The following is a 113,961-nucleotide window of genomic DNA, read 5'->3' on the forward strand; positions in this document are numbered from 1 at the left end:
ACTCCCCGGGGGGCGCCCTCCTGACCCCGACTCTCCGTACGGCGCCTGTCCCCGACCGCCCCTGGGCGCGGGCCACTGGAGTGCCGAGTACGACCCCCGGCCGTCCGCCGTCGGTGAGGCGCGCGCGCAGGTTCGCCGACGGCTGGCGGGCTGGGGGCTGGCCGAGCCCCAAGACCTGGTGGACACCGCCGTGCTGCTCGTCAGCGAACTCGCCACCAACGCCCTGCTGCACTCCGCCAGCCACTACCGGCTCACCCTGTCGGCCGCGCACGGCGTCCTGCGCTGCGAGGTGACCGACACCGGGCGCCGTACCCCGCAGGTACTCCACGCGGGCTGCGCGGAGAGTGGCCGGGGGATGTTCCTGGTGCAGGCGCTCGCCCGGCGCTGGGGCTGTCACCAGGACGGACCGGGCAAGACCGTGTGGTTCGAACTCGGCACGTGCGCATGTGAGTGAGATTCCGCCGGGAGGGGTCCCGCGACACCAGGGGGCATTGCACTCGTGTACGCCCCCTTGCCGGTCCCGTGTCCTTCCGCTTTCTTGATTGTCATGGCGGACACCACGGGAAACCCCACCGACACCGAGGCATCATCCGGCAGCGACAGTCCTACCCCCCGCACATCCAGTTGGCGCCACATCGGTCCCGGCATCGTCGTCGCGGCGACCGGCGTCGGGGCCGGTGACCTGGTCGCCACCCTCATCGCAGGCAGCAACTTCGGCTACACCCTGCTCTGGGCGGCGGTTCTCGGCTGCCTGGTCAAGATCTCCCTCGCGGAGGCGGCGGGCCGCTGGCACCTGTCCACCGGCCGCACCCTCTTCGACGGCTGGGCGAGCCTCGGCCGCTGGACGACGTACTTCTTCCTCGTCTACGTGGTCGTCTGGGGCTTCGTCTACGGCGCGGCGGCGATGTCGTCCAGCGCGCTGCCCCTACAGGCCCTGTTCCCCGACGTGATGGACCTGGAGTGGTGGGCCATCGCCTGCGGCCTGGTGGGCCTGGTGTTCGTCTGGTTCAACAAGTACGCGGTGTTCGAGAAGGTCATGACGGTCCTGGTGGGCGTCATGTTCGTGGTGACCGTGTACCTCGCGATCCGCGTGACGCCGAACATCCCGCACGCCCTGGCCGGTCTGCTGCCCGTCCTGCCCGACGAGGAGGACTCCGTCCTCAACACCCTCGGTCTGATCGGCGGCGTCGGCGGCACCGTCACCCTCGCGGCCTACGGGTACTGGGTCAATGCCAAGGGCTGGACCGACGCCGGCTGGATGAAGGTGATGCGGCTCGACAACCGCGTCGCCTACCTCACCACCGGCGTCTTCGTGGTCGCGATGCTGTTCGTGGGCGCCGAGCTGCTGCACTCGGCGAACGTGGCCATCGCCAGCGGCGACAAGGGCCTCGTGCAGCTCGGCGACATCCTGGAGGCCGAGTACGGCACGGCCACCGCCAAGTTCTTCCTCATCGGGTTCTTCGCCACTTCCTTCACGTCCCTGATCGGCGTCTGGCACGGCGTGAGCCTGATGTTCGCCGACTTCGTCGCCCGCTACCGGGGCAGCGCGCGGGCCACGGGCGCCGAGGTCGCCTCCGGTGAGCGGGAGCGGTCCCGGCCGTTCCGCCTGTACCTGCTGTGGCTGACCTTCCCGCCGATGGTCCTGCTCTTCCAGGGCCAGCCCTTCCGCCTGGTCATCCTGTACGGCGTACTGGGCGCGGCCTTCCTGCCCTTCCTCGCCCTGACCCTGATCTGGCTGCTCAACTCCGCCCGCACCCCGCGCGAGTGGCGCAACGGTCGGCTCAGCAACGGCATGCTCGCGACCGCCGGGCTGCTGTTCCTGGCGCTGTGCGTGAAGCAGATCTGGGACCAGCCGTGGTCGGAGTTCTTCTGAGACGGGGGGCGGAGTTCCTTCCGAGCCATGCACGGCCGGAGCCCGGCGGAAGGTGCTCCGCGGCCGCTCGCGGATGCGCGGGGACGGCGATGGAGCGATGTGCGCGAGGACCTCTTCTATCCTCGGCGGCAATCCACAGACAGCGCGCGAGACCTCGCCGGTGCCGATCCGTCGTACGGCGGGTAGGTTCCCGGTGTGACAGACCAGCCGCCGCCCCCCGTCCCCTCCGGCTTCGGCCCGCCCCCGCCGCAGTACGCCCCCTCGGCACCGGACGCCCCGGAATTCCTGGCGATGGACAAGCGCAACTCGGTCGTCGTCGACGCGTCGGGGGTGGCCTTCGACATGTACGACATCGTCGTCGACTTCCCCTGGCCCGAGATCCGCAGCGTCCACTACAAGGCGAGCCCCGACGCCAAGGCCCTCATGGTCGCCGTGGTCCACATGGACGGCCAGGTCTACGAGTGCGTGGTGAACGCGAAGCCACGGGAGCTGCTGCGGGGCTGGTTCGCCCAATTGGCCTGGGTGCTGGGGTACTACCGCCCGGCGGGCTGACGCAGAGCGGGTGGTCGGCCCTGCCCGCCCTGATGTCGAGAATCATCGTCCGGAGCCCGTCACGGGAACCGGTGAGACAGGCGGTGAGGGAAGGCCTGCCCCGATCCGGGAAACGTACCGGCCGCGAACGGAATCACCAGCAGGTGGACGGCCGGCTGCTCGGACATGGTCACTCGGCGACCGGGACGAGGACGACGGTACGGCGGAACTCGCCCAGGAGCGCTCCGAACCCACGGCGTCGTCGGGCGGCGTCGTCCGGGTCCGGCAAGGTGGGCCGGGGCGCGGGTGCTGACGGCACAGGGGGCTGGGGTGCTCCGTCCTCCGGCGAGGGCGGCTCGTTCGCAGTGTTCGGCGGGGTGTGCTCGTCCGCCGTGTCGGGCCCGGTCACCGCCCCGTAGTCGTCCAGTACGGACCTGCGTATGTGGCCCTTCGGGCCGTCCCCCTGTTCAGCCATGCCCGGCATCAGAACATCAGCGCGTTGCCGACCGCAACGTCGAACGGCCTGACGGAGGTCCGGTGTCGCGGTCGGCGTCTTCGCGTGGGCTGCGGGGGCGGCCGGTGCCCTTCAGGGGCAGCTTGTCTCCGGGATTCGTGCCCGCGTTCACCCCTCGCGGTTACGGCAGCGCGTGCACGTGCGGTCCCACCGCGTTCGACCACGCGTTGCCCGCCGTCGCGTCCCAGTTCGTCGACCAGGTCATCGCGCCCCGGAGGTCGGGATAGGTACGGGACGGTTTGAAGGTGCCGCAGCCGGTTCCCTTCGTCAGGCAGTCCAGGGCGTTGTTGACGACCGCCGGGGAGACGTAGCCGCTGCCCGCGCCGCGGGTGGAGGCGGGAAGGCCGAGACCCACCTGGGACGGGGCGAGGCCGCCTTCCAGCTGGATGCAGGCCAGGGCGGTGAGGAAGTCCACGGTCCCCTGGCTGTAGACCTTGCCGTCGCAACCGAGCATCGAACCACTGTTGTAGTACTGCATGTTGACGACCGTGAGGATGTCCTTCACGTTCAGGGCCGTCTGGAAGTAGGAGTTGGACGTCGACTGCATGTCGATGGTCTGCGGGGCCATGGTCAGGACGAGGGACGGCCCGGCCTTCGCCGACAGTGAGCGCAACGCCTGTGTCATGTACGTCGCGTTGAGGCCGTTCTCCAGGTCGATGTCGACACCGTCGAAGCCGTACGTCTGCATGAGGGTGTGGAGGGAGTTCGCGAAGTTGGCCGCGGAGGTGGCGTCGTTGACGCTCACCGTGCCGCGTTCGCCGCCGACCGAGATGACGACCTTCTTGCCGGCGGCCTGCTTGGCCTTGATGTCGGCCTTGAACTGGTCGACGGTGTAGCCGTTCAGTCCGGCCGAGTCGAGGGTGAAGGTGACCGCGCCCGGAGTCGTGGTCGCGTCGGCGAAGGCGACCGCGATGATGTCGTACTGGGCGGGCACGTCGGAGATCCGCTGGACGGTCGCGCCGTTGTTGAAGTTCTGCCAGTAGCCGGTCACGGCGTGCTTGGGCAGCGAGCCGCCGCCTCCGCCGGTCGCGGCCGTCCGCCCCGCGACCGCCGCCGACTTCACCGACTCACCGGCCGCGTTCGTCGCGGTGACCTGGAAGGAGTACGACGTGGCCGCCGCGAGCCCGGTCACGGTGGCCGAGGTTCCGGTGACCGCCGTGACCTTCGTACCGTCGCGGTAGACGCTGTAGCCGGTGGCGCCGGAGACCGCGTTCCAGGCCAGGGACACCGTCGAGGACGTCGTACCGGAGACCGTGAGGCCGGCCGGGGCGGACGGGACCGTGGGGGCCGGGTCGGTGCCCCCGCCGCCGTCGGGGCCGTACACCGAGACGTCGTCGGCGAGGTAGGCCGCCTGGCCGTACCAACCGTGCAGGTAGACCGTGACGGAGGTGGTCGACGCGCCGGTGGAGAACGTCGTCGACAACTGCTTCCAGGTGGCGGAGTCCGGGGTCCAGGTCGAGACGTCGGTGGTGCCGGTGCCGGTCGCGCCGAGGTAGGCGTACCCGCCCTGGACCCAGGCCCTCAACGTATAGGTGGAGTTGGGCTTCACGGCGACCGTCTGGGTGCAGCGGGCGTTGTCCTGGCCCGTCGGGGTCGCCTTCAGCGCGGCGGTGCCGCCGTGCACGGGGGAGGTGACGGTGGTACCGCTGCCCGCCGAACAGGTCCAGTTGGCGAGGCCGGACTCGAAGCCGGCGTTCCGGGCGTTGTCGACGTCCGCGGCGGACGCCTGGCCCGTGCCCGCGAGGGTGAGGGCGAGTGCGGCGGTGACGGCTCCGGACCAGAGCCGCGCCGATCTTTTAAGTGGGGACATGACAACAAGTTGGTCCAGACCAATTCTCTTGTCAAGGGGTCCGCGCATGGCGGGCTGGATGTGGGCAACCTGTCCCCTTTTGGGGCGACTTGCGCGAAGATCCGTCCGTAGGCGGCCACGGAAAGCTGTTCTCCGGCCACAGAGGCGTGGATACAGTGCTGAGGTAGTCACGCAATGAAGTCACCTCGGTGCACCGGCGTAACTCCCGGTGGGCCGGACCGCGGGAATCGGGGAGCTGCGCGTGCCCACTGCCATCGCCGTGACCGGTGCGGACCTGGCCCTGCCATCGCAGGACGAACGCACCGTGCCCGCCGCCGTGCTCGACGGCCTTGACCGCCGGCCCCTCGACCGGGCCGTCGCCGACGTCCAGGCCCTCCTCGACCAGCACGGACACCTCGTCGTCGTGTACTCACGGGCCGCCCCCGCCGCCGTCGAACACCGGCTGCACACCATCCGCTCCCTCCTGGAGAGCGACCGCATCGCCCTGTACCGGCCCGACCTGCCCCCGCTCGGGGTCGCCGTCCTGGCACGCCAGTTACGCCAGCTCGCCTCCTGCGACCTCGGCCCCGGCGTCCTCGCCTCGGCCGGCCGGCTGCTCACGCACTACATCCACGCCGGCGCGCTCCTCGCCTCCGTGGCCCGGCTCGACCGGGTCCCCGTCGGCCTGACCTCGCACGCCCGGTCCTGGATGCCCGGCAGCCAGTTCGCCGTACTGGCGCATCCGCAGCCTCAGTTGGTGAAGGTCGGACCGGAGACGCGCCTGGACGGGCCCGAGTTCGGCACGTGGATGCTGGTCGCCCGCGGCCGGCTCCAGTCCGACTGGGTCACCGGCACCCTCGCTCCCGCCTGGCGGGCCCAGGGCCTGCGCGAGACGGACGCGCCCGGCGAGTCCGCCGCGTGGTGGGGCACCGACAAGCTGATCGAGTTCTGCGCCTACCTGCCCGACCTGTCGGTCCTCTACCAACTGGTCACCTCGGTCCGTCAGACCGTGTGCCACTGGTGCGGCATCGACGTCATCGGCGACCTCTGCGTCTTCTGTTCCGCCACCCCGCCGCCCGCCCACGAGCCCCCGGCCACCCGCGCGCTCACCGCGGGTGGCCGGCACGCACACCGCGCGCTCACCGCGGGCGGCTGAACCAGGTCCATCGACCGCCAACTGCCAACCGCTCCCGTCCGCGCCCTCCACTTCCCGTCCGCCCGGCCCGCACGACCTGCTCCTCCGGCCCCGGTCCGCCCGGCCCGCGCGACCTGCTCCTCCAGCTCCGACCCGATAGGCCCGCCCGACCCGCTCGGCTCGCACGACCCGCTCCAGTCCGCTCGGCCCGCGCAATCCGCTCCTGAAGCCCCGATCTGCTCGGCCCGCACACCGCTCGGCCCGCCCGACCCGCTCCTGTCCGTTCGACCCGATTCCCAACGAGGTTGCACCGGTTCATGAACTCCCGTCAGCGCCGCGGCGTGATCCTCCTGCTCCTGTCGGTTCTGTGCGCCCTCGGCGCCTTCGCCGGCGTCCTCTCCGTCATCGACGACGTGCGGTCCAAGGTCGGCCCCGAGGTCACCGCGTACCGGGTCAGGTCGAACGTGCCGCCCTACACCCCGCTCAGCACCGGCCAGTTCGAGAAGATCGAGATGCCGGAACGCTGGCTCTCCGGGAACGCGGTGACCGACCTCGCGGACATTCGCGGCAAGATCGCCGTGACGACCCTGAAGAAGGGCTCACTCCTCCAGAACGACATGATCGTCGAGCAGCCCGCCCTCCAGGCCGGTCAGCAGGAGGTCGCCATCATGATCGACGCGGCGACCGGCGTCGCCGGGAAGATCACGCCGGGTTCCTCCGTCAACGTCTACGCCACCTTCGAGGGCGCCCGCGACAGCGACCCCGACCAGTCGAAGATCATCGTCACCAACGCCCGCGTCCTCGACGTCGGTGAGATCACCGCCCTGGACCCCGACAAGGACGACCGCGGACAGCGCACCACCGACGCCGTCCCCATCACCTTCGCGCTGTCCACCCTCGACGCCCAGCGCATCACGTACGCCGAGTCGTTCGCCAAGCGCGTCCGGCTCGCCCTGGTGGCGCCCGGCACTCCCACCACGGTCCCCGAGCAGGACCGCACGTACGAACTCACCACGGACAAGTGAGAGGCCGCCGCCATGCCCACGAGGATCCTCCCGGCCGTCGGCGACGCGGACGCGGTCCGCTCCCTCACCAGCCTGCTCAGCCAGCTCCCGGACGCCGAACCCGTCACCCCGGTCACCGACTCCACCCAGCTGGTCGACACCCTTGCCCGCCTCGCCGCCGAGTCGGTCGACGAACTGCCCGAGGTCGTCATCGTCCATGAACGCATCGGCCCGGTGCCCGCCCTGGAACTGGTCCGCGAGGTCGCCCTGCGCTTCCCGGCGGTCGGCGTCATCCTCGTCACGACCGACGCGGGCCCCAGCCTCTTCTCCGCCGCCATGGACGCCGGCGCCCGCGGCCTGGTCACCCTGCCCCTCGGCTATGAGGAACTCGCCCACCGCGTCCAGGCCGTCGCCCAGTGGTCGACGGGCGTGCGACGTCATCTCGGTCACGGCGGCGACGTCTTCACCGGCGTCGGCGGCACCGTCATCACGGTCAGCGGCGCCAAGGGAGGCGTCGGCGCGACCCTCCTCGCCGTCCAACTGGCGCTCGCCGCCCAGGCCTCGGGCCGCCCCACCGCCCTCGTCGACATGGACCTCCAGGCCGGCGACATCGCGTCCTTCCTGGACGTCCAGTTCCGCCGCTCGGTCGTCGACCTCGCCGCCATCACCGACCTCTCGCCCCGCATCCTCGCCGAGGCCGTCTTCCGCCACGACACCGGCGTGGCCCTGCTGCTCGCCCCCGGTGAGGGCGAACGCGGCGAGGAGGTCACCGACCGCGCCGCCCGCCAGATCGTCGGCGCCCTGCGCTCCCGCTACGAGGTCGTGGTCGTCGACTGCGGCGCCCAGCTCGGCGGGGCCGGTGCCACCGCCGTAGAGATGGCCGACCGCGCCCTGCTCGTCACCACGCCCGACGTGGTGGCGGTCCGCGGCGCCAAACGCACCGTCCGCATGTGGGACCGCCTCCAGATCCGCAAGGCCGAGGAGACCACGGTCGTCGTCAACCGCCACAGCCGCGGTACGGAGATCCAGCCCGCGCTCGTCCAGAAGATCACCGGCACGGCCGTCGCGGCGACCGTGATCCCCGCCAACTTCAAGGAACTCCAGTCCGCCGTGGACGCCGGCCGCGTCCACGCCCTCGACGGCAAGAGCACCGTCCGCCAGGCCATGTGGGCCCTCGCGGGCGAACTCGGGCTGGTCACCACCCCGGAGGGCTCGCCGCACCGCAAGTCCGGCCGGGCGGGGCGCGGGGACCGGGGGTCGGCGGGATTCCGGCGGAGGAGGGAGTGACATGAGACCACGGCGACCCGGAGACGACCGGGGGCAGGTCACCATCGAATTCCTCGGGATGACCCCGCTGATCATCGTGACCTTGGTGGTGGTGTGGCAGTTCGTGCTGCTGGGATACACGTTCACGCTCGCGGGGAATGCTGCCGACGAGGCGGTGCGGGCGGGGACGGCGGCGCATCGGGGGGAGCGGCAGGCCGTGTGCGAGCAGGCGGGACTGGACAAGCTGTCGGAGGCGTGGCGCTCCGGGGCCACGGTCAGCTGCCCGACGGCGGGCGGATACGTGACGGCGACCGTGACCCTCCGGGTCCCGGTCCTCTTCCCGGGCGCGATCGACTTCCCGTTCGAGGTGAAGGGCCACGCCGGTGCCGTAGAGGAAGAGGACGACTGACATGCCGTACGGACGCGGGGAGCGGGGGAGGGCGTACGGTCGCGGCGGGCTGCGGCCCGCGTACGGTCGTGGTGGGCGGGGGAGGGCGTACGGTCGCGGTGCGCGGGGGACGGCGTACGGTCGCGGCCCCAGGGACCGCGGGCAGGTCGCCCTGGAGTACCTCGGCTTCCTCCCGATCCTGCTGCTCGTCGCGCTGGCCGCCGTCCAACTCGGCCTGATCGCCTACGCGGCGCAGCAGGCGGGTACGGCGGCCAGGGCCGGGGCCCGCAGCGCCTCGCTCGGCGAGGGCGCGGGGGGAGCCTGCCAGAGCGCGGTCAGTTCCTGGCTCGCGGACGGCACGAGCTGCGCCCCCGAGGACCTGGGCGAGGAGGTCCGGGTCACCTCCACCGTCACCATCCCGTCCGTCATCCCCGGCATCGGGGACTTCGGCGAGGCACACCGGACGGCCACGATGCCGGTCGACCACTGAGCCGTCCACCACCCGGAGCCCACGACCTGACCGGACCACCCATCCACCAGCCAAGTCAACCCCCGAGTCGACGTACCGAACGCAGCGAGGAGGAACCGGAGATGAGCCTGCGGGCCCGTATCACCTCTCCCGAGGAGCACGGCGGCCGGGGCGAGGACGGCCACATGGTCGCCTCCTACCGGGCCAAACTCCTGGAGGAGATCGACCTCGCCGAGATGAGCGCGCTGGCGGCGGCCGAGCGCCGGGCCCGTCTGGAGCGGGTGCTGGGGCACATCATCAGCCGCGAGGGACCGGTCCTGTCCACGACGGAGCGCGCGCAGCTGATCCGCAGGGTGGTCGACGAGGCGTTGGGCCTCGGCATCCTCGAACCACTCCTGGAGGACGCCTCGATCACCGAGATCATGGTGAACGGCCCGGACGCGATCTTCGTCGAACGAGCGGGGCGCGTCGAGCAGCTGCCCATCCGCTTCGCCTCCGACGACCAGCTCATGCAGACCATCGAACGCATCGTCTCCACGGTCAACCGCCGCGTCGACGAGACCAACCCGATGGTCGACGCCCGCCTCCCGTCCGGCGAACGCGTCAACGTGATCATCCCTCCGCTGTCCCTGACCGGACCCACCCTCACCATCCGCCGCTTCCCGCGCTCCTTCACCCTGCACGAACTGATCGGTTTCGGGTCGCTGGACGAGCCGATGCTGTACCTGCTGGCGGGCCTGGTGCAGGCGAAGTTCAACGTGATCGTCTCCGGCGCGACGGGCACCGGGAAGACCACCCTCCTGAACGCCCTGTCGGGACTGATCCCGGAGAGCGAACGCATCATCACCATCGAGGACTCGGCCGAACTCCAGCTCCAGCAGTCGCACGTCATCCGCCTGGAATCCCGACCCCCCAACGTCGAGGGCAAAGGTCGCATCACCATCCGCGACCTGGTCCGCAACTCGCTGCGCATGCGCCCCGACCGGATCGTGGTCGGCGAGGTCCGCGGCGGCGAGTCCCTGGACATGCTCCAGGCCATGTCGACCGGCCACGACGGATCCCTGGCCACCGTCCACGCCAACAGCGCGGAGGACGCGCTGATGCGGCTCCAGACCCTGGCGTCCATGTCGGACGTCGAGATCCCGTTCGTCGCCCTGCACGACCAGATCAACAGCGCGGTGGACGTCATCATCCAGCTCACCCGCTTCGCGGACGGGGCCCGGCGGGTGACGGAGATCGCGCTGCTCGACAGTCACGGAGGGGAGCCGTACCGGCTGGCCACCATCGCCCGCTTCAACGCCCGCCCGATGGCCGCGGACGGCCGTATCCACGGTGCCTTCGAGTACCACCCGCTGCCGCGCCGCACCGCCGACCGCCTCTACATGGCGAGCCAGCCGATACCCCAGGCCTTCGGAGTCGCTCGCACCACCGACGAGCTGACCACCAGGGAAGCCCGGTAGCGGAAGCCCGACAACGGATACCCGAAGCAGAAGTCCGACAGCGGAACGCGACAGCGGAAGCCCGACAGCAGACACCGGACACCAAACAGCAGAAGTACAACAGCGGAAGCCCGACAGCAGACCTTCGCGAAAGCGCGGCCAGGACGGAACAGGACAGGCAGGACACCCCATGACCCTCCAGAACCTGATCACCCTCACCACCGGCGTGAGCCTGCTGACCTGCTGTCTGGCCGTCGCGGGCGTGTACGCGTACGCGCGGGGCCGCGCCCAGCGGGCCGCCCTCGTCGACCGCCTCACCGCCACCGGCCAGGTCCCCCTCACTGGCCGTCGGCGCCGCTTCCGCACCCTCGACCGCCGCCTGCGCCGCACCGACCTCGGCCGCAGACTCGAACTACGGCTGACGGCCACCGGGCTGGACGTGACGCCGGGCGAGTTCTTCGCGTACATGCTGGCCGCGGTCGCCGCCCTGTGGCTGATCGGTCAGGCCACCCTGGCCCCCTTCTTCGGCCCGCTGGCCGGCCTGCTCGGCATCTGGGCCGCCTGGCAGTTCCTCAACTGGCAACGCCAGAAACGCATCGAACGCTTCATCAACCAGCTGCCCGAACTGGCCCGCATCCTGGCCAACGCCACCGACGCGGGCCTCGCCCTGCGCACCGCCATCGGCATGGCCGCCGATGAGCTGGAGGCGCCCGCCGGCGAGGAACTGGCAAAGGTCGCTAACCAGTTGGCCGTGGGCCACTCCCTGGACGACGCCCTCGGTGAACTCGCCGACCGTCTCCCCTCCCGAGAACTCGTCGTCCTGGTCACCACCCTGGTCCTCTCCAACCGAGCGGGCGGCCAGGTGGTGGGCGCCCTGCGCAACCTCACGGAGACCCTGGAGGAACGCAAGGAGACCCGACGGGAGGTCCGGACCCAGTTGTCGCAGGTGAGCATGACCTCCTACGCGGTGCCGGTGTTGGGGGTGGGCGCTCTGTTCCTCATGGACAGCGTCGCGGACGGCACCCTCGACCGCATGACGGGATCGCCCGCCGGCCAAGCCAGCGTGATCATCGCCTTCGCCCTCTACGCCGTCGGCTTCGTCCTCATCCGCCGCATGTCCCGCATCGACGTCTGAGGGCTGAGGGGAGGAGACGACCGCCATGGAACTACTGCTCGCCCTGGTCATGGGCCTCAGCGTCTGGGGCGCCTTCGCCGGCCTGCGCATGTACCGCGCGGAGGTGAAGCTGCCCACCGACCTGGCCCTGGCCCTGGAGGTCGGCGCCACCCGCACCGGAGCCGTCGGCTCCGTCATCGACCGCCTCGGCATGCGGTACGCCCCCGCCGTCCTACGGCTCATGGGCCCCCGGCAGGTCGCCAGATACCGGCGCAGGATCGATCTCGCGGGCAACCCCGGTGGCCTGACGATCGACCGCTACGCGGCCCGCCGGGCCGTCTACGGGGCGACCGGCGGCCTCGGCGGCCTGGCAGCGCTGCTCCAGGGCAGCTTCTTCCTCGCCCTCCTCATGATCGCCTTCGGCGTGTTCTGGTCCGAGGTCGGCATCTGGTCCGCGATCCGGGTTCGCAAGGACGCGATCGAACGCACCCTCCCGGACTTCCTGGACGTACTCGCCGTCGTCGTGAGCGCCGGCCTCGGCTTCCGCCAGGCCCTCGACCGCGTGGCGTCCCGGTACGAGGGCCCTTGGGCGGACGAGATCCGGATCACGCTCCGGCAGATGGACCTCGGCATGAGCCGCCGCGACGCCTTCGCCGAACTCCGCCGCCGCAACGACTCCGAGCAGGTCGCCATGTTCGTCACCGCACTCCAGCAGGGCGAGGAACTGGGCGCGCCGATCGTCGACACGCTGGTCGCGATCGCCAAGGACATGCGCCGTACGGACGCGCAGAACGCCCGCCGCAAGGCCGCCCGCGCGGTCCCCAAGGCCACGCTGATGATCACGACGTTCATGGTCCCGGCCACGATGCTCCTCCTCGGGGCGGGCATGCTGCTGGGATCCGGCACGGACTTCAGCTCGATCACGGGCGAGTAGGTGAGCGGGATGACGGTCATGACAGCCCTTTCGAGGGGACGCGGCGGCCTGCGGCGCCGCCGCCGTTCGCAGGCCCAGGAAGCCCTCGCGGCGGACGGCGTCCTCGCCGCCGTCCTGGACGACAGAAGCGGCACACCCGCTGCCGGGTCGACCGAGCGACGGGAGGTCGAGCCCTCCATCCCGCTCCAGGTCAACGCCCTCCAGGCGATGTGCCGCCAGGTCTTCGGCTTCCGGCTCGCCATGATCGCCCTGGCCGCCCCCGCCGCCCTCCTCAACGCCTCACCGGGCCTGGGCGCCCGCCTGGTCGGCGCGGCCGTCGTCATCACCTTCATGGGGTCGTACGTCCTCTTCCGGGACTGGGAACGCTTCGGTCCCCTCCTGCTGCGCCACCCCACCCTGCTCGCCGTGGACACCCTCTTCGGCACCCTGCTGCTGATCTCCGCAGGCCCCGACACCACCCTCGCGTACGTCAGCGTCTGCACCCCCCTCCTCGCCGGCATCGTCTACGGCTGGCGAGGCGCCGCCTGTTTCGCCTCACTCCAGTCGCTGATCCTGCTGCTGGTCCACGCCACCCTGGAACGGGAGTCCGGAGCGGGCCTCGCGGAGAGACTGCTGCTTCCCGGTCTCTGCGTCATCACCGGAGCCGTCGGCTCCACCCTGCGCAACCTCATGCTCCGCTTCGGCACCGCGACCGTGGCCCTGACGACCGTCAAGGCCCGGCTCGCCGTCACCCAGGCGGTCGCCGCCGAACGGGCCCGCCTGGCCCGCGAGATGCACGACTCCGTCGCCAAGACCCTGCACGGCGTGGCCCTCGCGGCGGACGGCCTGGCCTGCTCGGCCGGATCGGTGGCCACGGACCCGGACCGCGTCCGGCAACAGGCCGAACTGGTCGCCCGCGCCGCACGCCGGGCCGCCGCCGAGTCCCGCGAACTCCTCACCGACCTGCGCCGCGCAACGGATCCGGAGCAGGGCGTCGACCTGCTGCGCGAACTAGCCGTCCACACACGTGAGTTCGCCGACCGCACCGGGCTACCGGCCACCTACCACCTCACAGGCGACCGCACCGTGCCCCCCGTCCCGCCCGCGGTGGCCCGCCACCTCCTTACCATCGCCTCGGAAGCCCTGGAGAACGCCCACCGGCACGCGCACCCGACCCGCGTCGAGGTACGGGCAAACGTGCGCGACGGACTCCTCGACGTGAGCGTCCTCGACGACGGGCCCGGCCTGCCGTCGGGAACCACCCTGGAACAGCTCCGCAGCACAGCGCACTTCGGGATGGTCGGCATGGCCGAGCGGGCCGCATCTGTCGGCGCCCGCCTTCACTTCGGCGGCGGTCTCCACTCCCGCGGCACCGGAGTGTTCCTCGAACTCCCGCTCGCGGCGCTGACGACTAGGACACCATGACCGGCACGCCGTACGAGTCGACCCCCCACCCCACGAGAGGAGGCCGTCCGATGCCGGACCGACCGCTCCAGCCCGGCGCTGCGCAGCCACCTGCCACCCTCTTACGGGAGGCCTTCGCGCCACCACCCCGCTCCACGCCGGTGCGCGTGGTGGTGGCCGACGACAACCCTGTTGTCCGCGCCGGCCTGACCGCTCTCCTCTCCGGCCGCGAGGACGTCACGGTCGTCGCGGAGGCCGCCGACGGCCGCCAGGCCTACGACGCCGCCCTCCGTCATCGCCCCGACCTCGTCCTGCTGGACGTCCGCATGCCCGACGTGGACGGCCTCTCGGCCCTTCCCCACCTGGTGCGGATCGCCCCCGTCGTGATGCTCACCTACAGCAGCGAGTCGGAGATCGTCCAGGAGGCTCTGCGGCGGGGGGCCGGCGGCTACCTGGTGCACGGCGAGTTCACCGTGGCGGATTTGATCTCCGCGATCCGGGACATCGTGGCCGGACGAGCCCACTTCACACCCACGGCGGCGACGGCGGTACTTGCCCAGCTCCGTTCCGGTGCGACTGCACATGATGAAGAAGTCTCAGATCCCTCACTCTCTACCACTTGTCGCGAACGACTTTCGCGAATGCAATCGCCTGTGGGACAGTCAGGTCAAGGGTTCCGACTGAGCGCGAGGGAGGCGGAGATCATGGACCTGATCGCGGCGGGCCTCAACAACCAACAGATCGCCGCCACCTGCTTCATCAGCGAGAAGACGGTCAAGAACCACATCAACCGCATCTTCGCCAAGCTGCACAGCACCAGCCGCTCGGAGGCCGCGGCCAAGTGGCTGGGAACGGCGGTGACCCCATGAAACGCCGCGCCGCCGGTTGGGCCTGGGCCCGGGATTGGGCCCTGGGACCCTCGGCCGGGAGACCCGTTCCGCTCTACGTTCCTCATGCCGGTAACGCCTCAAACGGAGGGGAACGCCATGAGCGACCTGATGCTGAAGACCGCCGTCGCGGCCAAGGTCAGGGTGAGCGGCTGGAAGAACACGACCGCACAGGCCGTCCGTCGCCGCGGCGACCGGGGCCAGACCGCGGTCGAGTACCTGGGCATCATCGCGGTGGTGGTGGCGATCGTGGTGTTGATCGCGAACACGAACCTGGGGCAGACGATCGTGGACAAGCTCAGGACACAGATCGAAAAGGTGGCTCCCTGATTCGATCTCGCGCGTACGGCGACGAGGGGCAGGTCTTTCCCATCTACCTCACGGTGGTGGCGGGCCTGCTCTTTCTCGCGTTCGCGTACTTCGCGGTCGGCCAGGCCGCGGTGAACCGAAACGGCGCCCAGACGGCCGCCGATGCGGCGGCATTGGCAGCGGCGCAAGAGGCCAGACACCAGCTTGCGGACCTCTGGTTCGTGGATGTCCGGAACCCGGCGAAATGGCAGAGCATATTCGACGGCGATGGGGCCGACGACACTTGCTGGCGAGCTTTTGAGCTTGCGGACATGAACGATGCGAGCAATGTCGAATGTGGTCAGGATGGCCCCCTTGGCTACAGCGTTACTGTCCAGGCGGACAAACCCATCGGGAACTCCGTCATCCCAGGCACGGCGGACAGAAGGGCACACGCCTCCGCGACTGCCGTGATCGAACCGCTTTGCACGTTCGAGCTTCCGGACGACGATGCCGAGGTCGATGTACTTCCGAAACTGACCTGTGAGGAGGGGGAGTGGGAACTGGACCCGGATAACCTCACCGATCTGCCCGCGGCGGAAGACCTCTTCGACGTCCACCTGGCCGACTGACGAGCGAACGACGAGTGGAGAAAGAAGCAGAATGATGAGGATGCGGTTCACGGCGAAAGCCGGTAGGGGGATGGTCGTACTGGTCGCCGTGGCTGGGCTGGCCGTTGGCGCGACCGCTTGCAGCGGTGGCGGTGACGACGACGGGAAACCCCAGAATCCGGCTTCCGCCTCGAAGAACAACGGGTCACAGCCCAGCGCGCAGGAAGGTCAGTCCGAGGAACCACTTGCAGAGGTGAAGGGCCCGAGCGGTCTCCTTCTCCAGCTCAACGCCGCGGAGCGCGACGCTGGAGGCTTCATCACCGTGACTGGCTTTCTGAAGAACGACAGTGGGACGAAGGTCGTGATCCCATCGGCGTTGAGTGGTAACGAGACAGAGATCATCAACAACGGACTGTCCTTGGGCGGCGCGACCCTCGTCGACTCCAAAAGTAAGAAGCGCTACTACGTTCTCCGCGACACTGAAGGCCGTCCCCTGACGACCACAGGCTTCTCGTCACTCAAGGCCGGTGAGTCGATCGCCGTGTTCCTCCAGTTCCCCTCACCGCCCGCCGGCACGACCGACGTCTCCTTCCAACTGCCGCTGTTCCCCAGCGCCGTGATCAAGGTCTCCGGGTGATCCCGCGATGACGTCGACCACCCACACCCGCCCCGCACCCCGCCACCTCCCCCTGGCCCTGCTCACCACCACCCTGCTGATCATCACCGCACCCCCGGCCCACGCCGACGACCCCAGCGTCCCCCCGGGCACCGAACCCACCGCCACCGCCCCCGTCGAGGTGGACCCCAACGACCCCGACCTCAAGCTGCCCGAGGGTGCCACCCTCGCGGAGCCCAAGGTGCTCGACATCAAGCAGGTCGTCGAGGACGAGAGTGGGGACGAGCGACGGGAGGACACCAACGCGGACGTGAAGTTCGCCCTTCAGGCGGAAGTCCTCTTCGGCAAGGACAGTGCCAAGCTGAGCGCCGACGCGAAGGCCCGCATCGCCGGGATCGCCGAGGAGATCAAGAAGCAGAACGCCACCCGGATCCGCGTCTTCGGCTTCACGGACAACCTCGGCTCCTCCGCCCACGGCGACGTCCTGTCGAAGCAGCGCGCGAACGCGGTCCAGGCCGCCCTCGCCGGCGACCTCAACAACTCCGCCGTCACCTTCGAGGTGCGGGGCTATGGCGAGCAGTACCCCATCGCCGACAACGCCTCCGAGGCAGGCCGCAAGAAGAACCGCCGAGTGGAGGTCACGTTCCCCAGGACGGCGAGCTGAGGGACCGATCCGGGGCCCCGCCTGTCAGCCGACCGGCCCCTCGCCCTTGGCGGGGACACCATCGGTCGGTGGACTCGTCACTCCCTGGCGTGTCGCCGGGTACGGCGATGACGAACACGCGCTCCCCCTGGACTCCTTGGACGATCCCCGCGGTTCGCAGTGCCTCGGTCGCGGACGTGATGGCGAGTTGCCTGGAGTCGAGGCGAGAAGCGCCCCGTCACGCAGAGGGGCCGGCATCGGCCTCCGGCTCGACCGCGACCACCACGCCCGCCCGAACCCCCCACCCGGCCATGACCCCCGCCCCCGCCTCCAGCACGTGCCGCGACCTCAGCCGGGGTCGGCCCAGCCGTCCCGGTCGCATGGTCCGGACGGACAGTACGGTCAGGCGGCGGTCCAGGTAGGCGACGTCGATGGGCATCCGCATGCCGAAGGTGTGCACGCCGCCGGCGGGGGAGAGGAGCAGCGCGCCCTCGATCGAGTCCCGCCCCAGCAGCCCCTTCGTCCGGGCGCGGTACGAGGCCGCGATCTCCAGCGGAACCGTCACCGCCGCCCCACCCTCACCCGGTACGACCAGCCGCCCCCGCCCGTCCCGAAACCGCCGTCCCATGCCCAGCTCCGATCCGTCCATCGACCCCCCGACGAGCCCTGCCGGCCCAGCAGGCCCCATGCACCCGGCAACCCGGCACCGCTGAACCCCGCGCCACACCACGACCGTATCCCCGCCCTACCTCCACCACACCCTTTTCCATGGCACCGTGAGGCAGCGGAACCGAGGACCAGCGAGGAGCGTCCACCATGCGCGATGTCGTTCTGACGACTTCCGTCTCGCTCGACGGGTACATCGAGGCCCCGGGCCGCGACATCTCCTGGCACCGCGTCGACGAGGAACTGCACCAGCACTTCAACGACTTCCTCCGCGAGGCCGGTGCCTTCCTGAGTGGTCGGGTCACCCACGAGCTGATGACCGGCTTCTGGCCCACGGCCGACCAGGAGCCCGACGCGAGCGCCGCGGTCGCCGAGTTCGCCGGTATCTGGCGGGAGATGCCGAAGATCGTGTACTCGCGGACGATGAGCCACGCCGACTGGAACACCACCATCGTGCGGGACGTCGTCCCGGCGGAGGTGCGCGCGCTCAAGGAGCAGGCCGGCGGCGATCTGATTCTCAGCGGCGCGCACCTGGCCGCCGCCTTCCTGCGGCAGGGCCTCGTCGACACGTTCCGGATCTACGTCCATCCGGTGATCGTCGGTGGCGGTACCCCGCTGTTCACGGAGGGCTCCGCCCCGGTCGGGCTCCGCCTGGCCGGGACCCACACCTTCGGCAACGGCGTCGTCCTCCTGCGCCACGAGCGCGAATGACCCACGAGCGCCACGGGCGCCACGAATCCCGCACGCCCGTCGACGCGGCGTCGCCGTAAAGGGGTTGTCCGGGCCGGAGCGCCCGGATAGGAAGGGATCATGACCGAACTCGGCGCCGTCTTCCGCCCGCAGGTGCCCCCGGAGCGGCTCCGTGCGATCGCCCGGCTCGCGGATGCCACCGGACTGGACGAGCTGTGGGTCTTCGAGGACTGCTTCCGCGAGGCCGGGATCTCGGCGGCCGCCGCCGCGCTCGCCTGGACCGAGCGGGTGCGGATCGGCGTGGGCCTGCTGCCGGTGCCGCTGCGCAATGTCGCCGTCACCGCGATGGAGGCCGCCACCCTGCACCGGATGTTCCCGGGCCGCGTCCGCCTCGGCATCGGACATGGCGTCCAGGACTGGATGGGCCAGGTCGGCGCCCGCCCCGCCTCCCCGCTGACCCTGCTGCGCGAGTACACCCTCGCCCTGCGCGGCCTGCTGAACGGAGAGCGGATCACCACGCGGGGGCGGTACGTCACGCTGGACGACGTCGCCCTCGACTGGCCGCCGGAGGGCGGGGCCGAGGTGCTGGTCGGCGGGATCGGCCCGCGCACCCTGAGGCTGTCCGGCGAGGTCGCGGACGGCACGGTGCTCAACGAGGCCTTCTCACCGGAGGGCGTACGCGAGGCGAGCAGGCTGGTGCGGGAAGGCAGGACCGCGGCCGGCCGGGATGCCGCCCCGCACAAGCTCGTCGTCTATTTGTTCACCGCCACCGGGAAGGACGCCGCCGCGCGGTTGCGGCGCGAGCTGGTCACGACCGGTCTCGCCGACGTGCCCGGCCTCGGCGTCGCCGGTGGTGCGGCCGAGGTCGCCGAGCGGGTCCAGTCGTACGCCGAGGCGGGCGCCGACACGGTCGTCCTCCTCCCGACCGCCGACGAACCCGACCCCGAGGGATTCATCCGGTTCGTGGGCGACGACGTACGCCCCCTGGTGAAGTGACGGCGGCGGCCACGATGAGTGCCCAGCAGCCTTCGCCGAGCGGCGACCACCGGCCCCGCACCTTCGAGCACCTCGTCGCGGAGGGCGCTGCCGTGCCCACCGAGGGGTGGGACTTCTCCTGGTTCGAGGGACGGGCCACCGAGGCCCGGCCGTCCTGGGGGTACGCGGTGTCCCTGGCCGGGCGCCTCGCCGGTGCGCGTGCGGCACTCGACGTGCAGACCGGCGGAGGGGAGGTCCTGGACTTCGCCCTCGGCCGGGCCGCCCCAGGGGCACCCGTCCTCGCCGTGGCGACCGAGGGCTGGCCGGCGAACGTGGCCGGGGCGACCGCCCTGCTGCGGCCCCGCGGCATCGCGGTGGTCGCCGTCGCGGAGGACGAGCCCCTGCCTTTCGCCGACGGCACCTTCGACCTCGTCTCCAGCCGGCACCCCGTACGGCCGCCGTGGGCCGAGATCGCGCGCGTCCTCGAACCGGGCGGCAGCTACTTCGCCCAACACGTGGGCCCGCGAAGCGTCTTCGAACTGGTCGAGCATTTCCTGGGGCCGTTGCCCGACGAGGTGAGTGCCGTCCGCCACCCCGACCGCGAGCGCGCCGACGCCGAGGCGGCCGGCCTGGAGATCGTCGACCTGCGGGCGGAGCGGCTGCGCGTCGAGTTCCACGACATCGCCGCCGTCGTCCACTTCCTGCGCAAGGTGGTGTGGATGGTGCCGGGCTTCACCGTGGAGCGGTACGAGGAACAACTCCGCTCCCTGCACGGGCGGATCGAGGCCGAGGGGCCGTTCGTGGCCCACAGCACGCGCCACCTCGTCCACGCCCGCAGGCCCGCGCCTGATCCGGCCTCCTGACCCGGCCGTCTGCCTGGCCTCGTGACCCGGCCTCCCTCCTCCGGCCCCTTGGTCCGGTTCGCCAGGGCCCGCGCCCTCTGTGCGCCGCCCCCGAGAATCCGCCCGCCGCCCCCGAGAACCCGACCGCCCGCCGACGCCCGCTGACCGCCCCACCGGTCGACCCAGATGCGCGACCCCAGGGAAACTGACGTTCCATTCATAAACCCGCAACCAGCCGATCATTCATAAACCCGCACACCACCCGATCAGCTCCGCAGGGTTTCCCCATCGTTATGGCAGGTGGTCCGCCCCCTGTCCCGCCTCCGGTGAATTCGCAGCCAGGCAATTCGCGCCGGCAAATCTGCGCGGGCGTCACCGTGCGGTGGAGGGGACTGCGCGGTGACGTGCCGCGTCAAGCGGACGTACGCGTGGGGATAGCCCATCGGGGGGACGGGCGTGCCGCCGCACGGTCGGTGCTCATCCGGCGCGAAAACCTCCGCTTTCGCCGGTGTCCTGTCCTGTAGGCCTGGATTCCGCCGCCTTTCGGTCATGGACCACCTGTGAATCCCACTCGGGAACGACCACCGCCCCGTCGCCGGACGGCTCCGGAGAGTAATTGTGGCGCGCCAATGCACGCAGCATCCCTCACGAAGGGTTATGGTGGAAACCCCCCCTCGGGCCGGTCCGTATCCCCCCCACGGACCGGCCCGTTTTTTCGTGCCCGCACGGGACACCGCCTCGGCGGGCACTCCTGACCCCCCGCCACACCGGACCGCGCCCCCACCCCCGCCCGCTCCGCCGGGCTCCCGTGGGGGTAGGCTGCCGCCGCGGGGACCGCCACCGCACGGAGGGGCTGACATTCACGTGAACCTGCGCGACAAGCTGCGCGGCCTGTTGGTAAGGCTGTACGCGCGCCGGGTGGAAGGCCACCTGGACCACGCTCAGGTGCCCAAGCACATCGGCGTGATCATGGACGGCAACCGGCGCTGGGCGAAGGCCGCGGGCTCCACCACCGTGCACGGCCACCGCGCGGGCGCCGAAAAGATCGAGGAGTTCCTCGGCTGGTGCTCCGAGACGGACGTCGAGGTCGTCACCCTCTGGCTGCTCTCCACGGACAACTTCGACCGTGCCGAGGAAGAGCTGGTCCCCCTCCTCGGCATCATCGAGGACGTCGTCCGCACCCTCGCCGCCGACGGCCGATGGCGGGTCCACCACGTCGGCACACCCGACCTCCTCCCGGCCGGCATGCAGCGCACGCTGAAGGAGGCCGAGGAGGCAACCGCCGCCATCGACGGGATACTCGTCAACGTCGCCATCGGCTACGGCGGTCGCCAGGAGATCGCCGACGCGGTCCGCTCGATGATCCTGGACGCCCGGGACAAGGGCGTCTCGATGGAGGACCTCGCCGATTCCGTCGACGTCGACATGATCGGTCGTCACCTCTACACCGGCGCCCAGCCCGACCCCGACCTCGTCATCCGCACCAGCGGCGAACAGCGGCTGTCCGGGTTCATGCTGTGGCAGACCGCTCATTCGGAGTACTACTTCTGCGACGTGTTCTGGCCCGCCTTCCGCAAGGTCGACTTCCTGCGCGCCCTGCGCGACTACGAGGCCCGGCACCGGCGCTTCGGCGGCTGACAGCAGGACACCGCGGCACAACGGCCGGCCGTACGCACGTGACGGCCGGCCGTCACGCGTCTCGCCGCACTCCGGCGAGCAAACCGCCGCCCGGCCGGATTCCGACGGTGCCTCTCCGCCTCGCACGGCTCGTCGCCCACCGCGGGCACGAGCCGGCGGGCTCGTCGCCCGACGGGCGCCCGCCCGGCCGGGATCCCGCCGCCCCCGGCCGGATCCCGTCGCCCCCCGCTGCCTCCGTCCGCACGACTCCACGCCCGTGAAAAGCATCCCGACTACCCCGATCGGGGGCGAAAGTAACCAGGAGTTCACCAGTGTGCCGTCATATGCCGTGGCATGGCGGCGCGTGTTCGAGGGCATAACGCAAGCAGGTCGACGCCCGAACCACGGGTGTCGGATCTCAGCGGACGGCACGGGCCGTCCGCCCGGGAGGCCCTTTGCACCAGCCCGATCGTGCGGTCCGCACGGACGCAGCGGAGGGCCGGTTTTCGGCCCGTGCAGGCGGTCGACTTCCGGTCCAGCTCCACTCCGTCGCTCCCCGACCTCATCCGAGGGGGTACGTCCTTCCGTGGTGACCAGCGCAAAGCGCCACAAGCCAGACCGGCGCACCTACGTTCTCGACACCAGCGTCCTGCTGGCCGACCCGCACGCCATGAACCGCTTCGACGAGCATGAGGTCGTGCTCCCCATCGTCGTGGTCACCGAGCTGGAGGCCAAGCGGCACCATCCCGAACTCGGCTACTTCGCCCGGCAGGCCCTGCGCCTGCTCGACGACTACCGGGTGAAGTACGGCCGTCTCGACGCCCCCATCCCGATCGGGGAGCTGGGCGGGACCATCCGTGTCGAGCTGAACCACTCGGACCCCAGCGTGCTGCCCACCGGCTACCGCCTGGGGGACAACGACTCACGCATCCTCGCGGTCGCCCGCAATCTCCAGGCCGAGGGGTTCGACGTCACCGTCGTGTCGAAGGACCTCCCGCTGAGGATCAAAGCGTCCTCCGTGGGGCTGCTCGCCGAGGAGTACCGGGCCGAACTGGCCATCACGGACTCGTCCGGCTGGACCGGGATGTCCGAACTGACGCTCCCCGGCGAACAGGTGGACACCCTCTTCGAGGAAGGGCACGTACACGCCCCGGAAGCCTCCGAGCTGCCCGTGCACACCGGTCTGACCATCCAGTCCGAGCGTGGCAAGGCGCTCGGCCGGGTCACGGCCGACGGCAGTGTGCGGCTGGTGCGCGGCGACCGGGAGGTGTTCGGCATCAAGGGCCGCAGCGCCGAACAGCGCATCGCGCTCGATCTGCTGCTCGACCCGGACATCGGGATCGTGTCGATGGGCGGCCGGGCCGGCACCGGCAAGTCGGCACTCGCGCTGTGCGCCGGGCTGGAGGCGGTCCTGGAGCGCCGCCAGCACCAGAAGGTCATGGTCTTCCGTCCGTTGTACGCGGTGGGCGGACAGGAACTGGGCTACCTGCCCGGTTCCGAGGCCGAGAAGATGAGCCCCTGGGCACAGGCGGTCTTCGACACGCTGTCCGCGGTCACCAGCCGCGAGGTCATCGAGGAGGTCACCGCCCGCGGCATGCTGGAGGTCCTGCCGCTCACCCACATCCGGGGCCGCTCGCTGCACGACGCGTTCGTCATCGTGGACGAGGCCCAGTCGCTGGAGCGGAACGTCCTGCTGACCGTCCTGTCCCGGATCGGCGCCAACTCACGGGTCGTTCTGACCCACGATGTGGCACAACGGGACAACCTGCGTGTCGGCCGCTACGACGGAGTCGTCGCCGTCGTGGAGAAACTGAAGGGGCATCCGCTCTTCGCGCACGTCACCCTGAACAGGTCCGAGAGGTCCCAGATCGCGGCCCTTGTGACCGAAATGCTGGAGGACGGACACGTCTGACCGGGCCGCCCCGTTTCGCGGGTCCCCGCAGGTAGTCGGCGCCGCTCGGCAAAGGCTGTGAGCCTAGTCGGGCGGCGCCTTCGCGTGTGGCCGAACGACGAAATACCTAGGGCGAAACGGGATGTGAGCTTTCACACGCAACTCGGAATTGCCACTCGGCGTCGGGTTGCGGCAGAGTCTCCTTCCTGTCAGGCCCCGCATACGACACACGTGTATCCCCAGCGATACGGGACCACTCCAACTCCATAGCTTCGTCGTATGCCGCCCACGCACCACGCGGCGCTCCCGATCAGGGAGTTGCCCACCGGGTCCGCGCCTCCCGTGACCCCGCAGTTGGGAGGCCAGTGTTCAGGGGCACGATTGCGTCCGCCAGGGTCACCGAAGCGGGCGATGCTGGAAGGAAAACCGTGTGAGCCGGATCTCGGTCCGGGGATTCGCAGTGGCCTCGGCCACGGCGGTCACCGCCGTCGGAAGCGTCGTCGGTGTTGCCTCAGGCAGCACCGCGCAGCCCAACGACGCGGAAGCGATGGCGATCGACTCGACGACGCTCCTCGCCGACATCCCCGCGGGTCAGCAGGCCCAGGTGCAGACCGCTTCCCTGACGCAGCAGGCCAGTGTCCAGGCCATCGCGGCGGATGAGAGCGCCAAGAAGGACGCCGAGGAAGCGGCCCGCAAGGCAGCCGCCAGGACCGCGATCGCGAAGAAGGAGGCCGCCGAGAAGGCGGCCGAGGACGCCAAGGAACGCGCCGAGGTCAAGGCCGCCGCGAGCCGCAGCTCCGCCGACTTCCCCGTTCAGGGTTCCTACTCGATCGCCCAGATCCAGGCCATGGCCCAGCAGATGGTGCCCAGCGGCCAGTTCCAGTGCTTCAGCAACATCGTGGACCACGAGTCCAGCTGGAACTACCGGGCCGTCAACGCCTCCTCCGGCGCCTACGGTCTCTTCCAGGCGCTGCCCGCCGGCAAGTACGCGTCCGCGGGCGCCGACTGGCAGACCAACCCGGCCACCCAGATCAAGTGGGGCCTGAACTACATGAACGACCGCTACGGCAGCCCGTGCGACGCCTGGACGTTCTGGCAGTCCAACCACTGGTACTAGGCCGTACGGCCGGCGCCTCTCGCTCAAGCCCGCGCAGCCCCTCCCCGTTCTGGGGGAGGGGCTTTCGGCCTGTACGGTCTATGCCGACGGCTCCAGGGGTGAGTGGTGGGGAGAGACGGGGGAAGAGGGCGGATCATGTCGAGAGTGCCAGGATGGCTCGGCCGGCTCGGTGCCGGTCTGACCGAGATGGGGCAGCGGCTCGACGAGCGTCGGGCCGAGGCCGACCGGGAGAGCGGTGCCGGAGCCGGGCGGAAGGTGCCGGCGGTGCCGGCGGCGCCCGCCGAGGAACTGCCGCCCCCCGTGCCGCGCCCGGACCCCGCACAGGTCGTGCCGTGGGGCGTCCGGGTCGCCGCCGAGGCGGGCTGGCGGCTGCTGGTGCTCGCCGGGACCGTGTGGGTCCTGATCAGGGCCATCAGCGCCGTCCAACTGGTCGTGCTGGCCTTCGTGGTGGCCCTGCTGCTGACCGCGCTCCTCGAACCCACCGTGGCCCGGCTGAAGCGGCTGGGTGTCCCCCGCGGGCCCGCGACCGCGCTGACGGCGATCCTCGGGTTCGTGGTCATCGGCCTGATGGGCTGGTTCGTGACCTGGCAGGTCATGGAGAACATCGACAACCTCTCCGACCAGGTCCAGGACGGCATCGACGATCTGCGCCGCTGGCTGCTCAACAGCCCCTTCCACGTCACCGACAAGCAGATCAACGGCATCGCCAAGAACCTGCGCGAAGCGGTCGGCGCCAACACCGACGAGATCACCTCCGCCGGCCTGGAGGGCGTCACGGTCGTCGTGGAGGCCCTCACCGGCATCCTGCTGGCGTTCTTCTCGACGCTGTTCCTGCTCTACGACGGCAAGCGCATCTGGCAGTGGACCCTCAAGCTGGTGCCCGCCGCCGCCCGGCCGGGTGTCGCGGGCGCCGGCCCGCGGGCCTGGGCGACACTCACGGCGTACGTGCGCGGCACGGTGATAGTGGCGTTGATCGACGCCATCTTCATCGGCCTCGGCATCTACTTCCTCGACGTGCCGATGGCCGTGCCGCTGGCCGTCTTCATCTTCCTCTTCTCCTTCATCCCGCTGGTCGGCGCGGTCGCCTCCGGGGCGCTGGCCGTGGTCGTCGCCCTGGTCACCCAGGGCGTGTTCACCGCGGTGATGACGCTGGCGGTCGTGCTGGCCGTACAGCAGATCGAAGGGCACATCCTCCAGCCGTTCATCCTCGGCCGCGCCGTGCGCGTCCACCCGCTGGCGGTGGTCCTCGCGGTGGCCTCCGGCGGCATGGTGGCAGGCATCGGCGGCGCGGTGGTCGCCGTACCGCTGGTGGCGGTGACGAACACGGTGGTGGGCTACCTGCACGCGTACTCGAGGCAACCGGCCCTGCTGACGGCACCGGAACCGAGGGGCGCGACGGCGATCGACGCCGCCCCGGCGCCCCCGGCCCGGCCGGCGGTCGAGGACCAGGCCCCTACAGGATCGACGGAGGGTTCCGGGGGCGAAGCCCTCGGGGACGGCGGAGGTCCCCCCGGTCGGCCGAAGCCCGGGGCGGGGGACGAGACGGTCGGCGGGGGCGAGGAACGACAGGGCCCCGCCCACCCCGAGGGGTGAGCGGGGCCCGAGTCCGACCCGCCGTCACTCGGCGAGAACGGCCTCCGTGTCGAGGGTGACGCCGACCGCCTGGATCACCGAGGCGATCTTGAACGCCTCCTGGATCACCTCACGCTCGACGCCCGCCTTGCGCAGCACCTGCTCGTGCGAGTCCAGGCACATCCCGCAGCCGTTGATCGCGGACACCGCGAACGACCACAGCTCGAAGTCGACCTTGTCGACCCCGGGGTTGCCGATCACGTTCATCCGCAGCCCGGCCCGCAGGTTGCCGTACTCGTGGTCCGACAGCAGGTGGCGGGTGCGGTAGAAGACGTTGTTCATCGCCATGATCGCGGCGGCCGACTTGGCGGCGGTGTAGGCCTCCGGCGAGAGGTTCGCCTTCGCCTCCGGCGCCAGCTCGCGCAGCACGATCGGGGAGCGCGAGGCGATCGCGGTCGCCAGCACGGTGCCCCACAGCTGCTGGGCGGACAGCTCGGAGTTGCCGATGACCGAGCCCAGGTTGAGCTTCAAATCCTTGGCGTAGTCCGGTACGGCGGACTTCAGGGTGTCGAGGGACATCTCAGGTCACTCCCCGGCCAGCAGCTGGACCGGGTCGAGGGTGTCCTCGCCCTTGGTCCAGTTGCACGGGCACAGCTCGTCGGTCTGGAGGGCGTCCAGGACCCGCAGGACCTCCTTGGGGTTCCGGCCGACGGAGCCCGCGGTGACCATCGTGAACTGGATCTCGTGGTTGGGGTCCACGATGAAGACGGCGCGCTGGGCGAAGCCGTCCTCGCCCTCGATGCCGAGGTCGCGCATCAGCTCGTGCTTGGAGTCCGCCATCATCGGGAACGGCAGGTCGGTCAGGTCCGGGTGGTCCTTGCGCCAGGCGTGGTGGACGAACTCGGAGTCGCCGGAGAAGCCGAGGATCTGCGCGTCGCGGTCGGCGAACTCGTCGTTCAGCTTGCCGAACGCGGCGATCTCGGTCGGGCACACGAAGGTGAAGTCCTTGGGCCACGCGAACACGACCAGCCACTTACCCTCGTAGGACTTGTGGTGGATCTGCTCGAACTCCGCGCCCTTCTCCAGCGAGACGCAGGCGGTCAGTTCGAACTCGGGGAACTTGTCACCGACAGTGAGCACACGCTCTCCTTGCAGCGAAGGAGCGTCCGGATCGCGGACACTTCCCATGGGTTGGACGGACCTGATGCTGGCACACGGTGCATTGATTACAGAAATCACTACACTAGGACCCGTTGATCGGAGGTGATTATCAGTGACCGTCAGTAATTCCGGGGCCAGGAAGCGGCTGCCCACTCTGGCCCAGTTGCGGGCCTTCGCGGCCGTCGCCGAGCATCTGCACTTCCGGGACGCGGCCGCCGCCATCGGGATGAGCCAGCCCGCCCTGTCCGGCGCCGTCTCCGCACTGGAGGAGACCCTCGGCGTGACTCTTCTGGAGCGTACGACGCGCAAGGTGCTGCTCTCCCCGGCGGGGGAACGTCTCGCCGTACGGGCCAGGGCGGTGCTGGCCGAGGTCGGGGCGCTGATGGCGGAGGCGGAGGCGGTGCGGGCGCCCTTCACCGGGGTGCTGCGGCTCGGGGTCATTCCCACCGTCGCGCCCTATCTCCTGCCCACCGTCCTGCGCCTGGTCCACGACCGCTACCCGGCGCTCGACCTCCAGGTCCACGAGGAGCAGACCGCCAGCCTGGTCGACGGGCTGCACACCGGTCGGCTCGACCTGCTGCTGCTCGCCGTCCCCCTCGGCATGCCCGGCGTCACGGAACTCCCGTTGTTCGACGAGGACTTCGTGCTCGTCACCCCGCTCGGCCACCGGCTCGGCGGACAGGACGGCATCGCGCGCGAGGCACTCAAGGAGCTGAACCTGCTGCTCCTCGACGAGGGGCACTGCCTGCGCGACCAGGCCCTGGACATCTGTCGCGAGGCGGGCCGGGCGGACGCCCCGGTGACCACCACGGCCGCCGGACTCTCCACGCTCGTCCAGCTCGTCGCCGGAGGCCTCGGCTGCACCCTGCTGCCGCGCACCGCCGTCACCGTCGAGACCAGCCGCAGTGCCCAACTCCTCACCGGCCGCTTCGCCGACCCCGCCCCAGCCCGCCGGATCGCTCTCGCCATGCGATCCGGTGCGGCCCGCGCCGCCGAGTACGGCGAGCTGGCGGACGCCCTGCGGGAGGCGCTGCGGCCGCTGCCGGTGCGCGTCGTCGCCGCGGGCGCGTGAAGCCCGCGAGCCGGTCGGACGAGCGCCGGAACACAGCGGAACGAGGACCGCGAGGCTGCGGGCGGCGACAGCCGGAAGAGGTCGCAGACCCGCGCCGGAACCAGCTGTGGAGGCCGACGGCGCCGAGGGCCGAGGGCCCCCGCCCCCCGGCAGGTGCCCTCGGCCCGTTCGCTCGGTGCGCTCGCCCTGCGCGCCTCACTCCGTGCGCAGGCCGTCCGGCCGCATCAGCCGCAGCAGCGGCGGCAGGCTCAGCAGCGTCACCATCAGGACGACCGCTCCGCCGGCGGCGGTCATCGCCAGCACGCCCGACCAGTCCACGCCCACCGGCGTGTCCGTCATCCGCAGCAGCACCCAGCCCAGCGTGATGCCCACCACCGACGCCAGCAGCAGGCCGAGCCCGATGGGGATCGCCGTCTGCCACAGCACCGACAGGCTCAGCGTGCGGCGGCGGGTGCCGAAGGCGACCAGCGCGGACAGCAGCTTGCGGCGCTCGCGCAACTGCTCCAACTGCGACACCAGCAGGCTCGCCCCGATCAGCACGAGCACGCAGACGGCGCCCACCAGCAGCCCGGTGCGCAGCGAGTCGTACCGCGCGGAAATCTTGGTGGCCGACCAGCTGATCGGATCGGCCACCGGGTCCACGGCGGCGGCGGTGTTGCGGACGTACTCGGAGGCGTCCGGCACCGAATCGTCGACCGACAGGTACAGCTCGCCCCTGACGGCCCGCGCGACGTTGTCCGGCATCGCGCCCGGAGTCATCAAAAAGCCGCCGCGCCGATTGCCGGTCGGGTCCACGATCGAGCGGGCCGTGCCGACCCCCGGCGGGACGGTCCAGGTGACCTCCGCGCGGTCGTCGCGGCCGTAGGCATCCAGGTACAGCTTCTTCCCCGGCCGGTTCAGCTTGGGCGCGTCGCTGGAGTACTCGGCGCCGTCGAGGACGAACAGGTCGCCGTTCGCGCAGGACGTCAGCTTCGCCACCTCGCGCAGGGCCGCGCAGTCGCCGACGGTCAGCGCGGCGCCCAGTTCCGCGCCGTTCTCGCTCTTCCACGAGGCGTCACCGAGGTAGCCCTCCCACAGGGCCGTCACCTTCCGTACGCCCTTGGTGTCCGTGAACTTCTGGACGGTCGGGGCCATCGGGACGCCGTCCGGGAGGCTCACCTGCATCTGCGCCCGGCGCAGATCCCTGCCGGTGTCCTCGGTGTACTGGCCGTCGACCCCGGCGAACAGCATCTGCAACGCGATCGCCGCGGCCACGGCCACCGCGACGCCGTTGACCATCCGGGCCGCTGTACCGCTGCTCAACTGGAGCCGCCGCACGGCCAGTTGCCAGGCGACGCCACCGGCGCCGAGGCGGCCGACGACCGTCTCCACCAGCCACGGCAGCAGTGCGGTGACCCCGACGAGCAACAAGAGGACACCGCCGACCACCAGGTACTGGTTGAAGTCACCGTGGTCGCGGCCCTGTCCGACCATCGGGTAGAGCATCGCCAGCCCGGCCACCGGCAGCAGCAGCCGCCACCACAGCCGGCGCCGCGCGGGTCTCGCCGTACGCACCACGCCGAGCGGCTCGATCACCACACCGCGCAGTGCGAAAAGGGTGACCAGGACGGCGGCGCTCGGCACCGCCACCGCGACCAGCGCGGCCAGCGCGGGGGAGGGATCGAGATAGCTGGGCCACACGCTCACTCCCATCACCTCGACCGATCCCGCCACCTGACGTCCTACCAGGAAGAACACCGCGCCCAGGGCAAGGCCGAGCAGCGCGCCGGCCAGGGCCTCGCCCGCCGCGATGCGCCGGGTCATCCGGCTGTCGGAGCCCACCAGCCGCAGGGCCGCGAGCCGGCGGTCGCGCCGCTCGCCGCCGAACCGCACGGCCGCCGCGATGAACACCGCGACCGGCATCAGCAGCGCGACGATCACCACGATGTTGAGCAGGACCAGTACCGGGTCGGGTTCCTCGGCGGTCGGGTCCGGGTCGCCGAACTCCGTCAGCCGGGCCGTCCGTGAGCCGTCGATGCGCGAGGCGAGCCCCGAGCCGCCCGCGTAGTAGGCGAGTTCCTGCGAGCCGACCAGGCCGCTCTCCCCGATGCTCCCGACGACCCGGTACGGCAGCCGCTCACGCAGCAGCGCCGAACCGTCCGCGGCGAGGAGCTTCTCCAGGGCGGGGGAGACGACCATCTCGCCCTTGCCCGGGAACCGGCTCACGCCGGGCGGCAGCGGTGCCCGCGGCCCCTCCGGCTCCACCAGTCGCCCGCGCACGTTCGTGTCGCGGAACGTGGTGTCGACGTCGGAGATCAGCAGGGTGTCGTCCGCCTTGGGCGGCGCGGTCGGGGCGTACGTGTAGTCCATGCGCGCCTGCTCACGGTCGTGCCGCGCGGCCAGCGCGTTCGGCAGCGCGGTCGACAGCAGCAGCAGCGCCACGCCGAACCCCACCCCGACGGCCGTCAGCACCGCCCGGACCCAGCCCTCCCGCCCGCCCGCGAAGGCGAACCGGACCCCCAGGGCCAGATCACGGCCCCACTGACGCAGGCTCATACGACCCGCTCCATGTCCCGCGACTTCCCGTCCCGTACGACGATCTCGCGGTCGGAGTACGCCGCCACCCGCGCCTCGTGCGTGACCAGCACCACGGCGGCGTTGGCGGATCGGGCCGCCTCCGTGAGCAGTTCCATCACGCGCTCGCCGTTGAGCGAGTCCAGCGCTCCGGTCGGCTCGTCGGCGAAGATCACCCGCGGGCCGGTCACCAGCGACCGTGCCACGGCCACCCGCTGTCCCTGTCCGCCGGACACCTCACCGGGCCGCTTCCCGCGCAGATCGTCGACCTCCAGCCGCTCCATCCACGCCAGGGCGGTCCGCTCCGCCTGCCTGCGCGGGGCGCCGTTCAGCCGCAGCGGCAGCGCCACGTTCTCGACGCAGGTCAGTTCCGGCACGAGCTGCCCGAACTGGAACACGAACCCGAACTCCGAGCGCCGCAGCGCACTGCGCCGGGCATCGCTCATCGTCGCCAGTTCCTGCCCGTCGTACATGATCGAGCCGGAGTCGGGCGGCACGATTCCGGCGAGGCAGTGCAGGAGGGTGGACTTGCCGGACCCGGAGGGGCCCATCACGGCGACGACCTCGCCGGGATGGATGGAGAACTCGGCGCCGTCCAGCGCGAGGGTCGGACCGTAGGCCTTGCGGAGTTCCGCCGCGGCGAGCAGCGAACCGGCGGGGGCGCTCATGCGGTCACCGCCTCTCGCAGCCGGTCGAGACGCGCCGCGGTCAGTTCCAGCCAGCGCAGATCGGCCTCCAGGTGGAACAGGGCGTGGTCGCAGATCAGCTGGTCGGCGAGGTCGCCCCCGCGCTTGCGGTCCGTCAGGATGCGCATGCTGCGCAGGTGCTCCGAGCGCTGCGTGTCCAGGATGTCGGCCGCGTCGCGGTGGGTGAGCAGCGCGAGGACGACCTTGGTGTAGAGCGTCGACTGGAGGTACGGCTCGGGCTTCTCGGGCGTGGCGAGCCACTGGGCGACGTCGGTGATCCCGGCGTCGGTGATGGCGTACCGCTTGCGCTCCGGGCCGCCGCCGGCCTCGATGCCGTCGACCTCGACCAGACCGTTGCGCAACAGCCTGGACATCGTCGAATAGACCTGGCCGTAGTGCAGCGGCCGGTCGTGACCGAACTTCTCGTCGAAGGCCCGCTTGAGGTCGTAACCGTGGCGGGGCCCGGACTCCAGGAGTCCGAGGAGTGTGTGACCGATGGACATGGGGAGCACTGTACACACGGTGTATACGCGGTGTGTATACGTGGAGTGCGGAGGTGGTGGCGTGGCGTGGGGCGGTGCAGGTGAGGGCCGATTGTCACAGGTCTGCAACGGGGGCGGTCGCTGTCGGCCGGGCTGAATCCGGTCCGCCGGCGTCAAGGAGGGTGGTCGGAGCCCGGTCGCCCGTGCCGGCCCGTCCGGCGCCCGGATCGAGGCCGTTCAGGCCGAGGGGGGTCCGGGGGCGGGGCCCTCGGGGCCGGGGGGCCGCCCGCGCCGGGGTATCGGCCCGGCCCCGCCGGGCAGCCTCCCCGCATCCCGCAGAGCGCTCCGCAGCAGGAACTCGATCTGCGCGTTCGCCGACCGCAGCTCATCGGAAGCCCACCGGGCCAGCGCGTCGTACACCAGCGGATCGAGCCGCAGCAGCACCTGCTTGCGCTGCTGCGGCCGACGCCGAGGGGCCGCCCCCTCTTCGGGGGAGGTCACTGGTAGAGCGTCCCCGTGTTCAGTACCGGCTGCGGAGCCCGGTCCCCGCACAGCACGACCATCAGGTTGGACACCATCGCCGCCTTCCGTTCCTCGTCCAGTTCCACGATGCCCTGCTCGGCGATCCGGCTCAGCGCCGCCTCGACCATGCCGACCGCGCCGTCCACGATCTCGCGCCGCGCCGCGACCACCGCGCCCGCCTGCTGTCGCTGGAGCATCGCGGAGGCGATCTCCGGAGCGTAGGCGAGATGCGTGAAGCGGGACTCGACGATCCGCACCCCGGCGGCCGCCACGCGCGCGTGCAGCTCGGCGGCGAGCTTCTCGGTGATCTCCTCGGCGTTGCCGCGCAGCGAGAGCCCGTCCTCGTCGTGGGCGTCGTAGGGGTACTCGATGGCTATGTGCCGGACGGCGGCCTCGGTCTGGGTGGAGACGAACTCCACGAAGTCGTCCACCTCGAAGGAGGCCTGCGCGGTGTCCTGCACCTTCCACACGACGACCGCGGCCAGCTCGATGGGGTTGCCGTAGGCGTCGTTGACCTTGAGGACGGCGGTCTCGTGGTTGCGGACGCGGGTGGAGATCTTCTCGCGGGACGTGAAGGGGTTCACCCAGCGCAGTCCGTCCTCGCGGATGGTCCCCCGGTAGCGCCCGAACAGCTGCACCACGCGGGCCTCGCCCGGTGCCACCGTGTTCAGCCCGCACATGGCGAGGAAGGCGGCGAGCGCGACCAGAACGCCGCCGGTGATCAGCGCGGCCTTGCCGCCGACCGCGGTCACGGCCGTGGCGGCGACGATCATCCCGGCGCCGACCAGCAGGCCGACGAGGCCGGACAGCAGGGCGAGGCCGCCGCCGACGCTGCGGGCCGGGAACTCGTTCACCCGCGGGGCGGGCATCTCGGGCGCGTCGACGGTGGTCGACGGGTCGTGCGTGGACATGGGTTCCCCCGTTTCTCGCGAGCGAGTGAGCCGATGGGACGGCGGTCGCCCGCGGGTCAGCTGCGATCTAGCTAAGTGATATCACTTTATCGCGCGATGGCAACCCTCGGCCCCTCTCGTACGTCGGTCTGGTGGGAGGGATGTGCCGGTTCCCCCGCGAGGGGTGCTGATTCTCACGCCCTCGCGGGGCCGGATCGAGACCCCTTTGTCACAGAGAGCGGTGTTAGCTTTCTGAGCTGACCTGCCTCCGGGCACTGGTGTGACTGCCGACTAGGAAGCGGAGCGAACGGACTCATGGGACGAGCGGATGAGAGACGAGCGCGACAGCGTGGTGGCCGTCGCGCGGCGCCCGGGAACCGCTCGTCGCAGACGACGGCTCCCGAGTCGCGCGCCGCGTCGCTGTCGTCGGCGGAGGGCGCGACGCCCGCCGCGGTGGGCGGGCGCGCGGCGTCCCGCCGCGGCGCGCGGAAGGGCGGCAAGGCAGCGGCGGGCGGCAAGGGCCGGATACGCCGCCTGTTCACCTGGAAGAAGGTGCTCGGCACCTTCCTCGGCTTCACGGTGCTCGTCATCGGCGCCTTCATCGTCCTGTACGTGACGACGCCGATCCCCGACACGGCGAACGCCGACGCGAAGCTCCAGAGCAACGTCTACAAGTACAGCGACGGCACCCTGCTGGCTCGCGACGGCAAGCTCAACCGGGAGAACGTCGACCTCGCCGACGTCCCCAAGCCCGTCCAGCACACCTTCGTCGCCGCCGAGAACAAGACCTTCTACGAGGACGCCGGTGTCGACCTCAAGGGCACTACGCGCGGTGTGCTCAACACGGTCATGGGCAAGGGCGCCCAGGGTGGTTCGACGATCACGCAGCAGTACGTCAAGAACTACTACCTGACCCAGGAACAGACGGTCACCCGCAAGCTGAAGGAACTGGTCATCTCCCTGAAGCTGGACCGGGAGAAGTCCAAGGACTACATCCTGGCCGGCTACATCAACTCCAGTTACTACGGCCGCGGCGCCTACGGCATCCAGGCCGCGGCCCAGGCCTACTACCGCGTCGACGCCGACAAGCTCAGCGTCCCCCAGGGGGCCTACCTCGCCGCGCTGCTCCAGGCCCCCAGCCAGTACGACTGGGCCGCCGCCTCCGAAACCGGCAAGAAGCTGGTCCAGCAGCGCTGGAACTACGTCCTCGACAACATGGTCGAGAAGGACTGGCTGGGCAAGACCGAGCGCGAGGCCATGAAGTTCCCGATCCCCGAGGAGCCCAAGGCCACCCCCGGTCAGGAGGGCCAGGTCGGCTACCTGGTGAAGGCGGCCAACAGCGAGCTGGAGAAGCAGCTCGTCACCCAGGGCGTCGCCGACGACAGCCAGGAAGCCGAGGCGATCGTCAGCGCCGGCGGCTGGAACATCACGCTCAACATCGAGAAGAAGAAGCAGAAGGCGCTGGAGACGTCGGTCAAGGACCAGCTGACCAGCAAGCTGGACAAGAAGAAGCGCTCCGTCGACGGTGACGTCCAGGCCGGTGCCGTGTCGGTGAACCCGAAGACGGGCGCGGTCGTGGCGATGTACGGCGGCGTGAACTACGTCGAGCACTACACCAACAACGCCACCCGCACCGACTACCAGCCGGCCTCCACCTTCAAGCCGGTGATCCTGGCCGCGGCCCTGGACCAGGGAGCGGTGACGCAGGACGGCGAGAAGATCAGCGCGAACACCGTCTACGACGGCACCAGCAGGCGCCCGGTCGTCGGCAGCGACATCGGGTTCGCCCCGCAGAACGAGGACGACGTCGACTACGGCGACGTCACCGTCCAGACCGCGATGAACGCGTCCATCAACTCCGTCTTCGCCCAGCTCGGCGTCGACGTCGGCATGGACAGGGTCCTCAAGACCGCGAACGACCTCGGCATGGACACCGCGGACCTGAAGGCCGTACCCGCGCAGACCCTCGGCACCATGGGCGCGAGCCCACTCCAGATGGCCGGCGTCTACGCCACCCTGGACAACCACGGCAAGAAGGTCACGCCGACGCTCATCAAGTCGGCGGAGAACAGCGTCCACGCGGTGCAGCCGGCCGACCCCATCGGCGACCAGGTCATCACCCGCAAGGCCGCCGACTCGGTCACCTCGGTGCTCACCGGCGTGGTCGACGACGGTACGGCGCGCAAGTCCGTACTGGAGAACCCGAAGCGCAACGGCCAGAAGGTGGCGGGCAAGACGGGCACCTCCGACGACAACAAGTCGGCCTGGTTCACCGCCTACACGCCCGACCTGGTCACCTCGGTCGGCCTCTTCGGCGAGTCCGCCGAGCCGCCGCACCCCCAGGTCACCCTGACCGGCGCGACCGGCCTGATCCCCGGCAAGGGCCGGATCAACGGCGGTGGCTACCCGGCGCAGATCTGGGCGACGTACACCTTCGGCGTCTCCAGCAAGGTCAGCAAGTTCGACCTGGAGACCGACCAGGGCGCGGCGGTCCAGCCGACCATCACGCCGACGCCCTCCCAGTCGCCGTCCAAGGAGCCGTCGCACGAGCCGACCACGGCGACCCCGTCGACCAAGCCGCCGAAGACGCAGACTCCGTCGCAGCAGCCCACTACGGAGGAACCGTCCGAGTCGCCCACGACGGAGGAACCGTCGGAGGAACCCACCACGGGGGAGCCGACGACGGAACAGCCCGAGAACCCGCTGGATCCGCAGTTCGGCCAGTAGGGGCGAGGGCGGAGACGACGGACGAGGGGGCGCCCGGCATCATGCCGGGCGCCCCCTCCTCCGTCGTCCTGCCGCCGAGGCGGTCTAAGAGCCCCGGTTCAGCTCGAACCAGACCACCTTCCCGGTGCTCAGCCGGGTCGCCCCCCACCGGCGGGCCAGCCGGTTCACCAGGTACAGCCCGCGGCCGCCCTCGTCCGTGGCGCGGGCCTGCCGCAGCCGCGGCAGCTGCGGCACGTCGTCGCCGACCTCGCAGCGCAGCACGTCGGTGCGCAGCAGCCGCAGCGTCACGGGCCGGGTGGCGTACCGGACCGCGTTGGTGACCACCTCGCTCACCAGCAGCTCGACGGAGTCCGTCATCTCCTCCATGCCCCAGCGGGCCAGCGCCCGCCGGGCCAGCCGCCGGGCGCGCCCCGGAGCCGCGTCCTCCGGCTCCAGGAACCAGTACGCGACGTCACTGGGAGCGATCCCGTCGAAGCGGGCGGCGAGCAGCGCGATGTCGTCGTCCCGGTCCCCCGGGCCGAGCATGTCGAGCACCTCGTCGCACAGGGCCTCCAGGGGCGGCGGATGGTCGGGACCGGTCAGCTGCGCGGTCGCGGCGAGCTTCTCGCGCAACTGCTCTATGCCGGTCGCCACGTCCCGCAGCCGGGACTCCACCAGGCCGTCCGTGTACAGAAGCAGCGTGGCACCGGCGGGCGCGTCCAGCTCGACGGCCTCGAAGTCGACGCCGCCCACCCCGATCGGGGCGCCGGGCGGCACCCGCAGCACCTCGGCCCGGCCGCCCAGGTGCAGCAGGATGGGCGGGGGATGGCCCGCGTTGGCGATGGTGATGCGGTGCGACACCGGGTCGTAGACGGCGTAGAGGCAGGTCGCCATGCGGTCGGTGCCGAGGCGCTGGGCCTGCTCGTCGAGGTGGTGCAGGACCTCCTGGGGAGGCAGGTCCAGCCCGGCCAGCGTCTGGGCCGTCGTGCGGAGCTGGCCCATGATGGCGGCGCTGGTCATGGAGTGCCCCATGACGTCACCGACCACCAGCGCCACGCGGCTGCCCGGCAGCGGGATCGCGTCGTACCAGTCGCCGCCGACCCGCGCGGTCTCCGCGGCGGGCAGATAGCGCGAGGCCAGCCGCACACCCGTCGGGCGCGGCAGGGTCTCCGGCAGCATCGTGCGCTGGAGCTCGTCGGCGATGTACGCCTCGCGGTCGTACAGCACCGCCTTGTCGATGCCCAGGGCGCTGTGCGTGGCGAGCTGCGCGGCCACCAGCAGGTCGTCCGTCTCGAACGGGATGCGTTCGGGGCGGCGGATGAAGACCGCGGCGCCGATCACCCGGCGCCGGCCGCGCAGCGGCGCGAGGATCGCGCGCTGACCGCCCGGAATGTCCAACCGGTTCTCCGCCCCGAGGAGTTCGGGCAGCGCGGCGGTCGCGGCCGGGGTGTCGGCGAACACCGGACGCACCCCGCGCAGCACCTCCGCGAGCGCCCCGCCCGGCCGGACCTCGCACAGTTCCGCGATCGCCGCAGAGAGTTCGGACAGCTCCGGCGTCTCGAGGGGCGGCATGCCGAGCTGCGCGAACCCGGGCTCGGGCCGGCGCTCCTCGGGGATCCGGTCGGTGCGCCGCAGCCGCAGCACGACGCGGTCGGCGACCGGCCGCTCGTCACCGACGGGCAGCGGGTCGCGCAGATAGACCAGGATCGCGTCGGAGAAGGTCGGCACGGTGGCCCGGCACAGCCCCATCACGATCTCGTCCAGGTCGAGGCCGCGGGCGATCCGCCGGGTCGCCGCGCCCACGAAGCGCAGCCGGTCGCCGTCCCGCCGCATCGGCGTGGGCTGCCGGCCGGCCGTGGGTGCCTGCCCGGTGCGCCGGTCCCGGCCGTCCGGGGGGCGCTCGGCGCGGGTCTCCGCGCCTGGCTGGAGCGGTATGACCTCGGGTGCGGGGCGCGGCCGGTGGGCGTCCGGCTCAGCGGCCGCGGGCTGTGAGTGCTCGGTGTCGGAAACGGCCGGATCCTTCCCCTGGGGGCAGGGCGCCGGACCGCCCGGCGCGGTGGTGCTGCCCGGCGTGGCGTCGGTACGGGCCTGGGGGGCGGTGGACGGTAAGGCGGCGCCCGACGCGGGTCCCTGGGCGCGAAGGAGCGCCCCGCGGGCGTCCGTGGGGTCCACGCCCTGGGGGCGTTCGTACGAGGTGGGCTGCTCCGTCACGCCTGTCGAATCCGTCCGTCCGGGGCTGCGCGCCGCGCGTGCAGTCGGTCCCGCAGAGAACCCGATACCCGGAATACATGTCCCTGGAACGGAATTCCCGCGTGGTCAGAGGCTGTTCCTGTGCAACCGGTGGAGCCACCGCGGCCCCTGCCGGCACTGCCCTCGTACCCCTCGCTCACGTCCTGCCGCCCCTCGGTGACGTTAGGTCAGACCCGGCGCTCGCTCCGGGAGTTGCGGTTGAAGCGCCCTTGCGGAGGACGATCCTACGTTTGCCGCCCGGGGGCACATCAAGGGTCTCATGTGGACAGGCGCGCGGGCGTTCGGTCCCAGTCCTGCGGCAGCGACGGTACCGGCCAGGACGGGTCCGGGCGCCAGTTCTCCCAGCCGTCGGCGAAGGGCGCACCCCAGGCACGGATCACCTCCACCGCCGCCCGGCCGGCCTCCCGGACCCGCTCGGCCACGGCCACGTCCATCAGTCCGTCGTGCTGAGCCTGCGCGAACTCGTCCTCGTCGCGCCAGCCCCAGGAGCGGTCGGGATAGACGCACAGGTCCAGGAAGTGGTCCTCGGAGTCCACGCCGCCGTCCCAACGCGCGAGGGGTTCCTCGAAGTTGACATACCAGTTCTTGAACTGCCAGCCCGGCTCCCAGAACAACCACACCGACCAGGGCTCGCCGGGCCGGGCCAGCTTCAGCACACCGGTGCCGAACCAGCGGCCCGGCACCGTCGTGCGCGGTTTGGTGTAGCGCGTGCGCAGGGGCTCCTGGTGCGGGGGAGTGCCGTCGGCGAGCACGGGCCTGACGCACTGGGTGCCGGGCGCGAGCCACACGGCGAGCAGCTCCCCGTCGTCCCGGACGACGGTGACGGGGCGCGCGATGTGGACACCCGCGCCACCGTTCTCCCGATACCGCCACAGGATCTGGTCCCCGGGCCGCCACAAGCCCGTCGCCCCGCCCGTTCCCACGCGCCTCACCGCTCCGCCGTCTGCCATGCACAGATATTAGGTGCCATGGGCATACGACGCTGCGGGTGCGCCTGATGGTTCTCGTGCCGGGCGGGAAAGGTCACGGACGTGTCATCCGCAGGACGTCGAGCGCCTCGTCGAGCTGCTCGAGCGTGAGGTCACCGCGCTCCACGTAGCCGCCGTCGAGTACCGTCTCGCGGATCGTCCGGCGCTCCGCCAGTGCCTTCTTGGCGACCTTCGCGGCCTCCTCGTACCCGATGTACTTGTTCAGTGGGGTGACGACGGACGGCGACGACTCGGCGTACTCGCGGGCCCGTTCACGGTGGGCGACGATCCCGTCCACGGTCCGGTCGGCGAGCAGCCGCGACACGTTGGCGAGCAGCCGGATCGACTCCAGCACGTTCTTGGCGATGACCGGCAGCATCACGTTCAGCTCGAAGTTGCCGGCCGCGCCCGCCGTGGCCACGGTGGCGTCGTTCCCGACGACCTGCGCGGCGACCATCAGCACCGCCTCCGGGATCACCGGGTTGACCTTGCCCGGCATGATCGAGGACCCGGGCTGGAGGTCGGGCAGCGAGATCTCCGCCAGCCCGGTCCTCGGCCCGGACGCCATCCACCGCAGGTCGTTGGCGATCTTCGTCAGTCCCACGGCGATCGTCCGGAGCTGCCCGCTGGTCTCCACGATGCCGTCGCGAGCGCCCTGCGCCTCGAAGTGGTCGCGCGCCTCCGTCAGCGGCAGCCCGGTGACCCGGGCGACCTCCTGGATGACGGCCGCGGAGAAGCCGGGCGGGGTGTTGATGCCCGTTCCCACCGCCGTGCCGCCCAGCGGCAGTTCTGCCAGCCGGGGCAGGGACGCCGTGAGCCGCTCGACGCCGTACCGCACCTGCGCGGCGTACCCGCCGAACTCCTGACCCAGGGTCACGGGCGTGGCGTCCATGAGGTGGGTGCGCCCCGACTTCACCACGTCGGAGAACTCCTCAGCCTTGCGTTCCAGGGAACCGGCCAGGTGCTCCAGGGCGGGGATCAGGTCGTGGGTGACGGCGGCGGTGGCGGCGATGTGGATCGACGACGGGAAGACGTCGTTGGACGACTGCGAGGCGTTCACGTGGTCGTTCGGATGGACGTCCCGACCGAGCCGTTCGGTCGCCAGTGTGGCGACGACCTCGTTGGTGTTCATGTTGGACGACGTCCCGGAACCCGTCTGGAACACGTCCACCGGGAAGTGTTCGTCCCACTTCCCCTCGGCCACCTCGGCGGCCGCCTCCTGGATCGCCTCGGCGATCTCCTCGTCGAGCACGCCCAACTCGGCGTTCACCTTCGCGGCGGCACCCTTGATCCGGGCGAGCGCCTCGATGTGCGCGCGTTCGAGGCGCTGTCCGGAGACGGGGAAGTTCTCCACGGCGCGCTGCGTCTGCGCCCGCCACTTGGCATCCGCCGGTACGCGGACCTCACCCATGGAGTCATGCTCGATGCGGTATTCGCTCATACCCGGTACAGCGTGCGGGCAGCCCCGCTTGTTCCGGGCGGTGGGCTGTCCGGGGTGCGACGCCCGCCCTCCCCACGCTCGGCCGCGCTCGCGGGAGGGGAATCCCCTCTCGACCCGCCGGCCGCCCCCAGCCCAGTGGCCTGGGGGGCGGCAGCCCCCGGGGACGGGAGGGGAGGGCGGGACCGGAAGCCCACTACGCCTGCCCGGCCCCCCGCACAGGAATCGACGTGAACGTCGGCGACGGCGCCGGATCCCGGAAGAAGTCGTTCCCCTTGTCGTCGACGACGACGAACGCCGGGAAGTCCTCCACCTCGATCCGCCACACCGCCTCCATCCCCAACTCCTCGTACTCCACGACCTCCACCTTCTTGATGCAGTCCTGAGCGAGCCGGGCCGCGGGCCCGCCGATGGACCCGAGATAGAACCCGCCGTGCGCCGCACACGCGTCAGTGACCTGCTGCGACCGGTTCCCCTTGGCGAGCATCACCTTCGACCCGCCGGCCGCCTGGAACTGCTCGACGTAGGAGTCCATCCGCCCGGCGGTGGTCGGCCCGAACGACCCCGACGCGTACCCCTCGGGAGTCTTCGCCGGCCCGGCGTAGTACACCGGGTGGTCCTTCAGGTACTGCGGCATCTCCTCCCCCGCGTCCAACCGCTCCTTGATCTTGGCGTGCGCGATGTCCCGCGCCACGACGAGCGGCCCGGACAGGGACAGCCGGGTCTTCACGGGATGCCGGGTCAGCTCGGCGAGGATGTCGTCCATCGGCCGGTTCAGGTCGATGCGCACGACGTCCCCGTCGGACTCGAGGTGCTCGTCCGTCGTGTCCGGCAGGAACCGCGCCGGGTCGGTCTCCAACTGCTCCAGGAAGACGCCCTCGGCGGTGATCTTCGCGACGGCCTGCCGGTCCGCGGAGCACGACACCGCGATCGCGACGGGGCAGGACGCACCGTGCCGCGGAAGCCGCACGACCCGCACGTCATGGCAGAAGTACTTGCCGCCGAACTGGGCGCCGATGCCGATCTTCTGCGTCAGCTCGAAGACCTTCTCCTCCAGCTCCTTGTCGCGGAAACCGTGCCCGAGCGGCGAGCCCTCGGCGGGGATCTCGTCGAGGTAGTGCGCCGAGGCGTACTTGGCGGTCTTCAGCGCGTACTCGGCGGAGGTGCCGCCGACGACGATCGCCAGGTGGTACGGCGGGCAGGCGGCCGTACCGAGGGAGCGGATCTTCTCCTCCAGGAACCTCATCATGGAGGCCTCGTTGAGGACGGCCTTCGTCTCCTGGTAGAGGAAGGACTTGTTGGCGCTGCCGCCGCCCTTCGCCATGAAGAGGAACTTGTAGGCACCGCCGTCGGTGGCGTACAGCTCGATCTGGGCCGGGAGGTTGGAGCCGGTGTTCTTCTCCTCCCACATGGTGAGGGGAGCCATCTGCGAGTAGCGCAGGTTCAGGTTCAGGTACGCGTCGTAGATGCCGCGCGAGAGGGCCGCCTCATCGGCACCCTCCGTGAGCACGTTCTGCCCGCGCTTGCCCATGACGATGGCGGTGCCGGTGTCCTGGCACATCGGGAGCACGCCGGCGGCCGCGATGTTCGCGTTCTTCAGCAGGTCCAGGGCGACGAACTTGTCGTTGCCCGACGCCTCGGGGTCGTCGATGATCCGGCGCAGCTGCGCGAGGTGGGCCGGGCGCAGGTAGTGCTGGATGTCGTGGATGGCCTCCTCGGCGAGCTTGCGCAGCGCCTCCGGCTCCACCTTGAGGAAGGTCCGCCCGTCGGCCTCGAAGGTGGAGACACCCTCGGAGGTCACCAGCCGGTAGGGGGTGGTGTCCTCTCCCATGGGGAGCAGATCGGTGTACGCGAACTCAGGCATCTCGCCCATTCCTCACTCGACAGACAGCGCGGCCGGCCTCCATTGGCAAGCGCCCACCAGCGTAGAACGCGCGACTGACAGCGACCTTGTGAGGTAAGGCTCAGTTCGGCACCGATCGGCCACGGAGGAGGGGTATCGCGATCTATCGTGTTTGGGTACGCTGCTGCCGTGGACCTTCAGAAGCAGACCGAACCGCCTGTCGCGATGAGCGAGTTGCGCGCCTCGGACGCCGACCGCGACCGCATCGCCGACATCCTGCGCGAGGCTCTCGCCGAGGGGCGCCTCACCGCCGACGAGCACGCCGAGCGCGTCGAGGGCGTGCTGGCCGCGAAGACGGTCGGCGAGCTGGACGCGTTCATCCGGGACCTGCCCGCCGCCCACCAGCGGCATGCCCGGCCGCCCATGCCGGCCCCCAACCGTCCCGCGGCCGGCGCGATCCCGGCCGACCCGGACGACAACCTGGTCGCGATCTTCAGCGCCTCCGTCCGCAGGGGCCGCTGGCGCGCGGGCCGCCGCATCCACGCGTACGCGATCTTCGGCAGCGTCGAGATCGACCTGAGCGAGGCGATCTTCGAGTACCGGCAGGTCGTCATCAAGGCCTTCTCGGTCTTCGGCAACGTCGAGATCCGCGTCCCGGAGAACGTGTCGCTGCGCGGCACCGGCGGCGGCGTCCTCGGCAACTTCGAGGTGGACACCCTCGATTCGCCCGACCCCGACGCCCCGGTCGTCTACGTCGACGGCTGGTCCGTCCTCGGCAACGTCGAGGCCCGACCCGAGCGCGGCAAGGTCGTCGCGGACATCCTCGACCGCGTCCACCGCAAGCTGGACAGAAGTCTGCGCAAGCACCTGGACCGCTGACGCTCGTGGATCCGGCGGTTCGGAACGCAGTGCATAGGCGCGCGCACAGCGGGTAGGCCTTGCTGCGTCGTCTCTCGCTCGCGAAGCCGTCGTCAGGAGTAGACCGTGCTGCAATCGCCGCATTCGTCCCAGGTCGCTGCCGTGCCGGCCCAGCGGGTGCCATCGCGAGACAGGGACCAAGACGCGCCATGGCACACCGAAGCGGTGTGCCGACGCGACGAGGCAGGCCTGTTCTTCGCCCCCTCCAAGGAACCCACCGCCGCCCGGCTGTCCCGCGAGGAGGCGGCCAAGCGGGTCTGCGCGCGCTGCCCGGTCATGGTGGAGTGCCGGGAACACGCCCTGCTGCAACCGGAGCCCTACGGCGTCTGGGGCGGCCTGACCGCGGCGGAACGCCGAGTGGTCCTGGCCCGTCGCCGCCGCCGAGACGTGGAGATGAAGCAGGCGACCAGGCCGACGGACCGCATAGCGGCGGCCGGCTAGAGCCCGACGCCCACGTCGGAGAGGGCGCCCCCACCGCACCGGGGGCGCCCTCTTCGGCGGACGGGCCGCCGCACCCTGAGGGGCGCGGGCCCGTACCGCCCGCTACTTGGCCCGGTCGAAGTCGATGGCGCTGTAGGCCCGCAACTTGCTCAGCCGATGCTCGGAGTCGATCCTGCGCACCGTCCCGGACTTCGACCGCATCACGATCGAATCGGTGACCGCGGTCTCGGACCGGTACCGCACCCCCCGCAGCAACTCCCCGTCCGTGATCCCGGTGGCGACGAAGAACACGTTCTCCCCGGTCACCAGGTCCTCGGTGGTCAGCACGCGGTCGAGGTCGTGCCCGGCGTCGATCGCCCGCTGCCGCTCCTCGTCGTCCTTGGGCCACAGCTTGCCCTGGATGGTGCCGCCGAGGCACTTCACGGCGCAGGCCGAGATGATGCCCTCCGGGGTGCCGCCGATGCCGAGGAGGAGGTCGACGCCGGTGCCCTCGCGCAGCGCGAGGATGGACCCGGCGACGTCGCCGTCGGAGATGAGCTTGATGCGGGCGCCGGTCTGGCGGATCTCGTCGATGATCCCCGCGTGCCGCGGCCGGTCCAGGATGACGACGGTGACGTCCTCCGGGGTGGCCCGCTTGGCCTTGGCGACGCGGCGGATGTTCACCGACACCGGAGCGTCGATGTCGACGAAGTCGGCGGCGTCCGGGCCGGTGACCAGTTTGTCCATGTAGAACACGGCGGACGGGTCGAACATGGCGCCGCGCTCGGTGGCCGCGAGGACCGCGATCGCGTTCGGCATGCCCTTGGCCGTCAGCGTGGTGCCGTCGATCGGGTCCACGGCGATGTCGACCTCGGGCCCGGTCCCGTCACCGACGCGCTCGCCGTTGAACAGCATCGGGGCTTCGTCCTTCTCGCCCTCGCCGATGACGACGACGCCGTTCATCGAGACGGTGGAGACGAGGGTCCGCATCGCGCGGACCGCGGCACCGTCGGCGCCGTTCTTGTCGCCGCGCCCCACCCAGCGGCCCGCGGCCATGGCGGCGGCTTCGGTCACCCGGACCAGTTCGAGTGCGAGGTTGCGGTCTGGGGCCTCGGAGGGGACATCGAGTTCGGACGGCAGATGATGCTCGGTCATCGGAGCGCACCTTTCTGATACGACGACGGCCGGATGAGGGTTCGGCTCGACTCTATCGTCCGTTCGACAGAATGAGCAGGGGACCCCACGGATGAGCGCACCCGGCACCTGCGACGATAGGGGGCGTGGCAGGTTCGAAAGGCAAGACGCAGACGGTCCGGGACATGGTGCTCTCCCTGGGCCTGATCATGGTCGCCGGTCTGGTGATGTACTTCTTCATCCCGCACGACGACAGCGGCGCTCCCGACGTGAAGCGGGTCGACTACCGCGTGGAGCTGCTCACGGCGCGCCGCGCGGCCTCGTACCCGGTGGCCGCGCCGGAGGGTCTGTCCTCGGACTGGAAGGCGACCTCGGTGCGCTTCGACGGCGCCGAGTTCGACGCCTGGCACCTCGGCTTCCACTCTCCCGAGGGGGAGTACGTGGCGGTGGAGCAGTCCACCCAGAGGCGCGCCCGGTTCATCGACGAGGCGAGCCAGGGTGCCCGGGAGACGAAGGTCACCGAGGAGATCGGCGGCCGCACCTGGACCCGCTACACCGGCGGCCGCTACGACGCCCTGGTGCTGGAGGGCGCCGACGGCGCCACGACGGTCGTCGCCGGTACGGCGCCCTTCGCCCAGCTGGCGAAGATGGCGGGCGCGCTGGAGCTGGCGTGAGCCCCTGAGCGCCCTGAGCGCCCCGAGCATGAGGAAGGCACCCGGCGGATCCCGCCGGGTGCCTTCCTCATGTCCCGCACATCGCGTCCGGGACGGCGGGTGCGTGTCTCAGACGGTGGTGACGACCTGCTCGTACGGCAGGCGCGGGGAGCGCGGGTAGGAGGCGCCCTCGCCCGGCTTGCCGATGTTGACGACGATCAGCGGGGTGTGATCGTCGTCCAGGAACTCCTTGCGGATGCCCTCGGCGTCGAAGCCGGTCATCGGGCCGGCGGCGAGACCGGCGGCGCGGATGCCGACGATGAAGTAGGCGGCCTGGAGGGCGGCGTTCAGCGTGGCGGAACCCTCACGGGCCGGGCGCTCGGCGAAGAAGACGTCCTTGGCCTGCGGGAACGCCGGGAAGAGGGTCGGCAGCTCCTCGTGGAACTCGTTGTCCGCGGAGAGGATCGCGACGAGCGGGGCGGCGGCCGTCTTGGCCTGGTTGCCCTCGGCCATGTGCTGCACGAGGCGCTCGCGGGCCTCGGCGGAACGGACCAGGGTGATCCGCAGCGGGGTCTGGTTGAAGGCCGTGGGGCCGAACTTGACCAGGTCGTAGATCGCCCGGACCTGCTCCTCGGTCACCGGCTCGTCGGTGAAGGTGTTCGCGGTGTGGGCCTCGCGGAACAGCAGGTCCTGGGCGGCGGGGTCAAGAACGAGAGACATGGCTGATCTTCCTCGGGTGGGCGTCCGGAACCCGGACGCCGGGCCGGCTGACCCGCTCGACAGTACGGGAAAGAACTTCAACCTTCAACAAAAAGCTCGTCGTCGGTGATCCGCCTCACACCCCTGTCTCACACGCCGGCCCGGACCCGCCCCCTCACTCCTCCTCCGCCGCCTCCTCGGCGAGGGCCGCGTCCAACCGGGCCCGCGCCCCCTCCAGCCAGCGCCGGCACACCTTGGCCAGCTCCTCCCCGCGCTCCCACAGGGCGAGGGACTCCTCCAGCGTCGTACCCCCCGCCTCCAGGCGGCGTACGACCTCGATCAGCTCGTCGCGCGCCTGCTCGTACCCGAGAGCCTCGTCCGTCTTGCTCGTCATGCACCCGATCCCTGCTCGTCGACTCGAACTGCGAACTGACCCGCGGCGACCCGGGCCCGGAGCACCTCGTCCGGCGTCACCTCGGCCGGGTCCCGCACCACATGGCCGTCGGACTTCTGGAGCACCGCGTACCCCCGCTTCAGGGTCGCCGCGGGGGAGAGGCCGACCACCCGCGCGTGCGTGTGCGCCAGCTCCGAGTCGGCGCGGTCGAGGAGATGCCCGAGCGTCCGCCGCGAGCGGTCGACCAGCGAGGAGACATGGTCCGCGCGCTCGTCGATCATCCGGTGCGGATCCTGTATCACCGGCCGGCCGAGCGCGTGGCCCAGCCCGCGCTCCTCGCGCTCCACGAACGCCTCCACACACCTCCTGGCCCGGCCGCGCAGCATCCGCACCCGCTCCAGCTCCTCGCCGACGTCCGGCACGACCTTCTTCGCCGCGTCGGTGGGGGTGGAGGCCCGCAGGTCGGCCACGTGGTCCAGCAGCGGGTTATCGGGCTCGTGCCCGATCGCCGACACCACCGGCGTGCGACAGGCCGCGACCGCCCGCACCAGCTGCTCGTCGGAGAACGGCAACAGGTCCTCCACGCTGCCGCCCCCGCGCGCGACGATGATCACGTCCACGTCCTCCTGGACGTCCAGCTCCTTCACGGCCTGCATGACCTGGGGGACGGCGTGCACGCCCTGCACGGCGACATTGCGCACCTCGAAGCGGACGGCGGGCCAGCGGTGCCGGGCGTTCTCCAGCACGTCCCGCTCCGCGGCGGAGGCCCGCCCGCACACCAGCCCGATGAGCTGCGGCAGGAAGGGCAGCGCCTTCTTCCGCTCGGCGGCGAACAGCCCCTCGGCGGCGAGGGACTTCTTCAACTGCTCCAGACGGGCCAGCAGCTCCCCGACGCCCACCGGCCGTATCTCGACGGCCCGCAACGACAGCTGACCGCGCGGGGCGTACCACTCCGGCTTGGCGTGCACGACCACGCGCGCGCCCTCGCCCACGACGTCGGCGACCGTGTCGAAGACCTGCCGGAAGCACGTCACGCCCACGGAGATGTCGTGCGACGGGTCGCGCAGCGTCAGGAACACGACACCCGCGCCGGGGCGCCGCGACAACTGGGTGATCTGCCCCTCGACCCACACCGCGCCGAGCCGCTCGATCCACCCCCCGATGAGCCGTGAGACCTGACCGACGGGCAGCGGAGCCTCAGCGGACGTATTGACAGCCATGCCGCGAGGGTAGTGGCCCCCGCTGACAACGCCCCGCAGGAGGCGGTCCCCCGGTCCCGGGAACGCGCGCGTGATCTCTGGGGCGCCGCGCCCGGCCTTACGATGGGACGCATGACCGCTTCGTCTGGCCGCCGTGTCCTGCTCGCCGCCCCCCGGGGCTACTGCGCGGGCGTGGACCGCGCCGTGATCGCCGTCGAGAAAGCCCTGGAGCAGTACGGCGCTCCCGTCTACGTCCGCCACGAGATCGTCCACAACAAGTACGTCGTGCAGACCCTGGAGAAGAAGGGCGCGATCTTCGTCGAACGGACGGAGGAGGTGCCGCCGGGCAACATCGTCATGTTCTCGGCGCACGGCGTCGCCCCGGTGGTGCACCAGGAGGCCGAGCGCGGCAGGCTGGCCACCATCGACGCGACCTGCCCGCTCGTCACGAAGGTCCACAAGGAAGCCGTCCGGTTCGCCGAGGACGACTACGACATCCTCCTGATCGGCCACGAGGGCCACGAGGAGGTCATCGGCACCTCCGGCGAGGCCCCCGACCACATCCAGCTCGTCGACGGGCCCGAGGACGTCGCCAAGGTCGAGGTCCGCGACCCGTCCAGGGTCGTCTGGCTGTCGCAGACCACCCTCTCCGTCGACGAGACGATGGAGACCGTGGACGCCCTCAAGAACAAGTTCCCGCAGCTGATCTCCCCGCCCAGCGACGACATCTGCTATGCCACGCAGAACCGTCAGCTCGCGGTGAAGCAGATGGGCGCCGAGGCGGAGCTGGTGATCGTCGTCGGCTCGCGCAACTCCTCCAACTCCAAGCGGCTCGTCGAGGTCGCCAAGCTCGCCGGTGCCCGCGAGGCGTACCTGGTGGACTTCGCCAGCGAGATCGACGAGGCGTGGCTGGAGGGTGTGACGACGGTCGGCGTCACCTCGGGTGCCTCCGTCCCCGAGGTCCTCGTCGAGGAGGTCCTCGGCTGGCTCACCGAGCGCGGTTACGACGACGTGGAGCTGGTGAAGGCCGCCGACGAGCACATCACCTTCTCCCTGCCCAAGGAACTCCGCCGCGACCTGCGGGAGGAGGCCGCCGCACTGGTGGCCGGGCGTGGCGGCAGCGGCCCGGCGGCGACCTCGGTCGAGTGACCGTCAGTCGGCCGTCGTAACGTGGAGCCATGCAGATCTTCGGCGTGGACATCGGTGGATCCGGGATCAAGGGCGCCCCTGTGGACCTGGACAGGGGCGATCTGGCCCAGGAGCGCTTCAAGGTGCTCACTCCGCACCCGGCGACGCCCGACGGCGTGGCGGACGGCGTGCGGCAGGTGGTCGAGAACTTCGGCTGGACCGGCCCGGTGGGCCTGACCTTCCCCGGCGTCGTCACCGGCGGCTCCACGATCCGCACGGCGGCCAACGTCGACAAGGACTGGATCGACACGGACGCGCGGGCCCTGTTCAGCGAGCGGCTGGGCGGACTGCCGGTGACGGTGGTCAACGACGCCGACGCCGCGGGTGTCGCCGAGGTCGCCTTCGGCGCCGGCCGCGACCGCCGCGGCACCGTCATCCTCCTCACCTTCGGCACCGGCATCGGCAGCGCCGTCTTCGTGGACGGCGTCCTCGTCCCCAACACCGAGCTGGGCCACCTCGAGCTGCACGGGCACGACGCGGAGAAGCGGGCCTCCAGCAAGGCCAAGGAGGACGGCGAGCTGACCTGGGAACACTGGGCGCGCCGGGTCCAGAAGTACCTCGCGCACGTCGAGATGCTCTTCTCGCCGGAGCTGTTCATCATCGGCGGCGGCGTCAGCCGCAAGTCCGAGAAGTTCCTGCACTTCATCGACGGCATCAAGGCCGAGATCGTCCCGGCGCAGCTCCAGAACAACGCGGGGATCGTGGGCGCGGCGATGCGGGCGGCGAACGAGAGCCGTTAGCGGTCCGGCCCCGCGAGCAGGGGCCGGAGGTTATCGGCTGGTCCTGGTGGCCCGTCGCCGGGCCGCCAGGACCAGCCGGCGCACCAGCACGGTCAGGGCGGCCAGGAGCGTCCCGCCGTACAGCCAGCCCACCTGGGTGGACAGGGCGGTGGCCAGGGCCATCAGCCGGGCTCCGAGCCCGTCACCGTCCTTCGCCAACGGCAGGATGCCCACGGCGAAGGCGATGGGCACCACGACGGGTGCGGCGAACAGGTCGGCCCGGCGCACCCACAGTCCGCACAACACGCACACCGGCAGGAACAGCACGCCGTACGCCGCCTGCGAGGCGCCCAGCAGCAGCTGGTCGAGCCAGCCGAGCGTCAGCATCAGCAGTGCGCCGAACAGGCCGGCGCCGAGGCCGGTGAGCCGGGGATTCGGCATGCGTCGGCCCGCCCGGGTCGGGAGGGGAGCGGCGGCGCGGGCCGGCTTCGGAAGCCGCGGCCCATCGCCGGCCCTCGGCGGCGCACCGAAGCCGGCACCGGAGCCGCGCGGCGCGTCCGCCCGCCCGGCGCGCACCCCCGGACGGTTCCCGCGGCGGGCGTCGCCGGCCCCGCCGCGACCGGTCTGCGGCGGCAGGGGCGGGGTGCCGCGTCGCGTTCCGTTCCGCGGTGGGCGGGTCCTGTGTTGCTCCACCGGTCCAACTTAGGTCGTTTTATGTGCCGAATCGGGCCCGGGACACGCCGGAGGGGCGACCTTGGCGATGCGTTCGACAGGGCCGCCGGGACGGGCGTGGGCACGCCGTAAACTGGTGGATCGGCCAGCCCTCTGGCCCCCTGGCCCTCTCACTACGGGAAGTCGCAACGTGTCGCTCACGATCGGAATCGTCGGTCTGCCGAATGTCGGCAAGTCGACCCTGTTCAACGCCCTGACCAAGAACGACGTGCTGGCGGCCAACTACCCGTTCGCCACGATCGAGCCGAACGTGGGTGTCGTCGGCGTTCCCGACGCCCGGCTCACCAAGCTCGCGGAGATCTTCGCCTCGCAGCGGATCCTCCCGGCGACCGTCGACTTCGTCGACATCGCGGGCATCGTGCGCGGTGCGTCCGAGGGTGAGGGTCTGGGCAACAAGTTCCTGGCGAACATCCGCGAGTCCGACGCGATCTGCCAGGTCATCCGCGCCTTCAAGGACGAGAACGTCGTACACGTCGACGGCAAGGTCTCCCCGAAGGACGACATCGAGACGATCAACACCGAGCTGATCCTCGCCGACCTCCAGACCGTCGAGAAGGTCCTTCCCCGGCTCCAGAAGGAGTCGCGCATCAAGAAGGACATCGGCCCGAAGGTGAAGGCCGTCGAGGAGGCGAAGGAGATCCTGGAGAAGGGCGACACCCTCTTCTCACACGGCATCGTCCAGGGCACCGAGCGCAACGAACTGCTGCACGACCTGCACCTGCTCACCACCAAGCCCTTCCTGTACGTCTTCAACGTCGACGAGGACGAGCTGGTCGACGAGGACTTCAAGGACGAGCAGCGCGCCCTGGTCGCCCCCGCCGAGGCGATCTTCCTCAACGCCAAGCTGGAGGCCGACCTCGCCGAGCTGGACGAGGCGGACGCCATGGAGCTGCTGGAGTCGGTCGGCGCCGAGGAGCCCGGTCTGGCCACCCTCGCCCGCGTCGGCTTCGACACCCTCGGCCTCCAGACCTACCTCACGGCAGGCCCCAAGGAATCCCGCGCCTGGACGATCAAGAAGGGTGCCACCGCCCCAGAGGCCGCCGGCGTCATCCACACCGACTTCCAGAAGGGCTTCATCAAGGCGGAGGTCATCTCCTTCGCCGACCTGGTGGAGACCGGCTCGGTGGCCGAGGCCCGAGCCAAGGGCAAGGCGCGCATGGAGGGCAAGGACTACGTGATGCAGGACGGGGACGTGGTGGAGTTCCGCTTCAACGTGTAGCGGGTTGGTGGCCACCACGCTGCCGTTCCGGTGAGCGCGCCGGTCGAAAAGGAGTTCGACTGCCCGGGGTCGGACCCCTGGCCTTTTTCCCGTGCCGGGACGGTGCCGACGGTGCCGGGACGCCGGCGAGGCCCCCGTGCCGGATCGCGGGCCGCCTTCCCGCGAGGGGCGACCACCTCGGCAGGCGGGACCGGGTCGAGTGCCTGCCACAGGCGCTGGGCCCGGGAACGGCGAGCGGTACGGGGCAGCGCCCGGGAACCGTCGGGTACGGAGGGGACGTGGTTTATTGGGAGGCGCGTTGTTGTCGATGCCGGGGGAGGCAATGCAGTGCGTGACGGGGTTGCGCTCGCCGAGCAGATCGCCGAGCGACGGGCCGGGACCGGCGATCCGCGGGTGCTGCTCGGGGAACTGAGGCGAGCGCGGATGCTCGTACCGCTGGACCGGGGTGGGCTGTGGACGGGGCATTTCGGCGGTGTGCGCTGGGTGTTCGCGTTCACGGGCGAGGAGGCCCTCGCCCGCTTCGCGCGATCGCGGGCGCGGGAGTCCGGGAGCGCCGAGGACAGCGCGCGGCACTGGGAGTTCGCCGAACTGCTCGGCGCCCGGCTGCTCGACGAGATCATCCCGGCGATGGGCGAGCCCGCGGGCATCGCCGTCGACGTCGCGGACCTCGACGGTTCCATGCTCTTCCCGCCCGCCATGGGCATCGTTCCGGACGCAGCCGCCGTCGATACGCCTGAGGAGCCCGTCGGCGGGACCGGCGCGACCCACGGGACCGGCAGGGCCGCAGGGGGTGCCGCCTGATGGGTGACGGGGCGAAGGATCTCGGTGTCGACGCCTACACCGTTCAGCGGCTGACCCAGGGCATACGCAACGCGGTCGGTGAGCTGAAGGAGATCGGCACGAGCACCGGAGCGGTGCTCGGCAAGGGCTTCTCCGAACTGGCGATGACCGGCATGGAAGCCGGGCACCACGGCCTGTCCGTGGACTTCGAGGACTTCTGCGAGCGCTGGGAGTGGGGCGTGCGGGCGCTGATCCAGGACGCCAACGGCGTCGCGGCGAAGCTCGGCCTGGCCGCCGGGGTGCTGTGGGAGGAGGACCAGTACGTCCAGGGTTCACTGAAGTTCGGCGTCAACGCGCTCGCCGGCGGCAGCCCGTACGCCTCCGAGGAGGACATCGCGAAGCAGGACTGGGGCGACGTGTTCACACCGGACGCGCTGAACCCGGACTGGAGCGCCGAGTCGTGGGACCGCGCCGGTGACGAGATGGGCCAGACCTGGAAGGACACCGGGCGCGCGGTGCTCACCGAGGGGCAGGGCGGCGAGCGGGCGCGGATGCTCAACGACGTCTTCGGCATCGACCAGGAACAGTTCGACAAGGCCGTCGACGACACCTTCGGGCCGTCGCCCGAGGAGCGGGCCCAGCAAGGGCAGCAGAACGACGGCGGGGGGAACTGACGTATGGGCATCGGGGACTTCGTCAGTGACATCACACCGGATGTCGTCGAGGACGCGGTCGAGGACGGCGTCGAGTGGGCCGGCAACCGGATCGAGGACGCCGGCAACTGGACGGCGGACCGGCTCGAGGACGTCGGGTGGGAGTCCGGCGCGGACTGGGTGCGCGAGCAGTCGCGTTCCGTGGCGAACCGGATGGGCGCCGAGGTCGACGAGATGGACCTCGGGCAGACCGAGGACAAGACCAAGCTCGTCTACGGCTCGCCCGGCAAGCTGCGCTCCACCGCGTCCCACCTGCGTGACTTCACGAACGCGTTCAACGACGTCGGGCTCGGTCTCGAAGGGCTCGACTCGGACTCCTTGCAGGGTCAGGCGGCGGACGCGTTCCGCAGGACGGTGAAACTGGAGCCGCCCAAGTGGTACAAGGGCGCGGACGCGTTCGAGGGAGCGGCGAAGGCGCTGGAGTCGTTCGCGGACACGGTGACCTGGGCACAGGGCCAGGCGCAGCTCGCGATCGACAAGTGGAAGGAAGGCACGAAGGCCTCGGCGGACGCCCTGGACGCGCACAACAAGAAGGTCGACGACTACAACAGCGCCGTCGACAAGTACAACGCGACGCCCGCCGACAAGCGTGACCCCGCCGCACTGCCGGCGAAGCCGGGCGGGTTCTCCGACCCCGGCAAGGCGAAGATGCAGGAGGCGCAGGACATCCTCGCCGAGGCGCGCAAGCAGCGGAACTCCGCCGCCGAGACCGCGCGCAAGGCCGTGCGGAAGGCCCGGGACGAGGCGCCGCCCAAGCCCTCCTACGACGAACAGCTCAAGGACGGACTCGACGAGTTCGACTTGATGAAGACCCACTTCGGCATGGGCGCGGTCAAGGGAACCGCGGGCATCGTGAACTTCGTCCGGGGCCTCAACCCGCTGGACCCGTACAACATCACGCATCCGGCCGAGTACGTCACCAATCTCAACAGCACCGTCGCCGGACTCGTCCAGGTCGCCAACGACCCCTGGGGCACCGGCAAGCAGATGCTGGACACCTTTATGAAGGACCCGGCGGAAGGGCTCGGCACGTTGGTGCCGGACGCCATCCTCACCGCCGCGACGGGCGGTGCCGGAGCCGCCGTGAAGGGCGTGAGGCTCACGGACGAGCTGGCGGACGCCGCGAAGGCGCGCCGTGCCCGCGACCTCAGGGAGACCGTCCGCAGGCTCGACGGCAAGCGGTGCGGCCGTGAGCCCGTCGACTTCGCCACCGGCCGCATGTTCCTGCCGCAGGAGGACGTGCTGCTGCCGGGCAGCCTGCCGTTGCTGTTCCGCAGGGACTTCGAGTCCTCGTACCGGGCGGGCCGCTGGTTCGGCGAGAGCTGGTCGTCGACGATCGACCAGCGTCTGACCGTCGACCCGATCGGTGTCGTCTTCCACGGTGAGGACAACCTGCTCGTCCCGTACCCGCACCCCGCCCCCGGCGCGCCGGTGCTCCCCGAGGCGGGGCCGCGCTGGCCGCTGGAGCGGCACACCGACGGCAGTTACACGCTCACCGACCCGGACACCGGTCTCGTCCGTCACTTCCTCGCCCCGCCCGGCGCCGAGCCGGGGGACAACGGCTCCGCGCCGCTCGCCGAGATCGCCGACCGCCACGGGCGCAGCATCATCGCCGAGTACGACGAGGAGGGGGCCCCGCTCGCCCTCACCCACTCGGGGGGCTACCGCCTCACGTTCACCACGGAGAACCGCCGGATCACCTCGCTGAGCCTCGGCGGCACCGAGATCGCCGGATACGGATACAGCGAGGAAGGCCATCTCACCGAGGTCACCAAATCCTCCGGCATCCCGACCCGGTTCGACTACGACACCGAAGGCCGCATCGTCGCCTGGACCGACACGAACGGCTCCAGCTACAGCTTCGTGTACGACGACAGGGACCGGTGCGTGTCCCAGACCGGCGCCGAGGGGCATCTGGGCTCGGAGTTCCACTACAGCGACCCGAGCCCCGACACCGGCCTGACCACCACCACGGTCACCGACTCCCTCGGCCACACCTGGCGCTACACGGTCAACAGCCACCTCCAGGTCGTCGCCGAGACCTGGCCCACCGGCGCGACGATCCGCTACGCCTACGACCGCGACGACCGGCTGCTGTCCCGTACCGATCCTCCCCCGCGAGCGGGGGGACTCCCGGGCGCGCGCACCGAGTTCCGCTGGGACGACGACGGTCGGCTCGTCTCGACGACCCGTCCCGACGGCAGCGTGCAGACGGCGGCCTACGACAGCGACGGCCGCCCGGTCGAGCTGGTCCAGCCGGGCGGGCTGCGCTGGAAGCAGGAGTTCGACGAAGGCGGCAACCGGGTCGCGGTCACCCACCCCGCCGGGGGTACCACCCGCTACACCCACGACGCGCTCGGCCACGTCACCTCGGTCACCGACCCGCTCGGCGCCACGACCCTGCTGCGCCACAACGCCGCGGGCCTTCTGATGGCCCAGACGGCCCCCGACGGCGGTACGACGACGTACGTGCGGGACGCCTTCGGCCGGATCACCGAGCGCACCGGACCGAACGGCGGCGCCGCCCGCTTCGAGTGGACCCCTGAGGGCCGGCTCGCGCGGTTCACGGGTCCGGACGGTGCCGTGGAGTCGTGGACGTACGACGGCGAGGGCAACTGCCTCAGCCACACCGACCCCGAGGGCCGCACCACGACCTTCGAGTACACCCACTTCGACCTGCTCACGGCCCGCACCGACCCCGACGGCACCCGCCACGAGTTCACGCACGACACCGAGCTGCGCCTCACCGAGGTGAGGAACCCCCTCGGCCTGCGGTGGAGCTACACCTACGACTCGGCCGGCAACCTCGTCGCCGAGACCGACTTCGACGACCGCACCGTCGCCTACGACGTCGATCCGCTGGGCCGGGTGCTCACCCGTACCACCCCGCTCGGCGCGGCCGTCCGCTACGAGCGGGACGTGCTCGGACAGGTCGTCCGCAAGGACGCCGGCGGCGCCGAGACGACGTACGAGTACGACCCCGCGGGCCGGCTGCTGCGGGCCGTCGGGCCCGACGCGGAGCTGACGTACGCGTACGACCGCCGGGGCCACGTCAAGACCGAGCTGGTCGACGGGCGTGCCCTGTCGTTCTCGTACGACGCGGCAGGGCGCCGCACCCGGCGCGTCACCCCGGCCGGCCACGTCACGTCGTACACGCACGACGGCGCGGGCCGTGCCGCCGCGCTGACCGTCGCGGGCCACGACATCGTGTTCACGCGTGATGCCGCGGGGCGCGAGCTGACCCGCAGCGTCGGGGAGACGCTCACGCTGACATCGGACTGGGACGCCGCGGGACGGCTCACCGCCCAGGAGATCGCGCGCGGCGGCCACCGGCTGAACCTGCGGACGTACCAGTACCGCGAGGACGGCCATCTCGTCGCGGTCGACGACGCCCTGCGCGGCCCGCGCCGCTTCGGCCTGGACACGACGGGCCGGGTCACCTCCGTCACGGCCCACCAGTGGAGCGAGTCCTACGCGTACGACGGCGGCGGCAACAACATCTCCGCCGCCTGGCCGGACCGCCACGCCGGCGGCGACGCGCGCGGCAGGCGCTCCTACACCGGCACCCGGATCACGGAGGCCGGGGCCAACCGCTACGTGTACGACGACGCCGGCCGGCTGATCCGCCGCTCGAAGGCCCGGCTGTCGAAGAAGCGTGACGTGTGGACGTACGCGTACGACGCCGAGGACCGGCTCACCGAGGTCACGACCCCGGACGGCACGGTGTGGCGCTACCGGTACGACCCGCTCGGGCGGCGCATCGCCAAGGAGCGCATGGCGGCCGACGGCCGGGCGGTGGCGGAGCGTACGCACTTCGTCTGGGACGGTCCGGTGCTCGCCGAGCAGACCACGGAGGTCCCCGGCGAGCTTCCCCACCACACCACGCTGAGCTGGGACCACGAGGGCCTCACCCCCGTCGCCCAGACCGAACGCCTCACCGACGCGGCCACCCAACGGGAGATCGACGCGCGGTTCTTCGCGATCGCCACCGACCTCATCGGCACCCCGACCGAACTCATCGACGAGGACGGGCGCATCGCCTGGCAGAGCCGCACCACGCTGTGGGGCGTCACGACGTGGAACGCCAACGCGTCCGCGTACACACCGCTGCGGTTCCCCGGCCAGTACTTCGACCCGGAGACCGGCCTCCACTACAACCACCACCGCTACTACGACCCGCAGACCGCCCGGTACACCACGCCTGACCCGCTGGGCCTCGCGCCCGCGCCCAACCCGACGGCTTACGTGCACAACCCGCACCGGTTCAGCGATCCGCTGGGCCTCGCGCCGTACGAGGACAACGGAGGGCTCGGCGATCTCATCGAGGTCAACAAGCCCGACGCCGACGCGGACAAACTGGCCGAGAAGCTCGGCGGAGACCCCCGCAGAAGGTTCGCGAACGACCCGGACGGACGCGAGTTCGACGCGATCAGCGACGAGTACGTGGCCCAGGCGAAGCCCGCGGACTTCACCCTGAACAAGAAGTTCCGCAAGCAGGCGCAAGCCACGTTCGAGGCGGCGATCCAAAGTGGCCGCACGCCGTACTTCCAGTTCGACGGACCGCCCGGACCAGGGGTGATCGATAAGCTCCAGGAGTACGGACGCCGGTACGGCGTCGAGCCGGTGATCGACACGAATCCGCTGGAGTGAGGGCATGTACGAGTTCCATGGCTGGTTCGGTATCTCGGAGGACCCCTACGAGGACGACCCGCAGGCCCTGAGGGCGGGTGTCGAGGAGCTGCGTGCGCGGATCGAGGGGGTCCAGTGGGGCTCCAGCTGCAAGGTCGTGCTCGACGTCCTCAACGGACTGCCCGTCGTCACGGCCACCGGCCAGACGAACCACATCGGCCCCGAGGCCGGACAGCTGGACGAACTGGTGGCGTACATCGCGCGCCGCTTCCCCGGCTCGTGGGGGCTGCTCCACGACCGCTCCGACGAAGGCGACATCCCGAACGCCGACAACGCGTTCCGGGTGCGCGTCGTGCGCAGGGGGGCCGTCGAGGAGCGCCTGGACCCGTTCCTGTCGCCGTGCAATCCGGTGATCGAGGACTGAGCCCAAGACGCTCGCCGGGAGGCTTCCGCCGCGCGGGACGGCCCGGCGCTCGGGCCCGCCTCCTCCCCGGCCGGACCCAGGCACGATCCGCCGGCCGCTCCCATGCCGGTCGGGCCGCGGGAGGAGGAGGCCGACAGGGCCTGGTCGGCGGCCCAGGAGGAGAGGACGCGCAGCCCTTCGAGCGCGCCGGACCGTGCCACGGGCCGGGCGGACTCGAGCGTCAGGGGCCGGGCGCCGATCCCGGGGAAGTGGCCGCCGTCGGCGCACAGGGGCGGCGATCGTGAGCCCGAACAGTCCGTGCGACGCGGTAAGCCCGTTCACCGCCCGGATCGTGGTATTCGTGCCCCCCGTACCGCCCCCGCTCGTACCGCGCTTACCATGCGCCCAGTCGTACGTCAGTTCCGCGTCGCAGTGTGCAGCCTCGCGGCCCGCGCCGCCCGCCCCGTCTGATCCAGGAGCACGGTACTCGTGTCCATACCCCCGCCCCCCGGGCCCCAGCAGCCTCCGGACCCGTACGGGCCTCCCCAGCCGCAGGGCCCGTACCCGCGGCAGCCGTACGGCCCGCAGGCGCCCCACGGGCCCTACGCGGGGCCGCCGTACGCGGTCTGGGGGCAGGGGTACATGCCCCTCAACCGGCCCGCGCCGGTCAACGGGATCGCGATCGCCGCCCTCGTCCTCGGCGTGCTGTGTTTCCTGCCGGCCGTCGGTCTGGTGCTCGGGATCATCGCGCTGGTGCAGATCAGGAAGCGAGGGGAGCGCGGCGCCGGCATGGCCATCGGCGGGGCCGTGCTGTCCTCGCTCGGGCTCGCGCTGTGGGTGCTGGCGCTGGCCACGGGAGGCGCGTCCTCGTTCTGGGAGGGCTTCCAGGAGGGCGTGCGAAGCAACTCGAGCCTCTCCCTGGTCAAGGGCGACTGCTTCGACGTGCCGGGCGGCTCTCTCGACGAGGACCTCTACGACGTCGACACGGTCGACTGCGCCGGTGAGCACGAGGGCGAGGTGTTCGGCACCGTCCGGCTGTTGGGCGGGAGTTACCCGGGCGACGAGTCCGTGGCGGACGAGGCCGAGGACAAGTGCTACCCGCTCGAGGCGCAGTACACGATGGACACCTGGACGCTGACCGACGAGATCGACGTCTACCACCTCACGCCCACCCGTGAGAGCTGGGAGTGGGGCGACCGCCAGATCGTCTGCGTCTTCACCCACACCGACGAGCGGTCCACGCTGACCGGCTCGCTGCGCTCCGACGCCACGACGCTGACCGTCGACCAACTGGCCTTCCTCAAAGCCGTGAACGCCCTCGACGACGCGCTCTACGAGGAGCCCGAGGAGTACGCCGAGGAGGACCTGAGCGCCAACCAGGCCTGGGCCGGCGACGTCGCGGACGCGACCGCAGAGCAGGCCGGGGTGCTGAAGGGGCACGCCTGGCAGGCCGGTGCCCGCCAGCCCGTCGCCGCCCTCGTGAAGGACATGGGCAAGGCGGGCAAGGCGTGGACGGCGGCGTCGACCGCGGCCGACGTGGACACCTTCTACGAGCACTACGACACCGCCTACTCGTACGTCGACGGCACCGCGACCGTGACCGCCCGCAAGGCTCTGGGGTTGGCCACCACGGCGCCCACGTACGAGGACGACGGCGGGGACGGGAGCACCGGTGGCAGCACCGGGGGAAGTGATGACGGTCTGGACGTGTGATCGCGTCCATAGCGGGGAGAAACCGCCTGCGTAAAGCCCCTCCGCGAGATAAGTCATCACATCGAGTGATTCCCTGGCCTTTGCTTGCACAGGACAACTCATGGTTGCGACGCTGTCGCTGTCCGTACAACCTGATGGGAGCGGCCAGTGACATTCGGTGAGCAGCCTGCGTACCTGCGCGTCGCGGGCGATCTCCGCAAGCAGATCGTCGACGGCTCCCTGCCACCGCACACCCGCCTCCCCTCCCAGGCCCGCATCCGCGAGGAGTACGGCGTCTCCGACACCGTCGCACTGGAGGCGCGCAAGGTGCTGATGGCCGAGGGCCTGGTCGAGGGGCGCTCCGGTTCGGGGACGTATGTGCGCGAGCGGCCCGTGCCCCGCCGGATCGCCCGCTCGGGGTACCGCCCGGAGAGCGGCGCGACCCCCTTCCGGCAGGAGCAGGCCGACGCCCGGGCGCGCGGCACCTGGGAGTCCGGCAGCGAGCAGGTCGAGGCCGGTCCGGGCGTCGCCGAGCGGCTGGCCATCAAGCCCGGCGACCGCGTGATGTGCACCAAGTACGTCTTCCGGGAGGCCGGTGAGGCGATGATGCTCTCCACCTCCTGGGAGCCCCTCGCCCTCACCGGCCGTACACCCGTGATGCTGCCCGAGGAGGGACCGCTCGGCGGCATGGGCGTGGTCGAGCGCATGCGCGCCATCGACGTCATCGTGGACAACGTCACCGAGGAGGTCGGCGCCCGCCCCGGCCTCGCGGAGGAACTCCACGCCCTCGGCGGCGTACCGGGGCATGTCGTCCTGGTCGTCCAGCGCACCTACTACGCGTCGGGCCGCCCGGTCGAGACGGCCGACGTCATCATTCCCGCCGACCGTTACCGGGTCGCCTACCACCTGCCGGTGAGATAGGCGCCCACCGCCCGCCGGTGGGACAGCCGACCACCCGGCCGGTGGGACAGCCGGCCACCCGGCCCGCCGGCAGGACAGCCGGCGTCACTCGCCGGTGAGGGGACCGGCGACCCGTCCCCACTGTGTGGCCCGACCATGTCCCCGATGTCGTGACGGGACCCGTCCCCGGTGCGGTGCGGTGCCGTGCGGTGTGGGCGGCGCGGCTGTGCGAGCGAGGCGGCGCGCACCCCGGCGGCAGCGGCGCACACCCCGGTGGCGGTTGCCGCCGGAAACGGCCTGCCCAGGGGCCTTCCACAGGCCGTCGGAATCCGGTCGTTCTCGCGCGTTCCCGCAGGTCGCCCGCTGGGCGCCCGGCAGCGCGCCGACCGGAGAGGTCGTAGTGCGCGGGCGGCGCGTTCGGCCCCGCGCGCCCCTGGGCGCCCTGGCTGGTTGCGTACCTGTTTGTGAAAATCCGTATTCGCTCCGTAAAGGTTAGGCGTACGCTCGGGCATATGCGGACTGCGGTTTCCTCACAGGGCGGGGCGCGGATCGCGCCGCGGACGGGACCCGGCCGGGCCGGGGCGAGAAGGGGGCGTGGGATGTGATGAACGACAGCACCGTCTCGCTGCCCTGGCTCGTCATACGCCAGGACGACAACGGCAATCGCTACCGCGTCGGCCGGTACGCGACCCGCGCCGAGGCCCAGAAGATCGCGGACAGTCTCGACAGCCGCGGCCACAAACAGCTCTACTGGGTCGAGCACATCGGATGACACGGCGACGACGTACGGAACCGACGCCCCGACCGCTCCCGTAGGCTCCCGCGCATGACGGAACGGATCGTGGTGGTCGGAGCCGCCCTTCTCGACGGCGACCGCCTGCTCGCCGCACGCCGCAGCGCACCCCCCGAACTCGCCGGACGCTGGGAACTGCCCGGCGGCAAGGTCGAACCGGGCGAGCGGCCCGAGGAGGCCCTGGTCCGCGAACTGCGCGAGGAACTCGGCGTGGACGCGCGGGTCATGGAGCGCGTCCCGGGGGAGTGGCCGCTGAGGCCGCCGTACGCCCTGCGTGTGTGGACCGCCCGGCTGGCGCCCGCCTCCGCCGCCCCCGCCCCTCTCCAGGACCACGACGGCCTGCGCTGGCTCACACCCGAGGAGATCTGGGACGTCGACTGGCTCGACCAGGACGTCCCGGCCGTACGGGAGGTGGCGGCGCGGCTGGGGACCGGGGCGGGAGAGCCGCCGCGGGCGGCGGCCGACGGAAGCTGACCCCACCGCCGCATTCCCGGCCCCCAACGCTTTCCGCACCTCGGCCCCGGCGTTACCCCGCACTCCCCAGCGCTCTCCGTATCCCGGCCCCCGGCGTTCCCGCGTGCCCTCGGTGCCACCGCGCGCCCTGTGGCGCGGTACTGCATCCGAATATGGGGTATGTCCCCATTAACCCCACGAAACAGGGCATGGGGGGGCTTCGCTGGCCTGGGAAGTGATCGGCGTGATCGACACCGGAGGCGACTGCGCCGAGTGGACGTTCCCCGCGGAGGCCGGCGCCGTGCGCACCGCCCGCGCCGCAGTACGGGGGCAGTTGCGCCGATGGGGCCTCGACAGCCTCGGCGACATCGCCGCCCTGCTGGTCAGCGAACTCGTGACGAACGCCCTGCGGCACGCCACCGGTCCCATCGGGGTCCGCCTGGTCCGGCCCGCCGGTCTGCCCGAGGTGCTGCTCGTGGAGGTCTCCGACCCGGTGCCGGAGCCGCCCCGCGAGCGCGCCGCCCGGCCCGAGGACGAGAGCGGCCGAGGACTGCAATTGGTGGCCTCCTCCTCGCGCCGCTGGGGGAGCAGACCCGGCGGCACGGGCAAGACGGTGTGGTTCGAACTGGCGGTCCCCGGCTGAGAGCGCGCTCGCGCACCGGGTCCGAAGGCGGGAGGAGGCCGGGCCCGAGGCCGGGAATCCGGACTTCCCCGGCCCGCCCGGCGGCCGTCGGGACACGAGTCCGGCGAACCGGGCCGTCAGGTGGGGTTCGATGACGTGTCCGCTGGTTAGAAGACTGGAAGTGTTGTCACGGGACGGTCCGAAAAAAGCCTGACCGTGCTGTGATCGTGAACACCGTGTCGTGCGGCGCCGTAGTGCTGGATACTGCGGGCAGCCGCAACCGGTGACCGGTGCCGGGCGCGGTGAGCTGGAGGGGACGGTTCGCGTGAGCGAGATACCAGCGAAGGCCACGGAGTCCGAGGACCCGTCGGACGGCGCGAGGGCGGAGACCGCGGATACGTGCGCGGGCGACGCCGGACACACCCGTGCCGACTGCGAGGGTGTGGTGCCGGCCGGCGACGCGCTGTGGCAGAGCAGTCCGCCCGGCTCCATCTACGACTACATCAAGGTCGCCTCCTTCTCGATCGGCCCCGACGGACTCGTCGACCAGTGGAGCGTGCGCGCCGAGCAGATCTTCGGCATCCCCGCCGACCGGGCCGTCGGCATGGACCCCATCGAGGCGTTCGTCGACTCCGACCGGCGCGAGCGCGGTCAGCGCAAGATGTCCGAGATCCTCGACGGCCGCGAGTGGACCGGCGTCGTTCCCTTCCGGATGCCCGAACCCGAGGACGGGACGCGCGGCGAGCAGGGCCTGGCCGAGGTGTACGTCATGCCGACGCGTACCCAGGAGGGCGAGAAGGCCGCCGTCTGCATCGTCGTCGACGTCCGGACCCTGCGCAGCATCGAGACCGACCTGGCCGCCTCGCAGGCGATATTCGGTCAATCCCCGTTCGGCTTCCTGCTGATCGACCCCGAACTGCGGGTCCGCCGCGCCAACGAGAGGTTCGCGTCCATCTTCGGCGGCACGCCCGACGACCACCGCGGCAAGGGAGTCCAGGACTATCTGCCGAGGTCGGAGGCCGAGCGGGTCAGCGCGGTGCTGCGCCGGGTGCTGGAGACCGGCGACTCCATCACGGACATGCACGTCACGGGCTTCGTGCCGGGCTCCGAGGAACGCCGGCACTGGTCCATCAACCTCTACCGCGTGCACAGTGGTTCCGGTCGGCCGATCGGCATCGCCTGGCTCGGCACCGACATCACCGCCCGCCGCGCCGCCGCCCGCGAGGCCGCCGCCGCGCGGCGCAACCTCGCCCTGCTGAACGAGGCGGGCGCCCGCATAGGGAACTCCCTCGACCTGGAGACGACCGCGCGCGAACTCCTCGACGTCGTCGTGCCCGGGTTCTGCGACCTGGCCACCGTCGACCTCTACCAGGGGCTCCTGGCCGGCGACGAGACCCCCACCGGCCTCACCGACGGAAGCGCCGAACTGCGCCGCGTGGCCTTCTCGTCCGCCGTGTCCGACGCGCCCTTCCCCGGTGGCGGGGCGGCCGTCGCGGTCGGCGCGGTCCACCACTTCCCCTTCAACTCGCCCTGCGCCGACGCCCTGCGCACGGCCCGCCCGGCAACCGTCCCCGGCGAGGAGGGCGGCCTCGTGCAGTCCACCCTCGCCGTTCCGATGGTCGCGCACGACACGGTCGTGGGCCTCGCGCAGTTCTCGCGGACGAAGGGCAGCGAGCCGTTCGGGGACCGGGACCGGGATCTCGCGGTGGAGCTGGCGGCGCGGGCGGCGGTCTGTATCGACAACGCGCGGCTGTACCGGCGTGAACACGAACGGGCGTTGATGCTCCAGCGGTCGCTGCTGCCGCCGGGCGACCCGGTCGCCTCCGGCCTGGACATCGCCTGCCGCTATCTGCCCGGCAGCGTCGCCTCGGGCCGCCCCAGCGAGGTCGGCGGCGACTGGTTCGACGTGATCGAACTGCCCGGTCACCGCACGGCGTTGGTGGTCGGCGACGTGATGGGGCGCGGGCTGCGGGCGGCGGTCGCGATGGGTGAACTCCGTACCGCCGTACGGACCCTCGCCCTCCTCGACCTCGAACCGGCCGAGGTCCTCTCCGCCCTGGACGAGATCGCGCGCGGCCTCGGCACCCCCGGCGGCGTCCAGCAGGCCACCCGGGCCGCCCGCCGGCCCCGCGAGGCCGATCTGTCCGAGGTCTACCTCGCGACCTGTGTGTACGCGGTGTACGACTCGGTGACCCGCAGGTGCACCTTCGCCAACGCGGGCCATCTGCCGCCCGTGCTGGTCGAACCCGGCGAGCCCGCGCTGATGCTCGACGTGCCGCCCGGCATGCCGCTCGGCGTCGGCGGGGAACCCTTCGAGGAGGTCGAGGTCGAACTCCCCGAGGGCGCGCTGCTCGCGCTCTACACGGATGGACTCGTCGAATCACGCGACCATCCCCTCGACGAGGGTCTCCAGGCCTTCGTGGGGGCCCTGACGGACCCCGCGAGCCCCCTGGAGGACGTCTGCGACCACGTCCTCAACACCCTCGACACCCATCACGGTGAGGACGACATCGCGCTGCTGATGGCCCGCGTCCAGGGCCTGCCCGCCGGTTCCGTCGGCGACTGGACACTGCCGCGCGAGCCGCGCAGCGTGGGCCGGGCCCGCGAGTACGCCCGCGGCCAACTGCTCAGCTGGGACATGGAACCGCTCGTCGACACCACGGAACTCCTCGTCAGCGAACTCGTCACGAACGCGCTCCGCTACGGCGAGGGCGAGATCAGACTACGGCTGCTGCTCGACCGCACGCTGGTCTGCGAGGTGTGGGACGCCGGCCTCGTCCAGCCGCGCCGCCGCCGCGCCCGCGACACCGACGAGGGCGGCCGGGGCCTCCAGCTCGTCGGCCTGCTCTCCGCCGCCTGGGGCTCCCGCCGCACCCCCCGTGGCAAGACGGTCTGGTTCGAACTCCCCCTTCCCGACGGCGGGACGAGCCTCGCGGACCCGGCGGAGGCGCTGCTGAGCCTGTTCTGAGCCGCTGCCCCCGCCTGGCGGTCGCTCGCCCGCGAGGCCCGGCAGGCCGCCGGTGTCATCCTCGCCGGGACGTCCCGACGGACCCGCCTACGCGGGTGGCTGCTGGAGTGGGTCCGGTCCGCCCGTGAAGCCTGCCGGGTCGGCGTCCTCCGGGTCGTCGGCGGGAAGGATGCCGCCCAGGACGGCACCGGCCGTGCCGGCCGTGGGTGGCGGGCCGGACGCGTCGGGGGCGGGCGGCGTCGCGGTGTACGGGTTCCCCCGCACCCGCACGTCCTGTTCGGCCAGGGCGTGAGCCTCCATGGCCAGGGCGTCGGCCCCAGGACCGTCGCCGGTGGCCAGGAGACGACGGGCCTCCGCGAGCCGGGTGCGCGGGTCGGCGCCGACCGCCCCCCGGTGCGTCGCGACGAAGTCGGCCGCCGCGGCGGTGGCACTGCGAGCGGTGAGCCGTGCGGCGGCCGGCAGCACGTCGTTCCGTTCCGGGGTCGGCGGGAGGTCCGGGGGTACGCCGGGTTGTTCCGGGGCCGGTCGGGGGTCCGGGGGTACGCCGGGTTGTTCCGGGGCCGGTCGGGGGTCCGGGGGCGGGTCGGGCGGTTCCGGGGCCGCGGGCGCGGCTGCGCGCCTCCCGGCCTGCTCCGGGGTCGGCGCCAAGCTCAAGGACCCGCCGGTCCGGTCCGAGGCCGCAGGGGCCGGCGTGTGCGGGCCCGTCCGGCCCGGCGCCCGCGAGATCGCGTTCACGACGCGGCGGAGCATGCCGATGGGGTCGTGCGGACGGCCCGAGGACAGTTCCTGGCGAACGGAGGACAGGACCGAGTCGGCGTGCAGCAGGTTGGCGAGGGTCTCGCCGCCGGTGTCGGCGGCGTCCCGCGGCGCGGCCAGTTCCGCCTCCGCCTCGGCCAGCGCGGCCGGGAGCAGCTCGGCGGCCTCGCGCAGCTCGGCGGCCCTCCGCTCCACGGCCTCGACGAAGACGGCGGCCTGGGCGACGGCGCCTTCGGCGGTGCGCAGGTGCCGGACCGCTTCCTCGGGCCGGCCCGCGTCGTCGGCCTGGTGTGCCTGGTTGAGCCGGACGGTGGCGAACACCAGGCGGTCCTTGGCCTGTTCGACGTACCCGACGACGGAGGCGCTCGCCGAGGCCGCGTACCCCGCCCGCAGCCGGATCAGGACCGCCTCCGCCGCGGCCGTCCGCCCGGCCAGTTCCCGGAACCGCGTCTCCGCGACCCCCAGCGCCTCACCCAGCCCCTGCTCCAGCCCCCGCAGTCGCCGGAACCCGTCCGCCGCCGCGTCCAGCCGCCGTACCGCCTCCGCGCACCGCCCGACGATTCCGGCCAGCGCCTGCCGCCGGGCGGCGGGGTCCCGCGGTACGCCGTCGTCGTAGCGCTGCCGCATCCGGAACGCGGCCGCCAGTTCCCTCTCGGCCTCGTGCAGCGCACCGGCGAACGGCGCCACCGCCTCCGCCCCGGACGACGCGCGCGCGAAGCCGAGTTCGTCACGGGCCGCCCGTACACGGTCGTCGGCCGCGACGAGGGCCGCGCGGGCCCGCTCCTCGGGCACGCCGGTCTCCGGGTGCGGCGGGGGAGCGGTGGTGCGCCCGCCCGGTGTCGTCCGGGTGCGGGCGCGACGGACGCGGCGAACCCAGCCGTAGCCCGCGAGGGCCCCGGCCGCGCCGACCACGGCCAGCGGCAGGACCAGGTCGGCGGTCGACGCCCCGTCCTCCGCGGGTGCGGCCACCGGGGCGGAGGCGGCGGGACGGGTGACCGCAACCGGAGCGTCGGTCCGCGTCGTCATTCCCGGCAACACCAGCCACACGAACCCCGTCGCTCCGCCCAGCACGGCGTGCACCACCCGCACGAAGCCGTGCGACCCGGTCCGCCACGACCGGCCTCGGAGCTTGGACGACGTCACACTCGGGAGCGTATGGCCGCCTCTGCGGCCACGCGACCGGGATGCACCCGAGTCGGGGCGCGTGGGGCGGGCGACACAGAGGGGGAACCATGACGGACCACTCCACCGGTACGGACGCGGAGGCGACGCCCGATGCGGACGCGACGACCACCGACGCGGACGCGACGACCACCGACGCGGACGCGACGACCACCGATGCGGATACGACGCCCGACAGGGACCCGACGCCCGAGGCGGACGCGACGACCGCCAGGGGCGCGACGACCGTCGACGCGGAGGCGGCCGTCGACGCGCCGGCCGCGGAGGACGATGAGGGAGTGGTGGTTCTCCGGCGCCGTCGGCGCGTCCGCCGGCGGACCCGGATCGCCCTGGCCGTTCCTCTCCTCCTCGTGCTCCCGCTCCTCGTCGCGCTCACCGCCCTGCGCGTCAACTACATGGGCGACCCGGCCGACGGCACGTACACCCGCGGCAAGGACGCCGTCTGGCTCGGTCACGCCTGGGTGGACGGCCGCAAGAAGGACGCCGACGTCACCGCCCTGGCCGACCGCCTGAAGGACACCGGCATCCGCGACCTCTACGTCCACTCCGGGCCTTTGGAGCACGACGGCACACTGCCCGGGTCGTCCTACCCCAGGGCGCGTTGGCTCATCGCCGCCGTCCACCGGGAGATGCCGCAGATCCGGGTCCAGGCCTGGCTCGGTGACGTGCTCGCCAGCGAGAGCCCCCACGGCATGCGGCTGGAGCGCGCGCAGACGCGTGCGGCGGTCGTACGGTCCACGCGCGAGATCCTCGCCACCGGCTTCGACGGCGTCCACTTCGACCTGGAGCCCCTGCACTCCGGCGACCGGAACTACCTCGCCCTCCTCGACGCCCTGCACCGGGTCACGGCCGCCCGGGACGCACCCCTGTCCGTCGCCGCCCACCAGATCGACCCGCTGCCCGGCTTCCACTCCTTCTGGGGTACGACCACCGGACACCCGAAGTGGTGGTCGCAGAAGTTCTTCGGCGAGGTGGCCCACCGCGTCGACCAGATCGCCGTCATGTCGTACGACACGATCCAGCCGTCGCAGAGCACCTACGGCGGCTATGTCGCCCAGCAGACCTCCCTCGCCCTGGAGGTCACCCCGCCCACCACCGACCTGCTGATGGGCCTGCCCTTCTACCACGAGAACCGTTTCGGCCACTGGAATCACGCCGAGACCGTCCCCGCCGGAGTCCGGGGCGTCCGCCTGGGCCTGTCCCGCACGGACGCCGGCCGCGCGAACTTCGGTGTCGCGCTGTACGTGGACTTCGCGGCGAAGGAGTCGGACTGGACGGCGTACCGCGAGGGCTGGGTGCGCTGAGATCCGAGCCGCCGGGCCGTCCTGCGTGGCCGTCCCCCCGTCACCTGGGACGCCGTCGGCCCGTCGCCCGGACGTCACGCGAGCTTCGCCTCCAGGGCCGCCCGCGTTGGTTGTGCGCGGTCGGTGAGCGCCCTAGCGTCCAGATCTCCTATCCCTGTGAGGGTCACACTCCGATGCGATCGCTACTCACCAGTAAGACCGTCCGCCGAGCCCTGCGCCCGGTGGCCGGACTCATCGACCAGCGCATCGAGCGCCAGGTCCGCCGCACCTCGGGGAACGGCGAACGTGCCACCCCGGACGCCGCCCTCGACGCCGTCCGGCAGGAACTCCAGGCGCTCCGCGACCGCCAGCGCCCCCTGGAACTCCTCCTCGACGGAACCGGGCGCGGCATGGCGCGCATGCCGTCCGCGACCCACCTGACCCAACTGATCGACGAACTCGCCACGGTGACGGGGAACCGGGACAGCGCCGAGCGCAGTGTCGCCCAGGCGTTCCGGCTGCTCGTCGCCCTGGAGGCGCTCGGCGTGGGCCGGATCGCCGGCGGCACGATGAACATCGTCGGCAAGCTGTCCGCCGTACCGCTGCTCGATCCGCCGAACGACGACATGCTGGAGATCGGCACCCTGTACGGGATGTTCGGCGCGGCCCTCGTCCGCATGATGGAACGCGCCGGCCGCGACCCCCGGCTGACCATCGTCGACCCGCTCGCCGGGACACAGTTGCAGCCCGGCACCACCATGGCGGACGACGCCTCGGGCACCCCGGTGCGGGAGGCCGCCGTGCGCACCAACCTCTCCCTGGCGGGCGTGGCCGGCGCGGCGACCCGGATCCAGCAGGGCTTCTCCGAGGACCCCGAGGTGCGCGCCCTGGTCTCCGACCGTTCCTACGGCGTGATCATCGTCGACGGCGACCACTCGGCCGCCGGGGTCGCGGCGGACCTGGAGTGGGCCGAGAAGATCGTCGCGCCGGGCGGCGTCGTCGTGCTGGACGACTTCGGTCACCCCAAGTGGCCCGGCATCAAGGAGGCGTTCGACACGCACATGGCCACCGAGACCCGGTTCACGTTCCTCGGACACGTGGCGCACTCGGGGTACCTGCGGGCCTCCTCCTGAAGTCCGTGGCCTTCTTCCCGGCGCCTGTCGCCGCCCTCATTCCGCGGAGTTCCGCCGCCTGATCCGGTTCCCCAGCCAGACGAGCGGGTCGTACTTGCGGTCCACGGCCCGCTCCTTCAGGGGGATCAGCGCGTTGTCCGTGATCCTGATGCCCTCGGGGCAGACCTCCGTGCAGCACTTGGTGATGTTGCAGTAGCCGAGGCCGTGCTCGTCCTGGGCCGTGCGCTTGCGGTCCAGGCCGCTCTCCTCGGCCGCGTCCAGCGGATGCATGTCCAGCTCCGCGACCCGCATGAGGAACCGGGGACCGGCGAACGCCGCCTTGTTCTCCTCGTGGTCGCGGACGACATGGCAGGTGTCCTGGCACAGGAAGCACTCGATGCACTTGCGGAACTCCTGCGGCCGGTCCACGTCCTCCTGGAACATGCGGTACTCGCCGGGACCCACCCCCTCCGGCGGCACGAACGCCGGAACCTCCCTGGCCTTGTGGTAGTTGAAGCTGACGTCCGTCACCAGGTCCCGGATCACCGGGAAGGCCCGCAGGGGTGTCACGGTGATCGTCTCGTCCCGGTCGAACACCGACATGCGGGTCATGCACAGCAGCCGGGGCCGGCCGTTGATCTCCGCCGAGCAGGAACCGCACTTGCCGGCCTTGCAGTTCCAGCGGACGGCGAGGTCGGGCGCCTGGGTGGCCTGGAGTCGGTGGACGATGTCGAGGACGACCTCGCCGTCGTTGACCTCGACCTGGAAGTCCGCCAGGCCGCCGCCCCGCTCGTCACCCCGCCACACCTTGAAACGAGCCTCGTAGCTGCTCACTCGTACAGCTCCTCTTCGGCGAGATACTTGACCAGCTCCTCCTTCTCGAAGAGGGCGAGCAGGTCGGGGCGGACGGGTTCGGTGGTCTCGCGGGTGAGGGTGATCCGGCCGCGGACCGGGTCGACGGCCGACGGCTCGCCGGCCGGATCGGTCAGCGAGCAGAGCAGGTTGATGTTGCGCCAGGCGCGGTCCATCGACGGATGGTCCTCGCGGGTGTGACCGCCGCGCGACTCGGTGCGTTCCAGCGCGGCCCGTGCCACGCACTCGCTGACCAGCAGCATGTTCCGCAGGTCCAGCGCGAGGTGCCAGCCCGGGTTGAACTGGCGGTGCCCCTCCACGCCGGCCCGCCGGGCCCGCACGCGCAACCGCGCCAGCTTCTCCAGGGCCTGGCCCATCTCGCCCTCCCGGCGGATGATGCCGACCAGGTCGTTCATGGTCTGCTGGAGTTCCTGGTGGACCGTGTAGGGGTTCTCCGGCGGGGTCCCGGCGGGTTCCGCGGCCTCCGCGGAGAACGGACGCAGGGCCTCGGCGGCGGCCATGTCGACCTGGGTGTCGTCGATCTCGGGCCGGTCGGTGGCCGCCGCGTGCTCGGCGGCGTGCCAGCCCGCCCGGCGGCCGAAGACCAGCAGGTCGGAGAGGGAGTTGCCGCCGAGCCGGTTCGAGCCGTGCATGCCACCGGCCACCTCACCGGCGGCGTACAGGCCCGGCACCCCGCGGGCGGCGGCCGTGTCGGACTCGACGGCGATGCCGCCCATCACGTAGTGGCAGGTGGGCCCGACCTCCATCGCCTCCGCGGTGATGTCCACGTCGGCCAGCTCCTTGAACTGGTGGTACATGGACGGCAGCCGGCGCTTGATCACCTCCGCGGGCATCCGCGTGGACACGTCGAGGAAGACCCCGCCGTGCGGGGAGCCGCGGCCCGCCTTCACCTCGGAGTTGATGGCACGCGCGACCTCGTCGCGGGGGAGCAGTTCGGGGGGCCGCCGGTTGTTGTCCGGGTCCTCGTACCAGCGGTCGCCCTCCTCCTCGGACTCGGCGTACTTGTCCTTGAAGACGTCCGGGACATAGTCGAACATGAACCGCCTGCCCTCGGAGTTCCTGAGCACCCCGCCGTCGCCGCGCACCGACTCGGTGACCAGGATGCCCTTCACCGACGGCGGCCAGACCATGCCCGTCGGATGGAACTGCACGAACTCCATGTTGAGCAGCGGCGCGCCGGCGAGCAGGGCCAGCGCGTGACCGTCGCCGGTGTACTCCCACGAGTTCGACGTCACCTTGAAGGACTTGCCGATCCCGCCGGTCGCGATCACCACGGCGGGCGCCTCCAGGACGAAGAAGCGGCCGGACTCGCGGGCGTAGCCGAAGACGCCGCCGACCCGGCCGGCGCCGTCCTGGAGGATCCGGGTGACGGTGCACTCCTGGTACACCTTCAGCCGGGACTCGTAGTCGCCGGTCTCCTGGAAGTCCTCCTGCTGCAACGACACGATCTTCTGCTGGAGGGTGCGGATCAGCTCCAGACCGGTGCGGTCGCCGACGTGTGCGAGGCGCGGATACTCGTGGCCGCCGAAGTTGCGCTGCGAGATCCGGCCGTCCTTGGTCCGGTCGAACAGGGCGCCCCAGGTCTCCAGCTCCCACACCCGGTCCGGGGCCTCCTTGGCGTGCAGCTCCGCCATCCGCCACTGGTTGAGGAACTTGCCGCCGCGCATGGTGTCCCGGAAGTGGACCTGCCAGTTGTCGCCGGCGTTGGCGTTGCCCATGGCGGCCGCGATCCCGCCCTCGGCCATCACGGTGTGCGCCTTGCCGAACAGCGACTTGCAGATCACGGCCGTACGGGCGCCGCGCTCGCGTGCCTCGATCGCGGCCCGCAGACCGGCGCCACCGGCCCCGATCACGACGACGTCCCACTCCTGCCGGTCGACCACGGACATCAGATAAGGCCTCACTCGTCTAGAAGAAGCGCGGATCGTCGAAGGCGCCGGACGCGACCAGATACACGTAGAAGTCGGCGAGTGCGACGCTCACCAGCGACGCCCAGGCGAGCTGCATGTGCCGGGCGTTGAGCTTCCCGGCCCACTGCCACATCCGGTAACGCACGGGGTGTCGGGAGAAGTGCCTGAGCTTGCCGCCGACGATGTGCCGACAGGAGTGGCACGAGATCGTGTACGCCCAGATCAGCAGGATGTTGACCAGGAGGACCAGGGTGCCGAGGCCCATGTGGCCCCACGCGTAGTGCTCGTCGCGGAAGGCGAGCACGGTGTCGTAGGTCAGGATCCCGGCGACGACGATCGCGGCGTAGAAGAAGTACCGGTGGATGTTCTGGAGCACCAGCGGGAAGCGGGTCTCACCCGTGTACTTCCTGTGCGGCTCCGCCACCGCGCAGGCCGGCGGCGACGCCCAGAAACCCCGGTAGTAGGCCTTGCGGTAGTAGTAGCAGGTCAGGCGGAAGCCGAGCGGGAAGATCAGGATGATGATCGCGGGGGAGATCCCCCACCACCCGCCGAAGATCTCCCAGTTCGGTCCGGAGCGCATCGGCTCGCACCGCTCCGCAAGGCAGGGGGAGTAGAACGGCGACACGTACGGCGCCGCGTAGTAGTGGGTGTCGGCGAAGGCCCGCCAGGTCGAGTACACGACGAAGGCGAGCAGCCCGGCGGCGGTGAGCGCGGGCGACAGCCACCAGCGGTCGGTCCGCAGGTGCGGGGCGTCGATGGCGGCGCGCGTACTGCTTCGTACGCCGCCGCGGGGATGGGGTTCCGTACCAGTGGCCAAGGTGTGACTCCGGTCGGGTCAGGGGGCGCGGCGGTCGCGGGCGCCGAGTCCCTCGTCGTCCGTGTCGATCCACAACGAGTCGTCGTACGGCGTGTCGGGGATGGTGACGAGATCGGGGCGCCTGGGCGAGACCTGGGTGGAGACCGCCGCACGCAGGAGCCCGATGCTCTCGCGAAGGTGTTCGGTGTCGGTGCGGACGCGGCGCATGTCCAGCCCGCCGCTGCCCATCTGCTGCTCCAGGCGCCCGACCGACCGGGTCAGGTCGTCGAGGCAGCGCTGGACCGACCTCAGTTCGTCGTGCACGGACATGACGTACCTCGCTTCCGTCGGCCGAGTGGCCGTGGGTGGCAACGGTCATGCGCCTGAGAGTGTTGCGCGTCACACCTGCCGGTGGGAAGGGACGTGCACCGATTGGCCGAGGCGTACGGGTGCACTGCCTGGTGCGTTGCGCCGCACGGGTGGGCTTCCCGGCGGTCGTCGCCGTGTCGCCGTCCGCTGCCGAACCCTTTCCTCTTCAGTGGCCGAATAGATGTGATCAACTCCATATACCACCAAAAGTGATCATAACGCCCGCGGCTCCCGGAGGTAAGCAGAGATGTCCCACGACCGCCTCGGACCCCGCGCGGTCATGCGCCCGGTCGCCCTCCTCACCGCGGGGGCACTCGCGGTACCCCTGCTGTCCGGCTGCTCCTCCGAGGACCGGGCCGGCGGGCCGCCGGCCGCCCAGGACATCGCCCCGGCCGCCCGCGCCCGGATCGCCGACGGCGGCACCCTGCGCTGGGCCGTGGACGCCGTACCGGAGACCCTCAACACCTTCCAGGCCGACGCCGACGCCACCACCACCCGGGTCGCCCAGGCCGTCCTGCCCTCGATGTACCGGCTCGACGCGAACGGGCGGCCCCGGACGAATCCCGACTTCCTGGAGTCCGCCAAGGTCGTCGACACCGAGCCCAAGCAGGTCGTCCTGTACCGGCTCAACCAACAGGCGGTGTGGAGCGACGGCCGCGAGATCGGCGCCGCCGACTTCGCCGCCCAGTGGCGCGCCCTGTCCGGCAAGGACAGCGCCTACTGGACCGCCCGCAACGCCGGCTACGACCGCATCGAGAAGATCGAGCGAGGCGCCAACGACCTGGAGGTCCGCGTCACCTTCGCCCGCCCCTACGCCGACTGGCGGTCGCTGTTCTCCCCGCTGTACCCGAAGGACGTCATGGGCACGCCCGACGCCTTCAACGACGGGGCGCGACGCAGACTGAAGGTCACCGCCGGGCCGTTCGCCCTGAAGCAGGTCGACCGAGAGAACGACCGGATCCGGCTGACCCGCAACCCGCGCTGGTGGGGCCGGCCCGCCAAGCTCACCGAGATCCTGCTGACCGCCGTACCGCGCGACGAGCGGGCCGGCCGGCTCGCCGACGGCGACCTCGACCTGGCGGAGATCGACCCCGCCACCGCCCGCGGCATCGACAGCGCCGCGGGCGCCGCCGGACCGCTCTCCGGACCCGGCGCCGGCCGTACCGAGGCGAAGGCGCCACGCTCGTCGGCCGCCGCCGACGGCGCGGACGAGGACGCGGCCGGCGAGGAGATCCACGCCCGCACGCAACGCCGCGGGACCCTCACCGCCCGGGAACGGCAGCAGCAGGAACTGCGCGACTACGAGGTCCGCAAGTCGCTCGAGCCGGCCTACACACAGCTTGCCCTCAACGGCGCCGACGGTCCCCTCGCCGACGAGCGGGTGCGCCGGGCGGTGGCCAGGGCGCTCGACCGCAAGGAGCTGGCGAAGGTGGTGCTCAAGCCGCTCGGCCTGCCCGCCGAGCCGGTCGGCAGCCACCTGGCGCTCTCCGGACAGGAGGCGTACGCGGACAACAGCGGCGCACTCGGCGGCCAGGACACCGACGAGGCGCAGGCACTGCTCGCGGACGCCGGGTGGGTGGCCGGCGGCCGGGTGGACAAGGCCGAGAAGGGCGAGAAGGCCGCGGGGGCCGAGGGTGAGAAGTCCGACGCGGACAAGGAGTCCGAGGGCGGCAGGAAGCCCGACGGCGACGACAAGTCCGAGGGCGGCGACGACGGTACGTACATCGTCGGCCAGGACGGCAAGGCGCCCGCGGAGCGCGGCCGCGACCACGAGGACCACGGCAGGCAGCTCGCCCAGGACGGCAAGCAGTACCTCAACCGGCACAGCGCGCCCGGCGCCTACGCCCCCAAGGGCACCGCCGCCCCGGCCGGTGCCGCGCGCGAGGCGCTGACCAAGGACGGCAAGGCGCTCACGCTCCGGTTCGTGCTGCCGACCGGCCCCGGCTCGGAGTCCCTGCACCTGGTGGCCGGCCGGATCACCCGGATGCTGGAGAAGGTGGGCATCCGCACCGAGACCGCCAAGGTCCCCGACGAGAGCTACTTCAAGGACCACATCGCGTCCGGTGAGTACGACCTGGCCCTCTACTCCTGGCCCGCCTCCGCCTTCCCGGCCACCGACGCCCGGCCGATCTACGCCAAGCCGGTCCCGGGCGCCGACGGCTCGCTGAGCGTCGAGCAGAACTACACGCGGGTCGGCACCGACCAGGTCGACCAACTGTTCGACCGGGCGATCTCGACCCTGGACGAGGAGGAGGGGCGGTCCCTGATCCGCAAGGCCGACGCCCGGATCTGGGCAGCTGCCGGATCGATTCCTCTCTACCAGCGTCCCCAGCTCACGGCCGTACGGAAAAACGTGGTCAACGCCGGGGCCTTCGGTTTCCAGACCCCCGTCTACGAGGACATGGGCTTCCTGAAGAAGGGCGCGAAGGTCTCCGCGAGCCCCTCGGAGAAGTGAGCGAGCGGTGATCACCTGATGAACCGTGTGGCCCTGCGGAGGCCGTCCCCCGCGGGGCCACGTACGATGGGGTGAGGCCGTGGCGTGTCAAGCCCGGCAGGGCCCGCGTAACACGGACGTACGCAGCAGGGCCGCCCTCACACTCCGGGAGATCGCCGCTTTATGGCCACGCGCCACGATATTCGCAACGTAGCCATCGTCGCCCACGTCGACCACGGCAAGACGACTCTGGTCGATGCCATGCTCAAGCAGGCCGGTGCCTTCGCCGCGCACGCCGCTGAGTCGCTCGACGACCGCATGATGGACTCGAACGACCTGGAGCGTGAGAAGGGCATCACGATCCTCGCCAAGAACACGGCGGTGAAGTACCACCCCAAGGACGGGGGGGACGTCGTGACGATCAACATCATCGACACCCCCGGTCACGCCGACTTCGGCGGTGAGGTCGAGCGTGGTCTGTCGATGGTCGACGCCGTCGTGCTGCTGGTGGACGCCTCCGAGGGCCCGCTGCCGCAGACCCGCTTCGTGCTCCGCAAGGCGCTCCAGGCACGCCTGCCCGTCATCCTGTGCATCAACAAGACGGACCGCCCGGACTCGCGCATCGACGAGGTCGTCAACGAGGCCTACGACCTCTTCCTCGACCTCGACGCCGACGAGGACCAGATCGAGTTCCCGATCGTCTACGCGTGCGCGCGGGACGGCGTCGCCTCGCTGAACAAGCCCGAGGACGGCACCGTCCCGAAGGACAGCGAGAACCTGGAGCCCTTCTTCTCCACGATCCTGTCCCACGTACCGGCTCCGGAGTACGACGAGGAGGCTCCGCTCCAGGCGCACGTCACCAACCTGGACGCCGACAACTTCCTCGGCCGTATCGCGCTGCTGCGCGTCGAGCAGGGCGAGCTGCGCAAGGGCCAGACCGTCACGTGGATCAAGCGCGACGGCACGATGTCCAACGTGCGCATCACCGAGCTGCTGATGACCGAGGCACTCACCCGCAAGCCCGCCGAGAAGGCCGGTCCGGGTGACATCTGCGCCGTCGCCGGGATCCCGGAGATCATGATCGGTGAGACCCTCGCCGACCCCGAGAACCCGATCCCGCTGCCGCTCATCACGGTCGACGAGCCGGCCATCTCGATGACCATCGGTACCAACACCTCGCCGCTGGTCGGCCGGGGCGGCACCGGCAAGGGCGCCGACAACAAGGCCGCGGTCAAGGACCGCAAGGTGACCGCCCGCCAGGTCAAGGACCGGCTGGACCGCGAGCTGGTCGGTAACGTCAGCCTCCGGGTCCTGGACACCGAGCGTCCCGACGCCTGGGAGGTGCAGGGCCGCGGCGAGCTGGCGCTGGCCATCCTGGTCGAGCAGATGCGCCGCGAGGGCTTCGAGCTGACCATCGGCAAGCCGCAGGTCGTCACCAAGCTCGTCGACGGCAAGGTCTACGAGCCCGTCGAGCGCATGACGATCGACGTGCCCGAGGAGCACATGGGCGCCGTCACGCAGCTCATGGGCGTCCGCAAGGGCCGGATGGACAACATGTCCAACCACGGCTCGGGCTGGGTCCGCATGGAGTTCGTGGTCCCCTCCCGCGGTCTCATCGGCTTCCGTACCGAGTTCCTGACGGGTACGCGCGGCACGGGCATCGCCCACTCCATCCACGAGGGCCACGAGCCGTGGTTCGGCACCCTGACGACCCGTAACAACGGCTCGCTGGTCGCCGACCGCGCCGGTGCCGTCACCGCGTTCGCGATGACGAACCTCCAGGAGCGCGGCGTGCTGTTCACCGACCCGGGCACCGAGGTGTACGAGGGCATGATCGTCGGCGAGAACTCGCGCGCCGACGACATGGACGTGAACATCACGAAGGAGAAGAAGCTCACGAACATGCGGTCCTCGTCGGCCGACTCGTTCGAGGCGATCGTCCCGCCGCGCAAGCTGTCGCTGGAGCAGTCGCTGGAGTTCTGCCGCGACGACGAATGCGTCGAGGTGACCCCGGAGGCGGTTCGCATCCGCAAGGTCGTGCTCGACCAGCGCGAGCGGGCCCGCTCCGCGAGCCGCGCCAAGCACGGCTGACGCTCACCCGCCGGATCCCGGCTCTCCTCGACGGAGGGCCGGGACCTCGGCGTGTCCGCGTGGCCGGCTCCCGAGGGAGTTGGTGGCGGCTCTGGGGGGCGTGCGGGGGTGTGCATCGACGCGTCATGGGCAGGCTGTGAGCCCGCTGTTCGCACCACCGGAGGTGCCGTCCGTTTATCGGTTATCCAGCCAACGCGTTTCGGACATGTAAACAAAAATTGATGAGTAAATGTCCGAAATGACTGTTTCTTCTCTCGCCTGTCAAGCGCGCGCAGGTGTCAATCTTTGCAATTTTTCCCCAAAATATGGGCGGTAGGGAGATCCCTATGTCATTCGCCCTTGACGCGCGTTGAACACTTTGGCGAAAGTTCCCCCAAACCACAGAACCTGCCGGTATCTGTGCTGCGCTCAACTCTCCAACCCCCCGGGGGAAGTACACACATGACCAGTCCAGCCAAGGCTGAAGGCTCCGGGCCCGCGATCGCCTTGGACCCCCAGCTCGAGTCGACACCTGAGCCCGTCAAGGGTGAGGCGAAGCTGGAGGGTCGTTCTCCCGGCCAGTTGATGTGGCAGCGCTTCAAGCGCGACCGTACCGGTGTCGTCTCCGCGTGCGTAGTGATTTTCTTCTTCGCCGTGTCCGCCCTCGCCCCGGTCATCTCCAAGCTGTACGGCAAGGACCCGTACACGCTGTACGCGCAGGAGCCGGACTATCCCTTCCTGCTGGACGACTTCGCCATGCCGACGGGTTCCTTCGGCGGGATCTCGGGCGACTTCTGGTTCGGTGTCGAACCGAGGCTGGGTCGCGATGTGCTGACCATGCTGCTGTACGGCATGCGCACCTCGCTCTACATGGCGGTCGTCGTGACGGTGGCCAGCGTCGTCACCGGCGTGCTCATCGGCATGGTGGGCGGCTACTTCGGCGGCAAGGTCGACTACTGGACGGGCCGGGTCACCGACTTCTTCCTCGCCTTCCCGAGCCAGCTGTTCTTCATCGCCTTCATGCCCGTCGTCACGGCGATGTTCGTGTCTCCGCGGGACGAGACCCCCACCTACCTGCGGGCCGTGGCCATCATCCTGGTGATGTGGTTCCTCGGTTGGATGGGCATCGCCCGTCTGGTGCGGAGTTCCGTGCTCTCCCTGCGGGAGCGGGAGTTCGTCGAGGCCGCCAAGGTGTCAGGTGCCTCTCCCTGGCGCATCGTGCGCAAGGAGATCCTGCCCAACATCGTCACGCCGATCCTGGTGCAAGGTACCTACCTCCTGCCGAGCACGATCCTCTCCATCGCCTTCCTCTCGTACGTCGGTGTCGGCTTCGTCGAGCCGACCCCGGACTGGGGCCGTATGTTCGCCATCGGCTCCGAGATCTACGAGCAGGACCCCATGTTCATGGTCTTCCCGGGCGTGGCGATGGTGGTCTTCGTGCTGGCGTTCAACCTTCTCGGAGACTCCGTCCGGGACGCATTCGACCCCAAGACCGGACGCTGATCCGTCCGTTGGTGGTGGGGGGACTGCCACCCCCGATCCGGGCCTTCCGGACCGTCAGGCAGTACTCGTGGATAACTATCGACAGGCAGGTGCATCGGGATCATGACGCCCATCAGAACGCGCAACGTGCGCGCCATAGCGGTGGCCATCGTGGCCGGATCGCTGGCACTGACCGGCTGCTCCGACAACAGCAAGAAGGACTCCAAGGACTCGTCCAAGTCCAAGGACGACGCCGCCGCACAGTCGAAGCCTGTCGCCTACGGTGACGTGAAGGCTTCCACGGGCCCGGCTCAGGCGGTGGCGGGGGCGAAGCCCGGCGGCACGATCAACGTGTACATGCAGTCGGACCTGAGTCACATGGACCCGGGGCAGATCTACGTCAGCGATGCCGGCCAGTTCGCCAACCTGATCCACCGTGGTCTGACGAACTACCAGGAGGACGACAAGGGCAACCTGACGGTCGTCGGTGACGTCGCCACGGACTCCGGCAAGTCCTCCGACGGCGGCAAGACCTGGACGTACACCATCAAGGACGGTGTCAAGGACGACCAGGGGAACGTGATCACGTCCGCCGACATCCGCCACACCGTCGAGCGGCTGTACTCGAAGGTCATCTTCGACGGCCCGACCTACCTCCAGACCTGGCTGTCGGGTTCGGACTACCGCAAGGCGCTGCCGGACGGCCCGTACAAGGGCAAGCACCTGCCGGACACCGTCCTGGAGACCCCGGACGCGAAGACGGTCGTCTTCCACTTCGCCAAGCCGCAGCCCGACCTCCCGCAGGCCCTGGCGATGGCCGGTTACGGCATCGTGCCGGCGAAGCGGGACACCAAGGAGGGCTACGACAAGGCGCCCGCCTCGCTCGGCCCGTACAAGATCTCGGAGTACAAGTCCGGCAAGTCGCTGACCCTGGTCAAGAACGACCAGTGGGACCCGAAGACGGACTCGGTGCGCCACCAGTACGTCAACGGCTACAACTTCACCACCACGATCGACCAGGCCAGCCAGACCAAGCGTCTGATCGCCGACCAGGGCGACGCCAAGAACGCCATCCAGTTCACGGACTCGGTGGACCCGGCCCAGCTCTCCACGGTCATCGGTGACGCCGCCGCGAAGAAGCGCACGATCCAGGGTTACCAGCCCTACGTGTGGCAGATGTCCTTCAACCTGGACCGGATGAAGGACAAGAAGGTCCGCGACGCGATCACCTACGCGATCCCGAGCCAGGCGATGGTCCAGGCCGACGGCGGCCGTTACGGCGGTGAGGTCGCGGGCGGTCTGCTGGCCCCGACGCTGCCGGGCTTCGACCCGACCTACGACCCGTTCGGCAAGCTGAAGAAGCCGAACGGTGACCCGGCGAAGGCGAAGGAGCTGCTGAAGGAGGCGGGTGTCAAGGAGGGCACGAAGCTCACCTACGCCTACTCGAACAGCCCGCGCGGCCAGGCCCAGATGGTCATCATCAAGGACGCCCTGAAGAAGATCGGCTTCAGCGTCCAGGCCAAGGAGATCGACCGCGCCAGCTTCTACGAGCAGATCGGCAAGCTGAAGAACCCGTACGACCTGTACATGACCGGCTGGGGCCAGGACTGGTCCTCCCCGTCCACGGTCATCACCCCGGTCTACGACGGCACCCTGGTCGCCGACGGTGCGTCGAACTACTCGCACATCAACGACTCCGAGGTCAACGCCCTCATCCAGAAGGCGCTGACCCAGCAGCCGGAAGAGGCCGCCAAGACCTGGAAAGAGGCTCACCACCTCATCGTGGAGAAGATCAACCCGGCCGCCCCGGTGTACTACTCCAAGCAGATCCAGCTCTTCGGTTCGAACGTCGGCGGTGCCCGCTACAGCACCGAGTCGAGCTACATCGACATCAACGACCTGTTCCTGAAGCAGCCGTAACCGGTCAGCTCGGCTGACCCGCGGGGGTGCGCGCCAGGCGGAGCGCACCCCCGCGGTCGGTACCCCTCACACCGCCGCTTTTCGAAGAGAGCATTCATCCGCCATGCTTCAGTTCCTCCTCCGCAGGCTGACCGGCGCCGTCGTCATCATGTTCCTGATCGGTGCCTTCACCTTCTTCCTGTTCTACACAATCCCTCAGGACTTCGCCGAACTGTCCTGCGGCAAGAACTGCACGCCCGAGAACATCGCCGTGATCCGCGAGAACCTCGGCCTCGACAAGCCCATCACCGCGCAGTTCTGGGACTTCATGGTGGGCATCGTGACCGGCCGGGACTTCCCCCAGGGGCACTGTCCCGCACCGTGCCTGGGCGTCTCCTTCAGCAGCGGTGACTTCGTCTGGGACTCGATCATGGACCGCTTCCCGCTGACCCTGTCGCTGACCGTCGGCGGCCTGGTCATCTTCCTGCTGTTCGGTCTCGGCACCGGTCTCCTCGCCGCCTGGAAGCGCGGCACGGTGGTCGACAAGGTCGTCAGCGGTGCGTCCATGGTCCTCAGCTCGTTCCAGATCTACTTCCTCGGCCCGATCGTCCTCGGCTTCCTCGTCTACAGCACGGGCTGGATGGACAACCCCAAGTACGTGCCGTTCGGGGACAACCCGGGCAGCTGGTTCATGGGCATGCTGATCCCGTGGCTCGTGATGTCCACGATCTTCACGGCGCAGTACACGCGTATGGCACGCTCGACGATGATCGAGCAGTTGCAGGAGGAGCACGTCCGCACCGCGCGTGCGAAGGGCATGCGGCGTGGCTACGTCTTCTTCCGCTACGCCTGGCGCGGGTCGCTGATCCCGATCGTGACCATCATCGGCATGGACCTCAGCGGGCTCCTCGCGGGCGCGGTGGTCACCGAGTTCACCTTCGACCTGGCCGGCATCGGCCGTCTCGCGGTCGAGTCCTCGCTGACCAAGGATTTGCCCCTCACGATGGGCGTCATGCTGTTCGGGGCGTTCTTCATCCTCGTCCTGAACATCATCGTGGACCTCGCCTACGCCTACATCGACCCGCGCGTGCGCCTCGCCTAGGAGAATTACCGTGACCACACTGACCAAGTCCGAAGGCGCCCAGGCTCCGACCGGGCCCGAGGCCTTCCTGTCGGTCCGTGATCTGCGGGTGCGGTTCTCCACCGAGGACGGCATCGTCAAGGCGGTCGACGGACTCTCCTTCGACGTCGAGCGGGGAAAGACCCTCGGCATCGTGGGCGAATCCGGCTCGGGCAAGTCCGTGACCAACCTGACCGTCCTCGGTCTGCACAACCCCATGAGCTCCACCGTCGAGGGCGAGATCGTCCTGGACGGCAAGGAACTGGTGACGGCGACCGAGCGGGAAATGGAGAAGCTGCGCGGCAACAAGGTCGCGATGATCTTCCAGGACCCGCTCACCGCGCTCTCGCCGTACTACACGGTGGGCCGGCAGATCGCCGAGCCGTTCATGAAGCACACCGGGGCGTCCAGGAAAGAGGCGAGGGACCGGGCCGTGGAGATGCTGACCAAGGTCGGCATTCCGCAGCCCAAGACGCGCGTCGACGACTATCCGCACCAGTTCTCCGGCGGTATGCGCCAGCGCGCGATGATCGCCATGGCCCTCGTCTGCAACCCCGACCTGCTGATCGCCGACGAGCCGACCACGGCCCTGGACGTCACCGTGCAGGCACAGATCCTCGACCTGCTCAAGGACCTTCAGCAGGAGTTCGGTTCGGCGATCATCTTCATCACCCACGACCTCGGCGTCATCTCGCACATGGCCGACGACCTGCTGGTGATGTACTCGGGCCGGGCGGTCGAGCGCGGCAGCGTGCGCGAGGTGCTGCGCAACCCGCAGCACCCGTACACCTGGGGGCTGCTCAGCTCGATGCCGCGTCTGGGGGGGAACACGTCGCAGGCGCTCATGCCGATCCCCGGCAACCCGCCCAGCCTGCTCAACCCGCCCTCGGGCTGCCCCTTCCACCCGCGTTGCGCCTTCCGGTCGGAGGTGCCCGGGACCGCGTGCTCGGACGAGCGGCCGCCGCTGGCCGAAGGCCGTGCGGCCGCCTGCCACCTGACGGCCGAGCAGAAGCAGACCATCTTCATCGACAAGATCCAGCCCCGGCTGCGCTAGGGAGAACCGAGACATGAGCGACAACCTCACCCTCCCCACACAGCAGGGATCGACCGACACGCCGTCCACCGAGCCGCTGCTCGAGGTCGCGGGTCTGACGAAGCACTTCCCGATCTACGGCGGCTTCCCGATCAAACGGAAGGTCGGCGCGGTCCAGGCCGTCGACGGCGTCGACCTGACCGTCGGCGTCGGCGAGAGCGTCGGCCTGGTCGGCGAGTCGGGCTGTGGCAAGTCGACCACGGGCCGGCTCATCACCCGACTGCTGGAACCGACCGGTGGGAAGATCACGTACGCCGGTCAGGACATCACGCACGCCTCGCGGCGGCAGATCGCGCCCGTGCGGTCCGAGATCCAGATGATCTTCCAGGACCCGTACTCCTCGCTGAACCCGCGTCAGACCGTCGGCACGATCATCAAGTCGCCGATGGAGGTCAACGGGATCAACCCGCCGGGAGGCCGGGAGGCGAAGGTCCGGGAGCTGCTGGAACTGGTCGGCCTCAACCCCGAGCACTACAACCGCTTCCCGCACGAGTTCTCCGGCGGTCAGCGCCAGCGTATCGGCGTGGCCCGCGCGCTCTCCCTGAACCCGAAGCTGATCGTCGCCGACGAGCCGGTCTCGGCGCTGGACGTGTCGATCCAGGCGCAGGTGGTCAACCTGCTACAGAAGGTCCAGGAAGAGATGGGCATCGCCTTCCTCTTCATCGCCCACGACCTGGCGGTCGTGCGGCACTTCTCGCAGCGGCTGGCGGTGATGTACCTGGGCAAGATCGTCGAGGTCGGCGACCGCGATTCCATCTACAACCGGCCCCGGCACCCGTACACCCACGCCCTGCTCTCCGCCGTCCCCGAGGTCGAGATCGAGGGCGAGGGACCCGGCCGCGAGCGGATCCGGCTCTCCGGTGACGTGCCCTCGCCCATCCACCCGCCGTCCGGCTGCCGCTTCCGCACCCGCTGCTGGAAGGCGCAGGACAAGTGCGCGACGGAGGAGCCGCCGCTGGTCCAGCTCTCCGGCAACCGCACCGGCCACCTGACGGCCTGCCACTTCCCGGAGGACCCGACCACGGAGCCCCGTGGCGAGGACGTCGTCCTCGACCCGGCGCTCAAGGCGCTGGAGAGCGACGCGGAGGGCGGTCCCGCCGACAAGAAGTGACCGACGCCCGGCCGGCCGCGTGACCGCAAGGTCAGCGTCCGGCCGAACGCGTGACCGTCACGCAGCGTTGCGCCGTCCACGCGACTGTCCCCGTCTTGCCCGGTCGGCCGCGTGACCGCAAGGTCAGCGTCCGGTCGGCCGCGTGATCGTCACGGCAGCGTCCGGCCGCCCACGCTGTCCTCGTAGTGCCCGGCCGGCTGCACGGCCTCAGGGCCGGCTCCCGGCCGACCGCACGACCACGGCATCAGCGTCCGCCCGGCCGTCCGCCCGGACGTGCCGGTCAGCGAGAGGTTCGCCCCGCCACGGTCACGATCTCGGGGGAGGCAGGGGTCAGCGGCCCCCGCCTCCAGTCGCCGTAGCGACGCCGCACGGTGAGCCCGGCTTCCGTGAGGAACCGGTCGAGCTGTTCCACGCCGAGGAACCTCAGCGTGTTGCGGGTCACCCTGGGCCGCGGCCGGCCGGGGCCCTCGAAGGTTCCCGTGAAGGTGACGCGGTCGCCGACGACCGTGATCACCTCGTGGCGCAGGCGCACCGGGGTGCCGTCCGCCGCGGTCGTCTCGTGGACGCGGTCCGGGGTCCACCGTTCCCAGGCCCGGGCGGCCGGGTTGCGGGTCTCGAACACGAACCGCCCCTGCGGGACGAGGGCCGCCCGTACGGCGGCGAGGGCGCGGCGCAGCGTCTCGTCCGCCACCATCTCCTGGAACGCGTGACCGGTCATCACGACGAGGTCGAACTGCTCCCACCAGCGTGTGGAGTCGAGGTCCCCGAGAACCCACTCCACGTCCACGGCCCGCCGCCTGGCCCGTACGAGCATCGCCGCGGCAGGGTCGAGCCCCGTGAGACGCCCCCGGTGCCCGGTCTCCCGTGCCCGTGCGAGCAGCTGCCCCGTGCCGCAGCCCACGTCGAGGACGGCTCCGGCCTCTCGCACCAGTCCCAGGTAGAAGTCGTCGGAAGGTCCCCAGGGGTTGAGGCCGTCGTACAGCGCGGCGAGTTCCGGATCGCCGAAGGATGAATCGACCATGCGGGGATTCTGCCTGCTGTACGGCGATCAGTACACGGGAGGGGGATCGCGGCCGGTGCGGTTCCCCGTCGGTCGTCACTCGCCCGTGGTATCCGCACCCCGGCACCCGGACGGGTGGCGCGCGTGTGCGCTCTGCGCCTTTTGCGCTGATATTGACGGATAAAGGATCAGTATGTCGATACGGACGTCGGCACGGACGGCACAGCGCTCAGGTGCAGCGCGGTCAGGAGGAGGCATCCATGCGTGGAGCCACGCACGCCAGATGGGCCGCATGCGCGGCGGCCGTAGCCCTCACGGCGACGGCCTGCGGGGGCGGGGGCGACAGCGGGGGCGACAGCGGCGCGGTGCTCAGCTCCTCGTGGGGGGACCCGCAGAACCCGCTGGAGCCGGCCAACACCAACGAGGTGCAGGGCGGCAAGGTCCTCGACATGATCTTCCGGAGCCTGAAGAAGTACAACCCGGAGACCGGCGCGGCCGAGGACATGCTCGCCGAGAAGATCGAGACCTCGGACTCCCGGAACTTCACCATCACGATCAAGGACGGCTGGACCTTCAGCAACGGCGAGAAGGTCACCGCCAAGTCCTTCGTCGACGCCTGGAACTACGGCGCCAGCCTGAAGAACAACCAGAAGAACGCGTACTTCTTCGGCTACATCGAGGGCTACGACAAGACGCACCCCGAGGACGGCGGCAAGCAGACCGCCGACACCCTCTCGGGCCTGAAGGTCGTCGACGACAAAACCTTCACGGTCAGACTCAACCAGAAGTTCTCGACCTTCCCCGACACCCTCGGCTACCCCGCCTACGCCCCGCTGCCGCAGGCCTTCTTCACGGACCACGCCGGCTGGCTCTCCAAGCCCGTCGGCAACGGCCCCTACGCCGTCGACTCCTACACCAAGGGCTCCCAGATGAGCCTGCGCAAGTGGGAGGAGTATCCCGGCGACGACGCGGCGGAGAACGGCGGCGTGGACCTGAAGGTCTACACCGACAACAACACCGCCTACACCGACCTGCTGGCCGGCAACCTCGACCTGGTCGACGACGTGCCCGCGGCCCAGCTCAAGAACGTCAAGAACGACCTGGGCGACCGCTACCTCAACACCCCCGCCGGCATCATCCAGACGCTCGCCTTCCCCTACTACGACAAGAACTGGAACAAGAGCGGCTCGGACAAGGTCCGTACCGGCCTGTCCCGGGCCATCGACCGCGAACAGATCACCGACACGATCTTCCAGAAGACCCGCACCCCCGTCACGGACTGGACCTCCCCGGTGCTCGGCGAGGACGGCGGCTTCAAGGAAGGCCTGTGCGGGGACGCCTGCGACTACGACCCGGCGGAGGCCAAGAAGCTCATCCAGGAGGGCGGTGGCCTCCCCGGCGGCCAGGTCAAGATCACGTACAACGCGGACACCGGCTCCCACAAGCAGTGGGTCGACGCCGTCTGCAACTCGATCAACAACGCCCTGGGCAACGACAAGGCCTGCGTCGGCAACCCGGTCGGCACCTTCGCGGACTTCCGCAGCCAGATCGGCGACCAGAAGATGAGCGGCCCGTTCCGGGCGGGGTGGCAGATGGACTACCCCCTCATCCAGAACTTCCTCCAGCCGCTCTACTACACCAACGCCTCCTCCAACGACGGCAAGTGGTCCAACAAGGAGTTCGACGACCTCGTCGACAAGGCCAACGCCGAGACCGACACCGCCAAGGCCGTGGAAACGTTCCAGCAGGCCGAGGAGGTCGTCCGGGACAACATGGCCGCCATCCCGCTCTGGTACCAGAACGGCAGCGCCGGCTACTCGGACCGCCTCTCCAACGTCAAGCTCAACCCGTTCTCCGTCCCCGTCTACAACGAGATCAAGGTCAGCTGACCCGCCATGGGGCGGTATGTGATCCGGCGCCTCCTCCAGATGATCCCGGTGTTCGTCGGTGCCACGCTGCTGATCTTCCTGATGGTCAACGTGATGGGCGACCCCATCGCGGGACTCTGCGGCGACCGGGAGTGCGACCCCGCCACCGCCGCCCAGCTGGAGAAGGAGTTCGGCCTCGACAAGCCGGTCTGGCAGCAGTACCTCACCTACATGGGGAACGTCTTCACCGGTGACTTCGGTACGGCGTTCAACGGCCAGCCGGTCACCGAGCTGATGACGTCGGCGTTCCCGGTCACCATCCGGCTGACGATCGTCGCGATCATCTTCGAGATCGTCATCGGCATCACCCTCGGAGTCGTCACCGGCCTGCGCCGCGGCCGCCCCGTCGACACCGGCGTCCTGCTCGTCACCCTCGTGGTGATCTCCGTCCCCACGTTCGTCACCGGCCTGCTGCTCCAGCTGCTGCTCGGCGTCGAGTGGGGCTGGATCAAACCGTCCGTGTCCTCGGAGGCCGAGTTCGGCGAACTGATCGTGCCGGGCCTGGTGCTGGCGAGCGTGTCACTGGCCTACGTCACCCGCCTGACCCGCACCTCCATCGCGGAGAACAAGCGGTCCGACTACGTCCGCACGGCCGTCGCCAAGGGCCTGCCGAGGCGCCGCGTCGTCACCCGCCATCTGCTGCGCAACTCGCTCATCCCGGTCGTCACCTTCATCGGCACCGACATCGGCGCCCTGATGGGCGGCGCGATCGTCACCGAGCGCATCTTCAACATCCACGGCGTCGGCTTCCAGCTCTACCAGGGGATCCTCCGTCAGAACACCCAGACCGTCGTCGGCTTCGTGACCGTCCTCGTCCTGGTCTTCCTGGTGGCCAACCTGCTCGTCGACCTCCTGTACGCCGTACTCGACCCGAGGATCCGCTATGCCTGAACCGACGCCGCCGGAGCCGTACCCCTCCGGCGGGGGCCGCGTCCCGGAGGACGGCGCCATCGCCGCGACGGGCATGGGCGGCGCGATGGACCTCGCCACCTCCGAGGGCGAGACCCTGGAGCGGGCCCCGGCCGGCCCGGACGGCACCGGCCCCGCCGAGCCGGACGCGTCGGCCGCCTCCGGCGAACGAGCCCGCTCCCTGTGGTCCGACGCCTGGCGCGACCTGCGCCGCAACCCCGTCTTCCTCGTCTCCGCCCTGGTCATCCTCTTCCTGGTGTTCATCTCCCTGTGGCCCTCCGCGATCGCCTCCGGCTCCCCCCTCAAGTGCGACCTCGCCAAGGCCCAGGAGGGGTCCCAGCCGGGCGCCCCGTTCGGCTACGACGGCCAGGGCTGCAACGTGTACACCCGCACCGTCTACGGCGCCCGTACGTCCGTCACGGTCGGCGTCCTGGCCACGCTCGGCGTCGCGCTGTTCGGCAGCGTCCTCGGCGGGCTCGCGGGCTTCTTCGGCGGGACGTGGGACTCGTTCCTGTCCCGGATCACCGACATCTTCTTCGCGATCCCCGTCGTCCTGGGCGGCCTGGTCCTGCTCTCCGTCGTGACCAGCAACACCGTCTGGCCCGTCATCGGGTTCATGGTGCTGCTCGGCTGGCCGCAGATCTCCCGCATCGCCCGCGGCTCGGTGATCACCGCCAAGCAGAACGACTACGTCCAGGCCGCGCGGGCGCTAGGCGCCTCCAACTCCCGCATGCTGCTGCGGCACATCGCGCCCAACGCCGTCGCCCCGGTGATCGTCGTGGCGACCATCGCGCTCGGCACGTACATCGCGCTGGAGGCCACCCTGTCCTACCTCGGCGTCGGCCTGAAGCCGCCGACCGTCTCCTGGGGCATCGACATCTCCGCCGCCTCGCCCTACATCCGCAACGCCCCGCACGCGCTGCTGTGGCCCTCCGGCGCCCTGGCGCTCACCGTGCTGGCGTTCATCATGCTCGGCGACGCGGTGCGCGACGCCCTCGACCCGAAGCTGAGGTGACGTCCGCATGCTGCTCGAAGTACGCGATCTGCGCGTGGAGTTCCGTACCCGCGACGGGATCGCCGCGGCCGTCAACGGCGTCACCTACGGCGTCGACGCGGGCGAGACCCTCGCCGTGCTCGGCGAGTCCGGCTCCGGCAAGTCCGTCACCGCCCAGGCCGTGATGGGCATCCTGGACACCCCGCCCGGCCGGATCACCGGCGGCCAGATCCTCTTCCAGGGCCGTGACCTGCTGACCCTCAGGGAGGAGGAGCGCCGCAAGGTCCGGGGCGCCGAGATGGCGATGATCTTCCAGGACGCGCTGTCCTCGCTCAACCCCGTGCTCTCCGTGGGCGACCAGCTCGGCGAGATGTTCGTCGTGCACCGCGGCATGTCGAGGAAGGACGCCCGCGAGAAGGCCGTCGAGCTGATGGACCGGGTCCGCATCCCGGCCGCGAGGGAACGGGTCCGGCAGTACCCGCACCAGTTCTCCGGCGGCATGCGCCAGCGCATCATGATCGCGATGGCGATGGCCCTCGAACCGGCGCTCATCATCGCCGACGAGCCGACCACCGCCCTCGACGTCACCGTCCAGGCCCAGGTCATGGACCTGCTCGCGGAGTTGCAGCGAGAGCTGCACATGGGGCTCATCCTGATCACCCACGACCTCGGCGTGGTCGCCGACGTGGCCGACCGCATCGCCGTGATGTACGCGGGCCGGATCGTGGAGTCGGCGCCCGTCCACGACATCTACAAGGCGCCCGCCCACCCCTACACCCGCGGTCTGCTCGACTCCATCCCGCGCCTGGACCAGAAGGGCCAGGAGCTGTACGCCATCAAGGGCCTGCCGCCCAACCTCATGCACATCCCGCCGGGCTGCGCCTTCCACCCGCGCTGCCCCATGGCCCAGGACGTGTGCCGCACCGACGAGCCGCCGCTGTACGAGGTGGACGAGGAGCGGGGCAGCGCCTGCCACTTCTGGAGGGAGTGCCTGCATGGCTAGTACCTCAGCCACCTCACCCGCCTCGGCCACGTCGCCGGCCGAGCCGCTCCTCGAGGTGACCGGGCTCGTCAAGCACTACCCGCTCACCCGGGGCGTCCTCTTCAGGAAGCAGGTCGGCGCGGTCAAGGCCGTCGACGGCGTCGACCTCACCCTCGGCCGCGGCGAGACGCTCGGCATCGTGGGGGAGTCGGGCTGCGGCAAGTCCACGGTCGCCAAGATGCTGGTCAACCTGGAGAAGCCGACGGCCGGACGGATCCGCTACAAGGGCGAGGACGTCACCACGCTCTCCGGCCGGGCCCTCAGGGCCGTACGCCGCAACATCCAGATGGTCTTCCAGGACCCGTACACCTCCCTCAACCCCCGCATGACCGTGGGCGACATCATCGGGGAGCCGTACGAGATCCATCCCGAGGTGGCGCCCAAGGGGGACCGGCGCAAGAAGGTCCAGGACCTGCTGGACGTGGTGGGGCTCAACCCCGAGTACATCAACCGCTACCCGCACCAGTTCTCCGGTGGCCAGCGCCAGCGCATCGGCATCGCGCGAGGGCTCGCCCTGCGCCCGGAGGTGATCGTCGCCGACGAACCGGTGTCGGCGCTCGACGTGTCCGTGCAGGCGCAGGTCATCAACCTGATGGCCGCCCTCCAGAGCGAGTTCGACCTCTCGTACGTCTTCATCGCGCACGACCTGTCCATCGTCCGGCACATCTCCGACCGGGTCGGGGTGATGTACCTCGGCCGGATCGTGGAGACCGGCCGGGACGCCGAGATCTACGACCACCCCACGCACCCGTACACCCAGGCGCTGCTCTCCGCGGTGCCCGTGCCGGACCCCGAGGCGCGCGAGCACCGGGAGCGGATCATCCTCTCCGGTGACGTCCCGTCCCCGACGAACATCCCCTCCGGCTGCCGCTTCCGCACCCGCTGCTGGAAGGCCCAGGAGCGCTGCGCGCTGGAGGTGCCGGCCCTCGCCGTCCCGGCCGCGTTCCGTCACACGGGCGGGCCCGCGGCCCACGACTCCGCCTGCCACTTCGCGGAGGAGAAGCAGGTCGTCCCGCCCGAGGAACCCCGGGAAGACCACGGAAGCGAGCGGTCATAGGCCCACAGGTGGCCGCAATCGCGTTAACAAGCAGGCAACTTGGCCGACGCGATTCCGATATACGGACGCGTCAGGCTGAACAGCGTACGGCCGTGCGGGTGCCGTGGACGGGCTGGGAGCACCATGTCTCCCGGCCCGTCGCCCGTTCCCGCGCCTGGGCCGGCGCCGCTCTCGCGGACGTGCCGGTGTTGGCTCGTGGTTCCTCGGTCACGGGTGCGGTGCTCTGCGGAGGAAGGCCGTTCAGTCCAGTCCGAGGGAGCGGCGCAGGAAGTCCAGCTGGAGGCGCAGCAGGTTCTCGGCGACCGTCTCCTGGGGAGTCATGTGTGTCACGCCGGCCAGTGGCAGCACCTCGTGCGGGCGGCCGGCGGCGAGCAGCGCCGCGGACAGCCGCAGGGAGTGGGCGACCACCACGTTGTCGTCCGCGAGGCCGTGGATGATCATCATCGGACGGGCCGGTTCGGCGGGGTCCACCAGTCCCGCGTCGTCCACCAGCGAGTTGCGCCGGTAGACCTCCGGCCGCTGTCCCGGGTGTCCGAGGTAGCGCTCCTGGTAGTGCGTGTCGTACAGGCGCAGGTCGGTGACCGGGGCGCCGACCACCGCCGCGTGGAACACGTCCGGGCGGCGCAGTACCGCGAGTGCCGCCAGGTAACCGCCGAAGGACCAGCCACGGATGGCGACCCGGCTCAGATCGAGCGGGAAGTCGGCGGCGAGCGCCTGGAGCGCGTCGACCTGGTCCTGGAGGACGACCGCCGCCAGGTCGTCCTTGATCGCCTTCTCCCAGGCCGGTGAGCGCCCCGGTGTGCCCCGCCCGTCGGCGACGACCACCGCGAAGCCCTGGTCGGCGAACCACTGCGAGGTGAGGTGGGCGTTGTGCGCGGCCAGCACCCGAGGTCCGTGCGGGCCCCCGTAGGGGTCCAGCAGCACCGGGAGCGAGGTGTCACCGGGGTAGTCCGTAGGCATAAGCACGGCGCACGGGATCCGCCGTGCGCCCCCATGGGTGAGTGTCACCCGGGGGGAGAGGCCGGGATCCTCCGCATCCGACCGGACAGTGGCTGTCGGACCCCACCCTCCGGTCCGGGAGACCTGCGCTCCCCGTCGGTCGCCGTCCCGCAGGACCCGCACCCGGTTCCCGGGCCGCTCCAGGGTCGCCGAGACCAGGACGGTCACGCCTCCGGCCCGCACCGCCGAGTGCACTCCGGGTTCGTCGGACAGGCGCTCCACGCCGAGTTCGTTGACGCGGTAGACATGCACCTCACCGATCTCGGGGCGCTCCGCGGACTCCCCGGCCGAGGCCGAGACCAGCACGTCGTCGGCCGTCACGTCCAGCACCGCCCGCACGTGCAACTGCGCGCCGGTCAGGGGACGTTCGCCGACCGCGAGGACCCGGGCACCACCCTCGTCGGCGATCCGCACCAGCTGACCCGAGGGGCTCCAACAGGGCACCCCAGGGAAAAGATCAAGCCAAATCGGATCTTCGTCGGCATGTACCATCCGGGTCGCCCCGGAGGCCGTGTCGACGGCCAGGAACAACTGACTGCGCTGGTCGCGCGCCTGGACGAGCAGGAGCGGAGCACCCGCCGCTGACCAGTGCACTCGCGCCAGATACGGATAGCGCGCCCGGTCCCAGACGACTTCCGTGCGCACCCCGTCGAGGCCGAACACGAACAGCCGTACGTCCGCGTTCGCCGTCCCGGCAGCCGGATAGGGGACGTGTTGTGGCTCACGTTTCGGCTGGGCCGGATCAGAGATCCACCACCGCTCCACCGGCGTGTCGTCCACCCTCGCCACCAGCAGCCGATCGGACTCCGGAGCCCACCAGAACCCCCTCGAACGACCCATCTCCTCCGCGGCGATGAACTCGGCCAATCCGTAGGAAACCGACGCCGACTCCGGTTCGGCGAGCGCCACATCGCCCTCACCCTCGGCACCCACGACCCGCAGGGCGCCCTGCGCGACGTACGCCACGAGCCGTCCGTCGGGGGAGGGACGGGGATCGACCACCGGTCCCGGCACGCGGATCCCACGTGTCGTGCCGGCCCGCAGTTCCGCCGTGAAAAGCCGTCCTGACAAGGTGAAAGACGCCAGCTCGACGGCCGCGTCGGTGGCGTATCCGACGATCCCGGCGCCGCCCTCCCGGCTGCGTTCGCGGCGCGCCCGCTCCTCGGGCGAGAGCTCCTCCGAGGTACCGCCCAGGAGGACGCGTGGGTCCGCGACCACGCGCTCCCGGCCGTCCGCCGGGTCGAGCACCCACAGTGCGTGGCTGCGGTCGTCACCTGCGCGGGAGCGCAGGAAAGCGACACGGGAGCCGTCGGGCGCCACCGTGAACGAACGCGGCGCGCCGAGCGTGAACCGCTGGGTGCGGGCGTGCCGGCGGGGGAATGAGTCGGACTCGGTCGTCATGCCCCGACCATATTGGCCATGCGCCCCCTTGTGCGGCTGTGCGCCGAGAGATGCGCACGCACCCATAGTTATGATCACTAGCGCTGTGTGGGTATGAACCTGCTGGCTGTTGTATGGATTTACAGGTTTCCTAGCTCTGTCATTCCCCCACGTACCCGGGTTCTTGGAGGTGAGCCGCCGTGGCACTCTCGATTTCGGCGGTGGTGCTGCTGGCGATCATCGTCTTCTTGCTGGTCAAGAAGTCAGGACTGAAGGGTGGTCACGCGGTTGTCTGCATCCTGCTCGGCTTCTATCTCGCCTCGTCGACGATCGCGCCGACCATCAGCGACCTGACGACGAGCGTGGCGAGCATGATCGGCAGCATCAAGTTCTGACCGGGCGCCCGACCCCGCGTCTGCCTCTGCGCCTGCCCCTGCGGCGCGGACGCAGGCCTGCCTCGTAGGGTTGCCCCATGACGGAAATGCCAGCCCGGCGTCTGCTGCTGGTGCACGCGCACCCGGACGACGAGTCGATCAACAACGGCGCGACCATGGCCAGGTACGCCGCCGAGGGTGCTCACGTGGCTCTGGTCACCTGCACCCTCGGCGAGCGTGGCGAGGTCATTCCGCCGCAGCTGCGGCACCTCACCGGTGCCGCCCTGGGCGAGTGGCGCCTGCGCGAACTCACCGCCGCCATGGGCGTCCTGGGCGTCGGCGACTTCCGGCTGCTCGGCGGTGCCGGGCGTTACACCGACTCCGGGATGGCGGGCCTGTCGGACAACGACGACCCCGCCTGCTTCTGGCAGGCCGACGTCGACACCGCCGCCGCATCCCTCGTCGAGGTGATCCTCGCCCGGCGCCCCCAGGTCCTCGTCACCTATGACGAGCAGGGTGGTTACGGCCACCCCGACCACATCCAGGCCCACCGCGTCGCCATGCGGGCCGTCGAGCTGGCCGACGAGGCCGGCTGGAGCATCCCCAAGGTGTACTGGAACCGCGTCCCGCGTTCCGTCGCCGAGGCCGCCTTCGCCCGGCTCGGGGAGGAGCTGCCCGGCCTGCCCTTCGCCAGGAGCGCCGCCGTGCAGGACCTACCCGGCGTCGTGGACGACGAGCGGATCACCACCGAGATCGACGGCGGCCCGTACGCCGCCGCCAAGGCCGCCGCGATGCGCGCGCACGCCACCCAGATCGCGGTCGCCCCCGACGAGCGACACTTCGCCCTCTCCAACGAGCTGGCCCAGCCCCTCTTCGGCACCGAGTACTACGAACTCGTCCGCGGACCGCGGCCCCGGGAGCGGGAGACCGACCTGTTCGCCGGCATCGAGTTCGCCGCCGCCGAGGAGGCCCTCTGATGCCGGACCAGGGTTCCCTGCTCGCCCAGCCCCTGCAACGGCCCCCCGCCGGACGGATCGCCGCCTGTATCGGACTGCTGCTGCTCGGCGCGCTCACCGCGCTCGCGGGGGCGCTCCTCCAGGCCGGCTGGTTCCCCGGCGGACTGCTGCTCGCGCTCGTGGGTGCCGCCGGGCTGTTCCTCGGCGGGGCGCGGGCCCTCGGCAGCAGGGCCGGGGCCGTCGCACCCGCCGCCGGCTGGATGATCGGCGTCGTCCTGCTGACCGCGGGCCGCCCCGAGGGCGACTTCCTGTTCGGCGCGGGAGCCGGTGCCTACCTCTTCCTGCTCGGTGGCATGGCAGTTGCTGTGATCTGCGCCACCATGGGCCGGAGGCGGCAACCTGTCGGCGACGGCGTCCGACTTGGCAAGTGACGTACCACTTCGCCGTGGCGCGGACGTGCGAGTCCCGTGATGGTTTCCACAGCGGTCATGGGATACCGGCCAGAAGTGGCCAGTATGGTGGTGCGCGCCGCCGAGCTGCCCGTGAGGTCGTGGCGGGCGGCGGAGCCAACCTGGAGAACCTGCCTTGAGTCGTGAAACTGACAGTCCGTCCTCCGGGCCCAACGGGTCCAACGGGCACGGCGGAGCCGCCTACCCCTCGGGCACGCCGCCCTACGGCACCCCCATGGTGTCCGACGGCGGCCCGGACGCGGGGCGTTCGGCCGTGCGGCCGGAGGAACGCAAGACCGAGACCACGCTGACCACCCGGATCCGGATCAACATCCCCGGGTCGCGGCCCATCCCGCCGGTCGTCGTGCGCACGCCCGTCACCGACGCGGATGCCGCGGGTGACGACGGTGCTGCCGACGCGCAGGGCGCGGGCCCCGTCACAGCCGCGGGTGGCGCCCCCACGGCGGTCGCCGGACGCCCGGGAGCCGACGGCACCTCCGAGGCGCCCGGCGACCATTCGCCGGCGGCCGAGGAGAGGATGCCCAGCGACTGGTTCGCACCGCGCAAGTCCGCGCCCGTCAAGGGCGCTCAGGGCGGCGGCCCGGCCAACGGTGCCGCTCCGGCGGGCGGTTCGGCCGCCGGAGCGCCCTCGGGCGGCCCCTCCGCCCCGCCCGTGCCCGGCGGCAGCGCCGGTGCGCCGGGCGGCGCGCGTCCGGGGGCCGGGCGGCCCGGCGGTGTGGCCGGATCCATGAGCGCACCGGGCGCCCCCCGTCCCGGCGGCACCAACGGCGCCGGGATGTCCGGCGCCACCGGGGGCCCGGTGGCTCCCGGGCACGGCGGCGGCACCGGCTCCTTCGACGTGACCGAGGCGCTCGCCGCGGGCCCCCTCGGCAACGGCGCCCGCCCGACGCAGGGCAGCGGTCCGACGCAGGGTGGCGGTCCGGCGCACGGCGGTCCGGCGCAGGGCGGTCCGGCGCAGGGCGGCGGCCTCGAGTCGCGCCGCGACGACCTGCCGTACTTCGCGGGCAACGGCAACGCCAACGGCAACGGTCAGAGCGGCTACGCCGCGTCGAACGGCCAGGGCGGACTCCCCGGCGCACCCGGCGGCTCCTACGACTTCAACGGACCGGAAGGCCCCGCCGGCCGCGGTGGCCGGGGCGGCCCGCAGGGTCCCGCGGGGCCCACCAGCGGCCCGGTGACCGGTGACGGCCCGATGGTGCCGCCGATGAACGGCGGAGCCCCCGGCGCGGTTCCCGGCGGGGTTCCCGGTACGGCCGCGGGGGCCGTCCGCCATCCCGGCGGCGGCCTCAGCGACGACACCGCGATCCTCACCCCGCAGCAGCCGGCCCCCGAGCCCGGCCCCGGCGGCTACGGCCGGCACGACAACGTCTCCGGGCAGACCGTCACCAGCGGCATGCCGGTCATCCCCGCGTCCGGGCAGGGCCCCATACAGGGCGGGCCGTTCGCGCCCGGCGGGCATGACGACGGGCCGTTGCCGCACACCCCGCCGCAGGCGCCCGAGCCGGTCGCGCAGAACGCGCCCGCGGCCGACTCGAAGAAGAAAAAGAAGAAGGGCCGCAGCAAGCTGGTGCTGCTCGGCAGCCTGGTGGTGGTCGCCGCGGCCGGTGCCTACGGGGCCGGACTGCTGATGAACCACTCCGACGTGCCCAAGGGCACCACCGTCCTCGGCGTCGACATCGGCGGCGGCACCCGCGACGACGCCGTCAAGAAGCTCGACGACGTCTTCGACAGCCGGGTGAACCAGGCGCTGAAGCTGTCCGTGGACGGCGACACCGTCACCCTCAAGCCGGACCAGGCGGGCCTTCAGTTCGACATGCAGGCCACCGTCGACGCCGCCGCCAAGAGCGACTACAACCCCGTCTCGGTGATCGGGTCGCTGTTCGGCGAGCACCGCGAGATCGAGCCGGAGATGCCGGTCGACGAGGAGAAGCTCCAGGCGGCCCTGGAGACCGCCGCGGGCGGCGCCGGGTCGGCCACCGACGGCACGATCAAGTTCGAGTCCGGCAAGGCCGTCCCCGTCTACGGCAAGGCGGGCAAGGGCATCGACGCGGCCAAGGCCCAGACGGCCGTCGTGGAGGCCTACCGCGGCCAGGTCGAGACCGGCACACCCACCGAGGTGAAGGTCCCGACGACGACCAAGCAGCCCACGGTGTCCGACGCCGAGGTCGACCGGATGATGAAGAAGTTCGCCGGACCGGCGATGTCCGGCAGCGTCACCGTCCAGACCGACGCCGCGCACTCCGTCCTGATGAGCCCGAAGAACTCCCTGTGGAAGTTCCTGGGCGTGAAGGCGATCGACGGCAAGCTCGTCGAGAGCTACGACGAGGCCGCGCTGAAGGAGCTGTACGGCGGCGCCTTCGACGGTGTCCTGATCACCCGCGGCACCGGCCAGAAGACACCCGTCACGGTCCAGGACGTCATCAGCGCCCTGCGCCCGGCCCTCACGAGCGAGACGGACCGGCTCGCGGTCATCGACACCGACCCGAGCTGACGCGAGGCAGGCACTCCGGCCTCACGGGCACCCGGCATCTCCGCCGGGTGCCCTTCGCCATGCAGCCGGAGACCGACCGGACGCTTGTGCCACCACCTTCGGCCGCCCCGGCCACCTCCGCAGCGCGCCACCGAGGCCGGCGCCCCCTCGTCGAGGACGCTCCCGCGCTCCGACCGGCGAAGGCGGTCCGCAGGGTCCTGGCCGCCCACCCTCGCGGCGGCGGTCCGCGCCGGGGCGCCGCCCCCCTGACGGACCGCGAGCGCGAGGCGCTCCGGGCAGCGGCGGACGGTTCCCCGAACGCCGAGCCGGCCGCTCCCCGGCACCTGTCCCACCGCACCGCCCGCACCACGCGTCGACGGGATCCAAAGACGGCGGTACGCGACAGGGCGGAGACGGTGCGGACGGCGAGGGAGAAGGGCCGGCTCGAACCGCCGTCGGCCATGAGCCGGGCGTCAGTTCAGCAGAGCCCGCGCCGCCCGAGCCTCCTGCCGGACCCGCTCCGCCAGCGCCGTGTCCACCACCTCGACCAGCCGCGCGTACTCCTCCATCTCCTCGGCGCCCTGCACGAACTCCGCCCGTTGCACGAGGAGCTGTCCCCGCTCGTACCGCAGTCGAGCCGGATGGGACGGGAGCACAAGCGCCAACTCCACGGCCCACAGGGCGACATCCGACCGCTCCGGCCGGGCCGCCGCCCAGGCCCGGATGTTGTCGAGGATCCGCCGTACGACATCCAGGGTCTGTGCCGGTTCCAGCATGGAGGGCTCCAGCGGGGCCCCCGTCGCCCCCGTCACCAGCTGCTCGGCATCGCGCTCCGTCAGCACCCGGCCTCCGTCGAAGGGGTCGACGAGCACCTGCTCCTGCGGGGGACCGAAGCCGACCACGAAGTGCCCGGGCAGGGCGACGCCGTACACCGGCGCGCCGGCCCGCCGCGCGACCTCGATCCACACCACGGACAGCAGGATGGGCAGCCCCCGTCGCCGTTCCAGCACCTGATGCAGCAGGGACGACTCCAACCGCTCGTAGTCGGCCGCCGAGCCACCGAAGCCGAGTCGCTCACCGAGCAGTTCGCGCAGCGCGACCGCCCACGCGCGCGGCCCGCCCGGCCGGAAGGGCACCTGCCCCGCCAGCGAGTCCAGTTCGACCTGCGCGGCGTCCAGCCCGGCCTCGTCCAGCGTCCGGTCCGCCGCCGCCCCCACCAGCAGGCACAGCAGTGACAGGTCGGGCCGCTCGGACCGCGCCTCCTCGGCGAACCGCCGCCGCAGCTCCGCGCGCTCGAATCCCGTCACGGCGTACTCGCCTCCGGCTCCCGGTAGTGGTGGTACGCGTGATGCGCCCCGAACCCCATCCCGGCGTACAGCGCCCGCGCCCCGGCGTTGTCCTCCTCGACCTGCAACCACGCCGCCGACGCGCCCTCCTCCAGCGCCCGGCCCGCCAGCGCGGCCATCACGACCGTCGCCAGCCCCCGCCGCCGCTGCGCCGGATCCACCTCGACCGCCGCGAACCCGGCCCACCGGCCGTCCACGACACACCGCCCGATGGCCGCGGGAGCCGTCCCCTCACCGGGCACCGACGCGAACCACACCGACGGCCCGCTCCCCAGCACCTTCAGGGCCACCTCGCCGACCCCCTTGCGCTGGTACCGCGCCAGCCAGGCGTCGTCGGCCGCCCGCGCCAGCACCACACCCCCGGCCTCGGCCGCCCGGTCGGCGACCGGCGCCAGCGCCCCGATCCACAGCTCGGCGGTCACCTCACGCACCCACCCGCGCCGCTCCAACTCGGCGCAGAGCAGCTCCTGGGTCCCCTCGGCCCCCGTCGCGGTCTGTAGATACGCGGGCAGACCCCGGTCGCCGTACCAGCGCCGTACGACATCCAGCGCCCCGTCGAGGGGCAGGCCCGGCTCGCCCAGCGGCAGCACGGAGTTGGCCCGGCGGGTGAACCCGGAGGCGGCGCGCAGCTCCCACTCACCGAGCCGCTCGCTCTCCACCGGCCGCCAGGCGCGCGCGGCGACACGGGCGAGTTCCTCGTAGGAGGCCGCCGGCCCCCGGCGGCGGGCCGGAGCGGGCGGGACGATCTTCCCGGCGACCAGCGAGGACTCCGCTATGCGGACGCTCTCCCCACTCTTCCGTGTGATCACCAGCACACCGCTGTCCCATGATGTGAGAACACCCACCGTGTCGGTGAATTTCCCCTCGGTGACGCCAGGTTCGCTCAGGCGCCGCACGGAGACGCGTTTGCCCACGTCAGCGGCGGTGATGCGGACCTCGAGTCGTCCGGCGGCCGAGATTTCCACGGGTCGATTCACCCCTACTGTTCGGATCATTGCCAAGAACGGAGATACTAGGGGCGGGCATCGACGACGCCGCGCTCCCGCGCGCCAGGCGGTGGAGCCTGGGGAGGCCCGCCAGCGCCCTATCGAGGAGGAACGACAGCGTGACCTACGTCATCGCGCAGCCTTGTGTCGACGTGAAGGACAAGGCGTGCATCGAGGAGTGCCCGGTCGACTGCATCTACGAGGGCCAGCGGTCCTTGTACATCCACCCGGACGAGTGCGTCGACTGCGGTGCCTGTGAACCGGTGTGCCCGGTCGAGGCGATCTTCTACGAGGACGACACTCCGGAGGAGTGGAAGGACTACTACAAGGCGAACGTCGAGTTCTTCGACGAGCTGGGCTCGCCCGGCGGCGCCAGCAAGCTGGGTCTGATCGAGCGCGACCACCCCTTCGTCGCCGCACTGCCGCCGCAGGCCGAGTAATCGGGCAAGCGGCCCGCACCATCGCGCCGCCTCGGTCCCGTACGGCCTGATCGCCCAAGATCGCCGTACGGGACCGAGGCGTTTGCCGTATCCGTCAGAGAGCGAGCCAAGAACCGTGTCCGCAGTTTCCGACCGTCTTCCCACCTTCCCCTGGGACAAGCTGGAGCCGTACAAGAAGACGGCCACGGCGCACCCCGGCGGGATCGTCGACCTCTCCGTCGGCACCCCGGTCGACCCGGTCCCCGAGCTGGTCCAGAAAGCGCTGATCGACGCCGCGGACTCACCGGGGTACCCGACGGTCTGGGGCACCCCGGCACTGCGCGACGCGATCACCGGCTGGCTGGAGCGGCGCCTGGGCGCCCGTGACGTCACGCACCGGCACGTCCTGCCGATCGTCGGCTCCAAGGAGCTGGTCGCCTGGCTCCCGACCCAGCTGGGCCTCGGCCCCGGTGACCGGGTCGCCTTCCCGCGCCTCGCCTACCCGACGTACGAGGTCGGTGCCCGCCTGGCCCGCGCCGAGCACGAGGCCTACGACGACCCGACCGAGCTGGACCCGACGGACCTCAAGCTGGTCTGGCTCAACTCCCCGTCCAACCCGACCGGCAAGGTCCTCTCCAAGGCCGAGCTGACCCGGATCGTCGCCTGGGCCCGCGAGCACGGGATCCTGGTCTTCTCCGACGAGTGCTACCTGGAACTGGGCTGGGAGGCCGACCCGGTCTCCGTCCTCCACCCGGACGTCAACGGCGGCTCGTACGACGGGATCGTCTCCGTCCACTCCCTGTCCAAGCGCTCCAACCTGGCCGGCTACCGCGCCGCCTTCCTGGCGGGCGACCCGGAGGTCCTGGCGCCGCTCCTGGAGATCCGCAAGCACGGCGGCATGATGACGTCCGCGCCGACCCAGGCGGCGGTCGTGGCGGCGCTCTCCGACGATGCCCACGTCCGCCAGCAGCGCGACCGCTACGCCGCCCGCCGCGGTCTCCTGCGCGAGGCCCTCCTCGGCCACGGCTTCCGCATCGACCACAGCGAGGCCAGCCTCTACCTGTGGGCCACGAGGAACGAGTCCTGCTGGGACACGGTGTCCCACCTGGCGGCCCGCGGCATCCTGGTGGCCCCCGGCGACTTCTACGGCCCGGCGGGTGCCCAGCACGTACGCGTGGCCCTGACGGCGACGGACGAGCGGGTGCGGGCGGCAGTGGAGCGCCTGAAGCCGTAGGAGGACCACGGCCGCAGCGGTCGCGGAGGCGGTCGCCGCATCCCGCCGTGGGCGGTCGTCGCTTTCGCCGTGGGCGGTCGCCGCTCCGCGTTGCGGGCAGTCGCCGCCACCCGCCGGAAGCAGTCGTGCGTTCCGCAGGACTGAGCTGGTGGGCGCGGCCGAAGTGCCGGTCCGGGGTCCGGGTCCGGCGCGGGCCCGAACCGCCCCGACCCCTGCCGTCGCGACACCCCCGCTCACGAAGGACGGGGCCCAGGGAAGCACCCTGGACCCCGTCACGGCCGAAGCTCGGCGCTCAGCCGAGCGGCAGGCCCTTCGCCGGCAGCGTCCCCGCCCCCGGCAGCCCGCCCTGCGTCACCGGCTCTGTCGGCAGCCCGCCCTTGGTGGCCGCGGACGCGGTGTCCCCGACGAGGTCCCCGGCCGAGCCCGCCGCCTCACCGGCGGCCTTCTGCGCCGCAGGGGTCATCTTCTTCACGGCCTTTCCGCCGGTCTTGCCGGCGGCCGGCACGGCCTGCTCGACCGTCTTGCCACCGGTCTCGCCCGCGGTCCCGGTGACGTTCTGCGCCGCGCCGTCCACCGTGTCGCCGACGCTCGCACCGTCCAGGGCGGTCAGGCCGCCGAGGTTCGGGGTGGCGGGCAGGCCGGGGGCAGCGCTGGCGGAGCCGGCCGCACCGACACCGGCAGCAGCTCCCGCGGCGACAAGCAGTGCGGCACGGGCGATCCTGCGGGTCAGGGGGAGGGACATGATGCTCCTTCTACGGGGGAGAACAAGAGGTGTCTGTAACGGCTGTCCGGGCCCGGACGCAGTGACTACCGCTCGAACCGCGGGAAGGTTGCGGACGGCCGACGTAAAGAGTTGGCAATGTGTCGCATTATCAGCTCTGGATAAAAACGGGCGAAAACCACCCGATATGAAAGTCGTCAAACTCCGCGTAGCCCTTTGTTCCCAAGGCATGCGCCGACCGCGACGGTGACGGCACGGAAGCCCGGACGCGCCGCCGTCCGGTGCCCCACGTATCACCCGTCCGGGTGGTCACCCGTACTACTGCGCGGTGACGATCCGTACGCTGTCGAAGTCGTCGCCCGTTCCCGTGGCACCGGCGGATTCGGCGTCGGCCGGGCCGGTGGAGCGCCATGTGCTGCCGGTCCTCCCGGCGGTCCACTCCCGGCCCGCATAGGTGACGCGCTCGATGCGGAGCGCCGAGGCGTTGGCCACCGCCCAGTGCGCGAGTTGCCAGCCGCGCTGCGGGGCCGTGCGCCCGTCGGCGATGGTCTTCTCGGCCACGGGCAGTCTCACGGTCCGCCCGTCCGTCTCGGCGAGCGGCGGATCGACGTCCGCGGCCGAGGCCTCCCCGGCGCCCACCTCGGCGCCCGCCTGCTGGAGCGCGTCGCGCCCGAAGTCCCGTACGAGCGCGGCGCGGACCGCGTCCGGACCGGTGGCCGTCGCGACGGCGCCCAGGCGGCCCTCGCAGGTCAGCGAGGCCGCGGAGGTCCCGGTCAGCGCGGCGGCCAGCAGCGTCGCGCCCGGCTCGTGCTTCGCGTACGCCTCCGGGTAACCGCTGCGCTGCACCCGCTGCGCGGCGACGGTGAGCGGCAGTTCCGTGTAGTGGGGCACCTTGGCGAGGTGCTCGTAGAAGATGTTCGCCGCGTAGGCCGGGTCCGTGACCTCCCGGGCGCTTCCCCAGCCTTGCGAGGGCCGCTGCTGGAAGAGGCCGAGCGAGTCCCGGTCGCCGTGGTCGAGGTTGCGCAGCGCCGACTCCTGGAGCGCGGTCGCCAGGGCGATGGTCACGGCACGTTCGGGCATGTTCCGGTTGGTCCCGGCGGCGGCGATGGTGGCCGCGTTCACCGCCTGCTCCGGCGTGAACTCGTACGCCGCCGCAGACCCGTCCGCGGAAACGACCGAGCACCCCGGACCCCCGGCGCCACCGGTGACGTACTGGACCACGACATACCCGGCGACGGCGGACAGGACCACGCAGGCCGCCCCGAGTCGGAGGAGGCGGCCGCGGCGCTTGGGAGAGGGTGACGGCTCTGGCACGCGTACAAGGTACTGGAGAGTACGGAAACCGGGGAGGCCTGTGTGACAGGTGGGTTCGGGCGCCACGAGCGGTCGGCGCGTTAGGGTCGACGGCATGGCCGAGACCCCGCTTGACCTCACGCTGGACGCCGCGCTGCTCACCGCGCAGCTCGTCGACTTCCCCTCCGAGAGCGGCACGGAGAAGCCGCTCGCGGACGCCATCGAGACGGCCCTTCGCGCGCTGCCGCACCTGACGGTGGACCGGCACGGCAACAACGTGATCGCCCGCACCCGGCTGGGCCGTCCCGAGCGGGTGATCCTCGCCGGCCACATCGACACCGTCCCGATCGCGGACAACGTCCCCTCCCGGCTGGACGCGGACGGAGTCCTGTGGGGCTGCGGCACCTGCGACATGAAGGCGGGCGTCGCCGTCCAGCTCCGCATCGCCGCGACGGTCCCCGCCCCCAACCGGGACCTGACCTTCGTCTTCTACGACAACGAAGAGGTTGCCGCCGACCTCAACGGCCTCAAGCACGTCGCCGAGGCCCGCCCGCAGTGGCTGGAGGGCGACTTCGCGGTTCTCCTGGAACCCTCCGACGGCCAGGTCGAGGGCGGCTGCCAGGGCACCCTGCGGGTCCTGTTGAGGACCAGGGGCGAGCGGGCCCACTCGGCCCGTGGCTGGATGGGCTCCAACGCCATCCACGCGGCCGCCCCGATCCTGGCCCGCCTCGCCTCCTACGAGCCTCGCCGCCCGGTGATCGACGGCCTGGAGTACCGCGAGGGCCTCAACGCGGTCGGCATCGCCGGCGGAGTGGCCGGCAATGTCATCCCCGACGAGTGCGTGGTCACCGTCAACTTCCGCTACGCACCCGACCGGACGCCCGAGGAGGCCATCGACCACGTCCGTGAGGTGTTCGTCGACTGCGGGGTGGAGGATTTCGTCGTCGACGACCACAGCGGGGCGGCCCTGCCCGGTCTCTCGCACCCCGCCGCGGCGGCCTTCATCGAGGCGGTGGGCGGCACCCCGCAGCCCAAGTACGGCTGGACCGACGTCTCCCGGTTCTCGGCGCTCGGCGTCCCCGCCGTCAACTACGGCCCCGGCAACCCGCTCTTGGCGCACAAGCGGGACGAACGCGTCGAGACCGCGAGGATCCTGGCGGGGGAGGAACGGCTGCGGACCTGGCTGACCGCGTGATCACAGGGCATCCGTGTCCCAGGGCGCTTCATGGCGGACACGCCGAGGTCCCCCGCCCGTGACCCGCGTAGATCTACGCTGAGGTGGAACGACTGCAAGCGGAGGGAGTTCACATGGCTACAGGCAACCCGGAGGGCAAGCGGCGGCCACCGGAGGAACAGCGCCTGGGACCGGTCCTCCGGAGGCGGGACCAGGTGCAGGCGAGCACCACGGACCAGCGGCTGCTGGACGAGCGCGCCCCGTCCGACTGGGTGCACACCGACCCCTGGCGGGTCCTGCGCATCCAGTCGGAGTTCATCGAAGGCTTCGGCACACTCGCCGAACTCCCCTCCGCCATCAGCGTCTTCGGTTCCGCCCGTACGCCGGTGGACTCCCCGGAGTACGAGGCGGGCGTGCGGCTCGGCCGCGCGCTCGTCGAGGCCGGCTGGGCGGTGATCACGGGGGGCGGCCCCGGCGCCATGGAGGCGGCCAACAAGGGCGCCTGCGAGGCGGGCGGCGTCTCGGTCGGCCTCGGCATCGAACTGCCCTTCGAGCAGGGCCTGAACCCCTACGTCGACATCGGCCTGAACTTCCGGTACTTCTTCGTCCGCAAGATGATGTTCGTGAAGTACGCGCAGGGCTTCGTCGTCCTGCCCGGCGGCCTCGGCACCCTGGACGAACTCTTCGAGGCCCTCACCCTCGTCCAGACCCAGAAGGTCACCCGCTTCCCGATCGTCCTCTTCGGCACGGAGTACTGGGGCGGCCTGATCGACTGGCTGAGGAACACCCTGATCGCCCAGGGCAAGGCCTCGGAGAAGGACCTCCTCCTCTTCCACGTCACGGACGACGTGGAGGAAGCGGTGGCACTGGTCTCGAAGGAAGCAGGCCGCTAGGGCCTGTCCGGGGGGCGGCAGCCCGGGTTCGACACCGGAAGGGGCGGCGGGGGCGAGCGAAAACTACGCCAACCCCCGCCGAGCCACCGCCGGCTCCCGGTACCCCGCGATGGACGCCACCATGTCCAGCACCTGCCGCGTCTCGGCGACCTCGTGCACCCGGTACACCCGCGCCCCCAACCACGCGGACACCGCGGTGGTGGCCAACGTCCCCACCACCCGCTCCTTCACCGGCCGGTCCAGGGTCTCCCCCACGAAGTCCTTGTTGGACAGCGACACCAGTACCGGCCACCCCGTCTCCACCATCTCGCCCAGCCGCCTCGTCGCCTCGAGGCTGTGCCGCGTGTTCTTCCCGAAGTCGTGCCCGGGGTCGATCAGGATCGACTCGCGCGGCACCCCCAGCGCCGCGGCCCGCTCCGCCAGCCCCACAGTCACGCCCAGAATGTCGGCCATCACGTCGTCGTACGCCACCCGGTGCGGCCGCGTCCGAGGCTCGGTGCCGCCCGCGTGCGTGCAGACCAGCCCGACCCCGTACCGCGCCGCCACCTCCGCCAGCCGGGGATCGACCCCGCCCCACGCGTCGTTCAGCAGATCGGCGCCCGCCTCGCAGACCGCCTCGCCGACCTCGGCCCGCCAGGTGTCCACGCTGATCACGACCTCCGGGAAACGCCGCCGCACCTCGGCCACGAAACCGACCGTGCGCCGCGCCTCCTCCTCGGCCGTGACCTCCTCGCCGGGCCCGGCCTTCACGCCGCCGATGTCGATGATCGCGGCGCCCTCGGCCACCACCTGCTCCACGCGCGCGAGGGCCGGCTCGTCACGGAAGGTCGCGCCCCGGTCGTAGAAGGAGTCCGGGGTCCGGTTCACGATCGCCATGATCACCGGCTCGTGGGTGCCGAATTCCCGCCTGCCCAGCCTGAGCATCCCCTGTGACCTCTCCTCGTACGTCCCTGACATCCGCCGCCTGCGACCCTAACTGTCACGCCCCCATGGCACGATCGGAGCCAGACACATCTGACAACGAGCACAGCGAGCGTGGGGACCCACCGATGGTTATGTTCTTCTTCCTGGTCATCGCGCTCGCCGTCGTGGTGGCCGCGGTGACACTCGCCGTGGTGGGCGGCGGCGAGGGCACCGGTCCGCTGCCGGAGGTCGCCCCCGAGCGGCTGCACGACCCGCTGCCCCCGGACCGCCCCCTCGACCGGTCCGACGTCGACCGGCTCCGCTTCCCGCTCGCCGCCCGCGGCTACCGCATGGCCGACGTCGACGACGCCCTCGACCGCCTCGGCGCCGAACTCGCCGAGCGCGACGCCCGCATCGGCGAACTGGAGTCCGCGCTCTCCGTCGCCCGGATGCCCGAGCCGCATGTCTCCATGGACAAGCCCGCACAGGAGGAGCAGCAGCAGTGAGCGACGGCACCGCCCTCGCCGGCCCCGACGGCGCGCTGCGCTGCCCCTGGGCCCTGTCCACAGCGGACTACGTGACGTACCACGACGAGGAATGGGGCCGCCCGGTCCACGGCGACCAGGCCCTCTTCGAGCGCCTCAGCCTGGAGGCCTTCCAGTCGGGCCTGTCCTGGATCACGATCCTGCGCCGCCGCTCCGGCTTCCGTACCGCCTTCGCCGACTTCGCGATCGACGCGGTCGCCGCCTTCACCGACGAGGACCGCACCCGGCTCCTGGCCGACCCGGGCATCATCCGCAACCGCGCCAAGATCGACGCCACGCTCGCCAACGCACGCGTGCTGGCCGCCTGGTCCCCGGGCGACCTCGACGAACTCATCTGGTCCCATGCGCCGGACGCGGCGACCCGTGCGGTCCCCAAGACCCTCGCGGACGTCCCGGCGCTGACGGACGAGTCGACGGCTCTGTCGAAGGCGCTGAAGAAGCGGGGGTTGCGCTTCGTCGGCCCCACGACGGCGTACGCGCTGATGCAGGCGTGCGGCCTGGTGGACGACCACCTGGAGACCTGCGTGTCCCGAAGCGCGGCGTGAGGGGCGCAGGGGCGCGTCTCGGCCGCGACGGCCCGCGCCCTCCGCACGCCCCCTCGCCTCGCCCGACTCAGCGGCCCACGTACGAGGGCTTCTCCTTCTTCACGAACGCCTGCACGGCGATCGTGTGGTCCTGCGACGCCCCCGCCCGAGTCTGCAACTCGTCCTCCTTGTCCAACGTCTCGGTGAGCGAGTGCGACAACCCGTACGCGACGGACTCCTTGATCGCCGCGTACGCGACCGTGGGCCCGGCGGCCAGTGCCCGCGCCACCTTCTCGGCCTCCGCGCGCAGCGCGTCCGCCGGTACGACCCGGTTGGCGATACCCAGTTCGTACGCCTCCTGCGCCTTGACGCTGCGCGGGAACAGCAGCAGGTCGGCGGCACGGCCGGGGCCGATCACCCGGGGCAGGGTCCACGAGACACCGGAGTCGGCGGTGAGCGCGACCCCCGCGAACGAGGTGTTGAAGGACGCCGTGTCGGCCACCACCCGGTAGTCCGCGGCCAGCGCGAAGCCGAAGCCGGCGCCCGCGGCGACCCCGTTCACGGCGGCGACCACCGGCTTCGGCGCCTCGGTGAGCGCCCGCACGACCGGGTTGTAGTGCTCCTTGACCGTGCTCATGACCTTGCCCGAGCCTTCGGCCAGCAGTCCGATGTGCTCCTTGAGGTCCTGGCCCACACAGAAGGCCCGCTCACCGGCGGCGGTCAGCAGCACGGCCCGTACGGCGTCGTCGGCCGCTGCGGACTCCACCGCCTCCCGCAGGGCGACCTTGGTCGCGATGTTCAGCGCGTTCATCGCCTCGGGGCGGTTCAGGGTGATCGTCGCGAGCCCGTCGCTCACCTCGTAGAGCACGGTGTCGGCCATGGAATGTCCCCTCCGGTGTCGCGGCTGACGTACTGACCAGTACGCAGGTGTCCGAAGGACAAGCATGAGGGACGCCGAGCGCGCCGGGCGTGTGACCCCTGTCAAAGAAATCCGGACGATTTCCGGCGGGCAGAAGTCCGTGCGGGCGCGAAGTATCGCAGTCACATCGCCGAATTGAGTGGTTTTGCTCGCGCGCGTTGCCCAAGCGATGCCGACCGATGTTGGTCATCGGGTCCTGCGATGCGGGATAATGGCTGGGAAGCAATGTGTTCGATGCCGGTGTCGTGGATCCCATGCTGGGCCGCGCCTTGCCCTTCACGGGCCGTCGGCTTTGACGATGAGCTGGTTTCAGGAAGGGGAACGAGCATGGCGGCCATGAAGCCGCGGACGGGTGACGGCCCGCTCGAGGTGACCAAGGAGGGGCGGGGCATCGTCATGCGCGTTCCGCTCGAAGGCGGCGGTCGGCTCGTCGTCGAGCTGACCCCGGACGAGGCCGACGCGCTCGGCGACGCCCTCAAGAAGGTCGTCGGCTGACGCGCAAGCGACCATACCCCTTCGGTCTCCCCGGCATCCTCAAGGGTGCCGGGGAGACTGTTTTGCCGGGGGACGTCGGGGGCCCGTAGCCCGAACGGCGTACCGGGCGGGCAGGCATACGGGCGGGCGGTAGCGGCTCACGCGGCGGCGGCTCGCGCACCTGTCGCTCGCACGGCCTTGGCCCGTACCGTCCCCGCCCGTAGGTATTCGGTTGCGCGGCCGCCGCTCCACCGCCGCCGTGCCGCTATCGCTTGACCGCGCAGAGCAGACCGTCGCCCACCGGCAGCAGCGACGGCACCAGCTCCTGGCTCTCGCGCACCGCGCGCAGCAGCTCGCGGACCCTGATGACCTCGGTGGGCTGCGGGCCCGAGTCGATCGTGCGACCGTTGGCGAAGACACCCTCGAACACCACGAGACCTCCCTGTCGCAGCAGGCGCAACGATTCAGCGAGGTAGTCCATGACCTCCAGCCGGTCGCCGTCGCAGAAGACGAGGTCGTAGCCGGCGTCCGCGAGCCTCGGCAGGACGTCCAGCGCGCGGCCGGGGATGAAGCGGGCCCGGTTGCTGGCGAACCCGCAGGCCCGGAAGGCCTGCCGGGCGAACTGCTGGTGCTCCGGCTCGGGGTCGACGGTCGTCAGGACGCCGTCCGGGCGCATGCCGTGCAGCAGGTGGATCCCCGAGACGCCGGTACCGGTACCGATCTCCGCGACCGCCTTGGCGTCCACGGTGGCGGCGAGCAACCGCAGCGCGGCGCCCGTGCTGGGCGACACCGAGCGCAGCCCCGCGTCGCGGGCCCGGTCCCGGGCCCAGCGCAGTGCTTCGTCCTCGGCGACATAGGCGTCGGCGAACGCCCAGCTCGTCTGCCGGTTGCCGGTAATGACCCTCTCCTGTCCCCGTGGTTGCCTGGGCGTGACTGTATCCGTTGGTGCCGGGAACCCGCAGATGGGACCGCGCGTTTGAAGGAGTGGGACGGAGCACGGAGGGACACGGTTGGATCACGACGACGGACGGCATACCGAGCAAGTGCTGACGCAGCCGCATGAGCCGTGTCAGCCCAGATCAATTTCTCGTAAAACCGCTTATCCGGAGCTAACGGGCGAGGTGGCTATGGTAGGGGCTCCGCTGGACACCACCAGAGCCGACAGGGGAGGTGCGGCTACGCCCGTGGATCGGGGAGGAGCGCTGCGACGCTTTCTCGGATCGGCAGGCAGGCCGAAATCCGTGAACGACACCGCTGACCACAGTCACGCCGCCGGCCCTGGTGCCGGCCCCGCCCAGACCGCGACCTTCTCCACCGACGCGGACGGGCAGGCGTGGACTCCGCCCACGTGGGAGGAGATCGTCAGCATGCACAGCGGCCGCGTGTACCGGCTCGCCTACCGCCTCACCGGTAACCAGCACGACGCCGAGGACCTCACCCAGGAGGTCTTCGTCCGCGTGTTCCGCTCGCTGTCGACGTACACGCCCGGCACGTTCGAGGGCTGGCTGCACCGCATCACCACCAACCTCTTCCTGGACATGGTCCGCCGCAAGCAGCGCATCCGCTTCGACTCGCTCGGCGATGACGCGGCGGAGCGGCTGGCCAGCAAGGAGCCCACCCCGCAGCAGGTCTTCAACGACGCCCACTTCGACGCGGACGTCCAGCAGGCCCTCGACACCCTCGCGCCCGAGTTCCGCGCCGCGGTCGTCCTGTGCGACATCGAAGGACTGTCGTACGAGGAGATCGCCGCGACCCTCGGAGTCAAGCTGGGCACGGTCCGCTCGCGTATCCACCGCGGCCGTTCACAGCTGCGCAAGGCACTGGCCCACCGCTCGCCCGAGGCGCGCTCCGAGCGTCGTTCGTTCGTGCCCCGTGTCCCCGCTCTGGGGGGAGGGGGCGCGACCGCGTGAGTGCACCTCGTCCCACCCCGGCCGAGCAGCATCTCGGCGACCGACTCTCCGCCCTCGTGGACGGCGAGCTGGGCCATGACACCCGCGAGCGCGTGCTGGCACACGTGGCGACCTGCCCCAAATGCAAGGCGGAGGTCGACGCACAGCGCCGACTGAAGAACGTCTTCGCCGAAGTGGCCCCGCCCGCCCCCTCCGAAAGCTTCCTGGCGCGCCTTCAGGGGCTGCCCGGGGGAGGAGACGCGGACGACGGCGGCCTGCCGCCGCTCGGAGGAGGCTTCGGCGACAGGTTCGGGGCTCGCCCCGGAGCGTCCGGAGTCTTCGGAGCCAAGCGGGACGAGCCGTTCGAGTTCGGCTACGTCCCCGCGCGCGACCACCGCTCCGTGTTCACGCCCTCCGCCGAGCGCACCCTGCGCATCCACCCGGTCGGCCGCTCCGACGCCGAGCGTTCGCGCGGGCTGCGGTTCGCCTTCGTCGCCGCCGGCGCTGTGTCACTGGCGGCGATCGCCCTGGGCGGTATGAACACCGGCCTCCCGGCCGACACGGACGCCCGTGGCGGCTCCGGCGCGGGCAGCAATGTGACACCGGCCCGCACGCCGGGCGGCGGCTCCCCGACGACTCCCGAGAGCCAGCGCCGCCGTGGCGTAGGCCCCGTGCTCGCGCAGGGCGGGCAGATGCTCGGCGAGACCCCGGTCGTCCCTACCCAGGTCTCCGCGCCGCTGCTGCCCGGAGTGCCGTCCCCGGCGGTCCGTCCCGAGCAGGCGCTGCACCGGCTGACCACACCCGTGATGGCCGGCGTCGCCGCGATGTCCCCTCTGATACGCCCGCTCGGCACCACCGCACCGGTCTCGCTGACCTCTTGGTCCACCACCCCGGAGATCGCCTCCCCCGGCCTGCTCGCCGCACCCGTCCCCGACGCCACTTCCGCCCCCACCCCGTCCCCGCACCAGGCCCACTGATCCGCGAACCTGGTTGAATCCAGCGTGAACCGCGGCCATGCGGCGCGGGGTGGAGTGCGAGCCTGAGCACGGGGAGAGCATGAACGAGGGCAAGCCCACGGAGGGCCCTGCCGGGCCGGCGAACGGGGACGAACCGAGCACGCCCGCGGGGGAGCCGGTCCCGCAGGGGAGCCCTGTCGAAGGGGCCGGTGAGGAACTGTCGGGCGGGCCTGCCGGGGTCGTGGTAGCCGAGGGCAGTCCCGGCGGACAGGCCCGCGAGAAGCCGTCGGGCGGTCCCGCCGCGGACGCGCTCCCCGAGGGCAGCCCTGCCGGAGCACCGGGTGAGGAGCCGTCGGGGAAATCTGTGCCGGACGGGTTCCCCGACGGAAGCCCTGCCGGTCGGACGAGCGGGGGCGAGGTCCCCGATGGGAGCCCCGGTCCCCGGGCGAGCGAGGAACCGGGCAGCGGATCAGTACGGGGAGTGATCCCTGTGGGCGACTTCGAACTGGCCCGCCCTGCGAGGGCCGCTGACAAGGCCGCGGAGGATCAGCACCGGACGCTTC

Annotated in this window: 102 protein-coding genes and 1 pseudogene (1 of these 103 running past the window's edge); 70 read left to right on the forward strand and 33 right to left on the reverse strand. The window is 71.1% G+C overall.

Going from position 1 to position 113,961, the window contains the following annotated elements:
• The 3 genes from ACZ5Y0_RS04965 to ACZ5Y0_RS04975 all read left to right on the forward strand — a co-directional run.
• A protein-coding gene (locus tag ACZ5Y0_RS04965) for an ATP-binding protein (RefSeq protein WP_469127203.1) crosses the window boundary here: on the forward strand, positions 1-454 show its 3' portion. It extends 8 nt beyond the left edge of the window; 454 of the gene's 462 nt are visible here — the last part of the coding sequence; its start codon lies off the left edge, out of view; the stop codon is at positions 452-454.
• Positions 455-547: 93 nt separating this feature from the next.
• Positions 548-1,873 (forward strand): Nramp family divalent metal transporter, encoded by a 1,326-nt coding sequence (locus tag ACZ5Y0_RS04970; protein ID WP_469127204.1) that lies wholly within the window; start codon positions 548-550, stop codon positions 1,871-1,873.
• A gap of 195 nt (positions 1,874-2,068) precedes the next feature.
• Positions 2,069-2,425: a hypothetical protein gene (locus ACZ5Y0_RS04975; RefSeq protein WP_469127205.1), complete on the forward strand. Its 357-nt coding sequence runs from the start codon at positions 2,069-2,071 to the stop codon at positions 2,423-2,425.
• 169 nt (positions 2,426-2,594) lie between these two features.
• Here ACZ5Y0_RS04975 and ACZ5Y0_RS04980 read toward each other — a convergent pair whose 3' ends face one another.
• Together ACZ5Y0_RS04980 and ACZ5Y0_RS04985 are read right to left on the reverse strand one after the other, a co-directional pair.
• Complete coding sequence (locus ACZ5Y0_RS04980) at positions 2,595-2,879, reverse strand: hypothetical protein (protein WP_469127206.1); 285 nt, start codon at positions 2,877-2,879, stop codon at positions 2,595-2,597.
• Between the two features lie 160 nt (positions 2,880-3,039).
• Entirely contained in the window at positions 3,040-4,728 is a 1,689-nt protein-coding gene (locus ACZ5Y0_RS04985) for a chitinase (RefSeq protein WP_469127207.1), read from the reverse strand.
• Positions 4,729-4,969: 241 nt separating this feature from the next.
• Here ACZ5Y0_RS04985 and ACZ5Y0_RS04990 point away from each other — a divergent pair, with 241 nt between their 5' ends.
• The 14 genes from ACZ5Y0_RS04990 to ACZ5Y0_RS05055 all read left to right on the forward strand — a co-directional run bounded on the left by ACZ5Y0_RS04990 (position 4,970) and on the right by ACZ5Y0_RS05055 (position 16,905).
• Positions 4,970-5,863 (forward strand): hypothetical protein, encoded by an 894-nt coding sequence (locus tag ACZ5Y0_RS04990; RefSeq protein WP_469127208.1) that lies wholly within the window; start codon positions 4,970-4,972, stop codon positions 5,861-5,863.
• A gap of 296 nt (positions 5,864-6,159) precedes the next feature.
• A complete protein-coding gene (cpaB, locus tag ACZ5Y0_RS04995; RefSeq protein WP_469127209.1) occupies positions 6,160-6,867 on the forward strand; it encodes a Flp pilus assembly protein CpaB in 708 nt (235 codons plus the stop codon).
• A 12-nt stretch (positions 6,868-6,879) separates the two neighbouring features.
• Positions 6,880-8,133 carry an AAA family ATPase gene (locus tag ACZ5Y0_RS05000; RefSeq protein ID WP_469127210.1) on the forward strand — a complete coding sequence of 418 codons (1,254 nt, stop codon included), beginning with the start codon at positions 6,880-6,882 and terminating at the stop codon, positions 8,131-8,133.
• Between the two features lies 1 nt (position 8,134).
• Complete coding sequence (locus tag ACZ5Y0_RS05005) at positions 8,135-8,521, forward strand: TadE/TadG family type IV pilus assembly protein (RefSeq protein ID WP_469127211.1); 387 nt, start codon at positions 8,135-8,137, stop codon at positions 8,519-8,521.
• A gap of 151 nt (positions 8,522-8,672) precedes the next feature.
• Positions 8,673-8,990: a TadE/TadG family type IV pilus assembly protein gene (locus ACZ5Y0_RS05010; protein ID WP_469127509.1), complete on the forward strand. Its 318-nt coding sequence runs from the start codon at positions 8,673-8,675 to the stop codon at positions 8,988-8,990.
• Between the two features lie 101 nt (positions 8,991-9,091).
• Positions 9,092-10,429, forward strand: coding sequence for a CpaF family protein (locus ACZ5Y0_RS05015; protein ID WP_469127212.1), 1,338 nt, complete (start codon positions 9,092-9,094; stop codon positions 10,427-10,429).
• Positions 10,430-10,598: 169 nt separating this feature from the next.
• Positions 10,599-11,543: a type II secretion system F family protein gene (locus tag ACZ5Y0_RS05020; RefSeq protein ID WP_469127213.1), complete on the forward strand. Its 945-nt coding sequence runs from the start codon at positions 10,599-10,601 to the stop codon at positions 11,541-11,543.
• Positions 11,544-11,568: 25 nt separating this feature from the next.
• A complete protein-coding gene (locus ACZ5Y0_RS05025) occupies positions 11,569-12,456 on the forward strand; it encodes a DUF5936 domain-containing protein (protein WP_469127214.1) in 888 nt (295 codons plus the stop codon).
• An 18-nt stretch (positions 12,457-12,474) separates the two neighbouring features.
• Positions 12,475-13,860, forward strand: a complete 1,386-nt coding sequence (locus ACZ5Y0_RS05030) for a sensor histidine kinase (RefSeq protein ID WP_469127215.1) — start codon at positions 12,475-12,477, stop codon at positions 13,858-13,860.
• Between the two features lie 50 nt (positions 13,861-13,910).
• Positions 13,911-14,708: a response regulator gene (locus tag ACZ5Y0_RS05035; protein WP_469127216.1), complete on the forward strand. Its 798-nt coding sequence runs from the start codon at positions 13,911-13,913 to the stop codon at positions 14,706-14,708.
• Positions 14,709-14,825: 117 nt separating this feature from the next.
• Entirely contained in the window at positions 14,826-15,056 is a 231-nt protein-coding gene (locus ACZ5Y0_RS05040; RefSeq protein ID WP_469127217.1) for a hypothetical protein, read from the forward strand.
• A complete protein-coding gene (locus tag ACZ5Y0_RS05045; RefSeq protein WP_469127510.1) occupies positions 15,053-15,646 on the forward strand; it encodes a pilus assembly protein TadG-related protein in 594 nt (197 codons plus the stop codon). The genes ACZ5Y0_RS05040 and ACZ5Y0_RS05045 overlap by 4 nt, the downstream gene beginning before the upstream one ends.
• Before the next feature lie 34 nt (positions 15,647-15,680).
• On the forward strand, positions 15,681-16,262 hold the full coding sequence (locus ACZ5Y0_RS05050; protein ID WP_469127511.1) for a hypothetical protein: 582 nt from the start codon (positions 15,681-15,683) through the stop codon (positions 16,260-16,262).
• 7 nt (positions 16,263-16,269) lie between these two features.
• Positions 16,270-16,905 carry an OmpA family protein gene (locus tag ACZ5Y0_RS05055; RefSeq protein ID WP_469127218.1) on the forward strand — a complete coding sequence of 212 codons (636 nt, stop codon included), beginning with the start codon at positions 16,270-16,272 and terminating at the stop codon, positions 16,903-16,905.
• Positions 16,906-17,122: 217 nt separating this feature from the next.
• On the opposite strand, the gene ACZ5Y0_RS05060 is transcribed toward ACZ5Y0_RS05055, so the two are convergent.
• Positions 17,123-17,512 carry a DUF192 domain-containing protein gene (locus ACZ5Y0_RS05060; RefSeq protein WP_469127219.1) on the reverse strand — a complete coding sequence of 130 codons (390 nt, stop codon included), beginning with the start codon at positions 17,510-17,512 and terminating at the stop codon, positions 17,123-17,125.
• Between the two features lie 188 nt (positions 17,513-17,700).
• Here ACZ5Y0_RS05060 and ACZ5Y0_RS05065 point away from each other — a divergent pair, with 188 nt between their 5' ends.
• The 7 genes from ACZ5Y0_RS05065 to ACZ5Y0_RS05095 all read left to right on the forward strand — a co-directional run bounded on the left by ACZ5Y0_RS05065 (position 17,701) and on the right by ACZ5Y0_RS05095 (position 26,275).
• Positions 17,701-18,261, forward strand: coding sequence for a dihydrofolate reductase family protein (locus ACZ5Y0_RS05065; protein ID WP_469127220.1), 561 nt, complete (start codon positions 17,701-17,703; stop codon positions 18,259-18,261).
• A 99-nt stretch (positions 18,262-18,360) separates the two neighbouring features.
• The gene (locus ACZ5Y0_RS05070; RefSeq protein WP_469127221.1) at positions 18,361-19,236 is read left to right on the forward strand and encodes an LLM class flavin-dependent oxidoreductase; all 876 of its coding nucleotides are present in this window, start codon (positions 18,361-18,363) and stop codon (positions 19,234-19,236) included.
• Positions 19,237-19,250: 14 nt separating this feature from the next.
• Complete coding sequence (locus ACZ5Y0_RS05075; RefSeq protein ID WP_469127222.1) at positions 19,251-20,078, forward strand: methyltransferase domain-containing protein; 828 nt, start codon at positions 19,251-19,253, stop codon at positions 20,076-20,078.
• An 843-nt stretch (positions 20,079-20,921) separates the two neighbouring features.
• Positions 20,922-21,695 (forward strand): isoprenyl transferase, encoded by a 774-nt coding sequence (locus ACZ5Y0_RS05080; protein WP_469127223.1) that lies wholly within the window; start codon positions 20,922-20,924, stop codon positions 21,693-21,695.
• A gap of 565 nt (positions 21,696-22,260) precedes the next feature.
• A complete protein-coding gene (locus ACZ5Y0_RS05085; RefSeq protein ID WP_469127224.1) occupies positions 22,261-23,586 on the forward strand; it encodes a PhoH family protein in 1,326 nt (441 codons plus the stop codon).
• Between the two features lie 409 nt (positions 23,587-23,995).
• Complete coding sequence (locus ACZ5Y0_RS05090) at positions 23,996-24,682, forward strand: aggregation-promoting factor C-terminal-like domain-containing protein (RefSeq protein WP_469127225.1); 687 nt, start codon at positions 23,996-23,998, stop codon at positions 24,680-24,682.
• Between the two features lie 135 nt (positions 24,683-24,817).
• Positions 24,818-26,275 (forward strand): AI-2E family transporter, encoded by a 1,458-nt coding sequence (locus ACZ5Y0_RS05095; RefSeq protein ID WP_469127226.1) that lies wholly within the window; start codon positions 24,818-24,820, stop codon positions 26,273-26,275.
• A gap of 24 nt (positions 26,276-26,299) precedes the next feature.
• On the opposite strand, the gene ACZ5Y0_RS05100 is transcribed toward ACZ5Y0_RS05095, so the two are convergent.
• Both ACZ5Y0_RS05100 and ACZ5Y0_RS05105 read right to left on the reverse strand, forming a co-directional pair.
• Positions 26,300-26,833 (reverse strand): alkyl hydroperoxide reductase, encoded by a 534-nt coding sequence (locus tag ACZ5Y0_RS05100; RefSeq protein WP_469127227.1) that lies wholly within the window; start codon positions 26,831-26,833, stop codon positions 26,300-26,302.
• Between the two features lie 6 nt (positions 26,834-26,839).
• Entirely contained in the window at positions 26,840-27,394 is a 555-nt protein-coding gene (locus ACZ5Y0_RS05105; RefSeq protein ID WP_469127228.1) for a peroxiredoxin, read from the reverse strand.
• Positions 27,395-27,527: 133 nt separating this feature from the next.
• Between ACZ5Y0_RS05105 and ACZ5Y0_RS05110 the strand changes: the two genes are divergently transcribed.
• Positions 27,528-28,487, forward strand: coding sequence for a hydrogen peroxide-inducible genes activator (locus ACZ5Y0_RS05110; protein WP_469127229.1), 960 nt, complete (start codon positions 27,528-27,530; stop codon positions 28,485-28,487).
• A 195-nt stretch (positions 28,488-28,682) separates the two neighbouring features.
• Here ACZ5Y0_RS05110 and ACZ5Y0_RS05115 read toward each other — a convergent pair whose 3' ends face one another.
• The 5 genes from ACZ5Y0_RS05115 to ACZ5Y0_RS05135 all read right to left on the reverse strand — a co-directional run bounded on the left by ACZ5Y0_RS05115 (position 28,683) and on the right by ACZ5Y0_RS05135 (position 33,641).
• On the reverse strand, positions 28,683-31,022 hold the full coding sequence (locus ACZ5Y0_RS05115; RefSeq protein WP_469127230.1) for an ABC transporter permease: 2,340 nt from the start codon (positions 31,020-31,022) through the stop codon (positions 28,683-28,685).
• Positions 31,019-31,708, reverse strand: coding sequence for an ABC transporter ATP-binding protein (locus tag ACZ5Y0_RS05120; protein ID WP_469127231.1), 690 nt, complete (start codon positions 31,706-31,708; stop codon positions 31,019-31,021). The genes ACZ5Y0_RS05115 and ACZ5Y0_RS05120 overlap by 4 nt, the downstream gene beginning before the upstream one ends.
• Positions 31,705-32,229 (reverse strand): PadR family transcriptional regulator, encoded by a 525-nt coding sequence (locus ACZ5Y0_RS05125; RefSeq protein ID WP_469127232.1) that lies wholly within the window; start codon positions 32,227-32,229, stop codon positions 31,705-31,707. The genes ACZ5Y0_RS05120 and ACZ5Y0_RS05125 overlap by 4 nt, the downstream gene beginning before the upstream one ends.
• 216 nt (positions 32,230-32,445) lie before the next feature.
• Positions 32,446-32,709, reverse strand: coding sequence for a type II toxin-antitoxin system antitoxin (locus ACZ5Y0_RS05130; RefSeq protein WP_469127233.1), 264 nt, complete (start codon positions 32,707-32,709; stop codon positions 32,446-32,448).
• Positions 32,706-33,641 (reverse strand): SPFH domain-containing protein, encoded by a 936-nt coding sequence (locus tag ACZ5Y0_RS05135; RefSeq protein ID WP_469127234.1) that lies wholly within the window; start codon positions 33,639-33,641, stop codon positions 32,706-32,708. Before ACZ5Y0_RS05135 ends, ACZ5Y0_RS05130 begins: the two co-directional genes overlap by 4 nt.
• A gap of 294 nt (positions 33,642-33,935) precedes the next feature.
• Here ACZ5Y0_RS05135 and ACZ5Y0_RS05140 point away from each other — a divergent pair, with 294 nt between their 5' ends.
• Positions 33,936-36,347 (forward strand): transglycosylase domain-containing protein, encoded by a 2,412-nt coding sequence (locus tag ACZ5Y0_RS05140; RefSeq protein ID WP_469127235.1) that lies wholly within the window; start codon positions 33,936-33,938, stop codon positions 36,345-36,347.
• 84 nt (positions 36,348-36,431) lie between these two features.
• Here the strand turns inward: ACZ5Y0_RS05140 and ACZ5Y0_RS05145 are convergent, their stop codons facing one another.
• The 4 genes from ACZ5Y0_RS05145 to ACZ5Y0_RS05160 form a co-directional block, all read right to left on the reverse strand.
• Positions 36,432-38,537, reverse strand: coding sequence for a SpoIIE family protein phosphatase (locus tag ACZ5Y0_RS05145; RefSeq protein WP_469127236.1), 2,106 nt, complete (start codon positions 38,535-38,537; stop codon positions 36,432-36,434).
• 296 nt (positions 38,538-38,833) lie between these two features.
• A complete protein-coding gene (fomD, locus tag ACZ5Y0_RS05150; RefSeq protein ID WP_469127237.1) occupies positions 38,834-39,526 on the reverse strand; it encodes a cytidylyl-2-hydroxypropylphosphonate hydrolase in 693 nt (230 codons plus the stop codon).
• Positions 39,527-39,599: 73 nt separating this feature from the next.
• Positions 39,600-40,985, reverse strand: a complete 1,386-nt coding sequence (locus ACZ5Y0_RS05155; protein ID WP_469127238.1) for a class II fumarate hydratase — start codon at positions 40,983-40,985, stop codon at positions 39,600-39,602.
• Between the two features lie 193 nt (positions 40,986-41,178).
• A complete protein-coding gene (locus tag ACZ5Y0_RS05160) occupies positions 41,179-42,846 on the reverse strand; it encodes a fumarate hydratase (RefSeq protein ID WP_469127239.1) in 1,668 nt (555 codons plus the stop codon).
• 168 nt (positions 42,847-43,014) lie between these two features.
• Between ACZ5Y0_RS05160 and ACZ5Y0_RS05165 the strand changes: the two genes are divergently transcribed.
• A complete protein-coding gene (locus ACZ5Y0_RS05165; protein WP_469127240.1) occupies positions 43,015-43,704 on the forward strand; it encodes a DUF1707 SHOCT-like domain-containing protein in 690 nt (229 codons plus the stop codon).
• A gap of 105 nt (positions 43,705-43,809) precedes the next feature.
• Entirely contained in the window at positions 43,810-44,184 is a 375-nt protein-coding gene (locus ACZ5Y0_RS05170) for a WhiB family transcriptional regulator (RefSeq protein WP_469127241.1), read from the forward strand.
• Positions 44,185-44,286: 102 nt separating this feature from the next.
• On the opposite strand, the gene glpX is transcribed toward ACZ5Y0_RS05170, so the two are convergent.
• Positions 44,287-45,318, reverse strand: a complete 1,032-nt coding sequence (gene glpX / locus ACZ5Y0_RS05175; protein ID WP_469127242.1) for a class II fructose-bisphosphatase — start codon at positions 45,316-45,318, stop codon at positions 44,287-44,289.
• Between the two features lie 125 nt (positions 45,319-45,443).
• On the opposite strand from glpX, the gene ACZ5Y0_RS05180 reads away from it, so the two are divergent.
• On the forward strand, positions 45,444-45,971 hold the full coding sequence (locus ACZ5Y0_RS05180) for a DUF4245 domain-containing protein (protein WP_469127243.1): 528 nt from the start codon (positions 45,444-45,446) through the stop codon (positions 45,969-45,971).
• 108 nt (positions 45,972-46,079) lie between these two features.
• Here ACZ5Y0_RS05180 and ACZ5Y0_RS05185 read toward each other — a convergent pair whose 3' ends face one another.
• The 3 genes from ACZ5Y0_RS05185 to xseA form a co-directional block, all read right to left on the reverse strand.
• The gene (locus ACZ5Y0_RS05185) at positions 46,080-46,670 is read right to left on the reverse strand and encodes a malonic semialdehyde reductase (protein WP_469127244.1); all 591 of its coding nucleotides are present in this window, start codon (positions 46,668-46,670) and stop codon (positions 46,080-46,082) included.
• 154 nt (positions 46,671-46,824) lie between these two features.
• A complete protein-coding gene (locus ACZ5Y0_RS05190; RefSeq protein ID WP_469127245.1) occupies positions 46,825-47,043 on the reverse strand; it encodes an exodeoxyribonuclease VII small subunit in 219 nt (72 codons plus the stop codon).
• Positions 47,040-48,263, reverse strand: a complete 1,224-nt coding sequence (xseA, locus tag ACZ5Y0_RS05195) for an exodeoxyribonuclease VII large subunit (RefSeq protein WP_469127246.1) — start codon at positions 48,261-48,263, stop codon at positions 47,040-47,042. Before xseA ends, ACZ5Y0_RS05190 begins: the two co-directional genes overlap by 4 nt.
• A 102-nt stretch (positions 48,264-48,365) precedes the next feature.
• Here xseA and ACZ5Y0_RS05200 point away from each other — a divergent pair, with 102 nt between their 5' ends.
• On the forward strand, positions 48,366-49,391 hold the full coding sequence (locus ACZ5Y0_RS05200) for a 4-hydroxy-3-methylbut-2-enyl diphosphate reductase (protein ID WP_469127247.1): 1,026 nt from the start codon (positions 48,366-48,368) through the stop codon (positions 49,389-49,391).
• A gap of 29 nt (positions 49,392-49,420) precedes the next feature.
• The gene (gene ppgK / locus ACZ5Y0_RS05205) at positions 49,421-50,170 is read left to right on the forward strand and encodes a polyphosphate--glucose phosphotransferase (protein WP_469127248.1); all 750 of its coding nucleotides are present in this window, start codon (positions 49,421-49,423) and stop codon (positions 50,168-50,170) included.
• A gap of 30 nt (positions 50,171-50,200) precedes the next feature.
• Here the strand turns inward: ppgK and ACZ5Y0_RS05210 are convergent, their stop codons facing one another.
• Positions 50,201-50,590 carry a DUF6542 domain-containing protein gene (locus ACZ5Y0_RS05210; protein ID WP_469127249.1) on the reverse strand — a complete coding sequence of 130 codons (390 nt, stop codon included), beginning with the start codon at positions 50,588-50,590 and terminating at the stop codon, positions 50,201-50,203.
• Positions 50,591-51,011: 421 nt separating this feature from the next.
• Between ACZ5Y0_RS05210 and ychF the strand changes: the two genes are divergently transcribed.
• From ychF to ACZ5Y0_RS05265, 11 genes are all read left to right on the forward strand, one after another.
• Positions 51,012-52,100 (forward strand): redox-regulated ATPase YchF, encoded by a 1,089-nt coding sequence (gene ychF / locus ACZ5Y0_RS05215; protein ID WP_469127250.1) that lies wholly within the window; start codon positions 51,012-51,014, stop codon positions 52,098-52,100.
• A gap of 327 nt (positions 52,101-52,427) precedes the next feature.
• On the forward strand, positions 52,428-52,901 hold the full coding sequence (locus tag ACZ5Y0_RS05220) for a hypothetical protein (protein WP_469127251.1): 474 nt from the start codon (positions 52,428-52,430) through the stop codon (positions 52,899-52,901).
• Positions 52,898-53,554, forward strand: a complete 657-nt coding sequence (locus tag ACZ5Y0_RS05225; protein ID WP_469127512.1) for a hypothetical protein — start codon at positions 52,898-52,900, stop codon at positions 53,552-53,554. The genes ACZ5Y0_RS05220 and ACZ5Y0_RS05225 overlap by 4 nt, the downstream gene beginning before the upstream one ends.
• Positions 53,555-53,557: 3 nt before the next feature.
• Positions 53,558-58,243: a putative T7SS-secreted protein gene (locus ACZ5Y0_RS05230; protein ID WP_469127252.1), complete on the forward strand. Its 4,686-nt coding sequence runs from the start codon at positions 53,558-53,560 to the stop codon at positions 58,241-58,243.
• Between the two features lie 4 nt (positions 58,244-58,247).
• Positions 58,248-58,646 carry an Imm7 family immunity protein gene (locus tag ACZ5Y0_RS05235; protein WP_469127253.1) on the forward strand — a complete coding sequence of 133 codons (399 nt, stop codon included), beginning with the start codon at positions 58,248-58,250 and terminating at the stop codon, positions 58,644-58,646.
• A 468-nt stretch (positions 58,647-59,114) separates the two neighbouring features.
• Positions 59,115-60,338, forward strand: a complete 1,224-nt coding sequence (locus tag ACZ5Y0_RS05240) for a DUF4190 domain-containing protein (protein WP_469127254.1) — start codon at positions 59,115-59,117, stop codon at positions 60,336-60,338.
• A 147-nt stretch (positions 60,339-60,485) separates the two neighbouring features.
• Entirely contained in the window at positions 60,486-61,238 is a 753-nt protein-coding gene (locus ACZ5Y0_RS05245; RefSeq protein WP_469127255.1) for a GntR family transcriptional regulator, read from the forward strand.
• 583 nt (positions 61,239-61,821) lie between these two features.
• Positions 61,822-61,989, forward strand: a complete 168-nt coding sequence (locus ACZ5Y0_RS05250; protein WP_356566127.1) for an SPOR domain-containing protein — start codon at positions 61,822-61,824, stop codon at positions 61,987-61,989.
• A gap of 54 nt (positions 61,990-62,043) precedes the next feature.
• A complete protein-coding gene (locus ACZ5Y0_RS05255; protein WP_469127256.1) occupies positions 62,044-62,484 on the forward strand; it encodes a (deoxy)nucleoside triphosphate pyrophosphohydrolase in 441 nt (146 codons plus the stop codon).
• Between the two features lie 214 nt (positions 62,485-62,698).
• Entirely contained in the window at positions 62,699-63,106 is a 408-nt protein-coding gene (locus tag ACZ5Y0_RS05260) for an ATP-binding protein (RefSeq protein WP_469127257.1), read from the forward strand.
• 304 nt (positions 63,107-63,410) lie between these two features.
• The gene (locus ACZ5Y0_RS05265; protein WP_469127258.1) at positions 63,411-66,053 is read left to right on the forward strand and encodes a SpoIIE family protein phosphatase; all 2,643 of its coding nucleotides are present in this window, start codon (positions 63,411-63,413) and stop codon (positions 66,051-66,053) included.
• Between the two features lie 87 nt (positions 66,054-66,140).
• On the opposite strand, the gene ACZ5Y0_RS05270 is transcribed toward ACZ5Y0_RS05265, so the two are convergent.
• Complete coding sequence (locus ACZ5Y0_RS05270) at positions 66,141-67,952, reverse strand: hypothetical protein (protein WP_469127259.1); 1,812 nt, start codon at positions 67,950-67,952, stop codon at positions 66,141-66,143.
• An 89-nt stretch (positions 67,953-68,041) separates the two neighbouring features.
• Between ACZ5Y0_RS05270 and ACZ5Y0_RS05275 the strand changes: the two genes are divergently transcribed.
• Positions 68,042-69,295 carry a glycoside hydrolase family 18 protein gene (locus ACZ5Y0_RS05275; RefSeq protein WP_469127260.1) on the forward strand — a complete coding sequence of 418 codons (1,254 nt, stop codon included), beginning with the start codon at positions 68,042-68,044 and terminating at the stop codon, positions 69,293-69,295.
• 173 nt (positions 69,296-69,468) lie between these two features.
• Positions 69,469-70,407 (forward strand): class I SAM-dependent methyltransferase, encoded by a 939-nt coding sequence (locus ACZ5Y0_RS05280; RefSeq protein ID WP_469127261.1) that lies wholly within the window; start codon positions 69,469-69,471, stop codon positions 70,405-70,407.
• A 36-nt stretch (positions 70,408-70,443) separates the two neighbouring features.
• Here ACZ5Y0_RS05280 and ACZ5Y0_RS05285 read toward each other — a convergent pair whose 3' ends face one another.
• Genes ACZ5Y0_RS05285 through ACZ5Y0_RS05300 form a run of 4 tightly spaced genes read right to left on the reverse strand, consistent with a single transcriptional unit; the run spans position 70,444 to position 74,295 of the window.
• On the reverse strand, positions 70,444-71,220 hold the full coding sequence (locus ACZ5Y0_RS05285) for a succinate dehydrogenase/fumarate reductase iron-sulfur subunit (RefSeq protein ID WP_469127262.1): 777 nt from the start codon (positions 71,218-71,220) through the stop codon (positions 70,444-70,446).
• Entirely contained in the window at positions 71,217-73,148 is a 1,932-nt protein-coding gene (locus ACZ5Y0_RS05290) for a fumarate reductase/succinate dehydrogenase flavoprotein subunit (protein ID WP_469127263.1), read from the reverse strand. The genes ACZ5Y0_RS05285 and ACZ5Y0_RS05290 overlap by 4 nt, the downstream gene beginning before the upstream one ends.
• A gap of 19 nt (positions 73,149-73,167) precedes the next feature.
• Positions 73,168-73,986, reverse strand: a complete 819-nt coding sequence (locus ACZ5Y0_RS05295; RefSeq protein ID WP_469127264.1) for a hypothetical protein — start codon at positions 73,984-73,986, stop codon at positions 73,168-73,170.
• A gap of 18 nt (positions 73,987-74,004) precedes the next feature.
• A complete protein-coding gene (locus tag ACZ5Y0_RS05300) occupies positions 74,005-74,295 on the reverse strand; it encodes a hypothetical protein (protein WP_469127265.1) in 291 nt (96 codons plus the stop codon).
• 286 nt (positions 74,296-74,581) lie between these two features.
• Here ACZ5Y0_RS05300 and ACZ5Y0_RS05305 point away from each other — a divergent pair, with 286 nt between their 5' ends.
• The 7 genes from ACZ5Y0_RS05305 to ACZ5Y0_RS05335 all read left to right on the forward strand — a co-directional run bounded on the left by ACZ5Y0_RS05305 (position 74,582) and on the right by ACZ5Y0_RS05335 (position 85,543).
• Entirely contained in the window at positions 74,582-76,789 is a 2,208-nt protein-coding gene (locus ACZ5Y0_RS05305; protein WP_469127266.1) for an ABC transporter family substrate-binding protein, read from the forward strand.
• Between the two features lie 162 nt (positions 76,790-76,951).
• Positions 76,952-78,859 carry a translational GTPase TypA gene (gene typA / locus ACZ5Y0_RS05310; RefSeq protein WP_469127267.1) on the forward strand — a complete coding sequence of 636 codons (1,908 nt, stop codon included), beginning with the start codon at positions 76,952-76,954 and terminating at the stop codon, positions 78,857-78,859.
• A 441-nt stretch (positions 78,860-79,300) separates the two neighbouring features.
• Positions 79,301-80,341 carry an ABC transporter permease gene (locus ACZ5Y0_RS05315; protein WP_469127268.1) on the forward strand — a complete coding sequence of 347 codons (1,041 nt, stop codon included), beginning with the start codon at positions 79,301-79,303 and terminating at the stop codon, positions 80,339-80,341.
• Positions 80,342-80,443: 102 nt separating this feature from the next.
• Entirely contained in the window at positions 80,444-82,240 is a 1,797-nt protein-coding gene (locus tag ACZ5Y0_RS05320) for an ABC transporter substrate-binding protein (RefSeq protein WP_469127269.1), read from the forward strand.
• A 103-nt stretch (positions 82,241-82,343) separates the two neighbouring features.
• Complete coding sequence (locus tag ACZ5Y0_RS05325; protein WP_469127270.1) at positions 82,344-83,321, forward strand: ABC transporter permease; 978 nt, start codon at positions 82,344-82,346, stop codon at positions 83,319-83,321.
• Positions 83,322-83,331: 10 nt separating this feature from the next.
• On the forward strand, positions 83,332-84,393 hold the full coding sequence (locus tag ACZ5Y0_RS05330) for an ABC transporter ATP-binding protein (protein WP_469127271.1): 1,062 nt from the start codon (positions 83,332-83,334) through the stop codon (positions 84,391-84,393).
• Between the two features lie 13 nt (positions 84,394-84,406).
• Positions 84,407-85,543: an ABC transporter ATP-binding protein gene (locus ACZ5Y0_RS05335; RefSeq protein ID WP_469127272.1), complete on the forward strand. Its 1,137-nt coding sequence runs from the start codon at positions 84,407-84,409 to the stop codon at positions 85,541-85,543.
• A gap of 280 nt (positions 85,544-85,823) precedes the next feature.
• Here the strand turns inward: ACZ5Y0_RS05335 and ACZ5Y0_RS05340 are convergent, their stop codons facing one another.
• Positions 85,824-86,564, reverse strand: coding sequence for a class I SAM-dependent methyltransferase (locus tag ACZ5Y0_RS05340; protein ID WP_469127273.1), 741 nt, complete (start codon positions 86,562-86,564; stop codon positions 85,824-85,826).
• Positions 86,565-86,803: 239 nt separating this feature from the next.
• Here ACZ5Y0_RS05340 and ACZ5Y0_RS05345 point away from each other — a divergent pair, with 239 nt between their 5' ends.
• From ACZ5Y0_RS05345 to ACZ5Y0_RS05365, 5 genes are read left to right on the forward strand one after another with little or no spacing between them, the layout of a single operon-like run.
• Positions 86,804-88,432, forward strand: a complete 1,629-nt coding sequence (locus ACZ5Y0_RS05345; RefSeq protein ID WP_469127274.1) for a peptide ABC transporter substrate-binding protein — start codon at positions 86,804-86,806, stop codon at positions 88,430-88,432.
• Positions 88,433-88,438: 6 nt separating this feature from the next.
• Positions 88,439-89,362, forward strand: coding sequence for an ABC transporter permease (locus ACZ5Y0_RS05350; protein ID WP_469127275.1), 924 nt, complete (start codon positions 88,439-88,441; stop codon positions 89,360-89,362).
• Positions 89,355-90,395: an ABC transporter permease gene (locus ACZ5Y0_RS05355; protein ID WP_469127276.1), complete on the forward strand. Its 1,041-nt coding sequence runs from the start codon at positions 89,355-89,357 to the stop codon at positions 90,393-90,395. Before ACZ5Y0_RS05350 ends, ACZ5Y0_RS05355 begins: the two co-directional genes overlap by 8 nt.
• Before the next feature lie 7 nt (positions 90,396-90,402).
• The gene (locus ACZ5Y0_RS05360; protein WP_469127277.1) at positions 90,403-91,377 is read left to right on the forward strand and encodes an ABC transporter ATP-binding protein; all 975 of its coding nucleotides are present in this window, start codon (positions 90,403-90,405) and stop codon (positions 91,375-91,377) included.
• Positions 91,370-92,473: an ABC transporter ATP-binding protein gene (locus ACZ5Y0_RS05365; RefSeq protein WP_469127278.1), complete on the forward strand. Its 1,104-nt coding sequence runs from the start codon at positions 91,370-91,372 to the stop codon at positions 92,471-92,473. Before ACZ5Y0_RS05360 ends, ACZ5Y0_RS05365 begins: the two co-directional genes overlap by 8 nt.
• A 240-nt stretch (positions 92,474-92,713) precedes the next feature.
• Here ACZ5Y0_RS05365 and ACZ5Y0_RS05370 read toward each other — a convergent pair whose 3' ends face one another.
• Positions 92,714-94,873 (reverse strand): prolyl oligopeptidase family serine peptidase, encoded by a 2,160-nt coding sequence (locus ACZ5Y0_RS05370; protein WP_469127279.1) that lies wholly within the window; start codon positions 94,871-94,873, stop codon positions 92,714-92,716.
• A 179-nt stretch (positions 94,874-95,052) separates the two neighbouring features.
• Between ACZ5Y0_RS05370 and ACZ5Y0_RS05375 the strand changes: the two genes are divergently transcribed.
• The 5 genes and pseudogenes from ACZ5Y0_RS05375 to ACZ5Y0_RS05395 form a co-directional block, all read left to right on the forward strand.
• Positions 95,053-95,247 carry a hypothetical protein gene (locus ACZ5Y0_RS05375; protein WP_020127941.1) on the forward strand — a complete coding sequence of 65 codons (195 nt, stop codon included), beginning with the start codon at positions 95,053-95,055 and terminating at the stop codon, positions 95,245-95,247.
• Positions 95,248-95,324: 77 nt separating this feature from the next.
• Positions 95,325-96,203: an N-acetyl-1-D-myo-inositol-2-amino-2-deoxy-alpha-D-glucopyranoside deacetylase gene (gene mshB / locus ACZ5Y0_RS05380; RefSeq protein WP_469127280.1), complete on the forward strand. Its 879-nt coding sequence runs from the start codon at positions 95,325-95,327 to the stop codon at positions 96,201-96,203.
• Complete coding sequence (locus ACZ5Y0_RS05385; protein WP_469127281.1) at positions 96,203-96,613, forward strand: DUF6113 family protein; 411 nt, start codon at positions 96,203-96,205, stop codon at positions 96,611-96,613. Before mshB ends, ACZ5Y0_RS05385 begins: the two co-directional genes overlap by 1 nt.
• A gap of 154 nt (positions 96,614-96,767) precedes the next feature.
• The gene (locus tag ACZ5Y0_RS05390) at positions 96,768-99,143 is read left to right on the forward strand and encodes a peptidoglycan binding domain-containing protein (protein ID WP_469127282.1); all 2,376 of its coding nucleotides are present in this window, start codon (positions 96,768-96,770) and stop codon (positions 99,141-99,143) included.
• A gap of 91 nt (positions 99,144-99,234) precedes the next feature.
• A pseudogene (locus ACZ5Y0_RS05395) lies at positions 99,235-99,568 on the forward strand (helix-turn-helix domain-containing protein); the annotation flags it as partial.
• Positions 99,569-99,595: 27 nt separating this feature from the next.
• Here ACZ5Y0_RS05395 and ACZ5Y0_RS05400 read toward each other — a convergent pair.
• Positions 99,596-100,429 carry a transglutaminase family protein gene (locus ACZ5Y0_RS05400; RefSeq protein ID WP_469127283.1) on the reverse strand — a complete coding sequence of 278 codons (834 nt, stop codon included), beginning with the start codon at positions 100,427-100,429 and terminating at the stop codon, positions 99,596-99,598.
• Entirely contained in the window at positions 100,426-101,433 is a 1,008-nt protein-coding gene (locus tag ACZ5Y0_RS05405) for a GNAT family N-acetyltransferase (RefSeq protein WP_469127284.1), read from the reverse strand. The genes ACZ5Y0_RS05400 and ACZ5Y0_RS05405 overlap by 4 nt, the downstream gene beginning before the upstream one ends.
• 140 nt (positions 101,434-101,573) lie before the next feature.
• Here ACZ5Y0_RS05405 and fdxA point away from each other — a divergent pair, with 140 nt between their 5' ends.
• Together fdxA and ACZ5Y0_RS05415 are read left to right on the forward strand one after the other, a co-directional pair.
• On the forward strand, positions 101,574-101,894 hold the full coding sequence (gene fdxA / locus ACZ5Y0_RS05410; protein WP_007495984.1) for a ferredoxin: 321 nt from the start codon (positions 101,574-101,576) through the stop codon (positions 101,892-101,894).
• 115 nt (positions 101,895-102,009) lie between these two features.
• Positions 102,010-103,107, forward strand: a complete 1,098-nt coding sequence (locus ACZ5Y0_RS05415; protein ID WP_469127285.1) for a bifunctional succinyldiaminopimelate transaminase/glutamate-prephenate aminotransferase — start codon at positions 102,010-102,012, stop codon at positions 103,105-103,107.
• Positions 103,108-103,399: 292 nt separating this feature from the next.
• On the opposite strand, the gene ACZ5Y0_RS05420 is transcribed toward ACZ5Y0_RS05415, so the two are convergent.
• Together ACZ5Y0_RS05420 and ACZ5Y0_RS05425 are read right to left on the reverse strand one after the other, a co-directional pair.
• Positions 103,400-103,849 carry an ATP-binding protein gene (locus ACZ5Y0_RS05420; RefSeq protein WP_469127286.1) on the reverse strand — a complete coding sequence of 150 codons (450 nt, stop codon included), beginning with the start codon at positions 103,847-103,849 and terminating at the stop codon, positions 103,400-103,402.
• A gap of 297 nt (positions 103,850-104,146) precedes the next feature.
• On the reverse strand, positions 104,147-105,142 hold the full coding sequence (locus tag ACZ5Y0_RS05425; protein WP_469127287.1) for a VldE C-terminal domain-containing protein: 996 nt from the start codon (positions 105,140-105,142) through the stop codon (positions 104,147-104,149).
• Between the two features lie 94 nt (positions 105,143-105,236).
• Between ACZ5Y0_RS05425 and dapE the strand changes: the two genes are divergently transcribed.
• Positions 105,237-106,316, forward strand: a complete 1,080-nt coding sequence (dapE, locus tag ACZ5Y0_RS05430; protein WP_469127288.1) for a succinyl-diaminopimelate desuccinylase — start codon at positions 105,237-105,239, stop codon at positions 106,314-106,316.
• 113 nt (positions 106,317-106,429) lie between these two features.
• A complete protein-coding gene (locus ACZ5Y0_RS05435; protein WP_073493115.1) occupies positions 106,430-107,188 on the forward strand; it encodes an LOG family protein in 759 nt (252 codons plus the stop codon).
• A 63-nt stretch (positions 107,189-107,251) separates the two neighbouring features.
• Here ACZ5Y0_RS05435 and folP read toward each other — a convergent pair whose 3' ends face one another.
• Complete coding sequence (gene folP / locus ACZ5Y0_RS05440; protein ID WP_469127289.1) at positions 107,252-108,112, reverse strand: dihydropteroate synthase; 861 nt, start codon at positions 108,110-108,112, stop codon at positions 107,252-107,254.
• A 125-nt stretch (positions 108,113-108,237) separates the two neighbouring features.
• Here folP and ACZ5Y0_RS05445 point away from each other — a divergent pair, with 125 nt between their 5' ends.
• Both ACZ5Y0_RS05445 and ACZ5Y0_RS05450 read left to right on the forward strand, forming a co-directional pair.
• Positions 108,238-108,597, forward strand: coding sequence for a DivIVA domain-containing protein (locus ACZ5Y0_RS05445; RefSeq protein ID WP_469127290.1), 360 nt, complete (start codon positions 108,238-108,240; stop codon positions 108,595-108,597).
• Positions 108,594-109,181 (forward strand): DNA-3-methyladenine glycosylase I, encoded by a 588-nt coding sequence (locus tag ACZ5Y0_RS05450; protein WP_469127291.1) that lies wholly within the window; start codon positions 108,594-108,596, stop codon positions 109,179-109,181. Before ACZ5Y0_RS05445 ends, ACZ5Y0_RS05450 begins: the two co-directional genes overlap by 4 nt.
• A gap of 67 nt (positions 109,182-109,248) precedes the next feature.
• Here ACZ5Y0_RS05450 and chcB read toward each other — a convergent pair whose 3' ends face one another.
• Entirely contained in the window at positions 109,249-110,040 is a 792-nt protein-coding gene (chcB, locus tag ACZ5Y0_RS05455; protein WP_469127292.1) for a 2-cyclohexenylcarbonyl CoA isomerase, read from the reverse strand.
• Positions 110,041-110,406: 366 nt separating this feature from the next.
• On the opposite strand from chcB, the gene ACZ5Y0_RS05460 reads away from it, so the two are divergent.
• Complete coding sequence (locus ACZ5Y0_RS05460) at positions 110,407-110,574, forward strand: DUF3117 domain-containing protein (RefSeq protein WP_003966491.1); 168 nt, start codon at positions 110,407-110,409, stop codon at positions 110,572-110,574.
• A gap of 244 nt (positions 110,575-110,818) precedes the next feature.
• Here the strand turns inward: ACZ5Y0_RS05460 and ACZ5Y0_RS05465 are convergent, their stop codons facing one another.
• Positions 110,819-111,517: an O-methyltransferase gene (locus ACZ5Y0_RS05465; protein ID WP_469127513.1), complete on the reverse strand. Its 699-nt coding sequence runs from the start codon at positions 111,515-111,517 to the stop codon at positions 110,819-110,821.
• 163 nt (positions 111,518-111,680) lie between these two features.
• Here ACZ5Y0_RS05465 and sigE point away from each other — a divergent pair, with 163 nt between their 5' ends.
• Positions 111,681-112,463, forward strand: a complete 783-nt coding sequence (sigE, locus tag ACZ5Y0_RS05470) for an RNA polymerase sigma factor SigE (protein WP_469127514.1) — start codon at positions 111,681-111,683, stop codon at positions 112,461-112,463.
• Complete coding sequence (locus ACZ5Y0_RS05475; RefSeq protein WP_469127293.1) at positions 112,460-113,419, forward strand: anti-sigma factor family protein; 960 nt, start codon at positions 112,460-112,462, stop codon at positions 113,417-113,419. Before sigE ends, ACZ5Y0_RS05475 begins: the two co-directional genes overlap by 4 nt.
• Positions 113,420-113,961: the final 542 nt, after the last annotated feature.

The sequence above is a fragment of the Streptomyces sp. NPDC033216 genome (assembly GCF_055577115.1).

What these genes read in the sequence shown, in the direction of transcription:
- ACZ5Y0_RS04970 (WP_469127204.1), top strand. Translation starts at nt 548, where the DNA reads ATGGCGGACACCACGGGAAACCCCACCGACACCGAGGCATCATCCGGC.
- ACZ5Y0_RS04980 (WP_469127206.1), bottom strand. Translation starts at nt 2,879, where the DNA reads ATGGCTGAACAGGGGGACGGCCCGAAGGGCCACATACGCAGGTCCGTA.
- ACZ5Y0_RS04985 (WP_469127207.1), bottom strand. Translation starts at nt 4,728, where the DNA reads ATGTCCCCACTTAAAAGATCGGCGCGGCTCTGGTCCGGAGCCGTCACC.
- cpaB (WP_469127209.1), top strand. Translation starts at nt 6,160, where the DNA reads ATGAACTCCCGTCAGCGCCGCGGCGTGATCCTCCTGCTCCTGTCGGTT.
- ACZ5Y0_RS05000 (WP_469127210.1), top strand. Translation starts at nt 6,880, where the DNA reads ATGCCCACGAGGATCCTCCCGGCCGTCGGCGACGCGGACGCGGTCCGC.
- ACZ5Y0_RS05005 (WP_469127211.1), top strand. Translation starts at nt 8,135, where the DNA reads ATGAGACCACGGCGACCCGGAGACGACCGGGGGCAGGTCACCATCGAA.
- ACZ5Y0_RS05015 (WP_469127212.1), top strand. Translation starts at nt 9,092, where the DNA reads ATGAGCCTGCGGGCCCGTATCACCTCTCCCGAGGAGCACGGCGGCCGG.
- ACZ5Y0_RS05020 (WP_469127213.1), top strand. Translation starts at nt 10,599, where the DNA reads ATGACCCTCCAGAACCTGATCACCCTCACCACCGGCGTGAGCCTGCTG.
- ACZ5Y0_RS05025 (WP_469127214.1), top strand. Translation starts at nt 11,569, where the DNA reads ATGGAACTACTGCTCGCCCTGGTCATGGGCCTCAGCGTCTGGGGCGCC.
- ACZ5Y0_RS05030 (WP_469127215.1), top strand. Translation starts at nt 12,475, where the DNA reads ATGACAGCCCTTTCGAGGGGACGCGGCGGCCTGCGGCGCCGCCGCCGT.
- ACZ5Y0_RS05035 (WP_469127216.1), top strand. Translation starts at nt 13,911, where the DNA reads ATGCCGGACCGACCGCTCCAGCCCGGCGCTGCGCAGCCACCTGCCACC.
- ACZ5Y0_RS05040 (WP_469127217.1), top strand. Translation starts at nt 14,826, where the DNA reads ATGAGCGACCTGATGCTGAAGACCGCCGTCGCGGCCAAGGTCAGGGTG.
- ACZ5Y0_RS05050 (WP_469127511.1), top strand. Translation starts at nt 15,681, where the DNA reads ATGAGGATGCGGTTCACGGCGAAAGCCGGTAGGGGGATGGTCGTACTG.
- ACZ5Y0_RS05055 (WP_469127218.1), top strand. Translation starts at nt 16,270, where the DNA reads ATGACGTCGACCACCCACACCCGCCCCGCACCCCGCCACCTCCCCCTG.
- ACZ5Y0_RS05060 (WP_469127219.1), bottom strand. Translation starts at nt 17,512, where the DNA reads ATGGGACGGCGGTTTCGGGACGGGCGGGGGCGGCTGGTCGTACCGGGT.
- ACZ5Y0_RS05065 (WP_469127220.1), top strand. Translation starts at nt 17,701, where the DNA reads ATGCGCGATGTCGTTCTGACGACTTCCGTCTCGCTCGACGGGTACATC.
- ACZ5Y0_RS05070 (WP_469127221.1), top strand. Translation starts at nt 18,361, where the DNA reads ATGACCGAACTCGGCGCCGTCTTCCGCCCGCAGGTGCCCCCGGAGCGG.
- ACZ5Y0_RS05075 (WP_469127222.1), top strand. Translation starts at nt 19,251, where the DNA reads ATGAGTGCCCAGCAGCCTTCGCCGAGCGGCGACCACCGGCCCCGCACC.
- ACZ5Y0_RS05095 (WP_469127226.1), top strand. Translation starts at nt 24,818, where the DNA reads ATGTCGAGAGTGCCAGGATGGCTCGGCCGGCTCGGTGCCGGTCTGACC.
- ACZ5Y0_RS05100 (WP_469127227.1), bottom strand. Translation starts at nt 26,833, where the DNA reads ATGTCCCTCGACACCCTGAAGTCCGCCGTACCGGACTACGCCAAGGAT.
- ACZ5Y0_RS05115 (WP_469127230.1), bottom strand. Translation starts at nt 31,022, where the DNA reads ATGAGCCTGCGTCAGTGGGGCCGTGATCTGGCCCTGGGGGTCCGGTTC.
- ACZ5Y0_RS05120 (WP_469127231.1), bottom strand. Translation starts at nt 31,708, where the DNA reads ATGAGCGCCCCCGCCGGTTCGCTGCTCGCCGCGGCGGAACTCCGCAAG.
- ACZ5Y0_RS05125 (WP_469127232.1), bottom strand. Translation starts at nt 32,229, where the DNA reads ATGTCCATCGGTCACACACTCCTCGGACTCCTGGAGTCCGGGCCCCGC.
- ACZ5Y0_RS05135 (WP_469127234.1), bottom strand. Translation starts at nt 33,641, where the DNA reads ATGTCCACGCACGACCCGTCGACCACCGTCGACGCGCCCGAGATGCCC.
- ACZ5Y0_RS05140 (WP_469127235.1), top strand. Translation starts at nt 33,936, where the DNA reads ATGGGACGAGCGGATGAGAGACGAGCGCGACAGCGTGGTGGCCGTCGC.
- fomD (WP_469127237.1), bottom strand. Translation starts at nt 39,526, where the DNA reads ATGGCAGACGGCGGAGCGGTGAGGCGCGTGGGAACGGGCGGGGCGACG.
- ACZ5Y0_RS05155 (WP_469127238.1), bottom strand. Translation starts at nt 40,985, where the DNA reads ATGAGCGAATACCGCATCGAGCATGACTCCATGGGTGAGGTCCGCGTA.
- ACZ5Y0_RS05160 (WP_469127239.1), bottom strand. Translation starts at nt 42,846, where the DNA reads ATGCCTGAGTTCGCGTACACCGATCTGCTCCCCATGGGAGAGGACACC.
- glpX (WP_469127242.1), bottom strand. Translation starts at nt 45,318, where the DNA reads ATGACCGAGCATCATCTGCCGTCCGAACTCGATGTCCCCTCCGAGGCC.
- ACZ5Y0_RS05185 (WP_469127244.1), bottom strand. Translation starts at nt 46,670, where the DNA reads ATGTCTCTCGTTCTTGACCCCGCCGCCCAGGACCTGCTGTTCCGCGAG.
- ACZ5Y0_RS05190 (WP_469127245.1), bottom strand. Translation starts at nt 47,043, where the DNA reads ATGACGAGCAAGACGGACGAGGCTCTCGGGTACGAGCAGGCGCGCGAC.
- xseA (WP_469127246.1), bottom strand. Translation starts at nt 48,263, where the DNA reads ATGGCTGTCAATACGTCCGCTGAGGCTCCGCTGCCCGTCGGTCAGGTC.
- ACZ5Y0_RS05200 (WP_469127247.1), top strand. Translation starts at nt 48,366, where the DNA reads ATGGGACGCATGACCGCTTCGTCTGGCCGCCGTGTCCTGCTCGCCGCC.
- ppgK (WP_469127248.1), top strand. Translation starts at nt 49,421, where the DNA reads ATGCAGATCTTCGGCGTGGACATCGGTGGATCCGGGATCAAGGGCGCC.
- ACZ5Y0_RS05210 (WP_469127249.1), bottom strand. Translation starts at nt 50,590, where the DNA reads ATGCCGAATCCCCGGCTCACCGGCCTCGGCGCCGGCCTGTTCGGCGCA.
- ACZ5Y0_RS05230 (WP_469127252.1), top strand. Translation starts at nt 53,558, where the DNA reads ATGGGCATCGGGGACTTCGTCAGTGACATCACACCGGATGTCGTCGAG.
- ACZ5Y0_RS05235 (WP_469127253.1), top strand. Translation starts at nt 58,248, where the DNA reads ATGTACGAGTTCCATGGCTGGTTCGGTATCTCGGAGGACCCCTACGAG.
- ACZ5Y0_RS05250 (WP_356566127.1), top strand. Translation starts at nt 61,822, where the DNA reads ATGAACGACAGCACCGTCTCGCTGCCCTGGCTCGTCATACGCCAGGAC.
- ACZ5Y0_RS05255 (WP_469127256.1), top strand. Translation starts at nt 62,044, where the DNA reads ATGACGGAACGGATCGTGGTGGTCGGAGCCGCCCTTCTCGACGGCGAC.
- ACZ5Y0_RS05275 (WP_469127260.1), top strand. Translation starts at nt 68,042, where the DNA reads ATGACGGACCACTCCACCGGTACGGACGCGGAGGCGACGCCCGATGCG.
- ACZ5Y0_RS05280 (WP_469127261.1), top strand. Translation starts at nt 69,469, where the DNA reads ATGCGATCGCTACTCACCAGTAAGACCGTCCGCCGAGCCCTGCGCCCG.
- ACZ5Y0_RS05290 (WP_469127263.1), bottom strand. Translation starts at nt 73,148, where the DNA reads ATGTCCGTGGTCGACCGGCAGGAGTGGGACGTCGTCGTGATCGGGGCC.
- ACZ5Y0_RS05300 (WP_469127265.1), bottom strand. Translation starts at nt 74,295, where the DNA reads ATGTCCGTGCACGACGAACTGAGGTCGGTCCAGCGCTGCCTCGACGAC.
- ACZ5Y0_RS05305 (WP_469127266.1), top strand. Translation starts at nt 74,582, where the DNA reads ATGTCCCACGACCGCCTCGGACCCCGCGCGGTCATGCGCCCGGTCGCC.
- typA (WP_469127267.1), top strand. Translation starts at nt 76,952, where the DNA reads ATGGCCACGCGCCACGATATTCGCAACGTAGCCATCGTCGCCCACGTC.
- ACZ5Y0_RS05315 (WP_469127268.1), top strand. Translation starts at nt 79,301, where the DNA reads ATGACCAGTCCAGCCAAGGCTGAAGGCTCCGGGCCCGCGATCGCCTTG.
- ACZ5Y0_RS05320 (WP_469127269.1), top strand. Translation starts at nt 80,444, where the DNA reads ATGACGCCCATCAGAACGCGCAACGTGCGCGCCATAGCGGTGGCCATC.
- ACZ5Y0_RS05325 (WP_469127270.1), top strand. Translation starts at nt 82,344, where the DNA reads ATGCTTCAGTTCCTCCTCCGCAGGCTGACCGGCGCCGTCGTCATCATG.
- ACZ5Y0_RS05335 (WP_469127272.1), top strand. Translation starts at nt 84,407, where the DNA reads ATGAGCGACAACCTCACCCTCCCCACACAGCAGGGATCGACCGACACG.
- ACZ5Y0_RS05340 (WP_469127273.1), bottom strand. Translation starts at nt 86,564, where the DNA reads ATGGTCGATTCATCCTTCGGCGATCCGGAACTCGCCGCGCTGTACGAC.
- ACZ5Y0_RS05345 (WP_469127274.1), top strand. Translation starts at nt 86,804, where the DNA reads ATGCGTGGAGCCACGCACGCCAGATGGGCCGCATGCGCGGCGGCCGTA.
- ACZ5Y0_RS05350 (WP_469127275.1), top strand. Translation starts at nt 88,439, where the DNA reads ATGGGGCGGTATGTGATCCGGCGCCTCCTCCAGATGATCCCGGTGTTC.
- ACZ5Y0_RS05355 (WP_469127276.1), top strand. Translation starts at nt 89,355, where the DNA reads ATGCCTGAACCGACGCCGCCGGAGCCGTACCCCTCCGGCGGGGGCCGC.
- ACZ5Y0_RS05360 (WP_469127277.1), top strand. Translation starts at nt 90,403, where the DNA reads ATGCTGCTCGAAGTACGCGATCTGCGCGTGGAGTTCCGTACCCGCGAC.
- ACZ5Y0_RS05365 (WP_469127278.1), top strand. Translation starts at nt 91,370, where the DNA reads ATGGCTAGTACCTCAGCCACCTCACCCGCCTCGGCCACGTCGCCGGCC.
- ACZ5Y0_RS05370 (WP_469127279.1), bottom strand. Translation starts at nt 94,873, where the DNA reads ATGACGACCGAGTCCGACTCATTCCCCCGCCGGCACGCCCGCACCCAG.
- mshB (WP_469127280.1), top strand. Translation starts at nt 95,325, where the DNA reads ATGACGGAAATGCCAGCCCGGCGTCTGCTGCTGGTGCACGCGCACCCG.
- ACZ5Y0_RS05385 (WP_469127281.1), top strand. Translation starts at nt 96,203, where the DNA reads ATGCCGGACCAGGGTTCCCTGCTCGCCCAGCCCCTGCAACGGCCCCCC.
- ACZ5Y0_RS05420 (WP_469127286.1), bottom strand. Translation starts at nt 103,849, where the DNA reads ATGTCCCTCCCCCTGACCCGCAGGATCGCCCGTGCCGCACTGCTTGTC.
- dapE (WP_469127288.1), top strand. Translation starts at nt 105,237, where the DNA reads ATGGCCGAGACCCCGCTTGACCTCACGCTGGACGCCGCGCTGCTCACC.
- ACZ5Y0_RS05435 (WP_073493115.1), top strand. Translation starts at nt 106,430, where the DNA reads ATGGCTACAGGCAACCCGGAGGGCAAGCGGCGGCCACCGGAGGAACAG.
- folP (WP_469127289.1), bottom strand. Translation starts at nt 108,112, where the DNA reads ATGCTCAGGCTGGGCAGGCGGGAATTCGGCACCCACGAGCCGGTGATC.
- ACZ5Y0_RS05445 (WP_469127290.1), top strand. Translation starts at nt 108,238, where the DNA reads ATGGTTATGTTCTTCTTCCTGGTCATCGCGCTCGCCGTCGTGGTGGCC.
- chcB (WP_469127292.1), bottom strand. Translation starts at nt 110,040, where the DNA reads ATGGCCGACACCGTGCTCTACGAGGTGAGCGACGGGCTCGCGACGATC.
- ACZ5Y0_RS05460 (WP_003966491.1), top strand. Translation starts at nt 110,407, where the DNA reads ATGGCGGCCATGAAGCCGCGGACGGGTGACGGCCCGCTCGAGGTGACC.
- sigE (WP_469127514.1), top strand. Translation starts at nt 111,681, where the DNA reads ATGGTAGGGGCTCCGCTGGACACCACCAGAGCCGACAGGGGAGGTGCG.